Annotated in this window: 109 protein-coding genes (2 of these 109 cut by a window edge); 44 read left to right on the top strand and 65 right to left on the bottom strand. The window is 67.7% G+C overall.

Annotated elements, in window-relative coordinates:
* The 13 genes from RZE77_RS07430 to RZE77_RS07370 form a co-directional block, all read right to left on the bottom strand.
* A protein-coding gene (locus RZE77_RS07430) for an aromatic ring-hydroxylating dioxygenase subunit alpha (protein WP_319441304.1) crosses the window boundary here: on the bottom strand, positions 1-720 show its 5' portion. Its footprint begins 606 nt before the window's first position; only the first 720 of its 1,326 coding nucleotides appear in the window; the start codon lies at positions 718-720; the stop codon falls past the left edge of the window.
* Between the two features lie 40 nt (positions 721-760).
* Positions 761-1,906, bottom strand: coding sequence for an ABC transporter substrate-binding protein (locus RZE77_RS07425; RefSeq protein ID WP_319441303.1), 1,146 nt, complete (start codon positions 1,904-1,906; stop codon positions 761-763).
* Positions 1,907-2,230: 324 nt separating this feature from the next.
* Positions 2,231-3,397, bottom strand: coding sequence for an ABC transporter substrate-binding protein (locus tag RZE77_RS07420; protein WP_319430742.1), 1,167 nt, complete (start codon positions 3,395-3,397; stop codon positions 2,231-2,233).
* A gap of 54 nt (positions 3,398-3,451) precedes the next feature.
* On the bottom strand, positions 3,452-4,186 hold the full coding sequence (locus RZE77_RS07415) for an SDR family NAD(P)-dependent oxidoreductase (protein ID WP_319441302.1): 735 nt from the start codon (positions 4,184-4,186) through the stop codon (positions 3,452-3,454).
* Between the two features lie 145 nt (positions 4,187-4,331).
* A complete protein-coding gene (locus RZE77_RS07410; protein ID WP_319441301.1) occupies positions 4,332-5,144 on the bottom strand; it encodes a cyclase family protein in 813 nt (270 codons plus the stop codon).
* 16 nt (positions 5,145-5,160) lie between these two features.
* Complete coding sequence (locus tag RZE77_RS07405; RefSeq protein ID WP_319441300.1) at positions 5,161-6,414, bottom strand: SDR family NAD(P)-dependent oxidoreductase; 1,254 nt, start codon at positions 6,412-6,414, stop codon at positions 5,161-5,163.
* Entirely contained in the window at positions 6,411-7,583 is a 1,173-nt protein-coding gene (locus tag RZE77_RS07400; RefSeq protein ID WP_319441299.1) for a thiolase family protein, read from the bottom strand. The genes RZE77_RS07405 and RZE77_RS07400 overlap by 4 nt, the downstream gene beginning before the upstream one ends.
* Entirely contained in the window at positions 7,580-9,205 is a 1,626-nt protein-coding gene (locus tag RZE77_RS07395) for an AMP-binding protein (protein ID WP_319441298.1), read from the bottom strand. Before RZE77_RS07395 ends, RZE77_RS07400 begins: the two co-directional genes overlap by 4 nt.
* A gap of 7 nt (positions 9,206-9,212) precedes the next feature.
* A complete protein-coding gene (locus RZE77_RS07390) occupies positions 9,213-9,701 on the bottom strand; it encodes an aromatic-ring-hydroxylating dioxygenase subunit beta (protein WP_319441297.1) in 489 nt (162 codons plus the stop codon).
* The gene (locus tag RZE77_RS07385) at positions 9,701-11,014 is read right to left on the bottom strand and encodes an aromatic ring-hydroxylating oxygenase subunit alpha (RefSeq protein ID WP_319441296.1); all 1,314 of its coding nucleotides are present in this window, start codon (positions 11,012-11,014) and stop codon (positions 9,701-9,703) included. Before RZE77_RS07385 ends, RZE77_RS07390 begins: the two co-directional genes overlap by 1 nt.
* A gap of 19 nt (positions 11,015-11,033) precedes the next feature.
* Positions 11,034-12,026, bottom strand: coding sequence for a PDR/VanB family oxidoreductase (locus tag RZE77_RS07380; RefSeq protein ID WP_319441295.1), 993 nt, complete (start codon positions 12,024-12,026; stop codon positions 11,034-11,036).
* Between the two features lie 20 nt (positions 12,027-12,046).
* The gene (locus RZE77_RS07375; RefSeq protein ID WP_319442317.1) at positions 12,047-13,555 is read right to left on the bottom strand and encodes an indolepyruvate oxidoreductase subunit beta family protein; all 1,509 of its coding nucleotides are present in this window, start codon (positions 13,553-13,555) and stop codon (positions 12,047-12,049) included.
* A gap of 4 nt (positions 13,556-13,559) precedes the next feature.
* On the bottom strand, positions 13,560-15,752 hold the full coding sequence (locus RZE77_RS07370) for an indolepyruvate ferredoxin oxidoreductase subunit alpha (protein WP_319441294.1): 2,193 nt from the start codon (positions 15,750-15,752) through the stop codon (positions 13,560-13,562).
* A 159-nt stretch (positions 15,753-15,911) separates the two neighbouring features.
* Here RZE77_RS07370 and RZE77_RS07365 point away from each other — a divergent pair, with 159 nt between their 5' ends.
* Complete coding sequence (locus RZE77_RS07365) at positions 15,912-16,388, top strand: MarR family winged helix-turn-helix transcriptional regulator (protein ID WP_319441293.1); 477 nt, start codon at positions 15,912-15,914, stop codon at positions 16,386-16,388.
* Here RZE77_RS07365 and RZE77_RS07360 read toward each other — a convergent pair.
* From RZE77_RS07360 to orn, 6 genes are all read right to left on the bottom strand, one after another.
* A complete protein-coding gene (locus RZE77_RS07360) occupies positions 16,385-17,263 on the bottom strand; it encodes a quinone oxidoreductase family protein (protein WP_319441292.1) in 879 nt (292 codons plus the stop codon). The genes RZE77_RS07365 and RZE77_RS07360 overlap by 4 nt on opposite strands.
* Positions 17,260-18,063, bottom strand: a complete 804-nt coding sequence (locus RZE77_RS07355; RefSeq protein ID WP_319441291.1) for an alpha/beta fold hydrolase — start codon at positions 18,061-18,063, stop codon at positions 17,260-17,262. Before RZE77_RS07355 ends, RZE77_RS07360 begins: the two co-directional genes overlap by 4 nt.
* Positions 18,060-19,067: a 3-hydroxybutyryl-CoA dehydrogenase gene (locus tag RZE77_RS07350; protein ID WP_319441290.1), complete on the bottom strand. Its 1,008-nt coding sequence runs from the start codon at positions 19,065-19,067 to the stop codon at positions 18,060-18,062. Before RZE77_RS07350 ends, RZE77_RS07355 begins: the two co-directional genes overlap by 4 nt.
* The gene (locus RZE77_RS07345; protein ID WP_319441289.1) at positions 19,057-20,130 is read right to left on the bottom strand and encodes an NAD/NADP octopine/nopaline dehydrogenase family protein; all 1,074 of its coding nucleotides are present in this window, start codon (positions 20,128-20,130) and stop codon (positions 19,057-19,059) included. Before RZE77_RS07345 ends, RZE77_RS07350 begins: the two co-directional genes overlap by 11 nt.
* Positions 20,131-20,343: 213 nt before the next feature.
* On the bottom strand, positions 20,344-22,278 hold the full coding sequence (locus tag RZE77_RS07340) for a DEAD/DEAH box helicase (protein ID WP_319441288.1): 1,935 nt from the start codon (positions 22,276-22,278) through the stop codon (positions 20,344-20,346).
* A gap of 233 nt (positions 22,279-22,511) precedes the next feature.
* On the bottom strand, positions 22,512-23,108 hold the full coding sequence (orn, locus tag RZE77_RS07335) for an oligoribonuclease (protein ID WP_124957108.1): 597 nt from the start codon (positions 23,106-23,108) through the stop codon (positions 22,512-22,514).
* A 58-nt stretch (positions 23,109-23,166) separates the two neighbouring features.
* Here orn and RZE77_RS07330 point away from each other — a divergent pair, with 58 nt between their 5' ends.
* From RZE77_RS07330 to rsgA, 3 genes are read left to right on the top strand one after another with little or no spacing between them, the layout of a single operon-like run.
* Positions 23,167-24,432, top strand: coding sequence for a M48 family metallopeptidase (locus RZE77_RS07330; protein WP_319441287.1), 1,266 nt, complete (start codon positions 23,167-23,169; stop codon positions 24,430-24,432).
* 28 nt (positions 24,433-24,460) lie between these two features.
* The gene (locus tag RZE77_RS07325; RefSeq protein WP_319441286.1) at positions 24,461-24,808 is read left to right on the top strand and encodes a 4a-hydroxytetrahydrobiopterin dehydratase; all 348 of its coding nucleotides are present in this window, start codon (positions 24,461-24,463) and stop codon (positions 24,806-24,808) included.
* A gap of 15 nt (positions 24,809-24,823) precedes the next feature.
* Positions 24,824-25,780, top strand: coding sequence for a ribosome small subunit-dependent GTPase A (gene rsgA / locus RZE77_RS07320; RefSeq protein ID WP_319441285.1), 957 nt, complete (start codon positions 24,824-24,826; stop codon positions 25,778-25,780).
* Here the strand turns inward: rsgA and hisC are convergent.
* The 7 genes from hisC to rpsP form a co-directional block, all read right to left on the bottom strand.
* Positions 25,774-26,862 carry a histidinol-phosphate transaminase gene (gene hisC, locus RZE77_RS07315; protein WP_319441284.1) on the bottom strand — a complete coding sequence of 363 codons (1,089 nt, stop codon included), beginning with the start codon at positions 26,860-26,862 and terminating at the stop codon, positions 25,774-25,776. The two genes, rsgA and hisC, sit on opposite strands and share 7 nt — an antisense overlap.
* 22 nt (positions 26,863-26,884) lie before the next feature.
* Complete coding sequence (locus RZE77_RS07310; RefSeq protein WP_319441283.1) at positions 26,885-27,886, bottom strand: CobD/CbiB family protein; 1,002 nt, start codon at positions 27,884-27,886, stop codon at positions 26,885-26,887.
* 48 nt (positions 27,887-27,934) lie between these two features.
* A complete protein-coding gene (locus RZE77_RS07305) occupies positions 27,935-28,654 on the bottom strand; it encodes a CoA pyrophosphatase (RefSeq protein WP_319441282.1) in 720 nt (239 codons plus the stop codon).
* A 146-nt stretch (positions 28,655-28,800) separates the two neighbouring features.
* Positions 28,801-29,184, bottom strand: coding sequence for a 50S ribosomal protein L19 (gene rplS / locus RZE77_RS07300; protein WP_018903298.1), 384 nt, complete (start codon positions 29,182-29,184; stop codon positions 28,801-28,803).
* 93 nt (positions 29,185-29,277) lie between these two features.
* Entirely contained in the window at positions 29,278-30,024 is a 747-nt protein-coding gene (gene trmD, locus RZE77_RS07295) for a tRNA (guanosine(37)-N1)-methyltransferase TrmD (RefSeq protein WP_319441281.1), read from the bottom strand.
* A gap of 16 nt (positions 30,025-30,040) precedes the next feature.
* Positions 30,041-30,595, bottom strand: coding sequence for a ribosome maturation factor RimM (gene rimM / locus RZE77_RS07290; RefSeq protein ID WP_025569496.1), 555 nt, complete (start codon positions 30,593-30,595; stop codon positions 30,041-30,043).
* Between the two features lie 16 nt (positions 30,596-30,611).
* A complete protein-coding gene (gene rpsP, locus RZE77_RS07285) occupies positions 30,612-30,875 on the bottom strand; it encodes a 30S ribosomal protein S16 (protein ID WP_007831311.1) in 264 nt (87 codons plus the stop codon).
* A gap of 183 nt (positions 30,876-31,058) precedes the next feature.
* Between rpsP and RZE77_RS07280 the strand changes: the two genes are divergently transcribed.
* A complete protein-coding gene (locus tag RZE77_RS07280; protein WP_319441280.1) occupies positions 31,059-31,583 on the top strand; it encodes a GNAT family N-acetyltransferase in 525 nt (174 codons plus the stop codon).
* The gene (locus RZE77_RS07275) at positions 31,580-32,026 is read left to right on the top strand and encodes a TM2 domain-containing protein (protein ID WP_319441279.1); all 447 of its coding nucleotides are present in this window, start codon (positions 31,580-31,582) and stop codon (positions 32,024-32,026) included. Before RZE77_RS07280 ends, RZE77_RS07275 begins: the two co-directional genes overlap by 4 nt.
* A 28-nt stretch (positions 32,027-32,054) precedes the next feature.
* Here RZE77_RS07275 and RZE77_RS07270 read toward each other — a convergent pair whose 3' ends face one another.
* The 5 genes from RZE77_RS07270 to hda all read right to left on the bottom strand — a co-directional run bounded on the left by RZE77_RS07270 (position 32,055) and on the right by hda (position 36,835).
* Positions 32,055-33,065 (bottom strand): inorganic phosphate transporter, encoded by a 1,011-nt coding sequence (locus tag RZE77_RS07270; protein ID WP_319441278.1) that lies wholly within the window; start codon positions 33,063-33,065, stop codon positions 32,055-32,057.
* Positions 33,066-33,078: 13 nt separating this feature from the next.
* The gene (locus tag RZE77_RS07265) at positions 33,079-33,723 is read right to left on the bottom strand and encodes a DUF47 domain-containing protein (protein ID WP_012746613.1); all 645 of its coding nucleotides are present in this window, start codon (positions 33,721-33,723) and stop codon (positions 33,079-33,081) included.
* A gap of 115 nt (positions 33,724-33,838) precedes the next feature.
* On the bottom strand, positions 33,839-34,486 hold the full coding sequence (folK, locus tag RZE77_RS07260) for a 2-amino-4-hydroxy-6-hydroxymethyldihydropteridine diphosphokinase (protein WP_319441277.1): 648 nt from the start codon (positions 34,484-34,486) through the stop codon (positions 33,839-33,841).
* Complete coding sequence (gene pcnB, locus RZE77_RS07255; protein WP_319441276.1) at positions 34,483-36,129, bottom strand: polynucleotide adenylyltransferase PcnB; 1,647 nt, start codon at positions 36,127-36,129, stop codon at positions 34,483-34,485. The genes folK and pcnB overlap by 4 nt, the downstream gene beginning before the upstream one ends.
* 19 nt (positions 36,130-36,148) lie before the next feature.
* A complete protein-coding gene (gene hda / locus RZE77_RS07250; protein ID WP_026283844.1) occupies positions 36,149-36,835 on the bottom strand; it encodes a DnaA regulatory inactivator Hda in 687 nt (228 codons plus the stop codon).
* A 119-nt stretch (positions 36,836-36,954) separates the two neighbouring features.
* Here hda and purM point away from each other — a divergent pair, with 119 nt between their 5' ends.
* From purM to RZE77_RS07230, 4 genes are all read left to right on the top strand, one after another.
* Complete coding sequence (purM, locus tag RZE77_RS07245) at positions 36,955-37,995, top strand: phosphoribosylformylglycinamidine cyclo-ligase (RefSeq protein ID WP_319430712.1); 1,041 nt, start codon at positions 36,955-36,957, stop codon at positions 37,993-37,995.
* A gap of 42 nt (positions 37,996-38,037) precedes the next feature.
* Positions 38,038-39,102, top strand: a complete 1,065-nt coding sequence (locus RZE77_RS07240) for an AI-2E family transporter (RefSeq protein ID WP_319441275.1) — start codon at positions 38,038-38,040, stop codon at positions 39,100-39,102.
* A 108-nt stretch (positions 39,103-39,210) separates the two neighbouring features.
* Complete coding sequence (locus RZE77_RS07235; RefSeq protein ID WP_319441274.1) at positions 39,211-39,822, top strand: cysteine hydrolase family protein; 612 nt, start codon at positions 39,211-39,213, stop codon at positions 39,820-39,822.
* A complete protein-coding gene (locus tag RZE77_RS07230; protein ID WP_319441273.1) occupies positions 39,786-40,781 on the top strand; it encodes a GlxA family transcriptional regulator in 996 nt (331 codons plus the stop codon). Before RZE77_RS07235 ends, RZE77_RS07230 begins: the two co-directional genes overlap by 37 nt.
* A 25-nt stretch (positions 40,782-40,806) precedes the next feature.
* Here the strand turns inward: RZE77_RS07230 and RZE77_RS07225 are convergent, their stop codons facing one another.
* The 6 genes from RZE77_RS07225 to murJ all read right to left on the bottom strand — a co-directional run bounded on the left by RZE77_RS07225 (position 40,807) and on the right by murJ (position 46,062).
* Entirely contained in the window at positions 40,807-42,120 is a 1,314-nt protein-coding gene (locus RZE77_RS07225) for an RNA polymerase sigma factor (RefSeq protein ID WP_319441272.1), read from the bottom strand.
* A 3-nt stretch (positions 42,121-42,123) separates the two neighbouring features.
* Positions 42,124-42,543, bottom strand: a complete 420-nt coding sequence (locus RZE77_RS07220) for a YciI family protein (protein WP_319441271.1) — start codon at positions 42,541-42,543, stop codon at positions 42,124-42,126.
* A gap of 29 nt (positions 42,544-42,572) precedes the next feature.
* Positions 42,573-43,001: a YciI family protein gene (locus RZE77_RS07215; RefSeq protein ID WP_319441270.1), complete on the bottom strand. Its 429-nt coding sequence runs from the start codon at positions 42,999-43,001 to the stop codon at positions 42,573-42,575.
* A 129-nt stretch (positions 43,002-43,130) separates the two neighbouring features.
* Entirely contained in the window at positions 43,131-43,559 is a 429-nt protein-coding gene (locus RZE77_RS07210; protein WP_018903285.1) for a bleomycin resistance protein, read from the bottom strand.
* Positions 43,559-44,410, bottom strand: a complete 852-nt coding sequence (locus tag RZE77_RS07205; protein WP_319441269.1) for a SirB1 family protein — start codon at positions 44,408-44,410, stop codon at positions 43,559-43,561. Before RZE77_RS07205 ends, RZE77_RS07210 begins: the two co-directional genes overlap by 1 nt.
* Before the next feature lie 98 nt (positions 44,411-44,508).
* The gene (murJ, locus tag RZE77_RS07200) at positions 44,509-46,062 is read right to left on the bottom strand and encodes a murein biosynthesis integral membrane protein MurJ (protein WP_319441268.1); all 1,554 of its coding nucleotides are present in this window, start codon (positions 46,060-46,062) and stop codon (positions 44,509-44,511) included.
* Positions 46,063-46,167: 105 nt separating this feature from the next.
* On the opposite strand from murJ, the gene rpsT reads away from it, so the two are divergent.
* Entirely contained in the window at positions 46,168-46,482 is a 315-nt protein-coding gene (rpsT, locus tag RZE77_RS07195; RefSeq protein WP_007831346.1) for a 30S ribosomal protein S20, read from the top strand.
* Between the two features lie 138 nt (positions 46,483-46,620).
* On the opposite strand, the gene RZE77_RS07190 is transcribed toward rpsT, so the two are convergent.
* Positions 46,621-46,941: a DUF3579 domain-containing protein gene (locus RZE77_RS07190; RefSeq protein ID WP_319441267.1), complete on the bottom strand. Its 321-nt coding sequence runs from the start codon at positions 46,939-46,941 to the stop codon at positions 46,621-46,623.
* 159 nt (positions 46,942-47,100) lie between these two features.
* Between RZE77_RS07190 and RZE77_RS07185 the strand changes: the two genes are divergently transcribed.
* Both RZE77_RS07185 and argF read left to right on the top strand, forming a co-directional pair.
* Positions 47,101-48,309, top strand: coding sequence for an aspartate aminotransferase family protein (locus RZE77_RS07185; protein WP_319441266.1), 1,209 nt, complete (start codon positions 47,101-47,103; stop codon positions 48,307-48,309).
* Positions 48,306-49,241, top strand: a complete 936-nt coding sequence (argF, locus tag RZE77_RS07180) for an ornithine carbamoyltransferase (RefSeq protein WP_055799605.1) — start codon at positions 48,306-48,308, stop codon at positions 49,239-49,241. Before RZE77_RS07185 ends, argF begins: the two co-directional genes overlap by 4 nt.
* Before the next feature lie 21 nt (positions 49,242-49,262).
* Here argF and RZE77_RS07175 read toward each other — a convergent pair whose 3' ends face one another.
* Positions 49,263-51,257 carry a S9 family peptidase gene (locus tag RZE77_RS07175; RefSeq protein ID WP_319441265.1) on the bottom strand — a complete coding sequence of 665 codons (1,995 nt, stop codon included), beginning with the start codon at positions 51,255-51,257 and terminating at the stop codon, positions 49,263-49,265.
* Between the two features lie 116 nt (positions 51,258-51,373).
* Here RZE77_RS07175 and RZE77_RS07170 point away from each other — a divergent pair, with 116 nt between their 5' ends.
* The 7 genes from RZE77_RS07170 to RZE77_RS07140 all read left to right on the top strand — a co-directional run bounded on the left by RZE77_RS07170 (position 51,374) and on the right by RZE77_RS07140 (position 57,976).
* Positions 51,374-52,030, top strand: coding sequence for a response regulator transcription factor (locus RZE77_RS07170; RefSeq protein ID WP_319441264.1), 657 nt, complete (start codon positions 51,374-51,376; stop codon positions 52,028-52,030).
* A complete protein-coding gene (locus RZE77_RS07165; RefSeq protein ID WP_319441263.1) occupies positions 52,027-53,442 on the top strand; it encodes a sensor histidine kinase in 1,416 nt (471 codons plus the stop codon). Before RZE77_RS07170 ends, RZE77_RS07165 begins: the two co-directional genes overlap by 4 nt.
* Positions 53,443-53,474: 32 nt before the next feature.
* A complete protein-coding gene (locus RZE77_RS07160) occupies positions 53,475-53,786 on the top strand; it encodes a YkgJ family cysteine cluster protein (RefSeq protein WP_405547589.1) in 312 nt (103 codons plus the stop codon).
* Between the two features lie 78 nt (positions 53,787-53,864).
* Complete coding sequence (gene kynB / locus RZE77_RS07155; RefSeq protein ID WP_319441262.1) at positions 53,865-54,518, top strand: arylformamidase; 654 nt, start codon at positions 53,865-53,867, stop codon at positions 54,516-54,518.
* Positions 54,519-54,529: 11 nt separating this feature from the next.
* Positions 54,530-55,807: a kynureninase gene (gene kynU, locus RZE77_RS07150; protein WP_319441261.1), complete on the top strand. Its 1,278-nt coding sequence runs from the start codon at positions 54,530-54,532 to the stop codon at positions 55,805-55,807.
* Complete coding sequence (kynA, locus tag RZE77_RS07145; RefSeq protein ID WP_319430696.1) at positions 55,804-56,652, top strand: tryptophan 2,3-dioxygenase; 849 nt, start codon at positions 55,804-55,806, stop codon at positions 56,650-56,652. Before kynU ends, kynA begins: the two co-directional genes overlap by 4 nt.
* A 73-nt stretch (positions 56,653-56,725) precedes the next feature.
* Positions 56,726-57,976: an SMI1/KNR4 family protein gene (locus tag RZE77_RS07140; RefSeq protein WP_319441260.1), complete on the top strand. Its 1,251-nt coding sequence runs from the start codon at positions 56,726-56,728 to the stop codon at positions 57,974-57,976.
* A 21-nt stretch (positions 57,977-57,997) separates the two neighbouring features.
* Here the strand turns inward: RZE77_RS07140 and RZE77_RS07135 are convergent, their stop codons facing one another.
* The 7 genes from RZE77_RS07135 to RZE77_RS07105 all read right to left on the bottom strand — a co-directional run bounded on the left by RZE77_RS07135 (position 57,998) and on the right by RZE77_RS07105 (position 65,767).
* Positions 57,998-59,182, bottom strand: a complete 1,185-nt coding sequence (locus tag RZE77_RS07135) for an FAD-dependent monooxygenase (protein WP_319441259.1) — start codon at positions 59,180-59,182, stop codon at positions 57,998-58,000.
* A gap of 5 nt (positions 59,183-59,187) precedes the next feature.
* Complete coding sequence (locus RZE77_RS07130) at positions 59,188-59,478, bottom strand: DUF6587 family protein (protein WP_319441258.1); 291 nt, start codon at positions 59,476-59,478, stop codon at positions 59,188-59,190.
* 63 nt (positions 59,479-59,541) lie between these two features.
* Positions 59,542-61,437 (bottom strand): ferrous iron transporter B, encoded by a 1,896-nt coding sequence (feoB, locus tag RZE77_RS07125; RefSeq protein WP_319441257.1) that lies wholly within the window; start codon positions 61,435-61,437, stop codon positions 59,542-59,544.
* Positions 61,430-61,738 carry a FeoA family protein gene (locus tag RZE77_RS07120; RefSeq protein ID WP_319430691.1) on the bottom strand — a complete coding sequence of 103 codons (309 nt, stop codon included), beginning with the start codon at positions 61,736-61,738 and terminating at the stop codon, positions 61,430-61,432. Before RZE77_RS07120 ends, feoB begins: the two co-directional genes overlap by 8 nt.
* Positions 61,739-61,883: 145 nt before the next feature.
* Positions 61,884-62,336: a metallophosphoesterase family protein gene (locus RZE77_RS07115; RefSeq protein ID WP_319441256.1), complete on the bottom strand. Its 453-nt coding sequence runs from the start codon at positions 62,334-62,336 to the stop codon at positions 61,884-61,886.
* On the bottom strand, positions 62,333-65,200 hold the full coding sequence (gene acnA, locus RZE77_RS07110) for an aconitate hydratase (protein ID WP_319441255.1): 2,868 nt from the start codon (positions 65,198-65,200) through the stop codon (positions 62,333-62,335). The genes RZE77_RS07115 and acnA overlap by 4 nt, the downstream gene beginning before the upstream one ends.
* Before the next feature lie 153 nt (positions 65,201-65,353).
* Positions 65,354-65,767 carry a hypothetical protein gene (locus RZE77_RS07105; RefSeq protein WP_319441254.1) on the bottom strand — a complete coding sequence of 138 codons (414 nt, stop codon included), beginning with the start codon at positions 65,765-65,767 and terminating at the stop codon, positions 65,354-65,356.
* 132 nt (positions 65,768-65,899) lie between these two features.
* Here RZE77_RS07105 and RZE77_RS07100 point away from each other — a divergent pair, with 132 nt between their 5' ends.
* Positions 65,900-66,742: a helix-turn-helix domain-containing protein gene (locus RZE77_RS07100; protein WP_319441253.1), complete on the top strand. Its 843-nt coding sequence runs from the start codon at positions 65,900-65,902 to the stop codon at positions 66,740-66,742.
* On the opposite strand, the gene RZE77_RS07095 is transcribed toward RZE77_RS07100, so the two are convergent.
* The 6 genes from RZE77_RS07095 to RZE77_RS07070 form a co-directional block, all read right to left on the bottom strand.
* A complete protein-coding gene (locus tag RZE77_RS07095; protein WP_319441252.1) occupies positions 66,651-68,906 on the bottom strand; it encodes an acyl-CoA dehydrogenase in 2,256 nt (751 codons plus the stop codon). The two genes, RZE77_RS07100 and RZE77_RS07095, sit on opposite strands and share 92 nt — an antisense overlap.
* Positions 68,907-69,098: 192 nt before the next feature.
* A complete protein-coding gene (locus RZE77_RS07090; protein WP_319441251.1) occupies positions 69,099-71,687 on the bottom strand; it encodes a bifunctional aconitate hydratase 2/2-methylisocitrate dehydratase in 2,589 nt (862 codons plus the stop codon).
* Positions 71,688-71,769: 82 nt separating this feature from the next.
* A complete protein-coding gene (locus RZE77_RS07085; protein WP_319441250.1) occupies positions 71,770-72,321 on the bottom strand; it encodes a hypothetical protein in 552 nt (183 codons plus the stop codon).
* Between the two features lie 31 nt (positions 72,322-72,352).
* Complete coding sequence (locus RZE77_RS07080) at positions 72,353-73,351, bottom strand: HpcH/HpaI aldolase/citrate lyase family protein (protein WP_319441249.1); 999 nt, start codon at positions 73,349-73,351, stop codon at positions 72,353-72,355.
* A complete protein-coding gene (tam, locus tag RZE77_RS07075) occupies positions 73,348-74,127 on the bottom strand; it encodes a trans-aconitate 2-methyltransferase (RefSeq protein WP_319441248.1) in 780 nt (259 codons plus the stop codon). The genes RZE77_RS07080 and tam overlap by 4 nt, the downstream gene beginning before the upstream one ends.
* A 19-nt stretch (positions 74,128-74,146) precedes the next feature.
* A complete protein-coding gene (locus RZE77_RS07070) occupies positions 74,147-75,133 on the bottom strand; it encodes a malate dehydrogenase (RefSeq protein ID WP_018903264.1) in 987 nt (328 codons plus the stop codon).
* 184 nt (positions 75,134-75,317) lie between these two features.
* Between RZE77_RS07070 and RZE77_RS07065 the strand changes: the two genes are divergently transcribed.
* From RZE77_RS07065 to accD, 19 genes are all read left to right on the top strand, one after another.
* A complete protein-coding gene (locus RZE77_RS07065; RefSeq protein ID WP_319441247.1) occupies positions 75,318-76,076 on the top strand; it encodes a GntR family transcriptional regulator in 759 nt (252 codons plus the stop codon).
* 225 nt (positions 76,077-76,301) lie between these two features.
* Positions 76,302-76,748, top strand: a complete 447-nt coding sequence (gene sdhC, locus RZE77_RS07060) for a succinate dehydrogenase, cytochrome b556 subunit (RefSeq protein WP_012746575.1) — start codon at positions 76,302-76,304, stop codon at positions 76,746-76,748.
* Positions 76,749-76,761: 13 nt separating this feature from the next.
* Positions 76,762-77,127, top strand: coding sequence for a succinate dehydrogenase, hydrophobic membrane anchor protein (gene sdhD / locus RZE77_RS07055; protein ID WP_028254163.1), 366 nt, complete (start codon positions 76,762-76,764; stop codon positions 77,125-77,127).
* 16 nt (positions 77,128-77,143) lie between these two features.
* Positions 77,144-78,952 (top strand): succinate dehydrogenase flavoprotein subunit, encoded by a 1,809-nt coding sequence (gene sdhA, locus RZE77_RS07050; RefSeq protein ID WP_319441246.1) that lies wholly within the window; start codon positions 77,144-77,146, stop codon positions 78,950-78,952.
* Between the two features lie 27 nt (positions 78,953-78,979).
* Positions 78,980-79,681 (top strand): succinate dehydrogenase iron-sulfur subunit, encoded by a 702-nt coding sequence (locus tag RZE77_RS07045; RefSeq protein WP_012746572.1) that lies wholly within the window; start codon positions 78,980-78,982, stop codon positions 79,679-79,681.
* Positions 79,682-79,700: 19 nt separating this feature from the next.
* The gene (locus RZE77_RS07040; protein WP_145741486.1) at positions 79,701-80,024 is read left to right on the top strand and encodes an FAD assembly factor SdhE; all 324 of its coding nucleotides are present in this window, start codon (positions 79,701-79,703) and stop codon (positions 80,022-80,024) included.
* Between the two features lie 24 nt (positions 80,025-80,048).
* Positions 80,049-81,359, top strand: a complete 1,311-nt coding sequence (gene gltA / locus RZE77_RS07035; RefSeq protein ID WP_012746570.1) for a citrate synthase — start codon at positions 80,049-80,051, stop codon at positions 81,357-81,359.
* Positions 81,360-81,482: 123 nt separating this feature from the next.
* The gene (locus RZE77_RS07030) at positions 81,483-81,623 is read left to right on the top strand and encodes an entericidin A/B family lipoprotein (protein ID WP_319430678.1); all 141 of its coding nucleotides are present in this window, start codon (positions 81,483-81,485) and stop codon (positions 81,621-81,623) included.
* A 116-nt stretch (positions 81,624-81,739) separates the two neighbouring features.
* Positions 81,740-82,705, top strand: coding sequence for a LysR family transcriptional regulator (locus tag RZE77_RS07025; protein WP_319441245.1), 966 nt, complete (start codon positions 81,740-81,742; stop codon positions 82,703-82,705).
* A 48-nt stretch (positions 82,706-82,753) separates the two neighbouring features.
* Positions 82,754-84,175 carry a 3-isopropylmalate dehydratase large subunit gene (leuC, locus tag RZE77_RS07020; protein WP_319441244.1) on the top strand — a complete coding sequence of 474 codons (1,422 nt, stop codon included), beginning with the start codon at positions 82,754-82,756 and terminating at the stop codon, positions 84,173-84,175.
* Between the two features lie 16 nt (positions 84,176-84,191).
* The gene (leuD, locus tag RZE77_RS07015) at positions 84,192-84,842 is read left to right on the top strand and encodes a 3-isopropylmalate dehydratase small subunit (protein ID WP_319441243.1); all 651 of its coding nucleotides are present in this window, start codon (positions 84,192-84,194) and stop codon (positions 84,840-84,842) included.
* 40 nt (positions 84,843-84,882) lie between these two features.
* Complete coding sequence (gene leuB, locus RZE77_RS07010) at positions 84,883-85,971, top strand: 3-isopropylmalate dehydrogenase (protein ID WP_319441242.1); 1,089 nt, start codon at positions 84,883-84,885, stop codon at positions 85,969-85,971.
* A 90-nt stretch (positions 85,972-86,061) separates the two neighbouring features.
* Positions 86,062-87,204: an aspartate-semialdehyde dehydrogenase gene (gene asd, locus RZE77_RS07005; protein WP_319441241.1), complete on the top strand. Its 1,143-nt coding sequence runs from the start codon at positions 86,062-86,064 to the stop codon at positions 87,202-87,204.
* A gap of 224 nt (positions 87,205-87,428) precedes the next feature.
* On the top strand, positions 87,429-90,182 hold the full coding sequence (locus RZE77_RS07000) for a FimV/HubP family polar landmark protein (protein WP_405547146.1): 2,754 nt from the start codon (positions 87,429-87,431) through the stop codon (positions 90,180-90,182).
* A 30-nt stretch (positions 90,183-90,212) separates the two neighbouring features.
* A complete protein-coding gene (gene truA, locus RZE77_RS06995) occupies positions 90,213-91,025 on the top strand; it encodes a tRNA pseudouridine(38-40) synthase TruA (RefSeq protein ID WP_319430671.1) in 813 nt (270 codons plus the stop codon).
* Positions 91,022-91,717, top strand: coding sequence for a phosphoribosylanthranilate isomerase (locus tag RZE77_RS06990; protein WP_319441239.1), 696 nt, complete (start codon positions 91,022-91,024; stop codon positions 91,715-91,717). Before truA ends, RZE77_RS06990 begins: the two co-directional genes overlap by 4 nt.
* Before the next feature lie 61 nt (positions 91,718-91,778).
* Positions 91,779-93,053, top strand: a complete 1,275-nt coding sequence (gene trpB / locus RZE77_RS06985) for a tryptophan synthase subunit beta (RefSeq protein ID WP_319442316.1) — start codon at positions 91,779-91,781, stop codon at positions 93,051-93,053.
* Complete coding sequence (gene trpA, locus RZE77_RS06980) at positions 93,053-93,898, top strand: tryptophan synthase subunit alpha (protein ID WP_319441238.1); 846 nt, start codon at positions 93,053-93,055, stop codon at positions 93,896-93,898. Before trpB ends, trpA begins: the two co-directional genes overlap by 1 nt.
* 63 nt (positions 93,899-93,961) lie before the next feature.
* A complete protein-coding gene (gene accD, locus RZE77_RS06975; RefSeq protein ID WP_012746558.1) occupies positions 93,962-94,834 on the top strand; it encodes an acetyl-CoA carboxylase, carboxyltransferase subunit beta in 873 nt (290 codons plus the stop codon).
* A gap of 12 nt (positions 94,835-94,846) precedes the next feature.
* On the opposite strand, the gene RZE77_RS06970 is transcribed toward accD, so the two are convergent.
* Positions 94,847-95,407, bottom strand: coding sequence for a YggT family protein (locus RZE77_RS06970; protein WP_124957183.1), 561 nt, complete (start codon positions 95,405-95,407; stop codon positions 94,847-94,849).
* A 49-nt stretch (positions 95,408-95,456) separates the two neighbouring features.
* Between RZE77_RS06970 and RZE77_RS06965 the strand changes: the two genes are divergently transcribed.
* From RZE77_RS06965 to RZE77_RS06950, 4 genes are all read left to right on the top strand, one after another.
* Positions 95,457-96,104 (top strand): LON peptidase substrate-binding domain-containing protein, encoded by a 648-nt coding sequence (locus RZE77_RS06965; protein WP_319430668.1) that lies wholly within the window; start codon positions 95,457-95,459, stop codon positions 96,102-96,104.
* A gap of 123 nt (positions 96,105-96,227) precedes the next feature.
* Positions 96,228-97,790: a lysine--tRNA ligase gene (gene lysS, locus RZE77_RS06960; protein WP_319441237.1), complete on the top strand. Its 1,563-nt coding sequence runs from the start codon at positions 96,228-96,230 to the stop codon at positions 97,788-97,790.
* Between the two features lie 2 nt (positions 97,791-97,792).
* On the top strand, positions 97,793-99,055 hold the full coding sequence (locus tag RZE77_RS06955) for an Hsp70 family protein (RefSeq protein WP_319441236.1): 1,263 nt from the start codon (positions 97,793-97,795) through the stop codon (positions 99,053-99,055).
* 1 nt (position 99,056) lies between these two features.
* A complete protein-coding gene (locus tag RZE77_RS06950; RefSeq protein WP_319441235.1) occupies positions 99,057-99,596 on the top strand; it encodes a M48 metallopeptidase family protein in 540 nt (179 codons plus the stop codon).
* 7 nt (positions 99,597-99,603) lie between these two features.
* On the opposite strand, the gene nagZ is transcribed toward RZE77_RS06950, so the two are convergent.
* The 12 genes from nagZ to RZE77_RS06890 all read right to left on the bottom strand — a co-directional run.
* Entirely contained in the window at positions 99,604-100,707 is a 1,104-nt protein-coding gene (nagZ, locus tag RZE77_RS06945; RefSeq protein WP_319441234.1) for a beta-N-acetylhexosaminidase, read from the bottom strand.
* Positions 100,704-101,096: a holo-ACP synthase gene (gene acpS, locus RZE77_RS06940; RefSeq protein ID WP_012746551.1), complete on the bottom strand. Its 393-nt coding sequence runs from the start codon at positions 101,094-101,096 to the stop codon at positions 100,704-100,706. Before acpS ends, nagZ begins: the two co-directional genes overlap by 4 nt.
* A gap of 13 nt (positions 101,097-101,109) precedes the next feature.
* Positions 101,110-101,874 (bottom strand): pyridoxine 5'-phosphate synthase, encoded by a 765-nt coding sequence (locus tag RZE77_RS06935; protein WP_319441233.1) that lies wholly within the window; start codon positions 101,872-101,874, stop codon positions 101,110-101,112.
* A complete protein-coding gene (gene recO, locus RZE77_RS06930; RefSeq protein ID WP_319441232.1) occupies positions 101,871-102,644 on the bottom strand; it encodes a DNA repair protein RecO in 774 nt (257 codons plus the stop codon). The genes RZE77_RS06935 and recO overlap by 4 nt, the downstream gene beginning before the upstream one ends.
* A gap of 1 nt (position 102,645) precedes the next feature.
* A complete protein-coding gene (gene era / locus RZE77_RS06925; protein WP_319430662.1) occupies positions 102,646-103,611 on the bottom strand; it encodes a GTPase Era in 966 nt (321 codons plus the stop codon).
* 7 nt (positions 103,612-103,618) lie between these two features.
* A complete protein-coding gene (gene rnc, locus RZE77_RS06920; protein ID WP_145741449.1) occupies positions 103,619-104,305 on the bottom strand; it encodes a ribonuclease III in 687 nt (228 codons plus the stop codon).
* Positions 104,306-104,322: 17 nt separating this feature from the next.
* Complete coding sequence (locus RZE77_RS06915) at positions 104,323-104,691, bottom strand: DUF4845 domain-containing protein (protein ID WP_124957192.1); 369 nt, start codon at positions 104,689-104,691, stop codon at positions 104,323-104,325.
* A 31-nt stretch (positions 104,692-104,722) separates the two neighbouring features.
* A complete protein-coding gene (lepB, locus tag RZE77_RS06910) occupies positions 104,723-105,688 on the bottom strand; it encodes a signal peptidase I (RefSeq protein WP_124957193.1) in 966 nt (321 codons plus the stop codon).
* 9 nt (positions 105,689-105,697) lie between these two features.
* On the bottom strand, positions 105,698-107,509 hold the full coding sequence (gene lepA, locus RZE77_RS06905) for a translation elongation factor 4 (protein WP_012746544.1): 1,812 nt from the start codon (positions 107,507-107,509) through the stop codon (positions 105,698-105,700).
* Between the two features lie 523 nt (positions 107,510-108,032).
* The gene (locus RZE77_RS06900; protein WP_319441231.1) at positions 108,033-109,526 is read right to left on the bottom strand and encodes a DegQ family serine endoprotease; all 1,494 of its coding nucleotides are present in this window, start codon (positions 109,524-109,526) and stop codon (positions 108,033-108,035) included.
* A 99-nt stretch (positions 109,527-109,625) separates the two neighbouring features.
* The gene (locus RZE77_RS06895; protein ID WP_405547139.1) at positions 109,626-110,696 is read right to left on the bottom strand and encodes a MucB/RseB C-terminal domain-containing protein; all 1,071 of its coding nucleotides are present in this window, start codon (positions 110,694-110,696) and stop codon (positions 109,626-109,628) included.
* Between the two features lie 20 nt (positions 110,697-110,716).
* Positions 110,717-111,325, bottom strand: the 3' portion of a protein-coding gene (locus RZE77_RS06890) for a sigma-E factor negative regulatory protein (RefSeq protein ID WP_405547137.1). The gene runs 45 nt beyond the window's last position; 609 of the gene's 654 nt are visible here — the last part of the coding sequence; its start codon lies off the right edge, out of view — the gene reads right to left on this strand; the stop codon is at positions 110,717-110,719.

The following is a 111,325-nucleotide window of genomic DNA, read 5'->3' as shown; positions in this document are numbered from 1 at the left end:
GGGATCGGTGGGCGCATGGCCCTCCCACAGCGCCTCGGCCGCCTTGGTGGCCGATTCGTGCGTCGACATCGGATGCACCGTGTCGTTGATGTTCTCGAGGTACATCTTCCAGTTGCAGTGGACGATGTTGCGCAGCACGCCGCCACCCACGCTGAGCCTCCCCTCGGGCGAGCGGTCGACCATGTTGTCGATGGCGCCGAGCACCTCGCCGAAGTAGTCCTCGAACGAGGGGCCGCTGTCCGCGAGCCGCACGAAGACGAAGTCGCGGTAGACCTTCACGTGCTTCACCACCGAGAGCCCCCGGCCCGACTCGCAGGCCTTGAGCTGGGTGCCTTCGTAGCCGTTCTTCAGCGGCAGGCCGAGCGGTGCACCGTCGAGCTTGTAGGTCCAGGCGTGGTAGGGGCAGCGGAAGAAGCGGCCGGTGTTGCCGCATTCGTCGGTCACGAGCTGCGTGCCCTTGTGGGCGCAGCGGTTGTACATGACATGCACCCCGCCGTCGGGCTGGCGCACCATCAGGAGCGGCCGGCCCGCAATCTCCTGCGCCACGAAATCGCCCGGCTCCGGCACCTGGCTCGCATGCCCGAGATAGACCCAGGTGTTCGCGAACAGGTGCTCCTGTTCGAGCGCGAAGATCTCCTCGCTCAGGTACAGGTCGCGGTGCACGCGGTCGTCCTGCACGAGCGCGGCGATGCGGTCCGGATGATGGCGGTAGCTGGTCATCGGCGTGGGCTCGGTCGGTCTGTGTCGGTTCAGCGCGCGCTCAGGGCACGAGCTTCCATTGGCCCTTGCTCATCTGCACGATCACCACGCCGCGCTGGTCGGAGCCGTAGCGCTCGTCGGGCTTGAAGGTGTAGATGCCGTGCGTACCCACCAATTCGCGGGTAGCCACGATGGCATCGCGCAGCGCGCTGCGGTACTGCGGCGTGCCCGGCTCGCCCTTGGTGCGCGAGGCTGCATCGGCCAGCAGCAGGTAGGCGTCGTAGGTGTAGGACGAGAAGGCATCGGTCGGCACCGCGCCGTTCACCTTCTGGTAGGCGCTGCGAAAGCCCATCGACACTTTCTTGATCGGGTTGCTGTCGGGCAGCTGGTCGGCCACCAGCACGGGGCCGCTGGGCACCTGCAAGCCCTCGATGGAGGCGCCGCCCACGCGCACGAAGTCGGCGTTGATGAGGCCGTGCGTGCCGTAGATCTTTCCCTTGTAGCCGCGCTCGGCGAGCGCGAGGTACGGCAGCGCGCCGGGCGTGCCCGAGTTGCCGGCAAACACCGCATCGGGCCGCTGCGCGACGATCTTGAGCACCTGCCCAGCCACCGACGAGTCGCTGCGCGCATAGCGCTCGTTCGCCACCACCTTGATGCCGGCCTTGTCGGCGCTCTTCACGAGCGAGTCGTAGGCCAGGTCGCCCAGCGCATCGGAAAAACCGATGAAGGCCACGGTCTTCACGCCGGACTTCTGCATGCGCTCGACCACGCCCGCGACCATGAGCTGGAAGGGCTGCGACACGGTGACGGTCCACGCGCCTTCGGGGCCGGGGATGGTGACGGGCGTGGGCGAGATCAGCGGCGTGTTGAGTTCGCGCGCCACGGAGGCAATGGCCATCGCGCCCGGCACGCCCGAAGTGCCGATCAGCACGTCGACCTTGTCTTCCACCACGAGCTTGCGCGCATTGCGCCCGGCGGTGGTGGGATCGGAGGCGTCGTCGAGCACGATCAGCTGGACCTTGCGGCCGCCGATTTCGGGATGCTCGGCAATGGCGGCGCGAATGCCCTTCTCGTACGGCACGCCCAAGGCCGCGACCGGACCCGAGAGCGAGCTGATGAAACCGATCTTGAGGTCGGCCGCCATGGCTTGTGCGGTCGCGAACGCTGCTGCAGTGAGTGCCAGGATTCGGGTCAGGTTCTGTTTCATTGTTGGTGCTCCAAGGTTGTTTTGCGCTGCTGTTCAGGGCGTGTGCACAGGCCACCGGGCACTCCCCTCCGCGAATGTCCCCCGGGGGCTGCGCCCCCTCCTCCTTGATTTCGCTGCGGGGAGCACCCGATGCCCTGTGCACGAGGGCACGCTCGTTGTGCATCGCTGATCAACGACCGCTCCGCATAACGCTCCCGTCGATGGGGTGCCTTGCGCAGCGAAATCAAGGGGGAGGCCGAAGGCCGGAGGACATTCGCGGAGCAAGGTACCCCGTCGGCGGGAGCGCGCCCCGAACAGCAGCGCACGTCAAACAAGCTGTTCATCTCAGGGAACCAGCTTCCACTGCCCCTTCTCGAGCTTCACGACAACACGCGACCGCTCATCAGATCCATAGCGGTCCGTCGGCTTGAAGTTGTAGACCGAGTGCGTGCCCACCAGCTCCTTGGTGCTCACGATGGCGTCGCGCAGCGCGAGGCGGAACTGCGGCGTGCCGGGTTCGGCCTTGGTCGCGAGTGCGCGCTGGGCCGCGTCGAGGTACAGCAGCCAGGCATCGAAGGTGTAGGCCGAGAAGGCATCGGTCGGCGGTGCGCCGTTGGCCTTCTGGTAGGCCGCGCGGAAATCCATCGACACCTTGCGGATCGGGTTTTCGCTTGGCAGCTGCTCGGCCACGATCACCGGTCCGGTGGGTGCCAGCAGGCCCTCGACCGAGGCGCCGCCCACGCGCACGAAGTCCGGGTTGATCAACGCATGCATGCCGTAGATCTGGCCCTTGTAGCCGCGCTCCGCGAGTGCCAGGTAGGGCAGCGCGCCAGGCGTTCCCGAGGTACCGGTGATCACCGCGTCAGGACGCAGCGCCACGATCTTGAGCACCTGGCCGGTCACCGACGAATCGGCGCGCGCATAGCGCTCGTTCGAGACGATCTTGATGCCCGCCGGCTCCGCGCTCTTTTGCAGCGCGCCGTACACCAGGTCGCCCCAGGCGTCGGAAAAGCCGATGTAGCCGACCGTCTTCACGCCCGACTTCTTCATGCGCTCGACCACCGCGCTCACCATCAGCGGCGCAGGCTGCGGCAGCGTGACCATCCAGGCGCCCTCCTCGCCCGGCAGGTTGGCGTTGGCGATCGAGATCAGCGGCGTCTTCGTCTCGCGCGCCACGCCGGCAATGGCCAGCGCGCCGGGCGAGCCGGCCGTGCCGATGATCACGTCGACCTTGTCCTCGTCGATCATCTTGCGGGCGTTGCGTGCGGCCGTGGACGGGTCGGACGCATCGTCGAGCTGCACCAGCTGGATCTTGCGGCCGCCGATGTCGGCCTGATAGGCGAGCGCGGCCTTCATGCCCTTTTCATAGGGAATGCCGAGCGACGACACCGGACCCGACAGCGACGTGATGAAGCCGACCTTGAGGTCGGCCGCCCACGCGCCCGCTGCGCCCAGGGCGCCGAAGGCCGCGGCAATGCCCGCGATGGCACGGAATCGGTTCAGGACTTTCATGGCGATGCTCCAGAGGTGATGTTTTTGAACGGAACGGGTGAACGCGGAGAAAAACTAGAGGGCGAGGCTGCCGACGCTGGTGCCGCCGCAGACGTAGAGCACTTGGCCCGTGATGAAGCTGCTGTCCGGGTCGGCAAAGAAACGCACGGCGCGTGCCACATCGGCCGATTCGCCAAGGCGCTTGACGGGCACGGAGGCAGCGAGTGCACGTTCCTTCTCGCTGCCGGCCTCGACCACGTCGTAGAACATGTCGGTGCGGATCGGGCCCGGCGCCACCACGTTCACGGTGATGCCGTCCGCGGCGAGTTCGAGCGCCCAGGTGCGCGCCATGCCCAGCATGCCGGCCTTGGTGGCGGAGTAGCTGGTGCGGGTGGCCAGGCCGAGCGCGGCGCGCGACGACAGCAGCACCACGCGGCCGAAGCGCTGCGCGCGCATCGCAGGCAGTGCGCCCTGCACCAGCTGGATGGCAGAGGCCAGGTGCAGGTCGACCAGCGCGTCGAGGTCGTCGAGCTTCACTTCGGGCAACAGCGCGGCGCGGATGACGCCGGCGTTGTGGACGATGGTGGTCGGCGCAAAGCGTTCGACGAGTTCGCGCACGGCCTCGCCGGTGGCGGCGCGGTCGGCCAGGTCGACCTCGAGGCTGTGCATCTTCAGGTGATCGATCTCGGCCTTGCGGCGCGCAAGCGAAACCACCTCGTAGCCCTGCGCGAGCAGGTCTTCGCAGATCGCCTTGCCGATGCCGGCGCTGCCGCCGGTGACGGCTGCGACCCTGGGTGCTGTGCTGTTCATGCCCGCCCTCCCCGTCTTGCTCCCTCTCCCGCTCGCGGGAGAGGGTTGGGGTGAGGGTGGCCCCTACGGCCTTCGCAAACACCCTCATCCCCCGCCTTCTCCCGCACGCGGGAGAAGGAGCCAAAGCCAATGCGGGAACGGCGAGTCATAGCGGTGCCCCTACCAGCGCCAACACGCGCAGCGGGCTGCCGCTGCCCTTCTCGATCTTGAGCGGCGGACAGATCAGCACCGCGCCCGAGGGCGGCAGCAGGTCGAGGTTGCTCAGGCACTGCAGCCCGTAGCGGCCTGCACCATGCATGTAGTAGTGGCACGGATACGGCGGCCGCAAGTGGTAGCCCTGCCCGGCATCGGTGCCGATGGCTTCGGAGCCGAAGCCCAGCACGTCGCGCTGCTCGACCAGGAAGCGCACGGCCTCGGTGCTCGGGCCGGGCGTGTGCTGGCCGGTCTCGTCGAAGTTCTGGTAGGCCTCGGGGTCGCTGCGCTTGGACCAGTCGGTGCGCATCAGCACCCATGCGCCCTTCGGAATGCGGCCGTGCGCCGCTTCGTAGCGCTCGATGTCGGCCACGCTCAGCAGGTAGTCGTCGTTGGCCTGCACATCGGCCGAGCAGTCGATCACGCAGGCCGGTGCCACGAAGTTCTGCACCGGAATCGTGTCGACCGAGTTGTTCGGCAGGTCGCGGCCCGAGATCCAATGGATCGGCGCATCGAAGTGCGTGCCCGTGTGCTCGCCGCAGGAAAAATTGTTCCAGTACCAGCCCGGGCCGCGCTCGTCGTACTTCGACACTTCCTCGATGCGGAAGGGCCAGCACTGGCCCATCTCGGGCGGCAAGGCGATCTGCGGGAACTCGGGCGTGAGCGTCTGCGTGAGGTCGATCACGCGGATGCGGCCGCTGGCCATCGCGGTCACGAGGCGGCCGAGGATTTCGGCGGCGGACATCAGTTCGGTTGTCGTGGTCATTCGTGTGACTCCTGTCTTAGCCGCCCGCTGCGAGTTCGCGTTCGAGCACCTTCGGGTTGTCGCGCCAGCGCTCCAGCCACTCCTGCGCCACGTCGCCCGGATACACGTCCTCGACGCCGTCGCGCAGCGCCTTGACGATCGCGTTGGCCAGCGCCGTGGGTGCCAGCTTCGGCGGCGGCGTGTGCTGGTTCCATTCATCGTCGATGGGGCCGGGGAACACGTTGATCACGCGGATGCCGGCCGGCCGCATTTCGGCGCGCAGGCATTGCGTGAGCGAATGCGCCGCGGCCTTCGAGGCGCTGAAGGTGCCGTGCGGTGGGAAGTTGCTGAGCGCGTAGATCGACAGCAGGTTGACCCAGGCCGTGGCACCCGTCGCGCCGTCGGCCGAGCGGCCCTTGAGCGCGGGACTGAACTCTTGTGCCAGGCGCAGCAGGCCGAAGTAGTTGATGTCCATCTCGGCCTTGGCGACGTCGGTGCCGCGGCGCGCGCCGATGCCGAACGTGCGGTGCACCTCCGCGTTGTTGATCACGATGTCGACCTTGCCGCCGATGGAGCCCGCGAGCTCGGTCACCTGCCGGCCGTTGGTGAGGTCCAGCGGCACCAGCGTGACCTGCGGCAGCGCCGAGATGTCGTTCAGGCCCTCGCCCATCTTCTTCCACGGCTCGGCATGGCCGACCCAGACGATGTCGGCACCGGCCTTCACCAGCGCGCGCACGATGGCCTGGCCTGCCTCGGTCTTGCCATCGGTCACCAGCACCTTGCGGAACTTGGGGTCGCTGGTCATTTCGCGCAGCATCTTGTCGTCGGCCATGTGGGGACTCCCTTCAAACGGAAAACCAATGAGAACGGCCTGGCCCGCGCGGTCGAGCCGGGCGCCCACGCGCACTCGTTGCGGCGCATCGCCGACCTCGCCATGCAGGTGGACCATGAGCGTGGGGCCGGCATCCAGGTGCACCAGGCCCAGCCGCCAGGGCAGCCTCTCGCGGAAGAACAGGTCGTTGCTGTGGTGCAGCGTGGTGCTGCCGAGCAGTTCGCCCTCGCCGCTCTGTGCGCGCCAGCGCAGAGAAGCCGAGAGGCACTTGTGGCAGACCTCGCGCGGCGGGTACTGCACCGTGCCGCATTGCTCGCAGGTCTGCAGCTCGAAGCGGCCTTCGGCAGCGGCCGCCGTGAGGCCGAGCGCGACACGGCCGCGCGCGCCGGGCGGCAGGTTCATCTGCCGGGTGCGAAGCACCGGGTTCTTGCGCGGGGGACGCATCAGGGGCATCGTCATGCGGGTCTCCCGAGAATGACGGCGCCCGTACAGAGGCAGCGGTCGTAAGTCACCATGCCGAAGCCGGCGACCAAGCCCAATTGCGCATTCGGCACTGCGCGCTTGCCAGCCTGATCTGTCAACTGGCGGATCGCCTCGACCATGCCGAGGAAGCCGCCCGCCGCCCCCGCCTGTCCGGCCGAGAGCTGCCCGCCGCTCGTGTTGTTCGGAAAGCTGCCGTCGAAGGTCATCGTGTTGGCCTGCACGAAGGCCGCGCCCTCGCCCTTTTCGCAGAAGCCCAGGTCCTCAAACTGCATCATCACGATCACCGGGTAGTCGTCATAGGTCTGCACGAAGTCGAGCGCGGCGGGCTGCACGCCGGCCTGCGCGTAGAGGTCGTCACGGTCCATGCGCCAGCCGCCCTGCACCATCACCGGGTCTTCGGCGTAGGCGTTGTGGCGCTCGATGGCGCCGCGGATCACCACGTGCGCAAGACCGAGGTCGCGTGCGCGCTCCTCGCTCATCACGAGGAAGGCGTCGGCGCCCGCGCAGGGCATCACGCAGTCGAACAGGTGGATCGGGTCGGAGATGGGCCGCGCGGCCATGTACTCGTCGAGCGTCAGCGCCTTCTTGAACATCGCGTTCGGATTGCCGAGCGCATTGGTGCGCTGGTCCACGCAAATGCGGCCGAAGTCTTCGCGCCTTGCGCCGTAGGTGCGCATGTAGTTGGCCGTGATGAACGCGAAGATCGAGTTGGGCCCGCCGGAACCGTAGGGGTAGCTCGCATCGCGTGCGAAGTTGCTGAAGCTGCCCAGCGTCTGGCGGAAGGAGTCGACGTGGTTGGTGTCTGCCCCCACGCAGGCCACGATGTCGGCATCGCCCGCCTGCACGGCGCGCGCCGCGCGGCGCAGGCACATCACGCCCGAGGCGCCGCCCGTGGGCACATGGTCGAGCCAGCGCGGCGCGAGGCCCAGGTGCTGCGTGACGCCCACGGCCGTGTCGGGCGCGAGCGAGAAGCTGCTGAGGCACAGGCCGTCGATCTGTTCCTTGGCCACGCCGCTGGCTTCGACCAGTGCCTCGATGGCCTGCCCGATGAACCAGTGCGCGGTGCGCGTGGAGTAGCGCACATAGGGCACGGTGACGGGCACCGCGACCGCGACGCCTTCGTAGGAGAGCCGTCGCTTCGTCATGCCTGCCTCTTTTTCATGGAGCGCGTGTCGATGCAATGGCTCTGGCCCGGCAGCGAATGCGCCATCTCGCGCAGTTGCCCGCGCTGGATCTTCTGCGACGGCGTGAGCGGCAGTGCATCGACGAAGGCCACGTAGCCCGGCGCCTTGTAGTAGGCCAGCTGCGCGAGCGCATGCGCGACGATGCTGGCGGCGAGCTGCTCGCGCTGCGATGCATCGGCGCCTTCGCGCACCACGATGCAGGCCAACACCTCGTCGCCGCGCACCGCATCGGGCGTGGCGGCCACGGCCGAGGCCTTCACCGCCGGGTGCTGGTTGAGCACGCTCTCCACCTCGACGGCCGAGATGTTCTCGCCGCTGCGGCGGATCACGTTCTTCTTGCGGTCGACGAAGAAGAAGTTGCCTTCGGCATCGCGGCGCACGAGGTCGCCGGTGTGGAACCAGCCATCGGCCCAGGCTTCGCGCGTGGCTTCGTCGTCCTTCAGGTAGCCGGAGAAGAAGCAGCGCTTCGGGTCGTCGCCGGCCGAGCGCACCAGCAGTTCGCCCGGGGCATCGGTGCCGACGTCGCTGCCGTCCTCGCCCACGAGGCGGATCTGCACGAAGTCTTCCTGCCGCCCGAAGCAGCTCGTGCCCACCAGGCGCGGCTCGCGGTTGGCCATGATGCAGGCGGCTGCGCCGGTCTCGGTCATGGCCCAGGCCTCGACCAATGGGAAGCCGAAGCGCTCTTCGAAAGGCGCGTGGTTCTTGCGGTCCACGCCGGCGCCGAAGCCCCAGCGGATCGCATGGTCTCGGTCGGCCGCCGACGCGGGTGCGGAAAGCAGCATCGCAGGCATCACGCCCAGGTAATGCGCGATGGTTGCGCCGCTTTCGCGTGCGCTCGCGAGCCAGCTCTTCGGATGGAAGCGGTCGAGCTGCACCAGGCAGCCGCCCGCGACCAGCACCACCATGGTAGAGAAGGCCATCGCGTTCATGTGGTTGAGCGGCAGCGGCGTGATGACGCGCTCGGTGTCGCGGCGGATGCTGCAGACGCCGTCGAGCGACGCATACCACTCGCCGGCGCGCAGGAAGTAGGCGTTGCCCAGGATGCAGCCCTTGGGGCGGCCGGTGGTGCCGGAGGTGTAGAGCAGGCCGCATTCGGTATCGATGCCGACGGGCTCATGTGCGCGCGGCGCGGCCGTCTTCGCGCTCGGCACTGCGTCGTCAGGACCCATGGTCTCGAAGGCCACGCCGGCTTGTGCGGCCGCCGCTCGCAGGTCTCCGGCGCGCTCCGGCAGCGTCACTGCCAAGCCGATTTCGCTGTGGCCGATCAGGTAGGCCAGTTCGGCCGAACGCATCTCCGCGTTGATCGGCACCACGCTCGCACCCAGCGCGTTGAGCGCAAACCAGTGAAAGAGGAAGGCCGGCCGGTTCTCCAGCAACAGGCCGACGCGGTGGCCGTGCCCATAGCCGGCTTGCGCGTAGGCCGCGCGAAGGCGCTCGACCTCGGCCGCGGCTTCGCCCCAGCGAATCGCGCCGGCCGCAATGCCGTAGGTGGCCGCGGTCACCGATTCGGTGAACAGGAATTCGTCGTCAGGCGTGCGCGCAGCAGTGGCCGCGAAGACCTGGTGGACGGTGGCGTCTTGCATGGCGTCCCTAGATGAAGAGCTGCACGGCCGGCAGCGCCGCGTCGCAGTTGAGCAGGTTCACGCGCTTGAGCGTCATGCGCAACGCGCCGTCCTGCATCGTCAAGTGATGAAAGAACGTGCCGACATAGAACTGCAGCTCGTCGCCCTGCGATTCGGTGTAGTGGAATTCGGTGCGCACCACGAAGCGGTTGCCCTCGGCGTCGAACTGCTCGACCACGGGCACCTGCAGCAGGTGATGGCAGCGGCTCGGCGGCTGCTGCGAAAAGGCACGCGGGCTCTTGAGGCGCTCGATGCGCAGTTCGCGCAGCAGCTTGTCCTCGTAGAGGTGCGAGGTGTGGTTGAGGCCGTCTTCCTGGTCGGGCACCAGCGGAATCCAGTAGAAGGCATCGTCGGTAAAGAGCGCGTTCCACTCCTCGTAACGGCGCGTGTCGAGCAGGTGCGCCTCGTTCACGACGAAGTCGATCAGGTCCTGGCGGGTGACTTCGGTGCCGGCCATCACATGGTCTCCGTCATGCGCTGGACCCACGCGCGGTACTGGTTGCGCATCGGCAGTTCGTTGGTGCCGCCGGTGGTGATCTCTCCGCCCTTCAGCTCCGAGGGGTCGTAGTTGCGATGCAGGCTCACCCACTCGTTGCCGCTCGCGTGCAGCCCGGCCTGCATGCCGCGGTAGGCCTGCAGGTCGTCGTGCCCCACCACCGAGAACGGCGAGTTGATGAGCCGGTTGTACATGGTGGTGCGCTGCAGCAGTTCGGGCGGCGCGCCCTTGAGGCGGAAGGTCCAGCTCTCGATCAGTGTCCTGTCGGCCGAGATCGGCTTGACCACGCGGATCGCCTGGATCGCGCCCTTGATCGTGAGGTTCGGGTAGTACACCGTGTTGTGGCGTGCCATGCCGAGGATCTGCGCGGTCTTTTCCTCGCCGTAGCGCGCCTTCATGGCATCGTCGTAGGCCGGGATCGCCTTGTACTTGCTGTGGATGCTGAAGTGCACGCCCGTGAAGCTGTGGCCGTTGTCGTAGGTGCGGATGCCCATGTCCTCGAAGAACTTGTAGTCGGACATGAAGGGCGCGAACTGCTCCACCGCCATGGGCTTGGGTTCGTCCTCCGGCTTGTCGGCCCACATGCGCTTGGCGGTGCCGGCCGACGACTCGTGCGCCACCATCGGATGCATGGTGTCGTTGAGGTTCTCGACAAACATCTTCCAGTTGCACTGGTGCATGAAGCGCAGGCAGCCGCCCGCGATCTCGAGTTCGCCCTCGGGCGAGCGGTCGGCCATGTTGTCGATGGAGCTCAGCGAGTCGCCGAAGTAGTCGTCGAAGTCCGGTCCCGCGTCGTTGATCTTCACGAAGATGAAGCCGCGGTAGCTGCGCACGTGCCTGAGTGTGGTGAGCCCTTTGGCCGACTCGCACGCGTGCAGCGCGGTGTTCTCGTAGCCGGTCTTGAGCGGAATGGCCAGCAGCGAGCCGTCGGTCTTGAAAGTCCACGCGTGGTAGGGGCAACGGAAGAACTTGCCGGTGTTGCCGCAAGGCCCGTTCACCAGCCGCGAGCCCTTGTGGGCGCAGCGGTTCATCATCGCGCGCACGCTGCCGTCCGCGTGGCGCACGACGATCAGCGGGCGCCCGGCGATCTCGTTGCTGATCCAGTCGCCGGGCTTGGGCAGCTGGCTCTCGTGGCCGACGTAGTTCCAGGTGTTGGCGAAGAAGTGCTCCTGCTCCAGCTCGAACAGTTCCTGGCTGGTGTACAGGTCGCGGTGCACGCGGTCGTTCTGCACCAGCGCGCGGATGGCATCGGGGTTGTCTCGGTACGAGGTCATGGTTCTCGTGGCTCCTGCTTCAGATATCGAGCACCAGGCGCGCACCCTTGGCGCGCGAGATGCAGATCTGCATGACATTGCCTTCCGCCTTCTCGCGGGCGGTCAGCACGTAGTCGCGGTGGTCGATCTCGCCTTCGAGCACGGGCACGGCGCACACGCCGCATTCGCCGCGCTTGCAGTCGAACATCGGGTCGCAGCCGTGCTCGATCAGGCAGTCGAGGATGCTCTGGCCGGCCGGCACGGTGAAGCGCTGGCCCGATCGGGCGAGCTCCACCTCGAAGGGCTGGTCGCCTTCTTCCGCGACGGGTTCGCTGAACAGCTCGAAATGCACGCGGTCGTGTTCCCAGCCGCGCGCCTGGGTACGGGCGAGCACGGCGTCGAGCATGACCTTGGGGCCGCAGACGTAGAGGCGGTCGCCGGCGGGCACGGCGTCGAGCAGCGCGTCGATGTCGAGCGGTGCGCCGGCTTCGGCATCGGCATGCACGCGCAGGTCGTCGCCGAGCAGCGCCTGCAGCTCGGGCAGGAAGGCCATCAGATCGCGGCTGCGGCCGGCATAGTGCATGCGCACCGGGGCAGCTTCGGCGCGGCGGCGTGCGGCCATGCTCGCGAGCGGCGTCACGCCGATGCCGCCCGCCACCAGCACCGAGCCGCCGGGGCCGGTGTGCAGCGGAAAGTCGTTCTTCGGTGTCTCGACGGCGAGCGTGTCGCCCTCGTTCAGCCCTTCGTGCATGAAGCGCGAGCCGCCGCGGCCTTCGGCCTCCTTGCGCACGGCGATCACGTATTCCGTTGGCGCGTTGGTGGCATTGCGCTCGGTCGCAAAGTTGATCAGCGAATAGTGGCGCCAGTCGGTCTTGCCGTCCGGCAGCGAGACCTGCACGCGGATGTGCGCACCGGCCGCAAAACCGGGCAGCGCGCGGCCATCTTCGGCGCGCAGCCGCAGCATGAGAATCAGCGGATTGAGCTGGCGCGCTTCGGCAACGCGAAGCTGGAGCGTGGCGGTGGGAGCGGTCATCGTGCGTCCGTTTTGTCTCTTCAGGCCAGGGCGTGCTGCGCCAGCGCAGCCTGCAGCTTGTGGCCGTGTTCGTCGGCAAGCGCCGCATCGCGCAGCTCGCGCAGCGTGGCCGGGGCCAGCGCCGCACCGGCGCGCTCGACCGCGCGCATCACGGTGTCGTAGTTGCGGATGCCGCGTTCGTGCGTGTCGCTGTAGCCCTTGACCAGTCGCTGGCACTGCGCGAGCTCGACGGCCAGTTCGGGGTTGCGCTGCGCGGTGGCGGCGATGCGCTGCAGCCATTCCTCGATGCGGCGGTTTTCCTCCGCATAGCGCATCGTCGAACGGCGCCAGCGCTTCATGGCGGCCACCGTGCGCAGCATCAGGTAGCCGCGCAGCGAGCTGGTCTGGATCACGCGGCCGTGTTGCGTGAAGCGCTCGACGATCCTCTTCGGCAACGTGGAGTTCATGAGCCAGCGGCCAATACCACCCGGCAGCGTCTCGCAGATTTCCTGCAGGCGCGGATGCATGTACTCGTTGATGGCAAGCACCTGGCCCGGCTGCACGCGGGCCTCGCCGCGCACACGCTCGAAGCGGGTGGCGCGGGTCTTGAGCGCGGCCACGCGGGCCGTGTCTTCGTACGACATCCAGAGCGCCAGATGGCGCGCGGTCTCGCGCAGCAGCCGATGGTCGCCATCGCCCGGCAGCGCTGCGACGGCGGCCGTGCGGTCGAGATACAGGCTGGCATAGGCCGTGTCCTGGTAGTCGATCAGGCGGCGCACGCCTTCGAGCAGCAAGTCGTGGGCCGCAGCAGGAAATTCGCGCTGCACACGCTCGACCAAGGCACGCACGGCCGGATGGCGCGGCTGCGGCGTTGGCATGGCAACTGCCGCTTCGGGCGGCGCCTCGCCGTCGTCGCCACCCTGCGCACGCGCGAATGCCGCACCAAAGGCCTTGAGGCTGGGCTTCACGCCCACGCCGCCGCGCTCGATGGTGGCCTCGAACTGCGCGCGGCTGAACGGCAGCACGCCCGAGCCCGCCAGCGCGCCGAACAGCACGGCACTGATCACGCTGCCCGAAGCTTCGGCCGCCTGCGCCATGTCGAAGCGGATGAAGCGCTTGGCGGCCCGCGCGGTGTGCGCGAGCAGCTGCGCGCTGTCGACGCGGCCGTCGCCGAGCGCGCTCTTCTCGGCAATGGAGAACACGCGGTGCGTCGACGCGATGAGCGTGGTGCGGTCATTCGTGACGAGCCCGCGCTGCACCGCGCGCCCCGCCTCCATGAGCTCCGAGGCCAGCACCACGTCGACATCGCCCGGCAGCGGCATCAGCGCGAGCACGGGACGGCCGCCATCCGCCTCGGCCTGCGCATTGGGATACAGCTCGACGTAATAGATGGTGGCGCCGGTGCGCTGCGCCACGCCGGGCACCGAGGTGGTCTGCGCGACGTAGCCGTTGGCCTCGCCCATGTCGACGATCCAGTCGGCCAGCACGCCGCCGCCCTCCCCGCCCATGGCAAGGATCGCGATTTTTATTGGTTGCGCCTTGTTCGCCATCGCTTCAGAAGGCATAGGTTTCGCGGCGGCGCGCTTCGCCGCGCTGCAGCCAGCCGATGACGGCGGCGCGCAGGCGCTCGCGCAGCAGGTCCCAGCGGCTCGGGTTGCTCACGATCTGCGCCTTGTAGAAGGAGGGGCACAGCACCGCCGCATGCGAGACCTCGCCGCACACACCGCAGCCCACGCAGCTGTCGAGCACCGTGGCCACCGGATCGGTGCGCAGCGGATCGGGATTGGGCTTGATCGACAGCGAGGGACAGCCCGACAGGCGGATGCACGAGTGGTCGCCCGTGCAGGTATCGGAATCGACGCCGAACTTCTCGCGCACCATGCGCTTGCCGTCCGCGATGGCCTTGCGCACCAGCGGCTTCTCGCGGCGCTGCTTGTTGAGCATGCATTCCGACTGCGCGATCAGGACCTTGGGGCCCTTCTTCGTGGTGGTGAGCGCTTCTTTCAGCGCGTCGCGCATGCCGGCGACATCGTAGGTGCGGCGCAGTGTCCTGACCCATTCCACGCCCACGCCGCGCACCGCGCGCTCGATCTCGTGGCCGGTGCTGCGCGTCCTGTTGACGGCATTCGACGAGAGGATGTCCTGCCCGCCCGTGGCCGAGGTGTAGTTGTTGTCGACGACGATGGTGAGGTTGTCGCTCTTGTTGAACACCGCGTTGGCCACGCCGCTGGTCAGGCCGTTGTGCCAGAAGCCGCCGTCGCCCATCATCGAGATCGCGCGCTTGCCTGCCGGCGCATTGAGCGCCGAGGCGCCGGCGCCGCCAAGGCCGTAACCCATGGTGGTGTTGCCGATGTTGAAGGGCGGCAGGATCGAGAACAGGTGGCAGCCGATGTCGGCGCTCACGTGGTGCGCACCGAGCTCGCGCTCGACCAGCTTCATCGCGCTGAAGATCGGCCGCTCGGGGCAACCGGTGCAAAAGCCCGGCGGGCGCGCATGCACGACCTCGGCGAGCGAGGTGGACGGCTGCGCGGGCTCGGGCGCGGCATCGACGCCGATGGCCGCCACTTCCTTGAGCGGAATCACCTTGCGCACCGGCGGAGGCACCGGCAGCGGCGCCAGGCGTTCATAGCGCTCGCAGAAGCTGCGCGCGCCCTTCAGCAGTTCGGATGCCGTGTACTCGCCCGCGACGGGCAGCATGTCCTTGCCATGCAGCGCGGTGGTCGAGCCGGCCTGGCGCAGGATGGTCGCGAGGTTCTGCTCGACGAAGTTGGGCTGGCCCTCCTCCACGATCAGCACCGCGCGCTTGCCTTCGCAGAAGCGGATCACTTCGCTCTCGATGACGGGGTAGGCCACGTTCATCACATAGAGCGGCACCTGCGTGTTGCCGTACACGTCGGCCAGGCCGAGCCGCTCGAGCGCGCGCAGCAGCGTGTTGTAGCTGCCGCCCTGCACGATGATGCCGATGTCGTCGGCGTCCTCCGAGAAGAACTCGTTGAGCTGACGCTCCTCGATGAAGCGCACGGCCGCGGGCCAGCGGTCCTTCACCTTCTCCTGCTCGTGCACGAAGCTCGCGGGCGGCAGCACGATGCGGCCGACGTCGCGCTGCGGATTCTCGAGCGCATCCTTCAGCGTGAACTTCGCGCGCTTGTTGTCGCCGGCAATGAAGTGGCCATGCACGTGGCAGGCGCGAATGCGCAGCTGCAGCATCACGGGCGTGTTGCTGGCTTCGGAGAGATCGAAGCCCTGCTTCACCGCATCGACGATGCTCGGCAGGTTGGGCCGCGGATCGAGCAGCCAGATCTGCGACTTCATCGCGAAGGCATGGCTGCGCTCCTGCATGATCGAGGAGCCCTCGCCGTAGTCCTCGCCCACGATGATCAGCGCGCCGCCGGTCACGCCGCCCGAAGCCAGGTTGGCCAGCGCATCGGACGCCACGTTGGTGCCCACGGTGGCCTTGAAGGTGACGGCGCCGCGCAATGGATAGTTGACGGAAGCGGCCAGCGTGGCGGCCGCGGTGGCCTCGCTCGCGCTGTTCTCGAAGCGGATGCCCTGCTCGGCGAGGATGTCCTGCGCATCGGCCAGCACATCCATCAGGTGCGAGATGGGTGCCCCCTGGTACCCCGCCACATAGGAAACTCCCGATTCGAGCAGGGCCTTGGTGACCGCCAGAATGCCTTCACCGCGAAACACATCTCCGCCAGCAAGCCGCAGCTTCTTGACTTCTTCGACGAACGAACGCTCAGCCATGTCGGTCCTTGTTCTCTCTCGTGGGACGGTGCGTGCAAGCTGCCGCACCGTGCTTTCTATAATGTTGACAAATGAATGTATCCACAATCATGAATTACCCTAGACATGCAAACAGCGTGCCCGCGGCTGGTTCGAGGCTCTTGGCTGTGAGGTGCCTTCATGGCTGAACCCTCTGCCGAAACGCATCGCTTCGTCGATGACTACCTGCCCGCGCTGCTGGCGCAGGCCAGCCAGCTGATCTCCTCGGAGTTCCACGAGGTGGCGCGGCAGCAGGGCTTCTCGGTGTCCGAGTGGCGCGTGATGGCCTCGCTCGCGGGTAGCGAGCCGATCAGCATCGGCCAGCTCGCGCAGGTGACGGTGACCAAGCAGCCGACCGTCACGCGGCTGCTCGACCGCATGGAGGCACGCGGACAGGTCGAGCGGCTGCCCCATGAGAGTGATCGCCGCATCACGCTGGTGCGCATCACGCGCAAGGGCCTGAAGGCGGTGGAGCACCTGATGGAGCTCGCGCGCGACCACGAGCGGCGCGTGCTCGAACCCTTCGGCCTGCGGCGCGCCGAGGAACTGAAGCAGACCCTGCGGCAGATGATCGACCTGCACGTGCATGTGCCGGTCGAGGAGCCGGAGGAGGACTAAGGCACGAGCACCGCGCGGCCGCGATGGCCGCGCTGCGCGATCCATTCGAGCGCGACGGCGGCATCGGCCAGCGCAAAACTGCGCACCTCCAGATGCAGACGGCCATCGGCCAATCGCGCGAGCAACTCGGGCGCCGCGGCGCGGCCGGCAGCCTCGCGCCTGAACATGTTGAGCGGCAGGAGCGCCACGTCGCGCTGCAGGAAGTGCGCAATGTCCAGCTGCAGCGTGGGGCCCGCGGTGTAGCCGATGAGCACGGCGCGCCCGCCGGGCCGCACGGCCGGCAAGGCCGCCGAAAGAACGCCGCCGCCGACCGTGTCGATCAACAGGTCCGCACTCGCGGGCGGCGGGGCCTCGGCGTCCGGATCGACCGCGCCCACGATGCAGCCAAGCTCGCGCGCCAGCTGCACGACGAGCGAGCCCACGGCGCCGCTAGCACCCGTGACGAGCACCTGCTCGCCGGCCTGCAGCTTCGCAACGTCATGCAGCGCCACCCACGCCGACGTGGTGGGCGAGAAGAACGCGGCACCCACCGCCATCGGCAGCGCGTCGGGCAGCAGGCCCAGCGCTTCGTCGGGCGCATCGATCTGCTCGCACCAGGTGCCGTCGAACAGCGTGCCCAGGCCGCTGCCGCGCAGCCACACGCGCGCTCCGGCGGCAAAGCGCCCGCTTGAGACGACGATGCCCGCGGCCTCCACGCCCGGCGTGTAGGGCAGCGGCGGATGGCGCAGGAAGCTGCCGCGCCATACGGTACGGTCGATGTGGCCGACGGTGGCGGCCTGCATGCGCACGATGGTGCGGCCGGGCCGTGGCACCGGGTCGGGCAGGTCTTCGAGCACCGGCACCGCGTCGAAGCCGTGGATGCGGATGGCTTTCATGGGGGCAGCGCCGAAAGAAAGCCGAGCACCGCCTGCGCGAAGGCTTCGGGCATCTGGTCGGGCAAGGGGACCATGCCGCCTTCGATGTCGACGATGCGAGCCTGCGGCAGGTGGTGCAGCAGCTCTTGCGCATGCGGCGCGGCAAACGGATCGGCGGTGGCGCGGATGATGAGCGCGGGCTGCGTCACGCGGCCGATGCGCTCTTCCATGCGGTAGGAGGCGACGGCCCGATGGCCCTCCTCCACGCGATGGCCGACCTTCAATGCATCGCGCACGAAGGCCTCGAGCAGATCGGGTCGGCCTTCAGGATAGAAGCCCTGGCGCCTCTGCCAGAGTGCCGCCAGGTGGCTGCCGTCTTCGCTGGGCGCCACTTCGTCGATGGGCGGCCGCTCGGCCCTTGCGATGCGAAAGGCTTCGCCGGTGTACGGCGTGGACGACAGCAAGAGGCTGCGCACACGGCCCGGAAACGCGGCCGCCAGTTCGACCGCGATGACGCCGCCCGTGTGGTGCCCCACCACGTCGGCCCGTGCAATGCCCAGCGCATCGAACAGTTCGCAGGCCACGCGCGCCCACTGCGCAATGCTCGCGGGCACGCCGCCATCCGCCGAATCGCCGAAGCCTGCGGTGTCCATGGCAATGGCGCGATGCCGCGCGCCGAGCAGCGGCAGCACTTCGCGGTATTCGGCCCAGCTGCGCGGCGACTGGTGCAGCAGCAGCACGGCCGGCGCGTTCGCATCGCCGCATGCCGCGTAGTGCACCTGCCCCACCGACAGGTCGGCAAAGGCGCGGCGGATCGTCATGGCAGTGTCTCGCCGGCGGGCGCGCGCCAGAGGCCCGCATGCTTCAACTCGCCGAGCGTGCGCGACAGCACGTCACGCCGGTAGGCGGCGATGTCGCGGCCCTGGTAGTCGTAGAAGCCGCTGCCGCTCTTGAGGCCGAGCCGCCCCTCCTCGACCATGCGATCGACGATCGCCGGTGCGGTGTAGCGCCCCTTGTCGATCGAGGCCGACATCTCGCGGCTCGCGTGGTGCAGGATGTCGCAGCCGCCGAAGTCGATGAACTCGACCACGCCGAGCGCGGCAAAGCGCAGCCCGAGGCCGTAGCGCGTGGCCTTGTCGATCTCCTCGGCGGTGGCGGCGCCCTCCTCGATCATGCGGGCCGCCTCGTTCATCACCAGCGCCTGCAGGCGCGGCACGATGTACCCCGGCGATGCACCGCAGACCACGGGCAGCTTGCCGATGGCCTCCATCAGCGCCTTGGTGCGCGCGAGCACGGCGGTATCGGTGCCGGGATGGCAGCTGAGCTCCACCACGGGAATCACATAGGCCGGATTGAGCCAGTGCATGTTCAGGAAGCGCCCGGGCAGCCGCACCAGCGCCGCGAGCTGCGTCACGAGGATGCTGCTGGTGGTGGATGTGAGGATGGCGTCGTCGCGGCAATGGCGGTTGAGCTGCTCGAAGGCCTCGCGCTTGGCCTCCATGGTTTCGGGCACGCCCTCGAACACCAGCTCGGCGGCGGCCAGCGCTTGCGGTGCTTCGGCGGCGCTCACGAAGTCCACGCGGGCGGCGATCGACTGGACCTGCGCAGCGTCGATCACGCCGAGCTGTGCCAGGCCGGCGAGGCTGGCTTCGATCTCGGCCTTCGCTTCGCCCTGCAGCCGCTGCCAGGCCTCGTCGCTGCGCTGGCGCAAGTCGACCAGCGAGATGCGGTGGCCCGCGTAGGCGAAGGCGATCGCGATGCCGCGCCCCATGCGGCCCGCGCCGACGGCCGCGAAGCGGGGCAGCGATGCGCGCTCATTCGCCATCGTGCAGCCTCTGCGCGAGCTGCGCCGCGCTCAGATCGGCCAGGCCCAGGCTCTCGAAAGTGCGCGGGCCGTGCCGCAGGTCGCGGCCGAGAAAGCCGCCGACGATCGCCAGCAGGCCGTGCGCGATGGGTGCGTCCACCCCCGCATGCCGCGCGGCCGAGGCCAGGAAGGCGAGGCCGAGCTCGGTGTCCTCGGTGATGTAGCGGTGCGTGTGCAGGTCGATGTTCTCGCGCCAGTCGCCCGACTTGACGAGCTGCTTGTGCGCGTCGCCGTACATCCACTGGTCGTTGTTGTAGTGGTCGGCCAGCGGATAGTGCGGCGCGCACTGGCCGAAGGCTTCGCGCACGGCCATGCGCTCCTGGTCGAGCCGGTCGGTCACGTCGCGCACGGCGCGCTGCGTGCCTTCGTTGTGGATGTCCCAGCGCTCGAAGTGCTGCAGCGGCGCGGCGTTCATCACCATCAGCGGCGGGTGGATGACGGGGCCGGCGTTCATGAGCGCGCCCGAGAGCGCATTGCCGCAGCCATGCACCGCCGGGTAGGCACGGCGGATCACCTCGATGGCCTCGGCCTCCTTGCGCGCCGGATAGACGCCGGTCGGCAGGCGGATGGCGCGGATCGTGACGTTCACCTCGCGCTCGCCATGCTTGCGCGCGAGGTACGGCAGGGTGCCGGTTTCGGCCCAGGCCACGTCGGCGCGGCTGCCGGCCTGCTTCACCGTCCTTGCCATCACATAGCTGCCGAAGGTGCCCGGCGGCAGGAAGACGACCTGGCCGTCGGCCAGGTGCGGCGCCATGGCCAGCGCGATGTCGTGCTGGGCGATGGCGGGCGTGGGAATGACGATGAGCTCGGCACCCTGGAGCGCCGCGGCGATGTCGGCGGTGGCCAGTGCCAGCGGCACCTCGCGCGCGCCGCCGGCGTCCTTCAGCGTGATGGCGCCGGCTTGCACCACCGGCCGGAGGGCGGCCGCATCGCGGCGCCACAGGCGCACCTCATGGCCGGCTTCGGACAAATCCGCGGCGGCCGCATAGGCGCCGTGGCCACCACCAAGAATTGCAATTTTCATGTTCGAACTTTGAAAGGCAGACGTCGATGAACCGGCAGCCGCGGTACGGACCGGGGAGGTAATGCCTTATTACATTACTTTTCATCGATTCATATGTCAATCAAGTTTCGTGCCTGTGCCCCCCGCGGAAACCCGCAATGAAAAAGCCCGCGCTTCTTGCGAAGCGCGGGCTTTCTTTTGGGGCGAGCGGCCGGCTGGCCGCTCTGCAATGGATCAGCGCGTGGGCTTGAACGCACGCTTTTGTGCGTCGCGCGGCACGAACACCTTGCCCGGGCCGCCATGGCCTGCGCCATTGCCGCGCGGTGCAAAACCTTCGCGCGGAGCGAAGCCTTCACGGGGCGCGAAGCCGCCGTCGCCGCGGCCACCGCCGTGGTGGCCTTGGCCGTGGCCGCCGCGCGGGGCGCTGTTGTCGCCCCAGCCCGGCTTGCGGCCATAACCGGCGCCGCCGCCATTGCCACCGTCGTCACGGCCGCCGCCGAAGCCGGCGTTGTTGCCGCCCTGGAAGCCGCGCGGGCCTTGGCCCTGCGCCGGGCCGCGTGCGTTGCGGTCGTTGAAGCCGCTGGCGCCGGCATAGCCGCCGCCGTTGTTGCCGCGGTAGCCACCGCCGCCGCCTGCGCCGCCATTGCCGAACTTGCGGTCACGCGACTGGTTGTCGCCACGGCCGCCGCGGTACTCGCCCATCGGCGGACGCGATTGCGGCATGCGCTGCTGCGGCTCGAGGCCGGCCACCACTTCGGCCTTGAACTGCTGGCGGCTGTATTGCTCGATGTCCATGATCTTGCGGCGATCGCGGAACTCGGCAAAAGTGATGGCCAGGCCGTCGCGGCCTGCACGGCCGGTGCGGCCGATGCGGTGGGTGTAGTCCTCGGCCTTCATCGGCAGGCCGAAGTTGAAGACGTGGGTGATGGTGGGCACGTCGATGCCGCGGGCCGCCACGTCGGTTGCCACCAGGATCTGCACCTGGCCCTGGCGCAGCGCCATCAGCCGGCGGTTGCGCAGGCCCTGGCTCAGGGCGCCGTGCAGCGCCACGGCGCTGAAGCCTTCTTGCTGCAGGTCGTTGGCGAGGCCGTCGCACTCGACTTGCGTGCTTGCGAACACGATCGCCTGGTTGATGCTGGTGTCGCGCAGCCAGTGGTCGAGCAGCTTGCGCTTGTGCTGGCTGTTGTCGGCCCAGTACAGCGACTGCTTGATGTTGGCGTGCTTCTCTTGCGGGCTGTCGATGGTGATGCGCTGCGGCTCGCGCATGACGCGCTGGGCCAGCTGCTGGATGCGCGGCGCGAAGGTGGCGCTGAACATCATCGTTTGCTGGCGCTCGATGGTGAGCTGGTTGACTTCGGCCAGGTCGTCGGAGAAGCCGAGGTCGAGCATGCGGTCGGCCTCGTCGACCACCAGGAACTTGACCTGGTCGAGCTTGAGCTGCTGCGAACGCTGCAGGTCGAGCAGGCGGCCGGGCGTGGCCACCACGAGGTCGGCGTTCTGCAGCTTGGCGATCTGCAGCTGGTAGGGCATGCCGCCCACCACGTTGGCCACGCGCAGGCCGCGGCAGTGGCGAACCAGCTCGATGGCGTCATGTGCAACCTGCTGCGCGAGTTCGCGCGTCGGGCACAGGATCAGGGCGCCGGGCGTGGCGGCCTTGAAATGGCGGGCGTTGGTCGGGTCCTTGCGCTTGGGCTTCTTCGGCACGGCTTCGCCGCGCGCGGCGGCTTCGGCGGCCAGGCGCTGGAATTCGGCCTTGGCTTCGGCTTCGGCTTCGGCCTGGCGCTTGAGCAGCGTGTGCAGCACGGGCAGCAGGAAGGCGGCGGTCTTGCCCGAGCCGGTCTGGCTCGAGACCATCAGGTCGACGAAGCGGGCCTTGCCGTCCTGGCCGGCTTCACCGCCCATGGCGAGCGGGATCACCTTGTCTTGCACGGTCGTAGGCTGGGTGAAGCCCAGGTCGGCCACGGCGGCGATCAGCTCGGGCGCGAGGCCGAGCTTGATGAAGCCGTTGGGCACGCGGGCTTCTTCGGCCACGGCCGCTTCGGGCGCTGCGGCGTCGAGCGCCTCGAGGATCGGCGCTTCGGACACGGTGTCCGGGGCGACGATGAATTCATTGTTGTTGGTGGATTGCACAGGCGCGAACTCGCCCTGCGCTTCAAAAGCGTCGGTCATGTGAATATCAATCTCAAACGCGAGCGCTGCCGTAGGCGGCGCCCCGTTGGTGGTTAAAAACATCAACCATCCAACGACATTCAACTTCTGGCTTTCGCCGGAGGCTGCGGCCCTTTTTGATCAGCGGATGCGATCGGGCGCGGTGTGCAAGATAGGGAGATGCAAGAGACGCTGACCGGAAAATCCCCCAGATCAGCGAAGCCGTCGATTATGGCATGACTCGGGGTTTTTACCTAATCCGTCAATTTCAGAAAGGTTTCCCTGTAATGCGCGAGCTCCTCGATGGACTCGTGCACGTCGGCCAGCGCAGTGTGCGCCTGCTGCTTCTTGAAGGCGCTGTAGGCGGCGGGCTTCCAGCGCTTGGCCAGCTCCTTCAGGGTGCTGACATCGAGGTTGCGGTAGTGGAAATACGCCTCCAGCTTGGGCATGAACTTGACCAGGAAGCGCCGGTCCTGCCCGATGGTGTTGCCGCACATGGGCGAACCGCTCCTGGGAACATAGCGGGCCACGAATTCCAGCAGTTGCTGCTCGGCCGCGGCTTCGTCCAGCGTGGAGGCCTTCACCTTGTCGATCAGGCCGCTGCGCCCGTGCGTACCCTTGTTCCAGGCGTCCATGGCGTCGAGCACCGCGTCGCTCTGGTGGATGACCAGCACGGGGCCATCGATGCGGGGCGTGAGGTCGGGGCCGGTGACGACCACGGCAATCTCGAGCAGGCGCTCCTTCTCGGGGTCGAGGCCGCTCATTTCGCAGTCGAGCCAGACGAGGTTCTGGTCGCTTTTCTTGAGGACAGGGAGGGTTGCGACGGTCGTGGGGTCAAGGGATTCGGGCATGGCAGGATTGTCGTCGAAGGCCTGCGCCGGCCGGACCCGAGGGCTAAACTCGACGGTCATGTCCTATTCGCTCATCTTCACCACTGCCTTCGCCGTTGCACTGGTCGCGGGCCTGCTCGTGAAGTTCTGGCTCGCCTCGCGGCAGGTGCGCCACGTGGCGCAGCACCGCGGCGCGGTGCCGGCAGCTTTCGAACACACCATCAGCCTTGCCGCCCACCAGAAGGCGGCCGACTACACAATTGCCAAGGCGCGCTTCGGCCTCGTCGAGATGGCCTGGAGCACCGCACTGCTGCTGGGCTGGACGCTGCTGGGCGGGCTCGACGTGCTCAACAAGCTGCTGCTGGGCTGGCTCGGCGGCGGCATGCTGCAGCAGTTGGCGCTGCTGGCGGCCTTTGCGGTCATCGGCGGCCTGCTCGAACTGCCCTTCACGCTCTGGCAGACCTTCAGGCTCGAGGAGCGCTTCGGCTTCAACAAGATGACATTGCGCCTCTGGCTGGCCGACACGCTCAAGTCCACGGCGCTCGGCGCCGCGATCGGCCTGCCGATTGCGGCGCTGATCCTGTGGCTCATGGGCGCGGCCGGCACCACCTGGTGGCTCTGGGCCTGGGCCGTGTGGATGGGGTTCAACCTGCTGGGGATGCTGGTGTACCCCACCTTCATTGCGCCGCTGTTCAACAAGTTCAAGCCGCTCGACGACCCCACGCTCAAGGAGCGCGTCACGGCACTGATGAAGCGCTGCGGCTTTGCCGCCAAGGGCCTGTTCGTGATGGACGGCAGCACCCGCAGCGCCCATGCCAATGCCTACTTCACCGGCTTTGGCGCGAGCAAGCGCGTGGTGTTCTACGACACGCTGCTGCGCCAGCTCGACGCAGCCGAAGTCGAGGCCGTGCTCGCGCACGAGCTCGGCCACTTCAAGCACCGCCACATCGTGAAGCGGCTCGTTGCGATGTTCGCGCTGAGCCTGGCGGGCTTCGCACTGCTGGGCTGGGTGTCGACCCAGGCCTGGTTCTACACGGGGCTCGGCGTGCAGCCCAACATGGCGGCAACGGCGCCCAACGATGCACTCGCGCTGCTGCTCTTCATGCTCGCGGTGCCGGTGTTCGGCTTCTTCGTCGCGCCGCTGCCTGCACGCCTGTCGCGCAAGCACGAGTTCGAGGCCGATGCCTATGCGGTGGCGCAAACCAGCGGCGCCGACCTGTCGGCCGCCCTGCTCAAGCTCTACCAGGACAACGCGTCGACGCTCACGCCCGACCCGGTGTTCGTCAAGTTCTACTATTCCCACCCTCCGGCCTCCGAGCGCCTCGCGCGCATGACGGCGGCCTGAAGAAGACATTTGCCGGAAAGCCGAGACCATGAGCAGCATGTTCAAGCCCAAAGACTGGAAAAACATCCCCCGCCACGCACTGAGCGCCACCGAAATCGTCTCCGGCCTCGCCAAGCTCGACGGCTGGAAGCTCGACGGCGACGGTGCCAATGTGGCCATCGAGAAAACCTTCAGCTTCGCCAACTACTTCGAGACCATCGCATTCGTGAATGCGCTGGCTTTCATCGCCCATACGCAAGACCATCATCCGGACCTGTCGGTGCACTACAACCGCTGCGTGGTGCGCTTCAACACGCACGACGTGGGCGGGCTCTCGGGCACCGACTTCGAATGCGCCCGCCAGGCGAACGCGCTGGTGGCCAGCCCGGCACCGTGATGAGGAAACCCGCCGTTGGCTAAGCCGGGCCGCACTCCCGCCAAGGGGGCCGGCACCTCCGCGCGCATTCTTCACGACGGCCTGGTCGTCGCGAGCCATGGCCGCCACTGCCTGGTCGAGACGCCCGCGGGCGAGCGCCTGATCTGCCATCCGCGCGGAAAGAAGAGCCAGGCCGTGGTCGGCGACCGCGTGCGCTGGCAGGCCAGCGAAGACGAAGGCACCATCGAAGAAGTCGTGCCGCGGCGCAATCTCTTCTATCGCCAGGACGAAATCCGCACCAAGTCGTTCGCGGCCAATCTCGACCATGTGCTGATCCTGATCGCGGCCGAGCCGGAATTCTCCGAGCATCAACTCGCGCGCGCGCTCATTGCCGCCGAAGCCGAACGCATCACGCCGATCATCGCGCTCAACAAGAGCGATCTGGCCGAGCCCTTCGAGCGCGCATGGAACAAGCTGGCGCCCTACCGCCGCATGCACCATGGCGTGCTGCCGCTCTCGCTCAAGGCGTCGGGCGAAGCAGACTATGCCTCGCTGATGAAACTGCTTGCCGGCAAGTCGACGCTCGTGCTCGGACCCTCCGGCTCGGGCAAGAGCACCCTGACCAACCTGCTGGTGCCGGGCGCGACCGTACTGACGCAAGAGATTTCACAGGCGCTGAACTCAGGCAAGCACACGACCACGAGCACCACTTGGTACTGGATCGACGAAGCGCGCACCACCAGCCTGATCGACTCGCCGGGCTTCCAGGAATTCGGCCTGAACCACATCGCGCCTATGCAGCTCGCGGGCCTGATGCCCGACATTGCCGCGCATGCGAACGACTGCAAGTTCTACAACTGCACCCATCTGCACGAGCCGGGCTGCGGCGTGATCGCGAATGTGGACGCGCCCGGCAAGCCGGGGCCGATCAGCGCCACGCGCTACAGGATCTATGGCGAACTCTTCGCCGAGCTCAGCCAGTCGCGCTACTGAACGTCCAGGATCGATTCGAGCGCCTGCACCAGCGCCCCGCACTGCTCGCGCGTGCCGATGCTGATGCGCAGGTACTGCGCAATGCGCGGCTGCCTGAAATGCCGCACCAGCACCGCACGCTCGCGCAGCAGCGCCGCCAGCTCGGCGGCATCGCGCTGCGGATGGCGCGCGAACACGAAGTTGGCCTGCGAGGGCAGCACTTCGAAGCCCAGATCCTCGAGCTGCAGGCTGAGCCCTTCGCGGGTGTCGACGACCTTGTCGCGCGTGGTCTGGAACCAGGCCTCGTCTTCGAGCGCCGCCACCGCGCCGGCCATGGCAAGCCGGTCGAGCGGATAGGAATTGAAGCTGTCCTTGACGCGCACCAGCGCGTCGATCAGATGCGCCTGCCCGCAGGCAAAGCCCACCCGCAGGCCGGCCAGCGAACGCGACTTGGACAAGGTCTGCACCACCAGCAGGTTCGGATACTTGCCGATGAGCGGCAGCGCGCTCTCGCCGCCGAAATCGACATACGCCTCGTCGACCAGCACCACGCGCTCGGGACAGGCCGCGAGCAGCTGCTCGATGCGTGCGAGCGGCAGCCCGATGCCCGTGGGCGCATTCGGGTTGGCGATCACCAGGCCCGCGCAGCCACCGCGGGTGCGGGCCGCCATGGCATCGACGTCGATGCGCAGGCCCTGGTCGACCGGCAGCAGTTCGCAGCCGATGCCGTAGAGCTGCGCATAGACCCGGTAGAAGCTGTAGCTCACATCGGGCATCAGCAGCGGCTCGGCCTGCTGGAAGAAGGCGAAGAAGGCGTGCGCCAGCACTTCGTCCGAGCCGTTGCCCGCAAAGACCTGTCCGGCCTGCAGGCCGTGCCGCCGCGCCACCGCTTCGCGCAGTGCGAGCGAGGCGGGGTCCGGATAGCGCTCCAGGCCGTTCGCCGCCGCCTGCTGGATGGCGTCGATGGCCAGCGGTGACGGCGGATACGGGTTCTCGTTGGTGTTGAGCTTGACGAGGTTGGCAATGCGCGGCTGTTCGCCGGGCACATAGGGTTCGAGCGCGCCGATGCGCGGGCTCCAGAAGGCCGGTGCGGGGGTGGTCATGATCTTTTTGGAGAGCTGCTGCTCAGCCGAGCAGGCGGGCCAGCGTGAGCAGCGCCAGCAGCACCATCCACATCACCACCGAACGCCACACCAGGCCCACCACGCTGCGCAGATGGCCGGGTTCGGGCTCGCGGCCCGGCGTGCTGCCGCTGTCGAGCCGGCGACCATCGGCCATCGAATCGCCGGCCTGCGCGCGCGGGAGCGGATCGGTGACGGGAATCGGGCTCAGCGCGCCGCCGCCCAGGCGCACATTGACCGCGCCCGAGGTCGCCGCGAGGATCACGCCGTCGTTCTCGCTCGGAAAGCGCCGCGCGTCATTGCGCCAGCAGTCGATCGCCTCCTCGAAGCTGCCGACAACCGCGAAGCCCAGCGCGGTGATGCGCGCAGGCAGCCAGTCGATCGCGTGCCAGGCGCTCTCCGCGGCCCGCTGCACCGAGACGCTCGAGGGCTGCACCGCCGCGCCGTTCTTGTGGTGCCAGTAGCGCGAGACGAACTCGCTCATCCGGTAGAACACCGCGCCGGCCGGCCCCAGGCCCAGGGCCGCCAGCACCGAGAACCAGGCCAGCACGCCGAACACATGGCGGTGCGCCGCAATCACCGAATGCTCGATCACGTGGCGAACGATTTCGCTGCGCGGCAGTTCGGCCGCATCCACGCCCTGCCAGTGCGCCAGCAGCGAGCGCGCGAGCGGCTCGTCGCCTTCGTCGAGCGCATCGCGGATGTCCGTGAAGTGGTGGCTGAACTGCCGGAAACCGAGCGTGACGTAGAGCACCGCAACGCTCCAGAGCACCGCGAACGGCAGCCCCAGCGTGAACACCAGCAGCAGGTGGATGCCCAGCGTCATCAGCGTGGGCATGAGCACCGCAAGGGCCCATGCGACCCATCCATGGTGCGGCTTGCCTGCGTCGAAATTGCGGCTGGTCCAGCGCGTCCAGGCCAGCACGCCGGCGTACACCGGGTTGTGGGAGGCGAGCGGCCTCACCTGCTCGATCAGCAACGCACACAGGATGGCAAAGAAGCTCATCCTTCGATGATAGCGAGGGCGCCTGCACAGGCGCGGCGCGGGCCGAGGTCAGGCGCTGAGGAAGCGATAGAGATTGCGCAGCATGCCCGCGGTGGCGCCCCAGACGAAGCGCTCTTCGGTGCCGTCCTGGTAGGGCATCGAATACCACTCGCGGCGGGTGCCGTCGGGCGCGGGCACCGTGTGGCGGCGGTGATTGGCCGGATCCATGAGCCAGGCCAGCGGCACCTCGAAGGCCAGCGCCACTTCGTAGGGATTGATGGTGAGCTCGAACCCGGGCTTCACCAGCGCGACCACCGGCGTCACGATGAACGAGGTGATGGTGGTGTAGGTCGGAAGGCTGCCAAGCACTTCGATGTACTGGGCCGAGAGTCCCACTTCTTCCCAGGCCTCGCGCAGTGCGGCCGCCGCGATGTTGGCGTCCTCGGGGTCGACGCGCCCGCCCGGAAACGCCACCTGCCCCGAATGGTTGGACAAATGCGCCGTGCGCTCGGTCAGCAGCACGGTCGCGCCTTGCGGGCGCTGCACGATGGGCACCAGCACGGCCGCCTGCGCGGGGGCGCGGTCGGTCAGGCGCGGCTCGCGCCGCAATTCGGGCGTCCACTCGGGCGGCGCGGCAAAGCGCCTGCGCAGGGCCTCGGTCGTCAACTGCGCGGGCGCCACCGCGGGAAGGCCGTCGGGGCCGCCGACCACAGGCGCCTCGCGCGGGTCGAACGGCAGCAGCGTGGGCGGCACCACGGCATTGACGGGTTCGACGGGAGCGAATTGCATGGGGGCGGTGGAGTGGGTCAAGTGAGAGAGTTTCAGTGAAGGAGTAGAGCGTAAAAGGGCCGCGCTGTCTTTTTGCAAGAAGCGTGCACGGCGCACAACGCAAAAAGCCGCCAGAGCGGCGGCTTTTTGCACGGCAGGAAGGCAGCTTACTTGGCGGCCGATGCTGCTTGCGACTTGCCCGGCAGCTTTTCCTTGATGCGTGCCGAACGGCCGCTGCGCTCGCGCAGGTAGTACAGCTTGGCGCGGCGGACATCGCCACGGCGCTTGACTTCGATGCCGGCGATCAGCGGGCTGTAGGTCTGGAACGTACGCTCCACGCCTTCGCCGCTGGAGATCTTGCGCACCGTGAAGCCGCTGTTGAGGCCGCGATTGCGCTTGGCGATCACGACGCCTTCGTAGGCCTGCACGCGCTTGCGGGTGCCTTCGACGACGCTCACGCTGACGATGACCGTGTCACCGGGCATGAAATCGGGGATCTTCTTGCCGAGGCGGGCGATTTCTTCCTGCTCGAGGGTTTCGATGAGGTTCATGATTTCCTGATATTCGATCGTGCTCGCGCTACACAAAAGGCGCCTTCGGTTTCAAGCCAGGCGCGGCCGGGCAGAGGATCGGGGAACCGAGGATTATAGCTTTTTTTTCAGCGCTGCCTCATCGACCTTGCTCAGGCGGCCGGCGGCGCGTGCGGCGGCAATCAGGTCGGGCCGCCGGGCGGCGGTGATGGTCAGCCGCTGGTCGCGGCGCCAGCGCTCGATCTGCACATGGTGCCCCGACAGCAGCGGCGCCGGCACGCCCTGCCCGTTCCATTGCTCCGGCCGGGTGTAGTGCGGGCAGTCGAGCAGGCCGTCGAGCGAAGGATTGAAGCTGTCCTGCACATGGCTGGCCTCGTCGCCCAGCACGCCGGGCTGCAGCCGCGCCACGGCATCGAGCAGTGCCATGGCCGCGATCTCGCCGCCCGAAAGAACGAAGTCGCCGAGGCTGATCTGGTGCGTCACGCGCGTGTCGATGAAGCGCTGGTCGATGCCTTCGTAGCGGCCGCAGACCAGCACCGCGCCCTCGCTGGCCGACCAGCGCTCGACCGCTTCGTGGCGCAATGCCTCGCCGATGGGGGAAAACAGCACGACCGGCGCCTGGGAGCCGCGCGCGGCCAGCGCCGCGTCGAGGCAGGCCGACAGCGGCTCGGCCATCATCACCATGCCGGGGCCGCCGCCAAAGGGCCGGTCGTCGACGCGCTTGTAGTTGCCCTGCGCGAAGTCGCGCGGGTTCCAGAGCACGACCTCGACCTGTTTCGACTCGTAGGCGCGGCGCGTCACGCCGCTGGCCATGAAGGGCGCGAACAGTTCGGGAAAGAGCGTGAGGACGTCGAAGCGCATGCGCGCGAGGCCCCAATCAGAAATCGGGTTGCCAGTCGACCGTGATGAGGCGGCCGGCCAGGTCGACCTTGTCGACGAAGACCGAGACGAAGGGCACCATGCGTTCGATGGCCTTGCCGTCTTCCTCGGCCGCGAGCACCAGCGTGGTCTGCGGGCCGGTGGCGAGCAGTTCGCGCACCGTGCCGAGCGCCACGCCTTCGCGGTTGACCACCGAAAGGCCGATCAGGTCGACCCAGTAGTACTCGTCGTCGCCGGCCGTGGGAAAGCTCGAGCGCGGCACGAACACGCGCGCGCCGCGAAGCGCCTCGGCCGCATTGCGGTCAGGCACGTCCTCGGAGGAGGCGACGATGCAGTCGGAATGTTCTTTGGCTTCGCGGATCGCGAGCCGGAAAGCTGCGGTTGCCGAGGCTCCGGGAGCCTGCAGGAACCAGCGCTTGGAAGAAAAAAGCGCCTCGGGCTGGGCGCTGTGGGGCAGGACCTTGAACCAGCCCTTGATGCCCCATGCATCGGCGATGCGTCCTACCTCGATCGCATCCGCCGGCAATTCGGCGGCTTCGAGTGCGGGCAGCATCGGCGTGCCGGGCAGCTTAGGCTGCCGCCTTGGGAGCTGCGGCTGCAGCTTGCTTGATCAGGCGCAGGACCGTGGGCGAAGCTTGTGCGCCAACGCTCTTCCAGTAGGCCAGGCGGTCCTGGGCAATACGGATGCTTTCTTCGTTTTCCTTGGCGGTCGGGTTGTAGAAACCCAGGCGCTCGATGAAACGGCCATCGCGGCGAACGCGCTTGTCCGACACGACGATGTTGAAGAACGGACGGCCTTTGGAGCCGCCGCGGGAAAGTCGAATGACGACCATGATTTATCCTTGGGTGGTGCAGCAAGCCCGTTTTTTGACAAGAGGCCCGCTCACAGTGTTCTTTCAACGTCGAGACACGCGACATGGCCACCCGGCCAGCGACACGCTGAAAAGCCTGCGATTATAGCCCGACCTGCGTTTTCTCCGAATTTCCGCGCTTGCCGCGTCCCGTTTGCCACCTGCATGACCCTCACCATCCGCCCCAGCCGCGACGAAGACATCGCGGCCATCACGGCCATCTACGCCCACCACGTGCTGAACGGCACCGGCACCTTCGAGACCGAAGCGCCCTCTGCCGCCGACATGGCCGCGCGCCGCGCCGACGTGCTCGCCAGGAACCTGCCCTACCTCGTGGCCGAAAAAAATGGCGAAGTGTTGGGTTTTGCCTACTGCAACTGGTTCAAGCCGCGCCCGGCCTATCGCTTTTCGGCCGAAGACTCGATCTACATGTCCGAAGCCGCACGCGGCAAGGGCCTGGGCACCCAACTGCTGGCCGCCCTCTCGCAGGCCGCCGAGGCGGTGGGCGTGCGCAAGCTGATCGCGGTCATCGGCGATTCGGCCAACGCCGGCTCGGTTGGGGTGCACCGCAGCCAGGGCTTCACGCATGTGGGCGTGCTCAAGGACTGCGGCTGGAAGTTCGGCCAATGGCGCGACGTGGTCCTGATGGAAAAGGTGCTCGGCGAAGGCAGCACCACCCAACCCGAATGAAAAACAAGACCATTGCCGCCTGGCTCTCCTTCCTGGGCGGCCCGCTGGGCCTGCACCGCTTCTACCTGCGCGGCATCGGCGACTGGCTCGGCTGGCTGCTGCCCATTCCCACCGCGCTGGGGCTGTACGGCATCGAGCGCGCGCGCATGTACGGCCTGGACGACGGCTGGAGCTGGGTGCTGATTCCGCTCCTGGGCTTCACCATCGCGGGATGCGCGCTGACGGCGATCGTCTACGGCCTCATGACGCCCGAGAAGTGGAATGCCCGCTTCAACAGCAGCGCGCCTTCGGATGCCGCGCCGGGCCGCACCAACTGGGCCACGATCGGCGCCGTGGTGCTGGCGCTTTTGTTCGGCACCACGGTGCTGATGGCCAGCATCGTGTTCAGCTTCCAGCGCTACTTCGAGCACCAGGTCGAGGAAGGCCGGAAGATCTCGCAGTAGCCGTTGCGCGCCCGAAGGCGGCGCGGCCTCAGAAGATCTGCCAGCTGAACCAGTAGGCAATCGCCGCAACGAAAGCCGACGCCGGGATCGTGAAGATCCAGGCCCAGACGATGTTGCCCGCCACGCCCCAGCGCACGGCGCTCGCGCGCTGCGCGGAGCCCACGCCGACGATGGCGCCGGTGATGGTGTGGGTGGTCGACACCGGGATGCCCAGCGCGGTGGCCAGGAACAGCGTGATCGCGCCGCCCGTCTCCGCGCAGAAGCCGCCCACGGGCTTGAGCTTGGTGATCTTCTGGCCCATGGTCTTCACGATGCGCCAGCCGCCGAACATGGTGCCCAGCGCGATGGCGGCATAGCAGCTCACGATGACCCAGTTCGGCGGCGCCGCGTCGGCGGCCGAGGCGTAGCCGGTGGCGATCAGCAGCATCCAGATGATGCCGATGGTCTTCTGCGCGTCGTTGCCGCCGTGGCCCAGGCTGTAGGCCCCGGCCGAAACCAGCTGCAGCCGCCGGAACCAGCGGTCCACGCGCGAGGGCGTGGCGCGCCGGAAGCCCCAGGCCACCAGCACCATCATCATCGAGCCCAGCAGGAAGCCGAGAAACGGCGAAACGAAGATGAAGGCCACGGTCTTCCAGATGCCCGAAGCCACCAGGCCGCCGGTCCCGGTCTTGGCGATCACGGCACCCACGATGCCACCGATCAGCGCGTGCGACGAGCTGCTCGGGATGCCGTAGTACCAGGTCACGAGGTTCCAGCTGATGGCACCCACGAGCGCACCGAAGACCACGTGCACATCGACCACGCCGGGCTGGGCAATGCCCTTGCCGACGGTGGCGGCCACGCTCAGGTGGAAGATGAAGATCGCGATCAGGTTGAAGAAGGCCGCGAACAGCACGGCGTGGCCCGGCTTGAGCACGCCGGTCGACACCACGGTGGCGATCGAGTTCGCCGCGTCGTGGAAGCCGTTCATGAAGTCGAACAAGATCGCCAGCGCGACCAGAATCATCACCACCCAGAGGGCGACCTGAACCGTTGCCATCGATGGTTACCGCTCAGGAATTCTCGAGGACGATGCCCTCGATGACGTTGGCCACGTCCTCGCACTTGTCGGTGATCGTCTCGAGCAATTCGTAGATTGCCTTGAGCTTGATCACCTCGCGCACATCGGGTTCCTCGCGGAACAGCTTGCTCATGGCGCTGCGCATCACGCGGTCGGCATCCGATTCGAGGCGGTCGATTTCCTCGCAGGTCTTGAGCGTGGCCTCGGCCACCGCCGGGTCGGCGATCTTGCCGAGGAACTTAACGGCGTCCTTGAGGCGGTCGCAGCACTTCACGCTCAGGGCGGTGAGGCGCACGATCTCGTCGGTCATGTGGCGCACGTCGTACAGCGCCATGGTCTCGGCCGAGTCCTGGATCAGGTCGGCCACGTCGTCCATCGTATTGATGAGCTTGTGGATCTGCTCGCGGTCGATCGGCGTGATGAAGGTCTTGTGGATCAGCCGGTTGACGTCGTGCGTGACGCGGTCGGCCGCACGCTCGGCATTGTCGACGTCGCGGTTGTACTGCTCGCGCAGGTGCACGTCGCTGTAATTGGCCACGAGTTGCTCGAACGCCCGCGCCGCTTCGACGATGCGCTCGGCGTGCTGGTTGAACATCTCGAAAAAATTCCCCTCGCGGGGCAGCAGCTTGCCGAACATGGCGCTCTCCTGGGTTCGCGGCTGCCACAAATGTGTGACAACGTCATGAAAAACCGCGCAAGTGTAATGGGCCGAGCAAAGCCGCCCGGCCAACGGGGTTCAGCGCCCCGCCTGCTCAGTCGCGAATCCGCTCGATGACCTGCGAGGAAACGCGGGCAAGCGCCGCGCGCGGCACCTTGTCGGGCGCGATCTCGGCGAGCGGCTTCAGCACGAAGGCGCGGTCGCGCATGCGCGGATGCGGCAAGGCCAGCGCGGGCGTGTCCTTGATCGCGTTGCCGTGCATCAGCAGGTCGAGGTCGAGCGTGCGCGGCGCATTGGGAAAAGGCCGTTCGCGGCCGGCCTGCTCCTCGAGCAGATGCAGTTCGGCCAGGAACGCCTCGGCCGTGAGCCCGGTCCGCACGGCCACCACGGCATTGATGAAATCGGGCCCGGTCGCATCGACCGGCGCGCTGCGGTAGAGCGACGAGCGCGCCGTCACCACGGTGCGCTCGATGGTGCCGATGGCGTCCATGGCCGCCGTCACGGCGGCCCGGGCGTCGCCCAGGTTGGCGCCGATGGCGACGAAGGCCTGCACGGTCGGATAGTCCTCGCGCGTGCGGCGGGCGGGTGCGCCCGCAGACCCCTTGCCCGCGGGCCGGGCGGGCGAGCGCCGCGCGGGCGCCGGTCCGCTGCTCTTCGGCTTCGGCGAAGGGCCGCCGCGCGATGGCGGCCGGCCCTGGCCGCCGCCGCTCTTGCCGTCCTTCGGCCGGTTCGGTGCGCTCATTCGGCTGCGGCGCTCCCGCCGCCCTCGCCGCCACCATCACCACCACCGCCGGTGCGCGGCTTGCGGCGACGGCGGCGCTTGCGTGGTGCGGCTGCTTCGCCATCGGGCGGCACGGCGCCGGCACCGGCCTCGACTTCGACTTCCTCGGCCTCGTCGTCCTGCCGCGCGTCGGCATCGGGCTGGCGCTGGCGCGCCGCCGGTTCGCCGCGGGAGGGCTTGGGCGCCACCGGGTCGCGCGTTCGCACGCGCTGGCGGGTCTTCTGCTCGTCGCGCACCTGTTCCAGCAGGTCTTGCTGGCGCACGTCGTCGGCGGTGCTGAACTCCTGCCACCACTCGGCAATGGCCTCGCTGACCTCGCCCACGTCGGCGCGCAGCCGCATGAAGTCGAAGGCGGCGCGGAACCGCGCCTGGTCCACCAGGCTGTAGGGGGTGGAGCCGGTGCGCTTGTCGAAGCGCGGCTGCATCATCCAGATCTCGCGCATGTCGGCAGCGAGCTTGCCGCGGCCCGACACATCGCCGATGCGGGCGTTGAACACGTCGTCGATCGCGTCCTGCAGCGCCGGGAACGGCGGCTGCGGGCGCTGGCCGTGCCGGCCCTCGACGCGCTGGGCCCAGCCGTCGCGCACGTCGGCCCACAGCACGCAGGCCAGGAGGAAGCTCGGCGCCACGGGCTTGCCTTCGCCGACGCGGCGGTCGGTGTCCTGCAGCGCCGCCTTCACGAACGGCGAGTCGGCCCGCTCCACCACCACGTCGAGCAGCGGATAGATGCCCTTGGCGAGGCCCAGCTTGCGCAGCTGCTCGACCGTGGCAATGGCATGGCCGGTCTGCAGCAGCTTGAGCATTTCGTCGAACAGGCGGCTCTGCGGCACGTCAGCCAGCAGCCTGCTCGACTCGACCAGCGGCGCGGCCGTCTTGGCTTCCATCTTGAAGCCGAGCGCCGCGAGCTTGGCCGAGAAGCGGATCGCGCGGATGATGCGCACCGGGTCTTCGCGGTAGCGCGTGGCCGGATCGCCGATCATGCGCAGCGTGAGCTTCTGGGCGTCGCGGATGCCGTTGTGGTAGTCGACCACGACCTGGTTGGCCGGGTCGTAGTACATGGCGTTCACGGTGAAGTCGCGGCGCGCCGCGTCTTCCTCCTGCGGGCCCCAGACGTTGTCGCGCAGCACGCGGCCACTGGCGTCCACCGCATGCTTCATGCTCGCGAGCTCGCCCTTGCTGGTGCGCTCGTTGCCGGCCACCTGCTCGGCGGCGGCGTTGTCCATGTAGGCGCGGAAGGTCGAGACCTCGATCACCTCGTGCTCGCGGCCGCGGCCGTACACCACGTGCACGATGCGAAAGCGCCGCCCGATGATGAAGGCGCGCCGGAAGAGCGACTTGACCTGCTCGGGCGTGGCGTTGGTGGCGACGTCGAAGTCCTTGGGGCGCAGCCCCAGCAGCAGGTCGCGCACCGCGCCGCCCACCACGTAGGCCTCGTAGCCGGCCTGCTGGAGGGTGGTGACGACGTTCCTGGCACGTTCGTCGACCAGGGCTGGATCGATCTTGTGAACCTCTGCCGGCACCTCCTGGCGCTTGCCGAAGCGGCTCTTGCCCTGTGCGCCGCCGGCCGATTTGCCGAGCAGCTTGTCGATGAATTTCTTGATCATTGTTGGTTGAAGCTCTTCTCTATTCGTTTTCGAGCATGGATCGGATCAGCGGGATCGTGATCGCGCGCTGTGTCTGAAGGGCATAACCGTCGAGCTGCGTGAGCAGCTCCATCAGGCTGCCCAGGTCGCGGCTGAAGCGGTGCAGCATGTAGTCGAGCACCTCGTCCGACAGCATGACGCCGCGCGTGTCGGCGGCCTGGCGCAGCACCGCCCGGCGTTCGCTTTCGCTCAGCACCTGCAGGTGGAACACATGGCCCCAGCCCAGCCGGGTGCGAAGGTCCTCGCGCAGCGGCAGGTCGGCCGGCGGCAGCGCGCCCGCGGCCACCACGCCGCGCTGCAGCGTCTGCGCGTTGACGAACCAGTTGAAGGCCGCGTGCTGCTGCACCGCGGTGTAGAGGTGCACGTCGTCGAGCAGCACGGCACCCCAGCGCTCGTCGAATTCTGGCGGCTCCAGCACGCCGGCATGCAGCCAGCCCACGCTCGCGCCCTGCTCGCGCAGTGCGACACGCACCGATTCGAGCAGATGGGTCTTGCCGCTGCCGCCTTCGCCCCACAGGTAGGTGGGCACGGGAGAGTGAGGCACGGCGCTGCCGGCGCCGCCCACCCACAGTTGCAGGTGCCGCAGCGCCGCCTCGTTCGGGCCGGCAAAAAAAGCGTCGAAGCTGGGGCCCGTCGCAATGCCGATATCGAGCGCGAGCTGTTTCATCCCGGGAAGGTTCATGGAGGGGGCCCGGAGGGCCCTTAAAATCGTGAGGAATTCTATCGGCCCGGCCGCTTCGGTCGCCGGCGCCTCCACCTTCCCGCCCTTCTCGACACCGTCCGACCATGACTTCCCCTACGCCCACCCCGCTCAGCTACAAGGATGCAGGTGTCGATATCGATGCCGGCGACGCACTGATCGACCGCATCAAGCCGCTCGCCAAGAAGACCCTGCGCGAAGGCGTGCTGGCCGGCATCGGCGGCTTCGGCGCGCTGTTCGAGGTGCCCAAGCGCTACAAGGAGCCGGTGCTGGTGAGCGGCACCGATGGCGTGGGCACCAAGCTCAAGCTGGCCTTCGAATGGAACATGCACGACACGGTCGGCATCGACCTGGTGGCCATGAGCGTCAACGACGTGCTGGTGCAGGGCGCCGAACCGCTCTTCTTCCTCGACTATTTCGCCTGCGGCAAGCTCGACGTGGACACGGCCGCGGCCGTGATCGGCGGCATCGCCCGCGGCTGCGAGATTTCCGGCTGCGCGCTGATCGGCGGCGAAACCGCCGAAATGCCCGGCATGTACCCGGCCGGCGAGTACGACCTGGCGGGCTTCGCGGTCGGTGCGGTCGAAAAGGCGAAGATCCTCACGGGCCAGAACGTGAAGCCGGGCGACGTGGTGCTGGGCCTGGCCTCGGCCGGCGTGCATTCCAACGGCTTCAGCCTGGTGCGCAAGGTGATCGAACGCGCGGGGGCCGACCTGCCCGCCACGCTCGACGGCAAGCCCTTCCGCGAAGCCGTGATGGAACCCACCCACCTCTACGTGAAGCCGGTGCTCGAGGCGCTGGCCAAGCACCCGATCAAGGCGCTGGCCCACATCACGGGCGGCGGCCTGCTCGAGAACATCCCGCGCGTGCTGCCCGAAGGCACGGCCGCCCACCTCAAGAAGGGCAGCTGGCCGCAGACCGAGCTCTTCGCCTGGCTGCAGAAGGTGGCCGGCATCGACGACATCGAGATGAACCGCACCTTCAACAACGGCATCGGCATGGTGGTGGTGATCGACGCGGCCGAAGCCGCAGCCTGCGCCGCCACGCTGCGCACGGCCGGCGAGTCGGTGTTCGAGATCGGCACCATCGCCGAGCGCGGCGCGGGCGCCGCTGTCGTGGTCGGCTGATCTCCTCGCTCCGAGGCTCGCAAGCGCAGCACCCGGACCCTGATGGCCAAACCCTCCCTCGCCACCTTCGAAACCAAGCCCCAGGCCGCCTCGCGCAACGTGGTGCTGGCCAGCTACCTGCTGATGCCGGCCGCGCTGCTGCTGGTGATGTGGCAGCACCTGCTGCCCGGCCTCCTGTGCGTGTGCATCGGTTTCCTGGCCACGCGCCGGTTCGCGCGCCTGATCGGCTCCGGCCTGGCACGGCTCCCGCTGCCGCCAATGCAAGCCGACGTCCTGGCCCGGGTGCTGGCGGTCACGCTGGTGCTGCTGGCACCCATTGCGCTGATCTCCCTGGGCCTGTCGCAAGCGCGCGAGTACATCCTCGACGCACCCGACCAGTACCGCGAACTGCTCGACTACACGGCGCGCACGGTGCTCGAACTGCGGCTCAAGCTGCCGAGCGAAATCGCGGTCTACCTGCCCGAAGGCGCGGCCGAAGTGCAGCGCGTGGTGGCCAACTACCTGCGCGCGCAGGCCGGTTCTCTGGCCCTGGCCGGACGGGCATGGCTCGGCGGCCTGCTGTTTGCCTACGTGGGGCTCATCGTGGGCGGACTGGCCGCCATCGCACCCTCGCCGCTGCAGCGCCGGCCGCTCGCCGCGCAGCTGCACCGGCGCATCGCCATCTTCGGCGAGGCCTTCGGCCAGATCGTGGCTGCGCAGTTCTGGATCGCCGCTTTCAACACGCTGCTGACCGCCATCTTCCTGCTGTTCCTGATGCCGCTCTGGGGCCCTCACCTGCCCTACACGCCGGCCCTGATCACGCTGACCTTCGTGGCGGGCCTGGTGCCCATCGTCGGCAACCTGGTCTGCAACTCGGTGATCACGCTGGTGGCGCTGTCGGTGTCGCCCGTGACGGCGCTGGCCTGCCTGGCGTTCCTGATCATCATCCACAAGGCGGAATACGTGATCAACGCCAAGGTGGTCGGCAGCCGCACGCAGATGCGGGTGTGGGAGCTGCTGGCGGTGATGTTCGTGGCCGAGGCGGTGTTCGGCCCGGCCGGACTGGTGGCGGCGCCGCTTTTCTACGCCTACCTCAAGAAAGAGCTGCAGGCGGCCGGCCTTGTTTAGCTTCGATGTCCTGATTTGATCGGTTCTGGTCCGCTTCGGCGCGGACCGTGCCCTGGCGGCGCAGAAGAATAGGCGGCATCATCCACTCCGCCCTTTCGAGTCAATGCCATGAAATCCTGTCTGATTGTGATCGATGCGCAGGAATCGTTTCGCCAGCGCGCCTACTGGTCCGAACACGTCGCGCAGCCCTATTTCGCCGCCCAGAACGCGCTGATCGAGGGCTGCCTGGCCGCCGGCCTTCCGATCGTGCGCGTCTTCCACGTCGACGCTCCCGCCACCGCAAGCCATCCCTTCGCGGTCGAGTCGGGCTTCGTGCGGCCGATCGAAGGCCTGGCGGCTTTCGAGGCCGCGGCCACCTTCACCAAGCACCGCCACAGCGCGCTGGTCAACAGCGGGCTCGACGTCTGGCTCACGCAGCAGGGCATCGGCCGGCTGATCGTGAGCGGCATCCGCACCGAGCAATGCTGCGAAACCACCACGCGCCACGCCTCGGACCTGGGCTGGGAGGTCGACTACGTGACCGACGCCACGCTGACCTTCGACATGCTGCAGCCCGACGGCCAACCGCTTGCCGCGGCCGACATCAAGGCGCGCACCGCGGCCGTGCTGGACGGCCGTTTCGCCACCGTCTGCAGCGTGGCGCAGGCGCTGCGGCGCGCCGGCACGCGCCAGATGGAATCCACATGGACCTCCAGCAGCAGCAACACCCCATCCGCGTAGTGTTCGTGCTGCTGCCGGGCAGCCTGGTGCTCGACTGGGCCGGCCCCGCCGAGGCGCTGCGCATTGCGAACCAGCGGCTGCGTGCGGCGGGCCAGCCCGAGCGCTTCGAGATCGAATTCGCCAGCCCGCGGTCCACGTCGATCGGATCGGTCGGCGTTGCGCTCGCCAACCTCTCGCCCTTGCCGACGCAATGGCACGGCCCGGCCTGGGTCGTGCTGGTCGGGCTGCCCGGGGACACCATCCCGATCGACAACGCCGAGACGCAGGAGCTGCTGCACTGGCTGCGCGGCCAGCGCTTCGAACGCGGCCGGCTCGAACTGGTCACGGTCTGCGCCGGTGCGCTGCTGGCCGCGCATGCCGGCGCGCTCTCCGGCCGGCGCGCCACCACGCACCACCATCACCTCGACGAATTGCGCGCGGTGGAGCCGCGCTGCGAGGTGGTCGCCAACCGCGTGTTCGTGATCGATCCGCCGGTGTACAGCAGCGCGGGCGTCACCACCGGCATCGACCTGGTGCTGCATCGCATCGCCGACGTGTGCGGCGAAGCGCTGGCGGCCCAGGTGGCGCAGACGATGGTGGTGGCGCAGCGGCGCGGTCCGCATGATCCGGAACTGTCGCCCTTCCTGGCCTACCGCAACCACCTGCACGCCGCGCTGCACCGCGTGCAGGACGCCGTCAGCGAGCAGCCGCAGGCCGAGTGGAACGTGCCGCGGATGGCCGAAGTGGCCCACACCTCGGCGCGGCACCTGACACGGCTGTTCGTCGAGCACGCGGGCGTGGCGCCGCTGGCCTACCTGCGGCGGCTGCGGTTGGCGGCCGCGCAGCTTGCGCTGGCCTCGGGCGTGAGCGTGACGCGGGCGGCGGAAATCTCGGGCTTCGGCTCGGACACGCAGTTGCGGCGCGCCTGGCACCAGTTCGGATTGCCTGGCTCGCCTTCGGCATCGGCGTCGAAGGCGTAGCGGCCGCTGATTCCCGTGAGGGGTTTCAGCCCTGCGCAGCCGCGCAGGCCCGCGCGCGCCCCAGCAGCAGGGTCCGCTCGCGCGTGTTGCGCGTGAGCGAGGCGGCGCGGTCGAACTCCCTTTGCGCCTCGTCGCGGCGGCCGAGCTTCAAGAGCAGGTCGCCGCGCACCGCCGGCAGCAGGTGGTAGGCCTGCAAGGCCGGTTCGCCCACGAGCGTGTCCACCACTTCGAGCCCCGCGGCCGGCCCGAACGCCATCGAGAGCGCCACCGCGCGGTTCAATTCGACGATGGGCGACGGCGACAGCTCGGCCAGTGCGTCGTAGAGCGCGGCGATGCGCGGCCAGTCGGTCTCTTCGGCCGTGCGCGCACGGCCGTGGCAAGCGGCAATGGCCGCCTGCAGCGCATACGGGCCGAAGGCACCGCCGAGCGCCTCGGCACGCGCCAGTGCCGCCAGGCCACGGCGGATCAGCATGTGGTCCCAGCGTGCGCGGTTCTGCTCGAGCAGCAGCACCGGCTCGCCCGAGGCGCCCACGCGCGCGGCCGTGCGCGAGGCCTGGATTTCCATCAGCGCCACCAGGCCATGCACTTCCGATGCATCGGGCATGAGCTCGGCCACGATGCGGCCCAGGCGCATGGCTTCCTCGCACAGCGCGGGACGCATCCAGTCGTCGCCGGCCGTGGCCGAGTAGCCTTCGTTGAAGATCAGGTAGAGCACCTCGAGCACCGAGGCGAGCCGCGCCTCGAGTTCATGCCGGCGCGGCACTTCGAAGGGCACGCGCGCTTCGAGCAGCGTGCGCTTGGCGCGTACGATCCGCTGCGCCACGGTGGCTTCGGGCACGAGGAAAGCGCGCGCGATCTCGTCGGTGCCAAGGCCGCCCATCAGTCGCAGCGTGAGCGCCACGCGCGCCTCGGTCGAGAGCACGGGATGGCAGGCGGTGAAGACCAGACGCAGCAGGTCGTCGCCGATGTCGTCGTCGATGGCCGCATCGACCGCTTCGGCGAAATCGGCCTGGGCCATCTCGTGCTGCGCATCGAGTTCGCGGCCGATCTCGGGCGCCTTGTGCTCGGCCAGCTGCCGATGGCGCAGCCGGTCGAGCGCGCGGCGCTTGGCCACAGCGGTGAGCCAGGCGGCGGGGTTGTCGGGCACGCCTTTGGCGGGCCATTGCTCGAGGGCCGACACCAGCGCGTCCTGCGCCAGTTCCTCGGCCAGGCCCACGTCGCGCACCATGCGCGCGACGGTGGCAATGATCCTGGCGGATTCAATGCGCCACACCGCCTCGATGCTGCGGTGGACGGCGGCCTCGCCACCTCCGTCGCCGCGGCCCTCGGAAGCACCCATGGCTCAGGTCTTCTTGACCGCCTGCATCGACGCGAATTCGGTGGTCAGCGCCTGCACCTCGGGCGGGTAGTCGGCAATTTCCTGGATCTGGCGGACCTCGATGACCTCGTTCTCGCTACCGGGGCAGCGCGTGGCCCATTCGATGGCGTCGGCGCGCGAGGGCACGTCGATGATCCAGTAGCCGCCGAGCACTTCCTTGGCTTCGGCGAAGGGGCCGTCGACCACCTTGGGCTTGCGGCCCGGAAAGCTCACGCGCGCGCCCATCGAGGGCGGATGCAGGCCGTCGCAGCTGATCAGCACGCCGGCCTTCTGCATCGACTCGTTGTAGGCCATCATGGCCGCCACCGCATCGACGTCGTCGGGAATGGTGCCGGGTGCGGCGGTCTCGTAGCCGTGGGGAATCATCAGCAGCATGAATCGCATGGCGGTCTCCTTCGGTGCGGTGTTGTCGTTCAGCGGGCGGCCTTGGCCCGGGCCTCGGATTCGGCGCGCAGGCGTTCTTCTTGCGCCAGCAGCTCGGGCGTCATCGAGTCGCCGAAATCGGAGGCTTCGAACACTTGGCGGATCTCGATCTCGCCCTCCTGGAACGGACTGCGCTTGATCCACTCGATGGCTTCCTCCTTCGACTTGACCTGCAGCAGCCAGAAGCCCGCGAGCAGTTCCTTCGTTTCGGCAAAGGGTCCGTCGATCACGGTGCGCTTCTGCCCTTCGCAGCGCACGCGCGCGCCCCTGGAAGACGGATGCAGCCCCTCGCCCGCCAGCAGCACGCCGGCCTTGACCAGTTCCTCGTTGAACTTGCCCATGGCGGTGAGCACTTCGGTGCTCGGCATCACGCCGGCTTCGGAATCCTTGTTGGCCTTGACCAGAACCATGAATCGCATGTCGTTTCTCCAGAAAGTTGATGAAATCGGGAGCCACTGAAACCGCGCGCTCCTGTTCACACGTCGCGCGAGCGCAAGCCCGATCGACACGCCCGCCTCGATCTATTTGTAATTTTATGTATCAGATCTTCAGGGCAGGTAGCCGCAGAAGCGCAGCACATGCCCGTCGGGTTCGCGGATGGCGAATTCGCGCAGGCCCCAGGGCTGCGAGACGGGCGGCTCGATCACCGTGACGCCGCGCTTCGCATAGGCGGCGTGCAGGCCGTCGATGTCCTTGCCCACGTGGATCACGATCTCGCCGCGCCAGGGCGGCGCCCCGCGGGTGTTGCACTGCCACAGCCGCAGGTAGACCGGGTCGCCGTAGCTGCGGTCGCCCTTCTTGACCCGCGCATAGCTCGGCGGCTCGCCCGCGATGAAGTCGATCTCGAAGCCCAGCACGTCGCGGAACCACCGCGCGGCGCGCGCGGCGTCGGACACCGGCAGCACGGGCTGCACGCCGTGGAATTCATGCAGGGTGCCGAGATCGGGGGCGTCGGCCACGCCGGTGCTGGCGGCCATCAGTCGGATTCGCGCCGCAGCGCCGCGACGCGCTCTGCAATGACATCGACGTCGAGCGCGTCTTCCGCATGCTCGAGGTAGGTTTCCAGGTCGCGCACGGCGGCTGCCGTGTTGCCCTGCTCGGCATGCGCGATGCCGCGGTCGCGGTATTCGCCCCAGGCGTTGGGCAGCAGCGCGACGAGGCGGTCCTGCACGGCGATGGCACGCTGCCAGTCTTCCTGCGCGCGGTGCACTTCCTTCAGGTTGCGCAGCATGCGCCCGATGATCTCGCGCGAACTGGCGGGCTGCAGGTAGAGGCCCAGCGGCACGTCGAAGTCGCCGACCAGCCCGTTGCTGCGCTTGTAGGGCTCGAGCCGCTCGCCGAGCTCTTCGCGCGAGAGCGACTTGCCGGTGAAGGGGTCGATCACCACCTGCCCCTTCGGCAGCGTGACCTTGAGCATGAAGTGGCCCGGAAAGCCGATGCCGCGCGCTTGCAGGCCCAGGCCCTGCGCGAGTTCCATCCACAGCACCGCCAGCGAAATGGGAATGCCGCGGCGCGTACGCAGCACGGCGTTCAGGTAGCTGTTGTCGGGGTCGTAGTAGTCGTTGACGTTGCCGCCGAAGTTCAGGTCGCTGAAGAAGAACTGGTTGAGCGCCCGCAGCCGGGCGAGCGGCGCGGCATCGGCCGGCAGCCGGCGCTTCAGGCGCGCGAGCAACTGGTCGACGTCGCCCAGCACCTGCTGCACGTCGAGGTCGGGGTATTCGTCCTGCGCAAGGCTGGCGGCAGCCTCGAGCAGCGGAAAATGTTCGTCGCTCTGCACCAGCGATTCGAAATACGCCAGGGCCGTGGGAACCTGAAAGCTGAACGTCATGTGTCTTTGTAGAGGAGCATTCGGGGAGCGTCAAGGCGGTGTTTTCAGCTTGTGCAGTTCGAACGGCTGCGTTGCGGAAAGCCGCGACGCAAGGCCTCTCAGCGGCGCATGAAACTGCGAAGCCGCACACCCACCGCGGTGAGCACCGCGAAATACAGCAGCGCCGCGCCGGCGATCAGCGCGGCCAGCAGGCCGATGCGCAGGAAGCGCTGCTCGCGCAGCCCGATCCAGTCGAAGTAACGCGAACCCCATGCCAGCAGGGCCGCCAGCACCAGCATTCCCGCCAGCACCTGCAGCGCGAACTTGCCCCAGCCGGGTTCGGGCTTGTAGCTGCCGCGGCGGATCAGGCCGACCAGCAGCCAGATCGCATTGACCAGCGCGCCGATGGCGATGGTCAGCGTGAGCGCCGCATGCTGCAGCACCGGCACCAGGAAGAAATTGAGGACCTGGGTCAGCACCAGCACGCCCACGGCGATCAGCATGGGCGTGCGCGTGTCCTGCCTGGCGTAGTAGCCGGGCGCGAGCACCTTGATGGCCACCAGGCCGATCAGCCCGACGCCGTAGCCCATCAGCGCCACGGTGGTGCGCCGCACGTCCTCGCCCTGGTAGGCGCCGTTGTGGAACAGCACGGCCACCAGCGGCTGGGCAAAGAGCAGCAGCGCGACGGCGCACGGCGCCGACAGCAGCACCACCAGCCGCAGGCCCCAGTCGAGCAGCGACGAATAGCGCGCATCGTCCTTGGCCGCGCGGGCGCCGGCCAGCTGCGGCATCAGCACCACGCCCAGCGCCACGCCGAGCATCGCGGTCGGGAATTCCATCAGGCGGTCGGCATTGCTGATCCAGGTCACGCTGCCGACCGCAAGGTGCGAGGCGATCTGCGTGTTGATGAGCAGCGAGATCTGCGCCACGCTCACGCCCAGCAGGGCGGGCAGCATCAGCTTCAGCACCTGGCGGGTGGTGGGGTCGCGCCAGGCGTTGCCCAGCGCCTTGAAACTCGCGCCGATGCGCGGCATGAGGCCCAGCGCGCGCAGCGCCGGAATCTGGATGGCCAGCTGCAGCACGCCGCCGACCAGCACGCCCACGCACTGGGCATAGATCGGCTCGATGCCGTAGCGGCGGAACAGCGGCGCCCCGACGACGATCGCCAGGATCAGCGCGATGTTGAGCAGCACCGGCGAGGCGGCCGGCACCGCGAACTTGCGCCAGGTGTTCAGGATGCCGCCCGCCAGCGCCACGAGCGACATGAAGCCGATGTACGGAAACATCCAGCGCGTCATGACCACGGCCGCGTCGAAGCCCGCCAGCCCGCTGGCCATGGCCCACACCAGCAGCGGCGCGCCAACCACGCCGGCCACGCAAACCACCACCAGCGCCCAGGTCAGCAGCGTGGCGACGTGATCGACCAGCGCCTTGGCGCCTTCCTGGCCGGCTTCGGTCTTGCGCGCCGCGAGCACCGGCACGAAGGCCTGGCTGAAGGCGCCTTCGCCGAAAACCCGCCGGAACAGGTTGGGAATGCGAAAGGCGACGTTGAATGCGTCGGTCAGCGCACTGACGCCGAACACCGAGGCAAAAAGCACGTCGCGCACGAGGCCCGTGATCCGCGAAGCGAGCGTCAGCAGGGATACGGTGGAAGCGGATTTGAACAGGGACACGGGGCGAGTGTAGGGCCCGCCAAGTCCCGATTCGGCGAAAAAGGCAACCCGGCCTATAATGGAGGGCTTTGCTGCATCATCCTCAGACACCTAAGGAACTAAATCATGGCATCCGCCAAGCCCAAGAAAAAGAACCCGCGCCTCGCCTCCGGCCGTAAGCGCGTCCGCCAGGACACCAAGCTCAACGCTGCGAACACCTCGCTGCGCTCCAAATACCGCACCGCCGTGAAGAATGTCGAAAAGGCCGTCCTGGCCGGCGACAAGACCAAGGCAAGCGAACTCTTCGCGAAGGCCCAGAGCATCGTCGACACCGTCGCCGACAAGGGCATCTTCCACAAGAACAAGGCTGCTCGCGACAAGAGCCGCCTGTCGGCGAAGGTCAAGGCCCTCGCCCTCGCGCCTGAAAAGGCCGCCGCCTGACACCTGTCAGGCAAGCCCGGACCGGAATCCTCCGGTCCGCCGTTTGATCGGGGTGCGCTGCAGCAAAGTGTAAAAAACCGCCTTCGGGCGGTTTTTTCATGTCCGATCGCTTCCTTCCTGCCGGAGGAAGCCGCCCGCTCAGGCCTTGGATGGCACGTCGGGCACCAGGCAGGCCTCGGCCACCTGCAGGTCGTTGTCGCGCGCGAAGTTCACGCAGAAGTCCCAGGCCATGGGCTCGGCATCGCGCAGTGCGCGGTTCACCACCACGCACTTGACCCCGTTGATGGTGGTCGGAATGCACCAGGGCGAATAGCTCAGGTGGCTGCCCGGATAGGCGCCGCCGGGGCGGAAGGAGCACATCACGCCGGCCAGCCGCTCGGCCCAGTCGCTGGGGCGGAAAGTCCGGCCATCGTGGGTGATGCCCTGGATGAAGATTTCTTTGGCAGTGGGGGAAATCATCGTTGAATGAGGCGCCCGCAGCAGGTGCTGCAGTGCAACAAGCGATTCTATCCGGGCGCTTTTGCCCTTCGGCCAGGGGGCATTGCTGTAATGCGGAATCCTCAACGAAGCCGTCAAACCGCACGCCTAGAATCCGCGGTTCCCTATCTGGAGAACCGAATGAGCGCTACCGCCCAGCCCACCTCGCCCCACGTCATGAACACCTACGGTCGCCTGCCGATCGCGCTGTCGCACGGCCAGGGCTGCCGAGTCTGGGACACCGCGGGCAAGGCCTACCTCGACGGCCTCGGCGGCATTGCCGTGAACACGCTGGGCCACAACCACCCCGAGCTGGTGCCCGCGCTGCAGGACCAGATCAGCAAGCTGATCCACAGCTCCAACTACTACCACGTGCCCGGCCAGGAACAACTGGCCGCCAAGCTGACCGAGCTCTCGGGCCTGACCAACGCCTTCTTCTGCTGCACCGGCCTGGAAGCCAACGAGGCCGCCCTGAAACTCGCGCGCAAGTTCGGCCACGACAAGGGCATCGAGCGACCCGAGATCGTGGTGTACGAGGCCGCTTTCCACGGCCGCAGCATCGCCACCCTGTCGGCCACCGGCAACCCGAAGGTGCAGGCCGGCTTCGGCCCGCTGGTCGAGGGCTTCATCCGCGTGCCGCTGAACGACATCGAGGCACTGAAGAAAGCCACCGAAGGCAACCCCAACGTGGTCGCCGTGTTCTTCGAGACCATCCAGGGCGAAGGCGGCATCAACCCGATGCGCTGGGAGTACCTCAAGCAGGTGCGCGCGCTGTGCGACCAGCGCGACTGGCTCATGATGATCGACGAAGTGCAATGCGGCATGGGCCGCACCGGCAAGTGGTTCGCGCACCAGTGGGCCGGTATCAAGCCCGACGTGATGCCGCTGGCCAAGGGCCTGGGCTCGGGCGTGCCGATCGGCGCCGTGGTGGCCGGCCCCAAGGCCGCCCACATCTTCGGCCCCGGCAACCATGGCACCACCTTCGGCGGCAATCCGCTCGCGATGCGCGCCGGCATCGAGACCATCCGCATCATGGAAGAGCACAAGCTGCTCGAGAACGCCGCCGCCGTGGGCGAGCACCTGAAGGCCGCGCTCGAACGCGAGATCGGTGGCCTGGCCGGCGTGAAGGAAATCCGCGGCCAGGGCCTGATGCTGGGCATCGAGCTCGACCGGCCCTGCGGCGTCATCCTGAACCGCGCCTGCGACGCCGGCCTGCTGCTGAGCGTGACCGCCGACAAGGTGATCCGCCTGGTGCCGCCGCTCATCCTGAGCATTGCCGAGGCCGACGAGATCGTCGCGATCCTCGCGCCCATCGTCAAAACATTCCTGTCGGAGCCTGCTGCGCAATGACGACCGCCACCACGCCCAACGCCATCCGCCACTACCTGCAGTTCTCGGACTTCACGGCCGACGAATACGCCTATCTTTTCGATCGCATGGCGATCATCAAGAAGAAGTTCAAGACCTACGAGAAGCACCAGCCCCTGACCGACCGCACGCTGGCCATGATCTTCGAGAAGGCCAGCACGCGCACCCGCGTGAGCTTCGAGGCGGGCATGTACCAGCTCGGCGGCAGCGTGGTGCACCTGACCACCGGCGACAGCCAGCTCGGCCGCGCCGAGCCCATCGAGGACAGCGCCAAGGTCATCAGCCGCATGGTCGACCTGGTGATGATCCGCACCTACGAGCAGACCAAGATCGACACCTTCGCCGCGCATTCGCGCGTGCCCGTCATCAACGGCCTGACCAACGAATTCCACCCCTGCCAGATCCTCGCGGACATCTTCACCTACATCGAGCACCGCGGCTCCATCCAGGGCAAGACGGTGGCCTGGGTCGGCGACGGCAACAACATGGCCAACACCTGGCTGCAGGCCAGCGAGATCCTCGGCTTCAAGGTGCACGTGAGCACGCCCAGCGGCTACGAGGTCGACCAGTCGGTGGCGGGCCTGCGCTCGGCCGACAGCTACCAGGTCTTCAAGGACCCGATGGAAGCCTGCCGCGGCGCCGACCTGGTCACCACCGACGTCTGGACCAGCATGGGCTACGAGTCCGAGAACGAGGCCCGCCGCAAGGCCTTTGCCGACTGGTGCGTCGACGAGGACATGATGCGCATCGCCCAGCCCGACGCCCTCTTCATGCACTGCCTGCCCGCGCACCGCGGCGAGGAAGTGCAGGCCGAGGTCATCGACGGCCCGCAGTCGGTGGTGTGGGACGAGGCCGAGAACCGGCTCCATGCGCAGAAGGCTCTGATGGAGTTTTTGCTGTTGGGTCGGCTGTAGGCGGCAACGCCCTGGGCCCGGTCAGAAGGCCCAGGCGCCCAGTTGGTAGTAGTCGAAGCCGGCGCTGCGGCCGCCGAGGCAGCCGGCCAGGAAGTCCTCGGTCTCGCGGTACATCTTCAGGTTGTTGTTCCACTTGTAGTTGCCGTGCCCGTCACCGCCAAAGGTGACGAAGCGCACGGTCTTTCCATGCTCGCGCAGCGCCTGCACCATGCGCTGCGACTGCTCCAGCTTGACTCTCACGTCGTTGACGCCGTGCATGACCAGGATGGGCGCACGCGCGTTGGCGGCCATGTACACGGGTGACCTGGCATCCATGGCCTTGCGCTGCACCGGATCGGCCGGATCGCCCACGTAGCGCTTCCACCAGGGAAGGCCGAGCGCCCAGTAAGGCGGCGCGGTTTCAAGCAGGCGCGCCAGGTCCGACACGCCCACCACGTCGACCGCGCAGGCGAACACCTCCGGCGTCAACGTGGCCCCCAGCAGCGCCGCGTAGCCGCCGTAGCTGGCGCCCCAGACCGCCACCCGCGCCGGATCGGCCACGCCCTGCTGCACCGCCCAGCGCACGCCGTCGACGAGGTCGTCGTGCATGCGGCCGGCGAACTCGCCCACGGCTTTCGCCATGAAGGCACGCCCGTAGCCGGTGGAACCGCGGTAGTTGAGCTGCAGCACCGCATAGCCGCGGTTGGCCAGGAACTGCTGCAGCCCGCGGCTGTTGCCGCCGACCGCCCAGCCGTCGCGCGCCCATGGACCGCCATGCACCAGCAGGACCATGGGCAGGCCCCGCGCCGGCACCCCGGGCGGCAGCGTCAGGTAGCCGTGGATCGTCAAGCCGTCGCGCGCCTGGAAGCGCACGGGGCGCTTTTCGCCCAACGCGTCGGCCAGAAGGTTCAGGCTGGTCTGCCCCAGCAGTTCGGGCGCCGCATCCGGGCCGTTGACCAGGTAGAAGCGGGTGCCGCGATCGGTGCCGACGCTCACCGTCATGGTCTGTTCGGCATCGTCCAGGCTGTTGACGTGGATGGCGGCGGGGCGGCCTTCGCCCAAAGGTTCCAGGCGTGCCTGCAAGGCGGCATCCAGGTACTTCTGGACGGGATAGCCGGGCTCGGCATGAACCATCAGGGGCCGTCCGCTGCTGCGGCTCATGAGGACCCGCGAGATGTCGACCTCGGGGTTGGATTCCACCACGGTCTCCTGGCCCGTCGCGAGATCCAGCCGGACCAGCGCCGACTTGTCGCGTCCGCGCGCCGACAGCGCCCAGGCCATGCTGCCCTTCGGATCGATCTCGACCACGTACAGCGACTCTTCGCGGCCCCAGCGCACGGTGGTGTGCCAGCCCTCGTCCTGGCCCGGCGTGGCCGGCAGTTGCAGCCACGCCCCGGCGTCGTCGCCCTGCACGCGGCCGCGGAGGGTGCCGGTGCGGTCCACCAGCCAGTTGGTCACAGTGCCCGGATTGGCGGCCATGCGCGTGCGGCGACCGGAATCGAGATCGACCAGGAAGGGCTCGAAGACTTTCTTGTCGTGCAGGTTGGCCTGCAGCACCACCCGCGCGGTGCCGCGGATCGTGCGCTGCAGCGAGGCGCGCGTGTCCGCCTCGGGGAACAGCGAAACCGGAGGGCCGAAGCCCTCCGCCTGATCGACCGTCACCGCGAGCCAGCGGGTGTTCTCGCTGCCATCCGGATCCATGCTCAGCAGCAGGCGGCGGCCATCGCCCGACCAGGCCAGGCCCCCTGCCCGCACACGCAATGCGCGTGCATCGTCGCGCCCCAGCGTCTTGACCCAGACCGCCGGCCAGAGCCCGCTCGTGCCGAGCCAGGCCAGGCGCCGGCCGTCGGGCGAGATGCGGTAGTTGCCGCTGCCCTCGGTGTTGGCGACGAAGTCGCGCACGGGAATCAGCGGCGGCAGTTGCGCCTTCTGCTGCGCTTCCTGCAGCGCGGGATGGCGCGGCGGCGTGCCGCAGCCGGCCAGCCAGAGGGTGCCTGCTGCCAGCAACGGCAGCCAGGCGCGGGGGGTGATGTGCATCGGGTCTCCTCCTTGTGCGTTGTCATTCTGCGAAAACCCAGCTTAAGAACAGCCAAAGAGCAGACCTCGCGCTGCGCTTTGGCTGCCCTTTGGCTGCGTCCCCGCAGAATCCTGCCATGCACCTCCTGCTCATCGAAGACGACCTGGACCTGGGCCCCGCGCTGCAGGCCGCGCTCAAGGTCGAAGGGCTCAGCAGCGAATGGCGGCGGCGCGCGGCGGATGCACCGCCGCGCCTGGACGACGCCCAGTTCGACTGCGTGCTGCTCGACCTGTCGCTGCCCGACGGGAGCGGCTTCGACCTGTTGCGGCGCTGGCGCCATGCCGGCGGCCAGACGCCGGTGATCGTCATCACCGCACGTTCGGCATTGGACGACCGGTTGGCCGGCCTGGACGGTGGCGCGGACGACTTCGTGGTCAAGCCTTTTGCCACCGCCGAGCTGATCTCGCGCATCCGCGCGGTGCTGCGGCGCAGCGCGCGCCAGGCCAGCGACAGCTGGACCCTGGGCGAGCTCGTGATCGAGCCGCGCCGCCACCGGGTGCAGCTGGCAGGGCAAGCCGTGGCCCTGTCGCAGCGCGAGTTCCAGATCCTGCTGGAACTGGCACGCGAGCCCGGCGCCGTGGTCGCCAAGAGCAGCCTGGCGCAGCGGCTCGCCCCGCTGGGCGATCCGATGGACTTCGCTGCCATCGAGGTGCACATGTCCAACCTGCGCCGCAAGATCGGCGCCGAGCGCATCCGCACCGTGCGCGGCGTGGGTTATCTGCTGGAATCATGAGCACCACTGCCAGCGATACGGCACGCCGCCCCATGAACCGTTGGCGCGCTGCGCTGCAGCCCTCCCTGGTGCGCCGCAGCGCCGTGGCGGTGCTGCTGGCCTTCGTGCTTGTCTGGGCCGCATTGCTGGCCTACCTTTATCTGGAGCGCGTTCGCGTACGCGTGCAGGACCCCGGCCTGCAACGCTTCGCCGGCGCCTTGCAGGCGTCGATGGTGCATCTGCGCACGCGCGACCAGGCGGTTGCCTTCGTCGACGCCAGCGCCACCTGGCTGAACATCCGCCGGCGCGAGTTCGGCCGCCTGCCCGGCGCCTTCGAGTTCGAACTGCTCGACCGCGACGGCGTCCGCATCCATGCCACGGGCGGCTTGGCGAGCGACCGCCTCCCCGCCATCACCCGTCCACTGCAGCAGATCGAACTGCGAGGCACCCGCTATGTGCTGGCACAGGCCCGCACGCCGCAGTGGACGCTCAACATCGCCGAGCCGGTGCGAAGCGACAGCGCCTTTCTTGCCTACAACGGAGCGGCCCTACTGCCCTACCTGGGCATCGCATTGCCGCTGGTGCTGCTGGCGATCTGGCTGCCCATTCGCAGCGGGCTACGCCCGCTGCAGGAACTGGCCGATCGCATCGCCGCGCGCGACGCGGCCGACCTGCGCCCCGTCGGCGTCGCGGCGCGGCACCGCGAACTCGTGCCGCTGGTGGACGCACTGGACGCCCTGCTGGCGCGCCTGCGCGGGCAACTCGAGCGCGAACGCGCCTTCGTGCAGGACGCAGCCCACGAGATCCGCACCCCGCTGGCCGTGATCAACGCACAGGCCCATGTGCTGGCGCAGGCCACCGATGCGGGGCAGCGCGCCCAGGCCGAGGCGGAGCTGAACCTCGCCATCGCACGCACTTCGCACCTCGCGCAGCAACTGCTCGACCTGGCCGCGCTGGACCGCGCCGGCACCGCGCAAACCTCCCGCATCGACCTGGCGCACTGGATGCGCACCCTGCTCGGCCACGCGGCCCAGGCGGCGCTGCGCGAAGGCCGCGAACTGTCGCTGGACGCGCCCGACACCCTGCACGGCCGCATCGACCTGCCGGCGATTGAATCGATCGTGCGCAACCTGGTGGACAACGCACTGCAGCACGGCATGCCGGGCAGCAGCATCGCCGTGAGCTTGCACACCGAAGACGCGCACCTGCTCGTGGAAGTCCGCGACGATGGCCCCGGCATTCCCGCGGCGCAGCGTGCGCACGCGTTCGAGCGCTTCCATCGCGGCGGCGAGGCGCGCGCCAGCGGTGCCGGGCTGGGCCTGTCGATCGTGCGCCAGGCGGCGCTGCGCCTGGGCGGCGGCGTCGACATCGTGGAAGGACTGCAAGGCCGAGGCGTGGGCTTTCGGGTCCGCCTGCCGTGGGCCGCGGCCTGACACACCGGGCGTTAGCATTCCTTCCAATGAGCATGTCCACCTCCTGCCAGCAATGCGGCGCCTGCTGCGCCAGCTACCGCGTCGACTTCAGCATCCACGAACTCGTCGACAACGGCGGCAGGGTGCCCTCGGGCCTCGCGGTCGAAGTGAACGGCGCCCTCTGCCGCATGCGCGGCACCGACCACACGCCGCCGCGCTGCGCCGCGCTCACCGGCAAGATCGGCCAGGCCGTGGCCTGCGGCATCTACGAATGGCGCCCCAACCCCTGCCACGAGCTGCAGGCCGGCAGCGGCGCCTGCGAGCGGGCCCGTGCGCGGCACGGGCTGCCGGGGCTGCCTTCCTGAGCCGGTCGATCATCTCGTCACGCCGTGTGTTGGAAATAACCGACACCACGACCCCCCGCCCGGCGCTAACTTTGCGCCATGCGTTCCCTGCACCCCCAACTCCGCCTCTGGGACATCTCGCCGCCCGTGCATGAAGGCACGCCGGTGTTCCCCGGCGACACGCCCTACCAGCAGCGCTGGGCCGCGACCATATCGCCGGACTGCCCGGTCAACGTCAGCGAGATCAAGCTCTCGCCGCACGTCGGCGCGCATGCCGACGCGCCCCTGCACTACGACGCCGAAGGCCGGGCCATCGGCCTCGTCGACCTTGCGCCCTTCCTCGGCCCGTGCCGCGTGATCCACGCCATCGCCAAGGGGCCGCTGATCGAGTGGGAGCACATCGCGCATGCCGTCACGAGCCAGATGCCGCAGCGCGTGCTCGTGCGCACCTATGACGCCATGCCCGTCGGGCATTGGGACCCGCAGCTCGCGGCCTACGCGCCCGCCACCGTCGAGCGGCTCGCCGCCATGGGCGTGAAGCTCATCGGCATCGACACCGCGAGCATCGACCCAGCCGACAGCAAGACGCTGGAAAGCCACCAGCGCATCCGCCGCCTCGACCTGCGCGTGCTCGAGAACCTCGTGCTCGACGACGTGCCCGAAGGCGACTACGAACTCATCGCGCTGCCGCTCAAGCTGGTCAGCGCCGATGCCTCCCCGGTTCGCGCCGTGCTGCGCGAGCTTCCCCGCTGAAAACCTCCATCATGACGACCCTCGAAGACTGCCGCGCGCTCGACGCGCAAGACCCGCTGCGCGCCTTGCGCGACCAATTCACCATTCCCGAGGGCGTGCTCTACCTCGATGGCAACTCGCTCGGCGTGCTGCCAAAGGCCGCGCCCGCGCGCATTGCCGAAGTGGTGGCCAAGGAATGGGGCGAAGGCCTGATCCGCTCGTGGAACACCGCGAGCTGGTTCGACCTGCCGCAGCGCCTGGGCGACAAGGTGGCGCGGCTGATCGGCGCGGCGCCCGGCGAAGTGGTGTGCACCGACAGCACCTCGGTCAATCTGTACAAGGTGCTGTTCGCAGCGCTCTCGCAGCAGAAGGACAGCGGGCGCACGCTGGTGGTCAGCGAGCGCAGCAACTTTCCGACCGACCTCTACATTGCCGAGTCGCTGTGCCGCGAGCGCGGCTTCACGCTCAAGCTGATCGATGCGGGCGAACTGCCCGCGGTGCTGACCGACGAAGTGGCCGTGCTGATGCTCACGCATGTGAACTACCGCACCGGCGCCATGCACGACATGAAGGCCATCACCGCCGCCGCGCATGCCGCCGGCGCGCTCACGGTGTGGGACCTCGCGCACAGCGCGGGCGCGGTGCCCGTGGCGCTCAACAACAGCAATGCCGACTACGCGATCGGCTGCGGCTACAAGTACCTGAACGGCGGCCCCGGCGCGCCGGCCTTCGCCTGGGTGCATACGCGGCACGCGGGCAAGTTCGAGCAGCCGCTGTCGGGCTGGTGGGGCCACGCTGCGCCCTTCGAGTTCACGCCGCACTATCGCCCTGCGCCGGGCGTGGGCCGCTATCTCTGCGGCACCCAGCCGGTCATCGCGCTGGCAGGCTTGGAATGCGGCCTGGACACCGTGCTCGCGGCCGAATCCTTCAACGGCTCGAATGGCGCCATGGCTGCGCTGCGCACCAAGTCGCTCGCGCTCACCGATCTCTTCATCCAACTGGTCGAAGAACGCTGCGCGGGACAAGGCCTCTCGCTCGTCACGCCGCGTGAGCACGCACAGCGCGGCTCGCAGGTGTGCCTGAGCCGCGACGAGGGCGCCTACGCCATCGTGCAGGCGCTGATCGCGCGCGGCGTGATCGGCGACTACCGCGCCGGCGATTCGCAGATGCCCGACATCCTGCGCTTCGGCTTCACGCCGCTGTACCTCGGCTTCGAGGACGTGTGGAACTCGGTCGAGCACCTGGCGCAGGTGCTCGAGACGGGCGAGTGGCGGCGCGCCGAATTCAACCGCAAGAACGCAGTGACATGAGCACCGAAAAAAGCCCCGAGAAGATCGTCCACGAGGAAAAGGCGCAGCTGGATTTCAGCGCGTCGATGAGCTATGGCGACTATCTGCATCTGGACGAGATCCTCAACGCGCAGCATCCGCTTTCGCCCGCGCATGACGAGATGCTGTTCATCGTGCAGCATCAGACCAGCGAACTCTGGATGAAGCTGATGCTGCACGAACTGCGCGCCGCCACCAGCTGTATCGCCGGGGAAAAGCTGGCCGACGCCTTCAAGATGCTCGCGCGGGTGAGCCGCATCATGGAACAGCTGGTGAGCGCATGGACCGTGCTCTCGACCATGACGCCGCCCGAGTACACCGCGATGCGCCCCTACCTCGCCAACTCCAGCGGCTTCCAGAGCGCGCAGTACCGCTGCATCGAGTTCGCGCTCGGCAACAAGAACGCCGCCATGCTCAAGCCGCATGCGCACCGGCCCGATCTGCTCGCGCAGGTGGATGCGGCCTACCGCTCGCCGTCGCTCTACGACGAGTCGCTGAAGCTGCTCGCACGCCACGGCCTGCCGGTGCCCGCCGATCACCTGGAGCGCGACTGGACCCAGCCGTATGCAGCCAGCGACGGCGTGGAAGCGGCCTGGCTCACGGTGTACCGCAACCCGCACGACCATTGGGACCTGTACCAGCTCGGCGAGAAACTCACCGACCTGGAAGACGCCTTCCGTCTCTGGCGCTTTCGCCACGTGACCACGGTGGAGCGCGTGATCGGTTTCAAGCGCGGCACGGGCGGAACCGGCGGCGTGAGCTACCTGCGCAAGATGCTCGACGTGGTGCTGTTCCCCGAGATCTGGAAGCTGCGCACCGATCTGTGAGCTATCGCTTGCCCCGCTTGCCCCATCCGCCCGAAGCGCTACATTCGTTGGCAACAACGATGGAGGCACTGCCATGAACGATGTCCAGTTCTCGCCCGACGAGCTCGCGACCCTGCGCGAGCACGGCGTGGTCCTGTTCGCGGACCGCGTGATCTTCGAGGCCCAGCCGCCCATGCCGGCGCAGCGGATCGCCGCCATCGAGGCGCTGTGCGCCGGGCCGCTGCCCGAGGCGCTGGCCGCGCTGTGGCGCCAGACCGCGGGCGGGCGACTCGACTACGACCTGTCGCTGCCGATGAGCGGCAACGTGGAATCCATCAGCTGGTCGGAACTGTTCTGGGACGGCAGCGACGGCTACCGCGACCTGCAGGGCTGGATCGAGCACGAACAGGAGCTGGCCGAAGAAGCCGCCAAGGAAGAAGGCCGCCCCTGGAGCGGCAAGCTCACGCACCTGCCCTTCGGCGGCTTCGAATACCTCGACCGCGTCTATGCGGTGGTCGAGCCCGGTCCCGAGCATGGCCGCATCGTCGCGTGGAAGCACGGGCTGCCGCCCGCCTGGACGCATGCGCTGCACGAAGACAGCGTGAGCACCATCGCGCCCGACCTGCGCGGCGCCTTCGCGGCCCTGCACCTGGACGAGGATCCGCTGGCGCCCACGGGCGACTATTTCTCGGGCCAGGCGCTGCTGCAGTACCTCGACGACCGGCACCAGGACCACGGGCTGGACCTCGACCTGATGGACAAGCTGGTGGCCTTCTATTGCCGCGCCGTGGTCGACTGGCGCACGCCGCTGGCGGACGGCACGCTGCGCCGGCTGCCGGCCATCGCGCACGCCGCGCTGCACCACGCCATCGGCACCGACGACGCGGATCTGGTGGCCCAACTCGCGGCCGCCGGCGTGAGCTTCGACGGCCCGCAGCAGGGCAGCGCGCTGGCCACCGACGTGGCCATCGGCCAGGGCGCCTTCGCCGCGGCCATGGCGCTGGTGCGCGCGGGCGCGCCGGTGGCGCGCGATGCGCTGGCCAATGTCGATGGCCAGATCTCGCCGGAGCTCACGGGCGCGCTGCTCGCCAACGGGGCGGAGCCCAGCGTGGCGGCCATCGTCAAGTGCGCGGCCTGCGGTGCGCCAGCCAGCGCGCACCTGATCGCAGATGCATGCGCAGAAGCCGGCATCGACGTGCCGCCCGCCTTCGTGATCGAACGCGATGCGACGCTGGCCGAACTCGAAGCCACGCTGCTCGAGGTCCGCGAAGGCACGCACGGCCATTACCTCGGTGCCGAAGGCCTGGCCGAACGCATCGAGCACCTGCAGACCTTCAGGCTCTGAGGGTGCGAGACGCGGCTGCAGTCAGCCGCCGTACAGCCAGGGCTGGTCCAGCAGCCGTGCGCCCAGCGTGCGCATCACCAGGTCGCGGCCGATGCGCACCGCACCGCCCGCATGAAAGATCTGGCCGTTGCGCCGGGCCTTGGCCTGCACGAGCGCATTGCGCTGCCAGCGCGCCTCGGCATAGCGGGCGAAGGCGGCCGGCACGTTGATGGCATTGCCTTGGCCCAATGCATCGGCCAGCGCCACCGAATCCTCGATCGCCATGCCCGCGCCCTGTGCCAGGTAGGGGACCATCGGATGCGCGGCATCGCCCACCAATGCCACGCGCTCGTGGGCCATCTCGGCCGCAGAGGCCAGCGGCGGCCGGTCGCTGAGCGTCCAGGCGCGCCAGCCGGGCATGGCTTCGAGCAGTGCCTGCAAGGCGCGCCCGCTGCGGCCCGTGGCCTTTTGCAGTGCGGCGAGGCTGCTGGCCTGGTCCCAGTCGCGCGCATCGCCGGCCGGTGCCGATTCCGCGATCACCACCACGTTGAGCCAGGCGCCGCCGCGCACCGGGTATGCCACCGCATGCAGCTGCGGGCCGAGCCACACGTCGATCCGCCCGCGGCGCAGGGCCTGCGGCAGCGCGGCCTGCTCGGCCATCGCGCGCCAGGCCGTGTGGCCGGTGGCGCGCGGCGGCTCGGCTGCGGACGGCACATCGAGGCGTTGCCGAGCCAGGCTCCAGAGGCCGTCGGCGCCGACCAGTGCCTCGCCCTCCCAGGCGCGCGCACCGCTGCTCGAGATGCACACGAGATCGTCGCTGGTCTCGACCTGCGCAATGCGCGCATCGGTCACCAGGGTGCCCCTGCCGCGGGCGCGCACCGCTTCGAGCAGCAGCGCATGCAGGTCGGCGCGGTGCACGCAGAGGTAGGGTGCGCCATAGCGCTCGCGCATGGCATCGCCAAGTGGCAGGCGGGCCAGTTCGGCGCCGCTGCCCGCGCTCTGCACCACCAGCGCATCAGGCCGCGCGGCGATGGCCTCCAGGCCTTCGGCCAAGCCCAGTTGCGCGAGGCGCCGCGTGACGTTGGGCCCCATCTGGATGCCGGCGCCGATCTCGGCGAACGCGGGTGCCTGCTCGAAGACATCGACGCGGTGGCCGCCGCGGGACAGTGCCAGCGCAGCAGAAAGCCCCCCGATGCCGCCCCCGACGACGAGGATGTGCGTGGGCATCGGCCTCAGCGGCTGTGCGTGGACAGCGGGCCCTGGCCGGCTTTGTCGGATTCGGGTGGGTTGGCGGATGTCTTGGGTCCGCAGCTGCCGCAGCTGTCGCAGGAGCCGCAGCCCGAGGTCTTGGCGAGCGAGGCCGCCAGCTGATCGGCGCGCTCCTGGTCGACCAGCCCGGCACGGTGCGTGCCGGCAGCGAGCCTGTGCGCGGCGCGGCGCCGCCAGCCCGCGGGCATCCAGCGCCAGACCGCGTAGAACGCGGCTGCCGCGACGATCAATCCGACGATCAATTGCTGTGTCATGTCCGTTTACTCCAACGCGCGTTCGAGACTAACCCAGAAACATCGCGCAAACCTTGCGGCAGGTCATCCGGCACCCAGCGCCACTGCCACGCGGTAGGTGATGAAGCATGCCAGGTAGGCCAGCGCGAACAGGTAGCCGGCCATGATCCAGACGTACTTCCATGAGCCGGTTTCGCGCTTGACCGCCGCGAGCGTGGAAATGCACTGCGGCGCAAACACATACCAGACCAGCAGCGACAGCGCCGTTGCGAGCGACCAGCTGCCCGCGATCAGCGGCTCGAGCTGGCCGGCCACGTCGTCGCCGCTGGCCGAGAGCGCATACACCGTGCCGAGCGCGCCCACTGCCACTTCGCGCGCCGCCATGCCCGGCACCAGCGCGATGGAGATCTGCCAGTTGAAGCCGATGGGCGCAAAGATGTGCTCCAGGCCGCGGCCGATCATGCCCGCCAGGCTGTACTGGATGGCGGGCCCCGTGGCGCCTTCGGGCGGCGAGGGAAAGGTCGACAGGAACCACAGCAGGATCGTGAGCGTGAGGATGATCGTGCCCACGCGCTGGATGAAGATCCAGGCCCGCTCGTAGAGTCCGAGCGCCAGGTTGCGCAGGTTGGGCCAGCGGTACGCCGGCAGCTCCATCATCAGCGGCGAATGCTGCTTGCTGTCGCGGAAGCGCTTCATCACCCACGCCACCGCCATGGCCGACACGATGCCGAAGATATAGAGCGCGAACAGCACCACGCCCTGCAGGTTGAACACGCCGCCCACGGTGCGCGCGGGAATGAAGGCCGCGATCAGCAGCGCATAGACCGGCAGGCGCGCCGAGCAGGTCATGAGCGGCGCAATCATGATGGTGGTGATGCGGTCGCGCCAGTTGCTGATGGTGCGCGTGGCCATCACGCCGGGGATGGCGCAGGCAAAGCTCGACAGCAGCGGAATGAAGGAGCGGCCCGACAACCCCACCGTGCCCATCACGCGGTCCAGCAGGAAGGCCGCGCGCGGCAGGTAGCCCGAGTCTTCCAGCGCCAGGATGAACAGGAACAGGATCAGGATCTGCGGCAGGAACACGATGACGCCGCCCACGCCGGCAATCACGCCGTCGACCAGCAGGCTCTGCAGCATGCCTTCGGGCATGTGGGCCTTCAGCAGGTCGCCCAGGCCTTCGGTGGCGGCCTTGATGGCGTCCATGGGCACGTTGGCCCAGCTGAACACGGCCTGGAACATCAGGAACATCGTGACCGCGAGCACCAGGAGGCCCCACACCGGGTGCATCACCACGCGGTCGATGCGGTCGCTGGTGGCCAGGCTGCCGACCGGCTCGTGCACGGCCAGGCCGAGGATGCGGCGCACTTCGCGCTGCGTGGCCAGCACGTCGTCCAGCCCCGGCGCCTGCCAGGGCAGCGGCGCCGCGGCGGCCACGGGCGCATCGAGGGCTTCGAGCAGGCCCTGCGCGCCGCCCGACTGCACGCCCACGGTCTCGATGACCGGCACGCCCAGTTCGCGCGACAGCACGGCCGTGTCGACCGCGATGCCCTGCTTCCTGGCCATGTCGGTCATGTTGAGTGCCACCACCATCGGCAGGCCGAGGCGCTTGGCCTCGAGCACGAGCCGCAGGTTGAGCCGCAGGTTGGTGGCATCGGTCACGCACACCAGCAGGTCGGGCAGGGGCTCGCTGCTCTTGCCGGTGACCACGTCGCGCGTCACGGCCTCGTCCACGCTGAGCGCGTTGAGGCTGTAGGCGCCCGGCAGGTCGAGCACGAACACCCGGCGACCCGACGCGGTGCGCAGCGACCCTTCCTTGCGCTCGACCGTCACGCCGGCGTAGTTGGCCACCTTCTGGCGACTGCCGGTGAGCAGGTTGAACAGCGCCGTCTTGCCGCAGTTCGGATTGCCCAACAGCGCGATGCGCGCCGGCTGCGCCGTGGCCGCAAGGCGGCCCGGTCCCTGGATGACGGCCTCAACCATGGCTTGCGCCCTCCGGCACGCCGGGTGCCACGTGGATCAATGCGGCCTCATGGCGCCGCAGCGCGAAGGTGGTGTGGCCCAGCCGCACCGCCAGCGGCTCGCGCCCCGGCAGGCCGCGGGCGACGATGCGCACGGCCTCGCCCGGTACGAAGCCGATCTCGGTCAGGCGCAGCACGAGTTCGCGGTCGTCCGCGCCTTCGGGGCGGGCCACGTCGAGCACGGTGGCCCACTGGTTGTCGGGAAGCTGGTCGAGCCGCAGGCCGGAAGATGCCGGCGCGGCCCCGAAATTGTTGGTTTGCACGGTAAGAAAGTGCGTCGGGTTCCGAACGCGCCAATTGAGCAAAAGCTAGATGCTATCAATTCTCAATCGCAGAAACCTGACCAAGCCCCTTTGACCTCGGGGGGCGGGCTTTTTTTTGCGGGGATTCCGGCCGCTCGGGGCCCGCTCAACCCAGTTCGATGACGCGTGCCGACACGGCATCGCCGTCGACGATGAGCTCCGCCACCGCGATTGGCAATTTGAATCGGCGCGGGCCGGCGCTGCCCGGATTGACGTAGAGCACGCCACCGCGCTCCTCGATCCTCGGCTTGTGGGAGTGGCCGGAGACCACCACGCGGACCCCGGTGGGGACGGCGGCGAGCTGCGACAGGTCGTGTATCGCATGCACGAGCACGCCGCCAGCTTTCAGCAAGGCCGTTTCCGGAATGCGGTCGGCCCACGGCTCGCGGTCGTTGTTGCCCCGCACCACCGTCAGCGGCGCGATGGCGGCGAGCGCTTCGAGGATGCCGGCATCGCCGATGTCCCCGCCATGCACGATGAAGTCGCTGCCCTGCAGCGCCGCCACGGCCTCTGGTCGCAGCAGGCCGTGGGTGTCGGAGATGAGGCCGACGCGGATCAAGCCGCGAGCAGCTGCCTGAGCACGAACGGCAGGATGCCGCCGTGCTTGTAGTAGTCGACCTCGATCGGCGTGTCGATGCGCAGGCGCACCGTCACCTCCTGGTGGCTGCCGTCGGCGCGGTGCACCACGAGCTTCACGTCCATCTGCGGCTTGAGTTCGCCGCCGATCACCACGTCGATCTTCTCGTCGCCCGTGAGGCCCAGCGTCTGCCATGAATCGGCGCCGCGGAACTGCAGCGGCAGCACGCCCATGCCGACGAGATTGGCGCGGTGGATGCGCTCGAAGCTGCGCGCCACCACGGCCTTGATGCCCAGGAGCTGCGTGCCCTTGGCGGCCCAGTCGCGCGACGAGCCGGTGCCGTATTCCTCGCCGCCGAACACCACCGTCGGCACGCCCTGCTCCATGTACTTCATGGCGGCGTCGTAGATGAACATCTTCTGGTTGCCGGGCTGGAACAGCGTGACGCCGCCCTCTTCCTGCGTGCCGTTGACGTCGGGCGGAATCATCAGGTTCTTGATGCGCACATTGGCGAAGGTGCCGCGCATCATCACGTCGTGGTTGCCGCGCCGCGAGCCGTAGCTGTTGAAGTCGGCCTTGGCCACGCCGTGCGCCTTGAGCCAGATGCCCGCGGGCGAGCTCTCCTTGATGGAGCCGGCCGGCGAGATGTGGTCGGTGGTGATCGAGTCGCCGAAGAGCGCCATGATGCGCGCGCCCTTGAAGCCCGCGTCCGAGGCGTGGGGCTCCATCTTGAAGCCCTCGAAGAACGGCGGCTCGGCAATGTAGGTGGAAGAAGGCCAGTCGTAGACCTGCCCCGTCGTGCCCTTGATGCTGCTCCAGAACTTGCCGGGGTCGGTCTTGACCTTGTCGTAGTTCGCGCGGAACGACTTGGCGTTCATCGCATGGCGCAGGTTCTGGTCGATTTCCTTCGGGCTCGGCCAGATGTCGCCCAGGTACACGTCCTTGCCGTTCTTGCCCTTGCCCACGGGCTCGGTCATCAGGTCGACCATCACGTTGCCCGCGATCGCAAAGGCCACCACCAGCGGCGGGGAGGCCAGGAAGTTGGCCTTCAGGTTCGGATGGATGCGCGCCTCGAAGTTGCGGTTGCCCGAGAGCACGGCCGCGCCGACCAGGTCGTTCTTGACGATGGCGTCGTTGATCTCGGGCGTGAGGTCGCCCGCATTGCCGATGCAGGTGGTGCAGCCGTAGCCCGCCAGGTAGAAGCCCAGCTTCTCGAGGTACGGCAGGAGGCCCGCCTTCTCGAGGTATTCGGTCACGATGCGCGAACCCGGCGCAAGCGAGGTCTTGACGTGCGGCTTGACCGTGAGGCCCGCCTCCACCGCCTTCTTGGCCAGCAGGCCGGCCGCGAGCATCACGCTCGGGTTGGAGGTGTTGGTGCACGAGGTGATGGCCGCGATCAGCACGTCGCCGTTGCCGATGGTCACGCCGTTCTTGGGCGCCGGGGGCGCCGTGGCGCTCACATGGGCCGCTGCCTTGGTCGAGCGGTTGGCCACCATCTCGACCACGTCGCGCGGCGCGCCCGGCGGCGGCGGTGCGGTTTCCTCGTCGTCGCCCTGCCCGTTCGCGGCGAGCGGATAGCGCAGCTTCAGGCGCTCGGCCGGCTGGTTGAAGCCGTTGGCGTCGTTGGGCTTGCTGAAGAGTTCGGAGAACTTGGTCGACAGCTGGCCCAGGTCGATGCGGTCCTGCGGCCGCTTCGGGCCCGCCAGGCTCGGCGACACGGTGCCCAGGTCGAGCTTGACGATCTTGGTGTAGTCGATGTCGCCGGGCGCCGGCATGCCGAACAGGCCCTGCGCCTTGTAGTAGGCCTCGAAGCGCTCGACCTCCTCCCTGGTGCGGCCCGTGCCCTCGAAGTAGGCCACGGTCATTTCGTCGACCGGGAAGAAGCCCATGGTGGCGCCGTACTCGGGCGCCATGTTGCCGATGGTGGCGCGGTCGGGCACCGCGATGGAGGCGGCACCGGGACCGAAGAATTCGACGAACTTGCCCACCACCTTCTCGGCCCGCAGGATGGCGGTGACGTACAGCACCAGGTCGGTGGCCGTGACGCCTTCGCGCAGCTTGCCGGTGAGCTCGAAGCCCACCACGTCGGGCGTCAGCATGTAGACCGGCTGGCCCAGCATGGCGGCCTCGGCCTCGATGCCGCCCACGCCCCAGCCGACCACGCCCACGCCGTTGATCATGGTCGTGTGGCTGTCGGTGCCCACCAGCGAGTCGGGGTAGTACACCGGCACCTCGGCGTCGTCGCTCGAGCTCTTGTAGACGCCGCGCGCAAAGTACTCGAGGTTGACCTGGTGCACGATGCCGAAGCCCGGCGGCACCACGCCGAAGGTGTCGAAGGCCTGCATGCCCCACTTCATGAACTGGTAGCGCTCGTTGTTGCGCTGGAACTCGAGCTTCATGTTGAGATCGAGCGCCTTCGGCGTGCCGTAGTAGTCGACCATCACCGAGTGATCGACCACCAGGTCGACCGGCACCAGCGGCTCGATGGTCTTGGGCGACTTGCCGAGCTTGGCGGCCACGCTGCGCATGGCGGCCAGGTCGGCCAGCAGCGGCACGCCGGTGAAGTCCTGCAGCACCACGCGGGTGACGACGAACGGGATCTCGTCGATGCGGTCCGCGTTGGGCGCCCAGCGGGCCAGCTCTTCGACATGCTTGGCCGAGACCTTCTTGCCGTCGCAGTTGCGCAGCACCGACTCGAGCACGATGCGGATCGACACCGGCAGCCGTTCGACGCTGGGATATTGCCTGGCCAGCTCCTTCAGCGACCAGTACTTGCCGGACTTGCCCGATGCGGTCTTGAAGGTCTTGAGGGTGGACGCAAAGGCGTGCGCCGGTGCTTTGGCCATTGAGGAACTCCTGATTGTTCGTGGAAGCTCTTCAAGGATAGCGGGGAACGATGTCAGCTGCTGTAGTCTGTCTTCCAACCCGGTCCTTCGGCACGCGGCGTTCCTCATCGCGAAAAATGCCGGATGAATGGGCGTTGCCGGCATCCCGCGCACTCAGGCCAGCGCCATGTCCGCGCCGCTGCGCGTGCGGCGCAGGCCGGTCCATTGCAGCTCGGCCAGCACCACCACGCACAGCGCCTGCGCCAACACCCAGGCCATGCCCAGCGCGGTGACTGCGAACATGCCGCTCACCAGCAGCGCGACACAGGCCACTGCCCAGCCGAAGTTGCCGGCCACCACGAGGCCGATCAGCGTGCGCGGCGGCGTGCGGCGGCTGGCCATCCAGGCCGCGGCAGCCGCGTAGGCCAGCAGGAAGACACCGGTTCCCATGAGCAGCGGCGCCGGCAGGCCGGTCAGCCCGGCGAGCGCGCCGGTGAACGCGACCTGCAGCGCACCGGTCGCGGCGCACGAGGCGGCGTCGGCCCACATCACGTTGGGCAGGAAGCGGGGGGATGCAAAGACGGACATGAGAATCTCCTTCGGGTGGTACGCCGCAAGCCAGTCCTGCCGCGTTGGAGCCAATGATTCCGTTTGGCCTGCGTCGCGTCGATGACCTCGGAGGTCATGGCGCGGCATCGGCGCCGCGCCAGAATGCGGGCCATGAACACCACCCACACCCACTCCACCGCTGCCGGCCAGCCCGGCGCGCGCGATCCGTTCGGCGCCCACCTGCGGCACTGGCGCACCCGCCGCCGGCTGAGCCAGCTCGACCTGGCCCAGGAAGCCGAGGTTTCGACCCGCCACCTGAGCTATGTGGAGACGGGCCGCGCCGCGCCCAGCCGCGAGATGGTGCTGCGCCTGGCCGAGCGGCTCGACGTGCCGCTGCGCGAGCGCAATGCGCTGCTGGTGGCCGCGGGCTTCGCGCCGATGTACCGGCAGCGCTCGCTCGACGACCCGGCCATGGCCTCGGCCCGGCGCGCGGTGGACCTGGTGCTCAAGGGCCATGAGCCATTTCCCGCGCTGGCCGTCGACCGACACTGGAACCTGGTGGCGCACAACGCGCTGGTGCCGATGCTGATGGCCGGCGCCGCACCCGAGCTGGTGAAGGCGCCCATCAACGTGCTTCGCCTGAGCCTGCATCCGGACGGCCTGGCTTCGCGCATCGCCAATCTCGCGCAGTGGCGCGCCCATCTGCTCGAACGGCTGCAGCAGCAGATTGCGGCCACCGGCGACACGGTGCTGCAGGCCCTGCACGACGAGCTCGAGGCCTATCCCGCACCCCAGGTGAGCCACGACACACCCGCCACGGACACGGAGCTTTCGGGCGTGGTGGTGCCCTTTCAGCTGGCCACGCCGAACGGCGTGCTGAGCTTCATCAGCACCACCACCATCTTCGGCACGCCGGTGGACGTCACTTTGCAGGAACTGGCGGTGGAGTCCTTCTTTCCGGCCGATGCGCAGACGGCCGCGGCGCTGGCTGCGCTGGCGCAGCCGGCCGGCTGAGCGCCGCGCGCGCCTGCTGCTGCGCGGGGCCTTCGAAGTCGTCGACCTGGATCACCTTGTCGGCGGCCTTGAGGTAGGCCAGCGCCAGTCCCGGATCGGGTGCCGAGCCTGCGGCCTCCTCGAACGAGCGGGTACGCCGCAGTGCCTTGTCGAGCATGGCCGCGGTGTCGCCCCCGAGCTGCTCGCCCAGTTCCATCGCATGCATCAGGTCGCGCAGGCCGCCGGCCGCAGGCTCGCTGAGGTCCGGCGCCAGCCGCTGGACGATGCGCGGATGGGTGCGCAGCAGTTCGGCCAGCGCCATCAGCTGCACGTCGCGCAGCGGCGCCAGGTGCGCGGTGCGGCGCAGCACCAGCGTGCCGATCACGCGCCGGCCGGCGGTCGGCAGGTTGGCGTACAGGTCGCGCAGGATCTTCCCCGCCTCGTCCAGCTGCAGCCGGATCGCGGCCTGCGCAAAGGGCAGCAATTCGGGCGACGCATCAACGCGATAGCGCCACACGCTGGCACTGGCCAGGTACAGGTGCGCGAGCACGTCGCCCAGCCGCGCTGACAGCAGTTCCATGCGCTTGAGCCGGCCACCGAGCAGGCCCATGGCCAGGTCGGCGGTGAGCGCGTACTTGGCGCTCATGCGCGCGATCAGCCGTGCCTCGCGGGCCAGCGCTTCGGGCGGCTCGCCCAGCACCGGCGCGCCGAACAGGCTGTGCCACAGATTGGCAGCCACGTGCTTGCCATGCGCGATGAGCGCCCGCCCCAGCGCCTTCTCGTCCCGCGCCTGCACGGCCGCCATTTCGTCCAGCACATGCGGATGGCAGCGGATCGCGCCCTGGCCGAACACGATGAGCGCGCGCGTCAGGATGTTGGCGCCCTCCACCGTGATGGCGATCGGTGCCTGCCGGTAGGACACGCCGAGCAGGTTCGACGGCCCGGCGATGATGCCCTTGCCGCCCAGGATGTCCATGCCGTGGTTCACTGCGCGCCGCCCGGCCTCGGTAAGCTGCACCTTGAGGATCGCGCTGGCCACGCTCGGCCGCTCGCCCTTGTCCAGCGCGGCCGCGGTGAAGCGCCGCGCCGCATCGCTCGCATAGAGCTCGGCCGACATCTGCGCGACCAGGCCCGCAACCGCATGGAATTTGCCGATCGGCAGCCCGAACTGCTCGCGGATCTGCCCATAGCCGTTGCTCACGTAGAGCGCCGTCTGCTGCATGGCCGAGCCGAGCGCGGGCAGCGAGATGGCGCGGCCCGCGGCCAGGCACTCCATCAGCATGCGCCAGCCCTGGCCCACCTGCTTTTCACCGCCGATCACCCAATCCACCGGCACGAACACCTGGCGGCCATGGATCGGGCCGTTCATGAAGGCGCTGTCCATCGGGCGGTGGCGCCGGCCGATCTCCATGCCTTCGTGCGGCACCGGAATCAGCGCGCAGGTGATGCCGAGCTCGCGCTCGCCCTCGGGCCTGCTGTCGTCCACCGCATGGAAGGCCAGCCCCACGACGGTGGCGACGGGCGCGAGCGTGATGTAGCGCTTGTCGAAGTCGACCAGGAAGCCGCGCGTGCGCCGGCCGCCGAATTCGCGCTCGACCATGACGCCGCGGTCCGGAATGGCCGCCGCGTCGGAGCCCGCGTAGGGCGAGGTCAGCCCGAAGCACGGAAGCTCGCGGCCATCGGCCAGGCGCGGCAGGTAGCGCACCTTCTGCACGTCGGTGCCATAGCGAAGCAGCAACTCCGCGGGCCCGAGCGAGTTGGGCACCATCACGGTCACGGCGGCGGCGATGTTGACGGTGGCGATGCGCGCCACCACCGTGGCGTGTGCAAAGTGGCCAAAGCCGAGGCCGCCGAACTCCTCGGGAATGATCATTCCGAAGAAGCGCTTGCTGCGCAGGTACCGCCACACCTCGGGCGGCAGGTCGCGCGCCTGGTCGATGGCGTGGTCGTCGAGCATGCGGCACAGCTCGCGCACCTCGCGGTCGATGAAGGATTGCTCGCGCTCGCTGAGCCGGTTGGGCCCCATGGCCGAGAGCAGGTCGAAGTCGGGACGCCCCGCAAAAAGCCGGCCTTCGAAGCCGACGGTCCCCGCCTCGAGCGCGGCGCGTTCGGTGTCGCCGAGCGGCGGCAGCGCCTTGGAAAACGGCTCCATGGCCCATCGGCCGATCAGAGAGGCCAGAGGCATGGCGTGTCTCCTTGTTCTCCGCGACAAGCGGCGGATGAAGGCCATTCTTGTCGGCCAGGCCTGCTCTCCCGGCCGGTCAAGGGCGCCCTTGCGTGTCGGAGATTGCCGGGGAGCCCGGCCAAAGCGCCACCCCAGACGCAGGAAAGCCCCGCCGAAGCGGGGCTCCCATCCAATGCGCGAACTGCCCGAGGATCAGGCCGCGACTGCGGCGCCGGCCTCGGTCTTGTAGTCGTCGATCTTGTCGAAGTTCAGGTACTGGTAGATCTGCGCGCTCGATGCGTCGAGCACGCCCGTGGCGGCCATGTACTCCTCGCGCGTCGGGATGCGGCCCAGGCGCGAGCAGATCGCGGCCAGCTCGGCCGAACCCAGGTACACGTTGGTGTTCTTGCCCAGGCGGTTCGGGAAGTTGCGGGTGCTGGTCGACATCACCGTGGCGCCTTCGCGCACCTGCGCCTGGTTGCCCATGCACAGCGAGCAGCCCGGCATCTCGGTGCGTGCACCGGCATTGCCGAACACGCCGTAGTGGCCTTCCTCGGTGAGCTGCTGCGCATCCATCTTGGTGGGCGGCGCGATCCACAGCTTGACCGGGATGTCGCGCTTGCCTTCGAGCAGCTTCGACGCGGCGCGGAAGTGGCCGATGTTGGTCATGCACGAGCCGATGAACACTTCGTCGATCACGGCGCCGGCCACGTCGCTGAGCGTCTTCACGTCGTCGGGGTCGTTCGGGCAGGCCACGATGGGTTCGTGGATCTCGGCCAGGTCGATCTCGATCACGGCGGCGTAGTCGGCGTCGGCATCGCCCTTGAGCAATTGCGGGTCAGCAAGCCAGGCTTCCTGCGCGGCGATGCGGCGTTGCAGCGTGCGGGCGTCGGCATAGCCTTCGGCAATCATCCACTTCATCAGCGTGATGTTGCTGTTGATGTACTCCTGGATCGGTTCCTTGTTCAGGTGCACCGTGCAGCCGGCGGCCGAGCGTTCTGCGGAAGCGTCGCTCAGTTCGAAAGCTTGCTCCACCTTCAAATCGGGCAGGCCCTCGATCTCGAGGATGCGGCCCGAGAAGATGTTCTTCTTGCCTTGCTTGGCCACGGTCAGCAGGCCCGACTTGATGGCATACAGCGGAATCGCGTTGACCAGGTCGCGCAGCGTGACGCCGGGCTGCATCTTGCCCTTGAAGCGCACGAGCACCGATTCGGGCATGTCCAGCGGCATCACGCCGGTGGCGGCCGCGAAGGCCACGAGGCCGGAGCCCGCGGGAAAGCTGATGCCGATCGGGAAGCGGGTGTGGCTGTCGCCGCCGGTGCCGACGGTGTCGGGCGTGAGCAGGCGGTTGAGCCAGGAGTGGATCACGCCGTCGCCGGGGCGCAGCGAGACGCCGCCACGGTTGGCCATGAACTCGGGCAGTTCATGGTGCATCTTGACGTCGACCTTCTTGGGGTACGCCGCCGTGTGGCAGAACGACTGCATCACGAGGTCGGCCGAGAAGCCCAGGCAGGCCAGGTCTTTCAGCTCGTCGCGCGTCATCGGGCCGGTGGTGTCCTGCGAGCCGACCGAGGTCATCTTGGGTTCGCAGTACGTGCCCGGGCGAACGCCGGTGCCTTCAGGCAGGCCGCAGGCGCGGCCGACCATCTTCTGTGCGAGCGAGAAGCCCTTCTTGGTGTCGACCGGGCTTTGCGGCAGGCGGAACAGCGTCGAGACCGGCAGGCCCAGCGCTTCGCGCGCCTTGGTCGTGAGGCCGCGGCCGATGATCAGCGGAATGCGGCCGCCGGCGCGCACTTCGTCGAACAGCACGTCGCTCTTGACCTTGAACTCAGCGATGACCTTGCCGTCCTTGAGCGCCTTGCCTTCGTAGGGACGCAGCTCGACCACGTCGCCCATGTTCATCTGGCTCACGTCGAGTTCGATGGGCAGCGCGCCCGAGTCTTCCATGGTGTTGTAGAAGATCGGCGCGATCTTGCCGCCGAGGCAGACGCCGCCGAAGCGCTTGTTGGGCACGAAGGGAATGTCTTCGCCGGTGAACCAGAGCACCGAGTTGGTGGCGCTCTTGCGCGAGGAGCCGGTGCCGACCACGTCGCCTGCGTAGGCCACGAGGTGGCCGCGCGCGCGCAGGTCCTCGATGAACTTCACCGGGCCGCGCTTGCCGTCTTCTTCAGGAACGATGCCGGGACGGGCGTTCTTGTGCATTGCCAGCGCATGCATCGGAATGTCGGGACGCGTGGTGGCGTCGGGTGCGGGCGAGAGGTCGTCGGTGTTGATTTCACCGGCCACCTTGAAGATGCTGACCGTGATGCTTTGCGGCACTTCGGGGCGGCTGGTGAACCATTCGGCATCGGCCCAGCTCTGCAGCACGCCCTTGGCGTGGGCGTTGCCCTTGTCGGCCTTTTCCTTGACGTCGTGGAACTGGTCGAACATCAGCAGGGTCTTCTTCAGGCCCTCGGCCGCCACGGCGCCGACTTCGGCGTCGTCGAGCAGGTCGATCATCGGGCTGATGTTGTAGCCGCCGAGCATGGTGCCGAGCAGTTCGGTGGCACGCGCGCGCGAGATGAACGCGTTCTTCTCGGTGCCGTGGGCCACGGCCGCCAGGTAGCTCGCCTTGACCTTGGCCGCGTCGTCGACGCCGGCGGGCACGCGATGGGTGAGCAGATCGAGCAGGAAGGCACCGTCCTTGGCATTCGCGCTCTTGAGGAGCTCGATGGCTTCGGCGGTTTGCTTCGCGCTCAATGGCAGCGGCGGAATACCGAGCGCGGCGCGTTCGGCAACATGGTCAACGTAGGCTTGCAACATCTTCTTTTCTCCGGAAACTGGCTGGCTGACGGGCGTGCGGTACGGCAAGCAAGAGCCGCGCCGCACCCCGCGTGGGACTCTCTTACTTCTTGGCCGCGTCGGCGCCTTCGAACAGGCTCTTGGGCGGGTTCTTCTTCATTTCTTCGGCAAATGCGACCTGCTCGGCGGTCTGGCATTCGTCGGCAATGCGCAGGCCCGCCTTCTGGTTCATCAGCATCGACTTGTTGCCCAGCTGCAGCCACATGGCGCCGGCGCGGGGGTCTTCGAGGCGGATGGCACCGGTGCGGCTTTCGACCGGGTGCATGCGGTACTTCACGCCCTTGGTCGACACGTTGAAGAAGCCGGGCTTCTTCTCGTCGGCGTCCACGGTCACGTCGGCGCCGAGTTCGCATTGGGCCTTGCCGAGCGAAACGCGCTTGGCCACGGCCAGGTCGGCGTCGGTCAGCACGATATTGGTTTCATCGGCAATGGGCGTCACTTCCTCGACGGCCTTGGCGGCCTTGCGGGTGACCTGCTTCTTGGGGGGCGCCTTCTTGGCTTCGGACTTGGCGGCCGGCTTGGCAGGGGTGGTCTGCGCCATGGCGGCGAACGGAAGCGCCAGGGCCAGGGTGGCGATCAGGGCAATTTTCTTCATGGGTGTTTCCTTGAGGCTGGATTCGGAAGTTTCAGGAGGCCGCGAGTGCAAACCAGGCTTGGGCCTCTGGCGGCAGCGCGCGCCCTGTTGCGTGGGCACGCGCCAGCACTTGCCAGAAATGGCGATAGCTCGCGCGGTCGTGCAATGTGCCATCAATTTGTGTCGGCGCCCAATTTGCGAGGGCCGCATTTGTAATGATTTTTGTGGCAACTTGAATCTGCGCCTCGTCGGGCGCAAAAGCCTCCAGGATGGGCCGGATCTGGTTCGGATGGATGCTCCACATGCGCGTGTAGCCGAATTCGGCGGCCGCCTTGCGGGCCGCCAGGCGCATGGCGCCGGTGTCGTTGAATTCGGTGACCACGCAGTGCGAAGGCACCTTGCCGTAGGCATGTGCGGCGGATGCGATGGCCAGCTTGGCACGCACCACCAGCGGATGCGTGAACTGCCCGACCGCGCCCATGCCCTCGGCGGGAATCGCGCCCGCATGGGCGGAAACGAAGTCCATCAGGCCGAAGCTCAGCGACTGCACGCGCGGATGCGCCGCGATCTCGAACGCGTTGTGCACGGCCAGCGGCGATTCGATCAGCACATGCAGCGGCAGCGCGTCGGCATCGGCCGCCTCGAGCGCTGCCACCGCCTGCGCCACGTCGGCCACGGACTCCACCTTGGGCACCATCAGGTGGCTGAGCCGGTGGCCGGCGCGGCCGGCGATGGTGATCACGTCGCCGGCAAAGGCGGGATGGTCCACCGGGTGAACACGCACGCCCACGCGCATGCCGGACTTGGCCGCCAATGCCAGTTCGGTCACAAGCGCGGCATGCTCCGCCTCGCCGCCCACTGGGGCGCCGTCCTCGCAATCGAGCGTGACGTCGAACACGCAGGCGCCGAATTCGTCGGCCATTTCGGCCTGCAGCGCCAGGCTCTTCTTCATGCGCGCCTCGACGCCGCTGTAGTGGTCGCACACGGGCAGGCTCACGGCACCGGCCTGCGCGCCGAGCAGCACTTCAGCGGGATGAACGGCTTTCGTCATGCTTTTTTCTGCGCCACGATGAACATGCGCGGGAACGCCAGCAATCGCTTGCCGTCGGTACGGGCGGGATAGGCCAGGTCCACGCGGCGCTCGTATTCGGCCAGGTAGCTGGCCTGCAGGTCGGCCGGCAGGCGGTCGACGAAGGGCTTGAGCCCCGTGCCGCGCACCCACTCGACGATGGCCGCGGCATCGGCCATCGGGTGCTGGTAGATGGTGTGCCACACATCGACCCTGGCCGCGACGGGCGCGAGCAGGTCGTAGTAGCCGCCGAGCGGCAGCAGCAAGGTGCGCAGCCGGTCGGCATCGCCGATGGGCTCGGCCCAGGGCGCCTCGGCCGCCACGGCGCGCATCAGGCGGTGCGTCGGCTCTTCGCGGTTGTCGGGCATCTGGATGGCGAGCACGCCACCCGGGGCCAGCGCAGCGAACAGGCGCGGAATCAGCTGCTCGTGATCCGGCACCCACTGCAAGGCTGCGTTGGCGTAAATGAGGTCGGGCGCCTGGTCTTGCGGCGCCCAGGTCGCGATGTCGCTCAACTCGAAGCGCGCCTGCGGCAGGCGCTCGCGCGCACTCGCCAGCATGGCTTCGGAGTTGTCGGTTCCGACGACTTTCGCCGTCGGGAACCGGTTGGCCAGCAGCTCGGTGGAATTGCCCGGGCCGCAGCCGAGGTCGACCACGTGGGTCGCCTCGGACAACGGCACCCGCGCCAGGAGTTCCTGTGCGGGGCGGGTGCGCTCGTCCTCGTAGCGACGGTAGAGCGCGGGGTTCCAGTCGAGCATGCCGGCGGTCTTGCTTGGCTTAGATCAGGTGCGCAACGCCGGCCTGTTCGCCTTGCAGTTCTTCGAGCGTCTTGTTGATGCGCTCCTGGCTGAAGGCGTCGATTTCGAGCCCTTCGACCAGCTTGTACTCGCCGTTCTCGCAGGTGACCGGGAAGCCGAACATCGTGTCCTTCGGAATGCCGTACTGGCCGTCCGACGGAATGCCCATGGTGACCCACTTGCCGTTGGTGCCCAGGGCCCAGTCGCGCATGTGGTCGATGGCGGCGTTGGCGGCCGAGGCAGCCGACGACAGGCCGCGGGCCTCGATGATGGCCGCGCCGCGCTTGCCGACGGTCGGCAGGAAGGTGTTGGCGTTCCATTCCTGGTCGTTGATCATCTTGGCGACGCTGTCGCCCTTGATGGTGGCAAAGCGGTAGTCGGCGTACATCGTGGGCGAGTGGTTGCCCCAGACGACGAGCTTTTCGATGTCGGCCACGGCCTTGCCGGTCTTGGCAGCGATCTGGCTGGCGGCGCGGTTGTGGTCCAGGCGCAGCATGGCGGTGAAGTTCTTGCGCGGCAGGTCCGGAGCGCTCTTCATCGCGATGTAGGCGTTGGTGTTGGCGGGGTTGCCGACCACCAGCACCTTGACGTTGCGGCTGGCCACGGCGTTGAGCGCCTTGCCCTGCGCCGTGAAGATGGCGCCGTTGACGGCCAGCAACTCGGCACGCTCCATGCCCGGGCCGCGCGGACGCGAACCCACCAGGAGGGCGTAGTCGGCATCCTTGAAGGCGGTCATCGGGTCGCCATGGGCTTCCATGCCGGCCAGCAGCGGGAAGGCGCAGTCGTCGAGCTCCATCATCACGCCCTTGAGCGCCTTCTGGGCCTTCTCGTCGGGGATCTCGAGCAGTTGCAGGATGACCGGCTGGTCCTTGCCGAGCATTTCGCCGGACGCGATACGGAACAACAGGGCGTAACCGATTTGGCCGGCGGCACCGGTGACGGCAACGCGGACGGGTTTTTTGCTCATGGGAAGACTCCAGAAGGTGGTGAAACGGTATCGGCGGGCGCGCGTGGCGCCGATGGTCCTGCAGGGCGGGAATCCTTCCCGCGGCGCAGGCCGGCCCGCATTTTAAGCCGATTCAGCGAGCCTCGTCTTATGTCTTATATAAGATATGCTCCGAGGTTCCGCCACGGCGCACCCCACCGCTGCCATGAATGCCCCCACCGTCCTCGAAGATTCTGCGACGCCCTCCTTCAGTCCGCTCTACCAGCAGATCAAGACGCTGATCCTGCAGAGCCTGCAGGCCGGCGAGTGGAAGCCGGGCGAGCCGATTCCAAGCGAGATGGACCTTGCGGTGCGCTTTCGCGTGAGCCAGGGCACGGTGCGCAAGGCCATCGACGAACTCTCGGCCGAAAACCTCGTGGTGCGGCGCCAGGGCAAGGGCACCTTCGTCGCCACGCATGCCGAGCAGCATGTGCAATACCGCTTCCTCAAGCTGGTGCCCGATGTCGGCACGCCAAGCACCGAGGGCCCGGCCGAGCGCACCATCGTCGACTGCCGCCGCCAGCGCGCCTCGGCCGACGTGGCACGCGCATTGGGCCTGCGCACGGGGGACGCGGTGCTGCAGGTGCGGCGCGTGCTCGCCTATGTGGGCGTGCCCACCATCCTCGAGGACCTCTGGCTTCCCGGCGCGCCCTTCAAGGGCCTCACCGCCGAGCGGCTGCGCGCCTGGCCGGGCCCGATGTACGCGATGTTCGAAACCGAATTCGGCGTGCGCATGGTGCGCGCCGAAGAGAAGATCCGCGCCGTGCTGCCCGATGCGGAGCAGGCCGCACTGCTCGACGTGCCGCTGCAGATGCCGTTGCTCAGCGTGGAGCGCCTGGCCCACACCTACCACGACACGCCCATGGAACTGCGCCGCGGCCTCTACCGCACCGACACGCACCACTACCGCAACCAGCTCGGCTGAGCGCGCATCCCGATGACATCAAGACCCCATCGCATGGCAGCGCGAAAGATTCGCACGCAACATGCCGCGAACTCCCTAGCATCCGACTGCAGCGCTGCGCCGACGCGGGCCCCTCCGCCACGCAATGGTGCATTGCAATAGAATTTTGCGTTGTTTGCATTCCGCAGAAGAAACAAAAGCGTTCGCTCTCAGAACAAGCCACCAAGCCACGAAAGCCTCCCCCCAATGACAGAGCTTGCAACTCCTCCCCGGCCGCCGCGCCGCGAATTCCGAAACATCAACGCCTTCACCGATCTCACGACCTACCGGCTGCCGCCGGCCGGCATCGTGTCGATCCTGCATCGCGTGAGCGGCGTGCTCATGTTCCTGCTGCTGCCGTTCATCATCTGGATGTTCGACACCTCGCTTTCGTCCGACTATTCCTTCGCCAGGTTCAAGGCCGCGTTCAACAGCGGCCTTGGTTTCGTTCCGGGCTGGTTCATCAAGCTGGTGGCTCTCGCGCTGATCTGGGCCTACCTGCACCACTTCATCGCCGGCCTGCGCCATCTCTGGATGGACGTGAGCCACGCCGCCGTCACCAAGGAGTTCGGACACAGCTCCGCCCTGGTCACGCTGGTTCTGAGCGTCCTGCTCACCGTGGTGCTCGGCGCCAAGTTGTTCGGCCTGTACTGAGAAGGAGCCAACCATGTCTGTGAATTACGGCTCCAAGCGCATCGTCGTCGGCGCGCACTACGGTTTGCGCGACTGGCTCAGCCAGCGCATCACGGGCGGCCTGATGGCGCTCTTCACGATCATCCTGCTCGCGCAGCTGATCTTCACGCGCGGCCCCATCGGCTACGACCTGTGGGCCGGCATCTTCGCCGCGCAGTGGATGAAGGTGCTGACCTTCTCGGTGATCGCCGCCCTGCTGTACCACGTGTGGGTCGGCATGCGCGACGTATGGATGGACTATGTCCAGCCCGTCGGCATTCGCCTCGCCCTGCAAATTTTCACCATCGTCTGGCTTGTCGGTTGTGCGGGTTGGGCCATTCAAGTGCTTTGGAAGATCTGAGGACCCCATCCCCACCATGACCTACACAAAAGAACAAATCACCAAGCGCAAGTTCGACGTCGTGATCGTCGGCGCCGGCGGCTCCGGCATGCGCGCCTCGCTGCAACTCGCCCGTGCCGGCCTCAACGTGGCGGTGCTCTCCAAGGTGTTCCCCACGCGTTCGCACACCGTCGCTGCCCAGGGCGGCGTGGGCGCATCGCTCGGCAACATGAGCGAGGACAACTGGCACTACCACTTCTACGACACGATCAAGGGCTCCGACTGGCTCGGCGACCAGGACGCGATCGAGTTCATGTGCCGCGAAGCCCCGAAGGTCGTGTACGAGCTCGAGCACTTCGGCATGCCTTTCGACCGCAACCCCGACGGCACGATCTACCAGCGCCCCTTCGGCGGCCACACGGCCAACTACGGCGAGAAGCCCGTGCAGCGCGCCTGCGCCGCGGCCGACCGCACCGGCCATGCGATGCTGCACACGCTCTACCAGAAGAACGTCGAGGCCCGCACCCAGTTCTTCGTCGAGTGGATGGCGCTCGACCTGATCCGCGACGCCGAAGGCGACGTGGTCGGCGTGACGGCCCTCGAAATGGAAACCGGCGACCTGCACATCCTGCAGGCCAAGACCGTGCTGCTGGCCACCGGCGGCGCGGGCCGCATCTTCCAGGCCTCGACCAACGCCTTCATCAATACCGGCGACGGCCTGGGCATGGCCGCGCGTTCGGGCATTCCGCTGCAGGACATGGAGTTCTGGCAGTTCCACCCGACCGGCGTGGCCGGCGCCGGTGTGCTGCTGACCGAAGGCTGCCGCGGCGAAGGCGCCATCCTGCTCAACAGCAACGGCGAACGCTTCATGGAGCGCTATGCGCCCACGCTGAAGGACCTGGCGCCGCGCGACTTCGTCTCGCGCTCGATGGACCAGGAAATCAAGGAAGGCCGCGGCTGCGGTCCCAACAAGGACTACGTGCTGCTGAAGCTCGACCACCTCGGTGCCGAGACCATCCACAAGCGCCTGCCCTCGGTGTATGAGATCGGCGTGAACTTCGCCAACGTCGACATCACAAAGGAACCGATTCCGGTCGTGCCGACCATCCACTACCAGATGGGCGGCATTCCGACCAACATCAACGGCCAGGTCGTGATTCAGCAAGGCGAGCAGAACAGCGCCGTGGTGAACGGCCTCTACGCGGTGGGCGAATGCTCCTGCGTGAGCGTGCACGGTGCCAACCGCCTGGGCACCAATTCGCTGCTCGACCTGCTGGTGTTCGGCCGCGCGGCCGGCAACCACATCGTCGAGTTCAACGACAAGCTCAAGGAACACAAGCCGCTGCCGGCCGATGCCGCCGACCGCACGCTGGAGCGCCTGAACCGCCTCGAAGCCGCCACCGGCGGCGAGTACGCGCAGGACGTCGCGGGCGAGATCCGCGCCGTCATGCAGCAGCACGCCGCCGTGTTCCGCAAGCAAGCCTCGATGGACGAAGGCGTGGTCAAGATCGCCGCCGTGCGCGAGCGCGTCAACGCCATCGGCCTCCAGGACAAGTCGAAGGTGTTCAACACCGCGCGCATCGAGGCGCTCGAAGTCGACAACCTGATCGAAGTGGCGCAGGCCACCATGGTCTCGGCGGCCGCCCGCAAGGAATGCCGCGGCGCGCACACGGTCGAGGACTACGAACGCCCGGCCGACGACCCGGTCGCGCCGCTCGGCCGCGACGACGCCAACTGGATGAAGCACACGCTCTGGTACAGCCAGGACAACCGCCTCTCCTACAAGCCGGTCAACCTCAAGCCGCTGACGGTCGACTCCGTTCCTCCCAAGGTCCGTACGTTCTAAGCAAGAACAACATCACAAGGTTTCACGATGAAGCGCACATTCCAGATCTACCGCTACGACCCGGACAAGGACGCCAAGCCCTACATGCAGACCGTCGAGATCGAACTCGACGGCCATGAGCGCATGCTGCTCGACGCCCTGATGAAGCTCAAGGCGCAGGATCCCACGCTGTCGTTCCGCCGCTCGTGCCGCGAAGGCGTCTGCGGTTCCGACGCGATGAACATCAACGGCAAGAACGGCCTGGCCTGCCTGACCAACATGCTCACGCTCAAGGGCACGATCGTGCTCAAGCCGCTGCCGGGCCTGCCCGTCATCCGCGACCTGATCGTGGACATGACGCAGTTCTTCAAGCAGTACAACTCGATCAAGCCGTACCTGCAGAACGACAACGTGCCGCCCGAGAAGGAGCGCCTGCAGTCGCCCGAGGAGCGCGACGAGCTCAACGGCCTGTACGAGTGCATCCTGTGCGCGAGCTGCTCCACCAGTTGCCCGAGCTTCTGGTGGAACCCCGACAAGTTCGTGGGCCCGGCCGGCCTGCTGCAGGCCTACCGCTTCATCGCCGACAGCCGCGACGAAGCCACCGCCGAACGCCTGGACAACCTCGAAGACCCGTACCGCCTGTTCCGCTGCCACACGATCATGAACTGCGTCGACGTGTGCCCGAAGAACCTGAATCCCACCAAGGCGATCGGCAAGATCAAGGAACTGATGGTGCGCCGCGCCATCTGATCCTTTTCTGAGAGAAACCATGCAAACCGCCGCCGACCCGTCCGAGCTGATCAGCGAACGCGCGCTGAGCAAGCTGAAATGGCGCTGCCGGCGCGGCCTGCTCGAGAACGACCTGTTCATCGCCCGCTTCTTCGAGCGGCACGAATCCCGCATGACCAACGGCCAGGCGGGAGCGATGGAGACCTTGATGGACCTGTCGGACAACGATCTCCTCGATCTTCTCCTGCGAAGAAAGGAGCCCGAGCCCGCATGGGCCGGGGCCGAGGTGGTCGAGTTGCTGCAGCTGATGCGCACCGACGGCGCGCAGCGCCCCGCAACCTCCGTTTCCTCTTCGCCCTCCTGAATACTCCTCTGAAAGAAACCCGAAATGAAAGCTTCCGATACCAAGGCCACGCTGTCGTTCAGCAACGGCGGAGACAGCGTCGAACTGCCGATCTACAAGGGCACCGTCGGCCCCGACGTGATCGACATCCGCAAGCTGTATGCGCAGACCGGCATGTTCACCTATGACCCGGGTTTCATGTCGACCGCCGCCTGCCAGTCGGCCATCACGTACATCGACGGCGACAAGGGCGAGCTGCTGTACCGCGGCTACCCCATCGAGCAGCTCGCCACCAACTGCGACTTCCTCGAGACCTGCCACCTGCTGCTCTACGGCGAACTGCCGGACCAGGCCAAGAAGACCAACTTCACCAAGCTCGTGACCAACCACACGATGGTCAACGAGCAGATGCAGTTCTTCCTGCGCGGCTTCCGCCGCGACGCGCATCCGATGGCCATCATGACCGGCCTCGTGGGCGCACTGTCGGCCTTCTATCACGACAGCACGGACATCAACAATCCCGAGCACCGCGAGATCGCCGCGATCCGCCTGATCGCGAAGATGCCCACGCTCGTGGCCATGGCCTACAAGTACACCGTGGGCCAGCCCTACATGTACCCGAAGAACGAACTCAGCTATGCAGGCAACTTCCTGCACATGATGTTCGCCACGCCGTGCGAGGAGTACAAGGTGAACCCGGTGCTCGAGCGCGCGCTCGACCGCATCTTCATCCTGCACGCGGACCACGAGCAGAACGCCTCGACCTCGACCGTGCGCCTGTGCGGCTCGTCGGGCACCAACCCCTTCGCGGCCATTGCGGCCGGCGTGGCCTGCCTCTGGGGCCCGGCCCACGGCGGCGCCAACGAAGCGGCGCTCAACATGCTCTACGACATCCAGAAGGAAGGCGGCGTGGAGAAGATCGGCGAGTTCATCAAGAAGGTCAAGGACAAGAACTCGAACGTCAAGCTCATGGGCTTCGGCCACCGCGTGTACAAGAACTACGACCCGCGCGCCAAGCTGATGCAGGAAACCTGCAACGAAGTGCTGACCGAGCTGGGCCTGGAGCAGGACCCGCTGTTCAAGCTCGCCAAGGAACTCGAGAAGATCGCGCTGGAAGACGAGTACTTCGTGTCGCGCAAGCTCTACCCGAACGTCGACTTCTACTCGGGCATCGTGCAGCGCGCCATCGGCATCCCGGTGCCGCTGTTCACCGCGATCTTCGCGCTGGCCCGCACGGTCGGCTGGATTGCCCAGCTGAACGAAATGATCGGCGACCCCGAGTACAAGATCGGCCGCCCGCGCCAGCTGTTCGAAGGCTCGCCCAAGCGCGACGTGCAGCCCATCGGCAAGCGCTGAACGCGCGCTGCTTGCGCTCAAGCCGGAAAGCTGCCCTCGGGCAGCTTTTTTGCGTCTTGGCTGACATCCGGCGCCGGGAAGTCGGCGATAGCCTGCAAAGCACTTAGTCGAAGGAGTTTCACCATGAAATCGCTTGTCGCATTGTTCGCCGTCGCATTTGCTCTTGCCGTGCCACTGTCGGGTTGCAACACTTGGAGGGGAGCCGGCCAGGACGTGCAGAAGGCTGGTGAAAAGATGGAGGACTCCTCCAAGAAGCGCCAATGACGTCTCTTTCGCTCATCGCGCGCCGACAGTGATGTCATCGCGCATGGCGATGACCCAGACCTGAAAACAAGGGGAAAATACGGACCTCCATCTCCATACGAGATGCCGAGGCCCGCATGACCCCTTCCACGCCTTCCGAACGCAATTTCGCCCGCCGCATCGACCTCACGTCGCTGCAGCTGTTCGTGGCCGTTTGCGAACTCGGCAGCATCGGGCGCGCGGCGGAGCGCGAGTTCATTGCCGCATCGGCCATCAGCAAACGGCTGTCGGACCTGGAAGCCACCCTGGGCACCACCCTGCTCTACCGCCATGCGCGCGGTGTCGATCTTTCCCCCGCGGGCGAAAGCCTGCTGCACCATGCGCGCTCGGTGCTCTACAGCCTCGAGAAGATGCAGGGCGAGCTCAGCGAATACGCCGAAGGCGTGCGCGGCCATGTGCGCGTGCATGCCAACATCTCGGCCATCGTGCAGTTTCTTCCCGAGGACCTCGGCGCCTTCACGCGCGAGCACGACGCGATCAAGATCGACCTCGAGGAGCACCTGAGCAACGAAGTGGTGCGCGCGGTCCAGGAGGGCGCCGCCGACCTCGGCATCTGCCACATACCCGAGGGCACCCACGAGCTGCAGACCCTGCCCTACCGCCACGACCGGCTCGTGCTGATCGCGCCCGCGGGGCATCCGCTCACGACAACGCAAGGGCCGATCGACTTCGCTGCCTCGCTCGATTTCGACCACGTCGGCCTGCATACCAACAGCTCGATCTACGTGGCCATGCACCAGGCCGCGCTCGAGGCCGGCCGCAGCGTCAAGCTGCGCATCCACGTGACCGGGCTCGACGCCATGTGCCGCATGATCGACAACGGGCTGGGCATCGGCGTGATGCCGCAGCGTGCCTTCGAACTGCTGCAGGCGGGCATCGGCAGTCGCCTCTGCAGCGTGGCGCTGAACGACGCCTGGTCCAGGCGCGAGATCCGCCTGGTGGCGCGCGACTTCTCCACCCTGCCGGTGGCTGCGCGCACACTGGTCAACCATCTGCACACGACGGCGGCCGCGCGCGGTGCCGCCGAGCCGCTCGCCGCATAGAACACAAGACAATTCACCTCCCCACGAAAGACAAGAGAAGAGAACGACATGGCACGCACGCTCTACGACAAGATCTGGGACGAACACGTCGTCCACACCGAGGAAGACGGCACCGCGATCCTCTACATCGACCGCCACCTGGTGCACGAGGTCACCAGCCCGCAGGCCTTCGAGGGCCTGCGCGTCGCCGGCCGCAAGCTGTGGCGCATCAGCTCGGTGGTGGCCACGGCCGACCACAACACGCCGACCACGGGCTGGGAGCGCGGCTACGAAGGCATCGCCGACCCGACCAGCAAGGAGCAGGTCACCACGCTCGACAAGAACATCGCGGAATTCGGTGCCGCCGCGTTCTTTCCGTTCCTGAGCAAGCGCCAGGGCATCGTGCACGTGATCGGACCCGAATCGGGCGCCACGCTGCCGGGCATGACGGTCGTCTGCGGCGACTCGCACACCTCCACGCACGGCGCCTTCGGCGCGCTCGCGCACGGCATCGGCACCAGCGAGGTCGAGCACGTCATGGCCACGCAGACACTGCTCGGCAAGAAGGCGAAGAACATGCTCGTGAAGGTCGAGGGCAAGCTGCCTTTCGGCTGCACCGCCAAGGACATCGTGCTGGCCATCATCGGCAAGATCGGTACGGCCGGCGGCACGGGCTACACGATCGAATTCGCAGGCTCGGCCATCCGCGACCTGAGCATGGAAGGCCGCATGACGGTCTGCAACATGGCCATCGAGGCCGGTGCGCGCGCCGGCCTCGTGGCGGTCGACGAAAAGACCATCAGCTACGTCAAGGGCCGGCCGCTCGCACCCACGGGCGTGGAGTGGGACCTGGCCGTGGCCTACTGGCGCACGCTGCAGTCCGACCCCGACGCCAAGTTCGACGCCGTGGTCGAGCTCGACGCCACGCAGATCCAGCCGCAGGTCACCTGGGGCACCTCGCCCGAGATGGTGGTCGACATCAACGGCCGCGTGCCCGATCCCGAGAAGGAAAAGGACGCCAGCAAGCGCGGTGCCATCGAGCGCGCGCTGGTCTACATGGGCCTGGAGCCGAACAAGGCGATGAACGACATCTTCGTCGACAAGGTGTTCATCGGCTCGTGCACCAACAGTCGCATCGAGGACATGCGCGAAGCCGCCGCCGTGGTGAAGAAGCTCGGCCAGAAGGTGGCCAAGAACGTGAAGCTCGCGATGGTGGTGCCCGGCTCGGGCGTGGTGAAGGAACAGGCCGAGCGCGAAGGGCTCGACCTGATCTTCAAGGCCGCGGGCTTCGAATGGCGCGAGCCCGGCTGCTCGATGTGCCTGGCGATGAACGCCGACCGCCTGGAGCCCGGCGAGCGCTGCGCCTCCACCAGCAACCGCAACTTCGAAGGCCGCCAGGGCGCCGGTGGCCGCACCCACCTCGTGAGCCCGGCCATGGCCGCCGCTGCAGCGGTGCACGGCCACTTCGTCGACGTCCGTACGTTCGCCTGAACACAGAGAGATCCACATGCAGAAATTCACCGTGCACAAGGGCCTCGTGGCCCCGATGGACCGCGAGAACGTCGACACCGACGCGATCATTCCGAAGCAGTTCCTCAAGTCGATCCGCAAGACCGGCTTCGGCCAGAACCTGTTCGACGAATGGCGCTACCTGGACGCCGGCTTTCCGGGCCAGGACCCGCAAAGCCGCAAGCCGAACCCCGACTTCGTACTGAACCAGCCGCGCTACGCCGGCGCCTCGATCCTGTTGGCGCGCAAGAACTTCGGCTGCGGCTCGTCGCGCGAGCATGCGCCGTGGGCGCTCGACCAGTACGGCTTCCGCGCGATCATCGCGCCGAGCTATGCCGACATCTTCTTCAACAACAGCTTCAAGAACGGCCTGCTGCCGATCGTGCTGCCCGAGGCGCAGGTGGCGCAGCTGTTCGACGAGACCTTCGCCTTTCCCGGCTACACGCTCACCATCGACCTGGAGCGCCAGGTGGTCGTGAAGCCCGATGGCGGCGAGTTCGCGTTCGACGTGCAGGCCTTCCGCAAGTACTGCCTGATCAACGGCCTGGACGACATCGGCCTGACGCTGCGCCACAAGGACAAGATCAAGGCCTTCGAGACCGAGCGGCTGGCGCAGAAGCCCTGGCTCGCGCACACGATGATCTCGTGATCGACCGCATTTCCGTTTTCAAAAAACCTCAGATCCAATCATGAAAATCGCAGTTCTCCCGGGTGACGGCATCGGCACCGAAATCGTGGCCGAAGCCATCCGCGTGCTCGACGCGCTCGACCTCTCTTTCGAGATGGAAACGGCGCTGGTCGGCGGCGCGGCCTACGAGGCCCACGGCCATCCGCTGCCAGAAGCCACGCTCAAGCTCGCCAAGGAAGCCGACGCGGTGCTGTTCGGCGCGGTCGGCGACTGGAAGTACGACAAGCTCGACCGGCCGCTGCGCCCGGAGCAGGCCATCCTGGGCCTGCGCAAGAACCTCGGGCTGTTCGCGAACTTCCGCCCGGCCATCTGCTACGAGCAGCTGGTGGACGCCTCGAGCCTCAAGCCAGAGCTGATTGCGGGCCTGGACATCCTCATCATCCGCGAGCTGACCGGCGACATCTACTTCGGCCAGCCGCGCGGCCGCCGCACGGCCGTCGACGGGCATTTTCCGGGCGCCGATGAAGCCTTCGACACCATGCGCTACTCGCGCCCCGAGGTCGAGCGCATCGCCCGCGTCGCCTTCGAGGCCGCACGCAAGCGCAGCAAGCGCGTGACCAGCGTGGACAAGGCCAACGTGCTCGAGACCTTCCAGTTCTGGAAGGACATCGTGACCGAGGTGCACAAGGACTATCCGGACATCGAGCTCGACCACATGTACGTGGATAACGCGGCCATGCAGCTCGTGAAGGCGCCCAAGAAGTTCGACGTGATCGTCACCGGCAACATGTTCGGCGACATCCTCTCGGACGAGGCCGCCATGCTCACCGGCTCGATCGGCATGCTGCCCTCGGCGTCGCTCAATTCGAGCAACCAGGGCCTGTACGAGCCCAGCCACGGCAGCGCGCCCGACATTGCCGGCAAAGGGGTTGCCAATCCATTGGCTACAATACTGTCCGCTGCCATGATGCTCCGTTTTTCACTCAACCAAGCCGAAGCTGCCGACCGGATCGAGTCGGCGGTCAAGCACGTGCTCGCCTCCGGGCTGCGCACCGGTGACATCTGGTCAGAAGGCACGAAGCGCGTCGGCACCCGCGAAATGGGCGACGCGGTTGTTGCAGCAATCACCAAAAAGACGATTACCGGCTAACCGCAGCCCGCTTCGTCACGCCCCTCCCCGGCTCGACGAGTCGGGGGCAAGAAAAGACAACTTCTTTCTTTTTCAAAAGGGCAAACTGAAATGGCGAACGCATCTCAACCTCTGGTCGGCCTCGTAGGCTGGCGCGGCATGGTCGGCTCGGTCCTGATGGACCGCATGCAGGCCGAAGGCGACTTCGGGCTCATCGAGCCGGTCTTCTTCTCGACCTCCAACGCCGGCGGCAAGGCTCCGGCCATGGCCAGGAACGAGACCGCGCTCAAGGATGCGAACGACATCGAGGCGCTCAAGAAGTGCGACATCGTCATCACCTGCCAGGGTGGCGACTACACCAGCGAGGTGTTCCCCAAGCTGCGCGCCGCGGGCTGGAGCGGCCACTGGATCGACGCCGCCTCCACCCTGCGCATGCAGGATGACGCCGTCATCGTGCTCGACCCCGTCAACCTGCCGGTGATCCAGAACGCGCTCGCCAAGGGCGGCAAGAACTGGATCGGCGGCAACTGCACCGTCAGCTGCATGCTGATGGGCGTGGGCGCCCTCTACAAGGCGGGCCTGGTCGAGTGGATGACCAGCATGACCTACCAGGCGGCTTCGGGCGGCGGCGCGCAGCACATGCGCGAACTGCTGACGCAGTTCGGCACGCTCAACGCCGAGGTGCGCGCGCTGCTGGACGACCCCAAGTCGGCCATCCTCGAGATCGACCGCAAGGTGCTGCACAGGCAGCAGAACCTCAGCGCTTCCGAAACCGCCAACTTCGGCGCACCGCTGGGCGGCTCGCTGATCCCCTGGATCGACAAGGACCTGGGCGACGGCATGTCCAAGGAAGAATGGAAGGCCGGCGCGGAAACCAACAAGATCCTCGGCCAGGGCGCGGGCTTCGGCACTGCCGCCGTGCCGGTGGACGGCTTCTGCGTGCGCATCGGCGCCATGCGCTGCCACAGCCAGGCACTGACCTTCAAGCTCAAGAAGGACGTGCCCGTGGCCGACATCGAAGCGCTGATCGCCGCGGACAACCCGTGGGCCAGCGTGGTGCCGAACACCCGTGAAGCGACCCTGAAGGACCTGACGCCGGTGGCGGTGACGGGCACCATGAACATCCCGGTCGGCCGCATCCGCAAGCTGGCGATGGGCCCCGAGTACGTCGGCGCCTTCACCATCGGCGACCAGCTGCTGTGGGGTGCGGCCGAACCGTTGCGCCGCATGCTGCGCATCCTGCTCGAGGCTTGATGGGGGCGCGCAGGCTCTCCATGGACCCGAAGTGTTGCCACCCGGCAACACTAAATGTGTGCGTAAGTATGCGCGCACTGGGTAGAACGGGCGCACCGCCTTGTCAGTACCCGGTGATGATGCTAACGTCCTCTTACAAATTCTGGGCCTGAGCCGCCCCTATCAGCATGACAAGACATCTGTTGCCCGCGGCCCGCCCATCGGCCGCTCGCCCCTCCCTGCCCTTGAACGGTCTTCGCCTCTCCGTCCTGGGCACGGCGGTTGCCGTGGTTCTGGGTATAGCAAGCACTGACGCCAGCGCTTTCGCGCTCGGGCAGCTGAAGGTGCAGTCGGCACTGGGCGAACCGCTTCGCGCCGAAATCGACGTGACCGAAATGGCTGCCGCCGAGGCGGAGAGCCTGAAGATCAACGTTGCCAGCGCCGACGCCTTCAAGAATGCGGGCGTTCCGTACAACGCCGCTCTCAGCGACGTCAAGGCCACGCTGCAGCGCCGTGCCGGCGGCCAGTACGTCGTCCGGCTGACCGGCAGCCGTCCGCTCAACGATCCCTTCGTCGACCTGCTGCTCGAAGCCAACGGTTCGTCGGGCCGCATGGTGCGCGACTACACCGTGCTGCTCGATCCGCCGGCAACCCGCCAGGCGGCGCCGAGCGCGTCCATCGCGCCCGCCACGCCCCAGGTGAGCACGCCGCCTGCGGAGCGTCCGGGTGCCGCTGCGGCCCGCGCACGCCGCGAGCGCGCGCCGGTCGCGCCGGTTACCGCTCCCGCTGCGCCGGTGCCCGCCACGGCCGCACCGCAGGCGCCCAGCGCCGCTGCACCGGCTCGTCCGGCTGGCGGCGGCGAACAGGTCACGGTCCAGCGCGGCGACACCGCCAGCAAGATCGCCGGCGCCCACAAGCCAGCCGACATCTCGCTCGACCAGATGCTGGTGGCGCTCCTGCTTGCCAATCCCGATGCGTTCATTGGCGGCAACGTCAACCGCATGAAGGCCGGCGCCGTGCTCGATCTGCCGAGCGCCGCCGAAGCCGGCGCCATTCTGCCGTCGGAAGCGCGGCGCACCATTACCGCGCAGAGCCGCGACTTCGGCGCCTACCGCCAGCGCCTTGCCGAGAACGCACCCACGTCGAACGTGGCCGCCGCCGACCGCAAGGCTTCGGGCAAGCTGCAGGCCAACGTCGAGGACCGCAATGCCGCGGCAAGCGCACCCGACAAGCTGACGATCTCGCAGGGCAGCGCAGCGGCCCGCGCCGCCGAAGAAAAGGTTGCGCAAACCCGCCAGGCGCAGGACAGCAACAACCGCGTTGCCGAGCTCTCGAAGAACATCAACGAACTGGCCAAGCTCAAGGCAGCCACCGGTTCGGCGGCGCCGGGCGCGGCGCCGGCACCTGCTCCGGCAGCCCCCGGCATCCCGGTTCCCAACCCGGGTGTCGCCGCCACCACGGCCCCGGCCGCTGCAGCGCCTGCTGCCGCTGCGCCCGCCCCGGCTGCTGCCCCCGCCGCAGCGCCCGTCGCCCCCGCCACGCCCCCCGCTGCCGCTTCGGCGCCAGCGGCACCGGCAGCGACTCCCGCGCCTGCTGCAGCGGTACCGGCAGCTGCTGCTCCCGCTGCTCCGGCCGCCGAGCCGGCACCGGCTGCGACCTCCGAACTCGCGCCGGCCGCTCCTGCAGCGGCGGCAAGTGCCGCAGCCGCTGCACCGGCACCGGCGCCCAAGCCGGTCGTCAAGGCAGCGCCTCCGCCGCCCCCGGTGGAGCGCGGCTTCTTCGAAGAGTTGATGGACAACCCGCTGATGCTCGGCGGCGCCGCACTGATCGCCTTGCTGGTCGGCTTCCTGCTCTACCGCGTCCTGGGCCGCCGCCGCGAAGAAATGAGCGAAAGCGTGTTCCTCGAAAGCCGCATTCCCAAGGACTCGTTCTTCGGCGCCAGCGGCGGCGAATCGGTCGACACCAAGCAGCGCGGCGATTCCACCGTGTCGTCGCTGTCGTACTCGCCGAGCCAGCTCGATGCGGGCGACGTCGATCCCGTGGCTGAAGCCGACGTGTACCTCGCCTACGGCCGCGACCTGCAGGCCGAGGAAATCCTCCGCGAAGCCCTGCGCGTGAATCCGGACCGCACGGCCATCCACCTCAAGCTGCTCGAGATCCATGCCAAGCGCCGCGACGTCCGGGCCTACGAAGGCCTTGCGACCGAAGTGCACAAGCTGACCAACGGCACCGGCTCCGACTGGAACCGCGTGGTCGAAATGGGCAAGGACCTCGATCCGGGCAATCCGCTGTACGAATCGGGCGCGCCCCGCGGCGTGACCCCCGCCGAAAGCGCTGCCTTTGCCGGCGCCCTTGCCACGGCAGCCGCCAAGCCCGCGCCCGCCCCGGTGGCAGCGCCTGCGCCTGTCATGGCGGCTGCGCCAGCCTTCGTGCCCTCGGTTGCGCCGCTGGACTTCGATCTGGACCTGAGCCAGCCACCGGCACCGGCGCCCGCGCCGGCCCCGGTGAGTGCCAGCCTGCCGAAGACGGCCTATGCGCCGCCGGCCGCCAGCAGCGCCCCGCTGTCCAACGGCCATGCCCATGCCCATGCGCCCACGGCACTGGTCGACCTGGAAAACGACTTCGACACCACCCCGGGAGCGCTGTCCCCGATCACCCGCCCCGGCGCGCTGGGCGAGGCCGAAGCCAATACCCGCCCGGCCGGGCTGCGCGGCAACCTGCCTGCGGACTCGGGCTTCATCGAATTCGACATGAGTGCGCTGGCTGGCCTTCCGGCCCGCCAGGTGGCCGGTACCGCCGATGCAGCAGCCAGGCCCGCCGAAGCCGCGCAGGACGACGATGGCGACGAGAGCCCCCATGCGGTCAAGCTGTCGCTGGCGCGCGAACTGCAGGCCATCGGCGACGTCGAAGGCGCCCGCTCGCTGGTCGAGGAAGTCGAAGCCGAAAGCGCCGGCGACCTCAAGTCGCAGGCGAGGCAATTGCTCGCAGAGCTGCGCTGAGGCGCGGCTTTTTCCGCTGTTCCTGAATTCGTGAGGCTGGCGCTAGGCATCCGCTACAACGGCCAGGCGTACGAGGGCTGGCAAAGCCAGCGCTCGGGCCGCACGGTGCAGGACAAGCTCGAAGCGGCCCTCACCAAGTTCGCGGCGCAGCCCATCGGCACGCTGTGCGCCGGCCGCACCGACGCCGGCGTGCATGCGCTGATGCAGGTGGTGCACTTCGACACCACCGTCGAACGCGAGCCCTTCTCCTGGATGCGCGGCACCAACCGCTTCCTGCCCGACGACATCGCGGTGCAGTGGGCCCAGCCGGTGCCCGATGAATTCCATTGCCGCGCCAGCGCACTCGCGCGGCGCTACCTTTACGTGCTGTCGCAGTCGCCCGTGCGGCCCAGCCTCGATTCGGGCCGGGTCGGCTGGTCGATGCATGCGCTCGACGGTGATGCGATGCGCGCCGCCGCCGCCCTGCTGGTGGGCCGGCACGACTTCAGTTCGTTCCGCGCCTCGGCCTGCCAGGCGCGCTCGCCGGTCAAGGACCTGCGGCGCATCGAGATCACGCGCCATGGCAGCGGCGACCGCTGCCGCTGGCACTTCGAGTTCGAGGCCGACGCCTTCCTGCACCACATGATCCGCAACCTGATGGGCTGCCTCGTGCGCATCGGCCGCGGCGACGAGCGGCCCGAATGGATCACCGAGGTGCTCGAGGCGCGCAGCCGCAAGGTGGCGGCGCCCACTTTCTCGGCCAACGGGCTGTATTTTCTCGGGCCGTTGTACGACGCCAAGTGGGGTCTGCCGGCCGAGGCCACGCTGCAGGCGGGCGGCGCTCCTTATGATGGCCCGCCATGACTGCCGCTCCCCGCACCCGCATCAAGATCTGCGGCCTCACGCGCGAGGCCGACGTGGACGCCGCCATCGAGGCCGGGGCCGATGCCGTCGGCTTCGTGCTCTACGAAAAAAGCCCCCGCGCCGTCGCGGCTGAGCGCGCCGCCGCACTCGCCTCGCGCCTGCCGCCCTTCATCACGCCGGTGCTGCTGTTCGTGAACGAGGATGCTCCCAAAGTCATAGCAGCCCTGTCCCGCGTGAGGGGCGCGATCGCGCAGTTCCACGGCGAAGAAACGCCCGAACAGTGCGAGCAGGCCACCGGCCCGGGGCGCTTTCGCTACATGCGCGCGGCCCGTATTCCGCTGGGCGCCGCCGGAGCCGGCTTCGACCTCGTAAAATACGCGTCCGATTACTCCCACGCCCAGGCCATCCTGCTCGACGCGCATGTCGAAGGTTATGGCGGTGGCGGCAAGGCATTCGATTGGTCACTTCTTCCACCCGCCGTCGACGCTCACCTCGTCTTGAGTGGTGGGCTCACACCTGCAAACGTGAGCGATGGCATTCGCATCCTGCGGACGCGCTGCAAGACGCTGTCCGTTGATGTGAGCTCGGGCGTCGAAATCGACGGTCCCGGGAACAAGGGCCTGAAGGACGCCGGAAAGATCCGGCAATTCGTCGCCGCCGTAAGGGCCGCCGACGCCTCCTTCTCCAGTTAGCCGCCGCACCCGATCGTGATTTCGGGCTGCGGCCCAACGATCGAGAACCATGCAAAGCCATATCCAGGACTACCAGCAACCCGACGCCACCGGCCACTTCGGCAACTACGGCGGCACCTTCGCGAGCGAAACGCTCACCCACGCGATCAACGAGCTGCGCGACGCCTACGCCAGGTTCAAGGACGATCCGGCCTTCCTCGCCGAATTCCACTACGAGCTGAAGCACTTCGTCGGCCGCCCCTCGCCGGTCTACCACGCCGCACGCACCAGCCGCGAGATGGGCGGCGCGCAGATCTACCTGAAGCGCGAAGACCTGAACCACACCGGCGCGCACAAGATCAACAACGTGATCGGCCAGGCGATGCTCGCGCGCCGCATGGGCAAGCCCCGCGTGATCGCCGAGACCGGCGCCGGCCAGCATGGCGTGGCCACCGCCACCATCTGCGCGCGCTACGGCCTCGAGTGCGTGGTCTACATGGGCAGCCAGGACGTGAAGCGCCAGAGCCCCAACGTCTACCGCATGAACCTGCTGGGCGCCACCGTGGTGCCGGTGGAATCGGGCAGCAAGACGCTGAAGGACGCGCTCAACGAGGCGATGCGCGACTGGGTCACGAACGTGGAGAACACCTTCTACATCATCGGCACCGTGGCCGGCCCGCACCCCTACCCGACCATGGTGCGCGACTTCCAGAGCGTGATCGGCACGGAGTGCATCGACCAGATGCCCGCCATGCTCGCGGCCCAGGGCATCACCGGCGAGGCCGAGGGCCGGCAGCCCGACGTGGTGGTGGCCTGCGTGGGCGGCGGCAGCAACGCGATGGGCATCTTCCATCCCTACATCCCGTTCGAAGGCACGCGCCTGATCGGCGTGGAGGCCGCGGGCGAAGGGCTCGACAGCGGCAAGCACTCGGCGTCCATCCTGCGCGGCAGCCCGGGCGTGCTGCACGGCAACCGCACCTACCTGCTGCAGAGCGAAGACGGCCAGATCACCGAAACGCACAGCATCAGCGCCGGCCTCGACTACCCCGGCGTGGGCCCCGAGCATGCCTACCTGGCCGACATCGGCCGCGCCGAATACGTCGGCATCACCGACACCGAGGCGCTGGCAGCCTTTCACTACCTGTGCCGCACCGAAGGCATCATTCCGGCCCTCGAATCGAGCCACGCCGTGGCCTACGCCATGAAGCTCGCCAAGACCATGCGGCCGGACCAGTCGATCCTGGTGAACCTCTCGGGCCGCGGCGACAAGGACATCGGCACCGTGGCCGACCTGTCGGGTGTCGACTTCTACGACCGGCCCTCGATGCGCGGCCTGAGCGTGAAGGGAGGCAAGTGATGAGCCGTATTGCCGCCACCTTCGATGCGCTGAAAAAAGACGGCCGCCGCGCCCTCATTCCCTACGTCACCGCCGGCTTCCCTTTTGCCGACATCACGCCCGAGCTGATGCACGGCATGGTCGAGGCCGGCGCCGACGTGATCGAGCTCGGCGTGCCGTTCTCCGACCCGATGGCCGATGGCCCGGTGATCCAGAAAGCCGGCGAGGCCGCTCTGGCGCTGGGCGTCGGCATGAAGCAGGTGCTCGCCATGGTGGCCACCTTCCGCCAAAAGGACGCGACAACGCCCGTGGTGCTGATGGGCTATGCGAACCCGGTCGAGCGCTACGACCTCGTGCATGGAAAGAAAGCCTTCATCCGCGACGCATCGGCCGCGGGCGTCGACGGCCTGCTGGTGGTCGACTACCCGCCCGAGGAATGCGAGGCTTTCGCCGCCGACCTGAAGGCCGCCGGCATCGACCTGATCTTCCTCTTGGCCCCCACCAGCACCAGCGAGCGCATGGCGCAGGTCGCGCGCATCGCGAGCGGCTATGTCTACTACGTGTCGCTCAAGGGTGTCACTGGCGCCGGCCACCTCGACACCGAAGCGGTCGGCCAGATGATCCCGCGCATCCGCGAGCACGTGAGCATCCCGGTGGGCGTGGGCTTCGGCATCCGCGACGCGCGCACGGCGCAGGCCGTGGGTTCGGCCGCCGATGCGGTCGTGATCGGCACCAGGATCATCCAGCTGATCGACGGGCAGCCGCGCGAAAAGGTGGTGCCGGCGGTGCGCGAATTCCTGGCCGGCATCCGCGAGGCGCTCGATGCCCTGCCGTCGGCTACCCCCAAGAACGCGGCTGGCCGATAATCGCTGCTGCCCTCACCCAGCCCCTCTCCCGCACGCGGGCGGGGGGAGCTAAATCGGAGTCCTATGAGCTGGCTTGAAAAACTGCTACCCGCCAAGATCGCACAAACCGACCCGTCGGAGCGCCGCCAGGTGCCCGAGGGCCTGTGGATCAAGTGCCCCGCCTGCGAGACCGTTCTCTACAAGACCGACCTCGAACACAACCAGAACGTCTGCCCGAGCTGCAGCCACCACCACCGCATCGGCGCCCGCGCGCGGCTCGACGCCTTCCTCGACGCCGAGGGCCGCTACGAAGTGGGCCAGGAAGTGCTCCCCGTGGACGCGCTCAAGTTCAAGGACAGCCGCAAGTACCCCGAGCGGCTCAAGGAAGCGCTCGAGAACACCGGTGAGACCGATGCGCTGGTCGTCATGGGCGGCTCGGTCCACAGCATCAGCGTGGTCGTGGCCTGCTTCGAATTCGAGTTCATGGGCGGCAGCATGGGCAGCGTGGTCGGCGAACGCTTCGTGCGCGGCGTCGAGACGGCCATCGAGCAGAAGGTGCCGTTCATCTGCTTCACCGCCACCGGCGGCGCCCGCATGCAGGAAGGCCTGCTCTCGCTGATGCAGATGGCCAAGACCAACGCGGCGCTCACGCGCCTCGCCAAGAAAGGCCTGCCCTACATCAGCGTGCTGACCGACCCGACCATGGGCGGCGTCTCGGCCGGCTTCGCCTTCGTGGGCGACGTGGTCATTGCCGAACCCAAGGCGCTGATCGGCTTTGCCGGCCCGCGCGTGATCGAATCGACCGTGCGCGTGACGCTGCCCGAGGGCTTCCAGCGCGCGGAGTTCCTGCAGACCAAGGGCGCGATCGACTTCATCAGCGACCGCCGCGAGCTGCGCAAGACCATTGCGAGCACGCTCGCCATGCTGCTGCGCCAGCCGGCCGACGCGGTCAGCTGAACGAAAGACCGATCAGGCACCCAGCTGGTAAGCCAGCACCAGCAGGTTGCCCAGCACGATCGCAATCACCTGCAGCACCACGATCGCGGCCAGGGGCGACAGGTCCACGCCGCCGATCAGCGGGATGAACCGGCGGAACGGCCGGACCAGCGGCTCGGCCAGCCGCGAGATCAGGTCGAGCAGCATCGGCGACGCGCCCGGTATCCACGACAGCACGGCATAGACCACCAGCAGCGCCGTCAGTCCCGACACCGCGAGCTGCAGCAGCCCCACCAGCGAAACCAGCGGCAGGGTGGCAATCCGGCCCAGGTTGCCGATCAGCAGCCACAGCAGCAGGAACTTGGCCAGCACGAGCAGCCAGGCCGCGATGGCGCTCGCCAAGTCCCAGCGCTTGACCGAAGGCACGATGCGGCGCAGCGGCAGCACGATCCAGTCGGTGATCGCAAAGACGAAACGACCGAGCGGATTGCCGAAAGGCACGCGGTGGTACTGCATGTAGAGGCGCAGCAGGCAGGCGCCGCCGAGCAGGCCGACGATCACGTCGAGAAGGAACGAGGGGATCTGGTAGAGCATGGGGCGTGGTCGTGAGGGGAATGCGATGATAGCCATGCAAGGTTCCTCGATGACCACACAGCCCCTTTTGCATTCACTGCCATTGTTCCCGCTCGGCACGGTCCTGTTTCCGGACGGCGTGCTTCCGCTGCGTATTTTCGAAGTACGTTACCTCGACATGATCGGCAAATGCCGCAAGGCCGATGCGCCCTTCGGCGTGGTCAGCCTCACGAGCGGCAGCGAGGTGCGCAAGGCCGGCGCCGAGGCGGAGAGCTTCGCGGCCGTCGGCACGCTGGCGGTAATCCGCGAATTCGATTCGCCGCAAAGCGGCCTGCTGCAGATCGAATGCGTGGGCACGCAGCGGTTCCGGGTCCGCGCCGCCGAACTGCAGAAATACGGCCTGTGGGTTGCCGAAGTCGAAGCCGTGGCCGAAGACACCGCGCTCGAAATTCCAGGCGACCTCCAGCACACCGCCACGGCGCTGCGGCGCCTCGTCGATACCCTCGAAGAACGCCGCCGCGCGCAGGGTGCAGAAGCCCTGCGCCTGCCCGTCGGCGAGCCCTACCGCTTCGACGATTGCGGCTGGGTGGCCAACCGCTGGTGCGAACTGGTGCCCATGCAGCTCGAACTGCGGCAGCGGCTCATGGAACTCGACAGTCCGCTGATGCGGCTCGAACTGGTCAGCGATCTGCTGGCACGCGCGGGCATCACTGAATAGGTTGCTACTTCTTTCATAGCGTTTCGCGCAGGATTGGCGGGCACTGGAGGCCGGTTCCGTTTGCACCTGATCGGCTAAAATGTTTGGTTGCGCTCGCTTTTGTTGCGCCCCCACCCGCTCTCCATGTCCGACCACCTGATCCCCTCCATTCCCACGCCCGCCGCAGCTCCGGCCGCCGCGCCCGCCGTCGACGACAACCAGCTCATCGCGGAACGCCGCGAAAAGCTCAAGCTGATGCGCGCCGCGCAGGCCGAGGGCAAGGGGGTCGCGTTTCCGAACGACTTCAAGCCGGGCCACCGCGCCGCCGCGCTGATCGAGGCGCATGGCGCCGCCGATGCCGAAGCGCTCGAAGCGCAGGCCGTTGCCGTGAGCGTGGCCGGCCGCATGATGCTCAAGCGCGTGATGGGCAAGGCCAGCTTCGCCACGGTGCAGGACGCCACCAGCCGCATCCAGCTCTACGTTACGCGCGATGCCATCGGCGAAGAGGCCTACGCCGAGTTCAAGCGCTGGGACCTAGGCGACATCGTGGGCGCCGAAGGCACGCTGATGAAGACCAAGACCGGCGAGCTGTCGGTCAAGGTCACCAAGCTGCGCCTGCTCACCAAGAGCCTGCGCCCGCTGCCCGACAAGTTCCACGGCATGGCCGACCAGGAGCAGAAGTACCGCCAGCGCTACGTCGACCTGATCACCGACGAAACCGCCCGCGTGCGCTTCACCGCGCGCAGCAAGGCCGTGAGCGCGCTGCGCGAGTTCATGGTGTCCCACGGCTTCCTCGAAGTCGAAACGCCGATGCTGCACCCCATTCCCGGCGGCGCCAATGCCAAGCCCTTCAAGACGCACCACAATGCGCTCGACCAGGAGATGTTCCTGCGCATCGCGCCCGAGCTGTACCTCAAGCGCCTGATCGTCGGCGGCTTCGAGCGCGTGTTCGAAATCAACCGGAGCTACCGCAACGAGGGCATCTCGGTGCGGCACAACCCCGAGTTCACGATGATGGAGTTCTATTCGGCCTACTGGAACTACCGCGACCTGATGGACTTCACCGAGACGCTGATCCGCACCATCGCCGACAAGGCCGTCGGCACGCAGCAGCTCACCTACGGCGGCAAGGCCGTCGATCTGACGCAGCCCTTCGAGCGCCTGACGATCCGCGAAGCCATCCTCAAGTACACGGAAGCCGGCACCGGCGTCGACGACAGCGCCTGGCTCATCAACGCTCTGCGCAAGATCGGCCTCAGCGAAGAAAAGGACAAGCTCTCGCAGCGCAGCCTTGCCAGCCTGCAGGTGATGTACTTCGAAGAGACGGTGGAAGAGAAGCTCTGGCAGCCGACCTTCATCATGGAGCACCCGACCGAGATCTCGCCGCTGGCGCGCGCCAACGACGAGCGCCCCGAAGTCACCGAGCGCTTCGAGCTCTACATCACGGGCCGCGAGTTCGGCAACGGCTTCAGCGAGCTCAACGACGCCGAGGACCAGGCCGCGCGCTTCAATGCGCAGGTGGCCGCCAAGGACAGCGGCGACGACGAGGCCATGTTCTACGACCACGACTTCGTGCGTGCGCTCGAATACGGCATGCCGCCCACCGGCGGCTGCGGCATCGGCATCGACCGGCTGATGATGCTGCTGACCGATTCGCCGAGCATCCGCGACGTGATCCTGTTCCCGGCGCTGCGCAGGGAATCTTGAGCGTGAAGTTACCGTCGTCGCTGCCGACGATCGGCATCGACTTCGGCACCTCCAATTCCGCCGTGGCCTGCCGGGTCGACGGCGCGGCCCGGCTGCTGCCGATCGAGGGCGCGGCCACCACGCTGCCGACCGCGATCTTCTTCAACTCCGAAGACCGCACGACGCATTTCGGCCGCGAGGCCGTCGCGCTCTACCTTGCTGGCGTCGAAGGCCGCCTGATGCGCTCGCTCAAGAGCCTGCTCGGCAGTGCGCTGATGCAGGAGAAAACGGCCATCTACGACGGCCTCGTGAGCTTCGAGGACATCATCGCGCGCTTCCTGCGCGAACTCGCGGTGCGCGCGGGCCGCGAGTTGGGCCGGGTGCCGGAGCGCGTGGTCATCGGCCGGCCGGTGCACTTCGTCGACGACGATTCCAAGCGTGACGAGCGCGCGGAAGAAAGCCTGCGCCACGCGGCTCGCGCGGCCGGGTTCCGCGACATCGCCTTTCAGCTCGAGCCGATTGCCGCGGCCTTCGACTACGAACAGCGCATCGCGAAGGAATCGCTGGTGCTGATCGTCGACGTCGGCGGCGGCACCTCCGACTTCACCGTCGTGCGCGTCGGCCCGGACCGCGCCGCGCGCGAAGACCGCAGCAGCGACGTGCTGGCCACCAGCGGCGTGCACATCGGCGGCACCGACTTCGACCAGCGTCTCAACCTCGACCGTGTCATGCCGGAGTTCGGCTTTCGCCACACGGGCGCGCAGGGGCGCGAAGTGCCGAGCAAGGTGTTCTTCGAGCTCTCGTCCTGGCACCTGATCAACTGGCTCTATGCCGCCAAGGCGGTGCGGCAGGCGAAGGACCTGCGCACCAGCTACAGCGACACGCGGCTGCACGACCGGCTGATGACGGTGCTCGAAGAGCGCCACGGCCACCGCATTGCGAGCGAGGTCGAGCAGGCGAAGATCGATGCCTCGGTGAACGATGCGGCCACCGCCATCGACCTCTCGTGCGCCGAGCCAGGCCTGGCCGCCTCGCTCTCGCCGGCCGACATGGCGCAGCAGCTTTCGCCGCTGCTCGAGAACGTGATTGCCTGCGCGCATGCCTGCGTCAAGCGCGCCGGGCTGCGCAGCAGCGACCTCGACGCCATCTACCTGACGGGCGGCTCGTCGGCGCTGCGGCCGTTCCAGCAGGCCTTGCGCAGGAGCTTCGCGGGCGTGACCCTGGTCGAGGGCGACCTGTTCGGCGGCGTGGCAACCGGGCTCGCCTGCGCGGGACCGGTGGCATGAAATGAAATATCTCGCGGGCTACCCACCCGCGCTGCTGGTGCAGGTCCAGCAGCTGGTCGCCACCGAAGGGCTCGCGCCGCTGCTGCGCAAGCGCTATCCCGGACCTCTTCACGAGGTGCAGACGGACCGTGCGCTTTACGACTACGTGAGCGGACTCAAGAGCGATTTCATGCGCAAGGCCCCGCCGCTATCCAAAGTGGCGTTCGACAGCAAGCTGCATGTGATCCGCAATGCGCTCGGCACCCACACCACCGTTTCGCGTGTGCAGGGCAGCAAGCTCAAGACCAAGCGCGAGATCCGGGTGGCGAGCCTGTTCAGGGAGGTGCCGCTGGAATGGCTGCGCATGATCGTGGTCCACGAGCTCGCGCACATGAAGGAGCGGGACCATGACAAGAGCTTCTATGCGCTCTGCGAGCACATGGAGCCGGACTACCACCGGCTCGAATTCGATGTCCGGCTGTACCTGACGCACCTGGATTCGGGCGGCGAGCGCCTGTGGGCGAGCGCGCTGCCGAGCGCGGCCGCGGGCACCGCGCCGTAACCGCCCCTCAGGCGCCGTGCGGCGCTGCGAGCCCGGCCTGCGCGAGCACCTGCCGCGCGTGCCGATACCCCGCCGAATCGGCGAGCGTGTTCCAGTCGAGCGGCGGCGTTTTCGGCAGCAGCGCCCGCCGGCGCGCTTCGCTCTTCGCATCGGGCTGCCAGCGCCCTGCCCCAGTCGCCGCGGCAAAGCCGTCGAGCAGTTCGTCGAGCGGGCGGCCGTCGCCGAGGCTCTGGTTGCACAGCATCGCCAGGTCGCAGCCCGCATCGAGTGCCGCCAGCGCGGCATCGGCATAGCTCAGCAGCTCGCCGTCGATGTAGCGCCCCGCTTCCATGCTCAGGTCATCGCTGAAGATGGCGCCATCGAAGCCAAGCCGGCTGCGCAGGATGTCCTTCAGCCACCTGGACGAAAAGCCCGCCGGCCGCTTGTCGACCTTTGGATAGATCACGTGCGCCGGCATCACCGCCGTGAGCGCGCCCGCGAGCCAGTCGTAAGGCCGCGCATCGTCGGCCAGGATGGCCTTGAGGCTGCGCCGGTCGACCGGAATTTCCACGTGCGAATCGGCGGTGACGAAGCCGTGCCCCGGAAAGTGCTTGCCGCAGTTGCGCATGCCCATCTGCAGCATGCCGTGCATCAGGCTCTTGGCCAGCAGCGCCGCCACGCGCGGATCGCGATGGAAGCTGCGGTCGCCGATCACGCTGCTGCCGCCGTAGTCGAGGTCGAGCACCGGCGCAAAGCTGAAGTCGACGCCGCAGGCGCGCAACTCGGCAGCAAGCACTTGGCCGGCAGTCGTTGCGGCCTGCGTGGCGCGCATCGCATCGCGCATCCACAGCTCGCCGAGCGCGCGCATCGAGGGCAGGTGCGTGAAGCCGTCGGTGCGAAAGCGCTGCACCCGGCCGCCTTCGTGGTCGACGCAGATCAGCAGGTCGGGACGGATCGCCTTGATCTCGGCATTGAGCGTGCTCATCTGTGCACGGTCCTGCCAGTTGCGGGCGAAGTGGATCACGCCGCCGACCAGCGGATTGGCGATGCGCCGGCGGTCGGCGTCGTTCAGTTCGGTCGCCGCCACGTCGATGATCAGCGGCGCGTGGGTACGGGCGGGCCCGGCGGTCATAGTTTCTCCACAACCACGAAGCTCGCGGCGTATTCGGTTTCGTCGGTCACGGTGACGTGGGCCGTGAGGCCCCGGGCTTCGAACCACTCCTTGAGCTCGCCATGCAGCACGATGACGGGCTTGCCGCTGCGCAGGTTGGCGATCTCGCACAGGCGCCAGCTCATCGGCATGCGCATGCCCAGGCCGATGGCCTTGCTGAAGGCCTCCTTGGCGGAAAAACGCGTGGCGAGATAGCTCAGGCCGCGCTTGGGCCAGCGTTCGCTGCGGGCCTTCCAGACCGCGAATTCGGCGTCGCTCAGCACCCGGTGGGCAAAACGCTCGCCTTGGCGCTCGAAGGTTGCGGCGATGCGCCGCAGATCGCAGATGTCGGTACCAATGCCGTAGATCATGCCGCTCCAGCGTTCACTGCGCTTCTTCGATGCAGCGCAGGTATTCCTTGGTGGTGGCGGCGTAGCCCAGTTCGAGCGCATCGGCGATGAAGGCATGCCCGATGGAAACCTCCTGGACGCCGCGCACCGCGTGCAGGAACGCCGTGAGGTTGTCGCGGCTCAGGTCGTGGCCCGCGTTGAGGCCGAGGCCCGCCGCCTGTGCCGCACGTGCGGCTTCGACATAGCGCGCCAGCACGGCCTGCTCGTTCGGCGTGCCGCGCGACGAGGCATAGCCTTCGGTGTAGAGCTCGACGCGGTCGGCGCCCACCGCCTTGGCCGCGGCCATCATCCCCGGAATGGGGTCCATGAAGAGGCTCACGCGCACGCCCAGGGCCCGGGCCTCGGCAATCAGCGGGCGCAGCCGCTCGGCGTCTTCGGGGAAGCTCCAGCCATGGTCGCTGGTCGACTGGGTTTCGCTGTCGGGCACGAAGGTGGCCTGGTGCGGCTTCAGCGCGCGCACGAAGTCCATCAGGTTGTGGAAGGGATTGCCTTCGATGTTGAACTCGATCGCGGGCCAGTCCCTGGCCAGCAGCGCGGCCAGGTCGCTCACGTCGTGCGGCCGGATGTGGCGCTCGTCCGGCCGCGGGTGCACGGTGATGCCCTGCGCACCGGCGGCAAGGCAGGCCTTGGCGGCAGTGAGCACGCTCGGAATGCCGAGATGGCGCGTATTGCGCACCAGGGCCACCTTGTTGAGGTTGACCGACAGCGAGGTGGTAGCGGAATGGCCGGGAGTGCTCATAGGGCTTGCAAATCTCTCATCATCTGCCGCGTGCGCAGCGTGGACACACCGCAATGGTAGTTGAGCAGCGCGCGCAGCTGGTTCCTGAGGGCGCTGTTGCTGCCGGCATTCATGGTGGCAATCTCGCGCAGCGTGGCCGTGAAGGGCGCGCGATCGTCGAGCACGCCCTGCAGCGACTGCCAGTCGGCACCGGCCAGCGCCGCCTCGCCTTCGGCCGCCAGCCGCAGGCCGGCTTCGGGCACCAGGGTGTAGCGCGCGTCGGCCACCAGCGGCTCGAGCGTGAGGGTCTGCGCGTCGAGCGAGGGCAACAGGCCCACTTCGCGCAGCAGCAGCAGCTCGAAGGCGCGCAGCGCCGCGGCCTGGGTGGCGGCCTGCGCGCCGGCGTGGTCGCCGGCCAGCACCTGGACCACGCCCGCATAGGCATCGAACAGCGCCTCGTGGGCGTCGTCCCTCGCCAGCAGGCGCAGCAGCAGTTCGTTGACGTAGTAGCCCGAGAGCAGCGCCTCGCCCGTCGGCATGACGTGGCCGCCCATCCACTCGGCGCCCTTGAGCGTGCGGATCTCGGCGTCGCCGCCGTAATTGAGCTGCAGCGGCTGCAGCGGCAGCAGCACCGGCCTGAAATTGGAGCTCGGCCGCTTCGCCCCCTTGGCCACCAGCGCGATGCGCCCGTGGTGCCGGGTGAAGACCTCGAGGATCAGGCTCGACTCGCTCCAGTCGTAGCGATGGAGCACATAAGCCGGTTCGTGCGAAACGCGGTGGGCAGTTGCCACTTCATTCGTAGCCGAACGAGCGCACGCGGGCTTCGTCGTCGGCCCAGCCGGACCGCACCTTGACCCACAGTTCGAGGAACACCTTGGCGTCGGCCAGTTTTTCGAGCTCGACGCGGGTTTCCATGCCGATGCGCTTGATGCGTTCGCCCTTGTCGCCGATCACCATGGCCTTGTGGCCGTCGCGCTCCACCACGATGGTGGCGGCGATGCGCAGCAGGCGCTTCTGGCCTTTTTTCTGCGGCGGCTCTTCCTCGAACTTGTCGATGATCACGGTCGAGGTGTAGGGCAGTTCGTCGCCGGTCAGGCGGAACAGCTTTTCGCGCACCAGCTCGCCCGCGAGGAACTTCTCGCTGCGGTCGGTGAGCTCGTCCTCGTCGTAGAACCAGGGCTGCTCGGGCAGGTATTTCTCGCAGATGCCGAACAGGCGCTCGACGTCCTTGGCATTCTTGGCCGACATCGGCACGAACTCGGCGAAGGAGTGCTTCGCCTGCATGGTCTGCAGCCAGGGCGCGATGTCGCCACGGCGGTGCACGTTGTCGAGCTTGTTGGCCAGCAGCACGGTCGGAATGCCCTTGCCGAGCAGCTTGAGCACCCGCTCGTCGGCCGGCGTGAAGCTGCCGGCCTCGACCACGAAAAGAATCAGGTCCACATCGCCGACCGCGCCCTGCACGGTCTTGTTGAGCGACTTGTTCAGCGCGTTGGCATGCAGGGTCTGGAAGCCCGGCGTGTCGACGAACACGAACTGCGTGGCGCCCAGCGTGCGCATGCCCGTGATGCGGTGCCGCGTGGTCTGCGCCTTGCGCGAGGTGATGCTGATCTTCTGGCCCACCAGCGCATTGAGCAGCGTCGACTTGCCCACGTTGGGCTTGCCGACGATGGCGATCAGGCCGCAGTGCTGAGGGCCGCTTGCGCCCGTATCGCCTGCCGGGCCCTGGGAGTCTGCTGCTGATTTGATAGCGTCGTTCATTCTGATTTCACGCGGCCCCGCGTGCCTTGAGCCGGATCAACATGGCCGCCGCGGCAGCCTGCTCGCCGGCGCGCCGCGAACCACCGATGCCGCGTTCGCGCAGGCCCAGCTCCGGCACCTCGCACTCGACATCGAAGGTCTGCTTGTGCGCTGCGCCGAGCGTGGCCGCCACGCGGTACACCGGCAGCTTCATTTTGTGACCCTGCAGCCATTCCTGCAATTCAGTCTTCGGATCCTTGGCCACCGCGTCCATGCGCGGATTGATCTCGACCGACTCGTAGAGCCGCCGCACCAGCGCCTCGGCGGCCGAAAAGCCGGCATCGAGGTAGACCGCACCGATCAGCGCCTCGAGCGCATCGGCCAGGATCGAAGGCCGGTTGGGCCCGCCGGAGCGCGCCTCGCCTTCGCCGAGCCGCAGCAAGGGCGACAGCTGCAGTTCCAGCGCCAGGCGGTGCAGCGTGTCCTGCTTGACCAGGTTGGCCCGCACGCGCGACAGGTCGCCCTCTGGCAGGGCCGAGAGGCGGGTGTAGAGCAGGTGCGAGACCGCGAGGTTGAGCACCGAGTCGCCGAGGAACTCGAGGCGCTCGTTGTGGTCGGCCGAGAAACTGCGGTGCGTGAGCGCGAGCTGGAGCAGCCGCGCGTCGGAGAACGAATGCTTGAGGCGCTCCTGCAGCGCCGTGAGGCCGCCGTCCACCTTGCGTGTCGCCGCGTTCAGCGGGTTTCGCCCTTGTACTTGAGCACCAGGTAGGCCGGCCCGAACAAGGGAATCTCGCGCTCGTAGGCATACGAGACGACCACCTTGTCGCCGACCTTCCTGATGTCGAGGTCCTTGCCCGAGACCGACTGGAAGTCGTCGATGGCCTGGGCCCGATCGAAGATGGCGCGCACTTCGGGCACGGTGGTGCCTTCCTTGGCCTTGTTGGCGGCCTTGTCGATGGCCTGCCATTCGATCAGCGTCGGGATGACCTGCGCGACGACGACGCCGACACAACCCAGCACCACGGCGACAAACACCAGACCGATGAACGAGATGCCGCGCTGGTGCGCGGCCCTGCTGCGGATGGACCGATTTGTTCTCATGCCCTCTTACCCCTCGAACAATGCTGACTGCTTATTGGAATGGACCGATGCGACCCAGGTCGCCGAAGTTCATCCAGACGAAGAACGCCCTGCCCACGATGTTCTTGTCTGGTACGAAGCCCCAGAAACGGGAGTCCGCCGAATTATCGCGGTTGTCGCCCATCATGAAGTAGTTGCCGGCCGGCACCTTGCAGACCACGCCTTCGACGGAGTAGCGGCAGTTCTCGCGGTACGGAAAGTCGGTCGCGCCCTGGACGAAGGCCGGACCGGCATCGTCGTTGAGCAGCCTGTGCTGCTTGCCGCCGAGGTCTTCGTTGAACTGCCTGAGCAGGCGCATCGACTCGCTGTCGAGGTAGTCGGGCATCGGGTTCTTGGAAACCGGCTGGCCGTTGATGGTGAGCTTCTTGTTCAGGTAGGCCACTTCGTCGCCCGGGATGCCGACCACGCGCTTGATGTAGTCCATGCTCGGCTTGGGCGGATAGCGGAACACCACCACGTCGCCGCGCGCCAGCGGCGTGCCGTCGGTGATCTTGGTGTTGATGACCGGCAGGCGCAGGCCGTAGGTGAACTTGTTCACCAGGATCAGGTCGCCCGTGAGCAGCGTGGGCATCATCGAACCCGACGGAATCTTGAAAGGCTCGTACAGGAACGAGCGCAGCAGGAACACCACCAGGATCACCGGGAAGAGCCCCGCCGTCCAGTCGAGCCACCACGGCTGCATCAGCAGGCGCTCGCCGGCCTTGGCGTCGACGGTGTCGACCTGCGTGATGCCCTGGCCGGCCAGGCGCGCGTTGCGCTCGCTCAGGGAGGCCTCGAGCGCCGCGGCGGCGCGCTCGCGCCGGGGCAGGAAGTAGAAGCGCTCGGCCAGCCAGTACAGGCCGGTGACCACCGTGGCCAGGAACAGCAGGAGCGCGAAGTTGCCCTCGATGGCACCAAAGTACCAGGCACCGACATAGCCGGCAAAGGCCGCGAGGACCAGGGAAGTGATGAATGCCATTTTTTGAGATCAGTCTTCGACTTGCAGAATCGCGAGGAAGGCCTCTTGCGGGACCTCGACGGAGCCGATCTGCTTCATTCTTTTCTTGCCCGCTTTCTGCTTCTCGAGCAGTTTCTTCTTGCGGGTGATGTCGCCGCCGTAGCACTTGGCAAGAACGTTCTTGCGCAGCGCCTTGATTGTCTCACGCGCAATGATGTTGACCCCGATGGCGGCCTGGATCGCAACGTCGAACATCTGGCGCGAAATGATCTCGCGCATCTTCGAGACCACCGCCCGGCCGCGGTACTGCGACTGGCTGCGGTGCACGATGATCGACAGCGCGTCGACCTTCTCGCCGTTCAGCAGGATGTCGACCTTGACCACGTCGGACGCGCGATATTCCTTGAACTCGTAGTCCATCGAGGCGTAGCCGCGGCTCACCGACTTCAGCTTGTCGAAGAAGTCGAGCACGATTTCGCCGAGCGGCATCTCGTAGGTCAGCATGACCTGGCGGCCGTGGTAGGCCATGTTCATCTGCACGCCGCGCTTCTGGTTGGCCAGCGTCATCACCGCACCGACGTATTCCTGCGGCATGTAGAGGTGCACGGTGACGATCGGCTCGCGGATCTCGCTCATCTTGCCGACGTCGGGCATCTTGGACGGGTTCTCGACCATGATGACTTCGCCGTCGTTGCGCACCACCTGGTAGACCACGCTCGGCGCGGTCGTGATCAGGTCCTGGTCGAATTCGCGCTCCAGGCGCTCCTGCACGATCTCCATGTGCAGCAGGCCGAGGAAGCCGCAACGGAAGCCGAAGCCCAGCGCCTGGCTCACCTCGGGCTCGTAGCGCAGCGACGAATCGTTGAGCTTGAGCTTTTCGAGTGCGTCGCGCAGCGAGTCGTACTCGCTGGCCTCGGTCGGATAGAGGCCGGCAAACACCTGAGGCTGGATTTCCTTGAAGCCCGGCAGCGCCTCGGTGGCGGTGGCGGCCGCGCCGCCCGTGCCCGGCTTGATCAGCGTCACGGTGTCGCCGACCTTGGCGGCCTGCAGTTCCTTGATGCCCGCGATGATGTAGCCCACCTCGCCGGCCTCGAGCGATGCGCGTGGTTCGTTGGCCGGCGTGAAGACGCCGATGTTGTCGGCGTTGTACATGGCGCCGGACGCCATCATCTTGATGCGCTCGCCCTTCACCAGGCGGCCATCCACCACGCGCACCAGCATGACGACGCCCACGTAGGGATCGAACCAGCTGTCGACGATCATCGCGCGCAGCGGGCCGTCGGGATTGCCGCGCGGCGCGGGCATCTTGTGCACGATGGCCTCGAGGATCTCGTCGATGCCGAGACCGGTCTTGGCGGAACACGGAATCGCATCGGTCGCGTCGATGCCGATCACGTCTTCGATCTCGCTGCGTGCGTTGTCGGGGTCCGCGTTGGGCAGATCCATCTTGTTGAGCACCGGCACCACTTCGACGCCGAGGTCGAGCGCGGTGTAGCAGTTGGCCACGGTCTGCGCTTCGACGCCTTGCGATGCATCGACGACGAGCAGCGCGCCTTCGCACGCCGACAGCGAGCGGCTCACTTCATACGAGAAGTCGACGTGGCCCGGCGTGTCGATCAGATTGAGGTTGTAGACCTGCCCATCGAGTGCCTTGTAGTGCAGCGCGGCGGTCTGCGCCTTGATGGTTATCCCACGCTCTTTTTCGATGTCCATCGAGTCGAGCACCTGCGCTTCCATCTCGCGTTCCGCGAGGCCGCCGCAACGCTGGATCAAACGGTCCGCGAGCGTCGACTTGCCGTGGTCGATGTGCGCAATGATCGAAAAATTTCTGATGTGATTCATCAACGGGAACGCTTAAGTACTTGAATTGGCTCGTGCGCAGAGTGCGACAGGCAAGAAAAAAGGGCGCGTCTTCTGGAGACGCGCCCTGAACCAACAAGCAATGGCAACTGCAGTAGTTGGAACTTCATTGTAGGCAAAAAGGGAGGCACGTACATCCGGGGACAGGGTCAAAACGGGTCGTTGCAGGTCCACAACATCAAAGATATAAACAACTTATCCACAAGATCGGTGGAGCACTCCATGAACAACTTGTGGGCGATCTGTGGAGCGCCGGTGGACTGCTGTCTGACATCTCGCATGGTGGAGGAAAGCTCTCCCCTTATGCGCGGACCCGCCGCCCAATGGCTTCTATTCTACCGAAAATCGTCCTAAGCCTCTTTGTAAGTTAGTGAGCACAAACAAAACTAGTCCGCTTTCGGCCCGGAATTTTTTTTGAAACCGGGCGCTCCAGCGTCGCAAACACCTCAAAAAATAGGCCCCAAACCCGAGTGACGGGTGGGGCCACTTGACGGAAAGGGCCGGATCAGCGTGCGGGGCGAATCAGGGCGTACTGGGCCCATTCGCCGCGGCGGAACAGCACACTCAGCGGCTTGCCCTTGTCGGCCTTGGCGACCGCGGACTCGAATTCCTTGACGCTCGAGACCTCGATGTTGCCCACGGCAAGGATCACGTCTCCTTCGCGCAGGCCGGCTCTCGCAGCGCCATCGCTTGCCGCCTCGATGCGCACGCCGCCACGCATCTTGAGTTCCTTCTTCTGGGCCTCGGTCAGGTCGCTCACCACCAGGCCGAGCGCCTTGCCGGCCGCCGACGGCTTGGCCTGCGGCTCCTCGCGCTCGGGCTGGCGCTTGCTGCCCGACGGCTTGGCTTCAGGATCGCCCTCGGCCACGGTGACCGAGAGCTCGCGCGTGCTGCCGTTGCGGAACACCGTCAGCGTGTTCTTGGCGCCGGGCTTGGTGCTGGCCACCGAGCGCGACAGGTCGCTGGGCGTCTCGATGGCCTTGTCGCCGTACTTGGTGATGATGTCGCCTTCGCGCACGCCGGCCTTGTCGGCCGCCGAGCCCGGCACCACGCTGCTCACGAGCGCACCGCGCGCCTTGCCGAGCCCGATGGATTCGGCCACGTCCTTGGAGACCGAGCCGATGGTCACGCCGATCAGCCCGCGCGAAACGCGGCCGGTGGCACGCAGCTGGTCGCTGACGCGGATCGCCTCGTCGATCGGGATCGAGAACGAGATGCCCATGTAGCCGCCCGAGCGCGAATATATCTGGCTGTTGATGCCCACCACTTCGCCGCGCAGGTTGATCAGCGGGCCGCCCGAGTTGCCGGGGTTGATGGCCACGTCGGTCTGGATCAGGGGCACCAGGTCGCCGGTGTCGCGCTGCTTCGCGCTCACGATGCCGGCGGTCACGGTGTTCTCCAGGCCGAACGGCGAACCGATGGCCATGACCCATTCGCCAACGCGCAGCTTCGAGATGTCGCCGACCTTCACCACCGGCAGGCTCGTCGCCTCGATCTTGACCACGGCGACGTCGCTGCGCTTGTCGGCACCGATCAGCTTGGCCTTGAACTCGCGCTTGTCGGTCAGCGTGACGAGGATTTCGGACGCATCCTCGATCACGTGGGCGTTGGTCATGACATAGCCGTCGGCCGACAGGATGAAGCCCGAGCCCACGCCGCGCGGACGCTCTTCCTCCTGCGGCTGCTGCGGCCGGTTCGGGCGCGGGCCCGGACGCGGGTTGCCCGGCAGCGGCTGCCCGAAGAAGCGCCGGAAGAACTCCTGCATCTCCTCGTCCATTTCGCCGCTGCCGCCGCCCGAGGTCACTTTCTCGACGGTGCGGATACCGACCACGGCCGGGCCAACCTGCTCCACCAGATCGGCGAAATCGGGCAATCCGCGCGCCTGCGGCGTCTGCGCCATGGCCGGCGCTGCCGGCACGAAACCCACGACAGCCGAACAGGCCATGCCGAATGCGAAGAGATAGGAACGAAGCTTGTGTCCCTCGACTTTGAACATCATCGGTTTTCTTTCAAAAGAACAGAGCGGCCAAAAGAAGAAGAGCTATGAGTCGGTGATACGGACTTGGTTCAGCGCGATCTCCCGCGCAGGCAAAGCGGGTCAGCGCGTGCGCGCGAGGCTTTGGGCGAACGCGTTGAGCGTCTGCTGCGGCACCTCGCCCACAGCGGTCAGCCACCAGTCGCTCGCCGGCTCGGGCAATCGCCGGCGGATGGCGTTGGTTGCTCCGATTGTCAACACGCCATCACGGGGCGCACGCTTTTCATCGTAACGCTCGATGAAAAGCGACACCGAGGCCAGGCCATCGGAGAAGGTCCACTGGACGGTGCGGTCCTGCCCCGCCTTGTTGTCGCTGCCGGCCGGACGCCGGTAGAAGCTGCGCGGCTTGAAGCCGGCCACCGGCGCCTTGAGCACCCAACCTTCGTCCTGCGCGCTGGTGCGTTCGAGCTCCAGCTTCTCGACGCGGTAGCCGCTGGTGTTGGTCATCATCTGCGCGAGCGCCTGCGCCTTGATCGGTGCGTCGAGCTGCAACTCGGAAAACGCCGATTGCTCCACCACGCGGGATTCGGCGTCCACGGTCTGCAGCTTCACCACGAGGCCGGAGCGGCGCTCGCTCCAGATGCGATAGCCGAAGCGCAGTCCGTCGTGCGGCACCAGTTGCACCACGTCGGCGTCGAAGCCCGCCACGCGGTCCTTGCCGATGGCGCGAACGTCGTAGAAATCGCCGATCGACGAATCGGGCTTGTCGGGCAGATTGGGGAACAGGTCGAGGTTCTCGCGCTTCTCGACCTTCACGACCTTCGCCTCGGGCAGGAAGGTCATCACATGGTGGTTGCGCCTGAACGTGGAGCGCGGCGGCCCCGACAGCGCCTCGATGCGTTCGATCTGCAGGTCGCCGTCGCGCACATGCCAGATGCGCGCGCTCGACAGGTCGCCGCCCGCAGCCGAAACCACGAAGGTGCCGACGTAATTGCGCTGCCGGGCCCCCGTGTGCATGCGCTGCAGCCACTCGACGACGCTCATCGAGGGCGGCGCGTCGCCCGCCTGGGCCGCGGCCGTCCCCTTGGTGTTCGCCAGCCCGGGCCGGGTCTGCGCGGCCGCGATCTGCGCAAAACAAAAAGCAGCGAACACCAGCGCGAACGCGCGTGCGGAGATCGGCATCTGAACGGTCATTGGAGAGAGACGGGCGCGGATCAGCGCGCAGGGCCTTCGAAGGTCGCGTTGCGCAGGAAGCCCGAGGGCATTTGCGATGCGCCACCGGCTTGCTGGTGCGCTTCGAGCAGCTGGTCGAGCCGCGGATCGCGCAGCATGACCTGCGGACTGCCGTTGCCGACCATCACGCGGGTGGGCGTGAGCGCGGCGGTGGGCGGAAGCTGGCTGCTGGCGGCTGCGGCGGCCAGCACCGAATTGGCCGCCGGCTGCTGCTGGGCTGCGATCTGGGCTCCCGGCGACGGCACGCCGATGCCGTTTCCGACCAGGGTCCAGCTGATCGCGGCAACTGCCACCAGCGACGCCGCGCCGGCCACCAGCTTCCAGCGGAACACCGGCTCGTTGGCTGCATCGGTCCTGTGCCGCGCCGCCAGCACCGCGGGGGCCGGGGCTGCCGCCAGCGCCGGCGCCGCGATGGCGGGCTCCGCGGCCAGGCGCTGCTGGAACCGGCCCAGGAACGCATTGGTGTCGCTGCAGGGCGAATGGGCGCCCGACCGCAGGATGTCGCCCACCAGGTGATAGGCGCGCCAGGCACCGCGCGCGTCTTCTTCCGCGCAGACGGTGTCGATGGCCCGCGCGAAGTCCTCGCCATG

Origin of the sequence: Variovorax sp. SPNA7 (assembly GCF_033807855.1) — a bacterium.
GTDB classification, from domain to species: Bacteria; Pseudomonadota; Gammaproteobacteria; order Burkholderiales; family Burkholderiaceae_C; genus Variovorax; species Variovorax beijingensis.
The sequence above is the reverse complement of the archived record's forward strand: the minus strand, read 5'-3'. Positions and strand labels throughout refer to the sequence as shown.

Excerpts from the sequence above, each read along its gene's own strand:
- RZE77_RS06990 (WP_319441239.1), top strand. The coding sequence starts at position 91,022 with ATGACTGCCGCTCCCCGCACCCGCATCAAGATCTGCGGCCTCACGCGC.
- RZE77_RS07265 (WP_012746613.1), bottom strand. The coding sequence starts at position 33,723 with ATGTTCGGCAAGCTGCTGCCCCGCGAGGGGAATTTTTTCGAGATGTTC.
- RZE77_RS06895 (WP_405547139.1), bottom strand. The coding sequence starts at position 110,696 with ATGACCGTTCAGATGCCGATCTCCGCACGCGCGTTCGCGCTGGTGTTC.
- sdhD (WP_028254163.1), top strand. The coding sequence starts at position 76,762 with ATGTCTGTGAATTACGGCTCCAAGCGCATCGTCGTCGGCGCGCACTAC.
- leuD (WP_319441243.1), top strand. The coding sequence starts at position 84,192 with ATGCAGAAATTCACCGTGCACAAGGGCCTCGTGGCCCCGATGGACCGC.
- RZE77_RS07365 (WP_319441293.1), top strand. The coding sequence starts at position 15,912 with ATGGCTGAACCCTCTGCCGAAACGCATCGCTTCGTCGATGACTACCTG.
- RZE77_RS07425 (WP_319441303.1), bottom strand. The coding sequence starts at position 1,906 with ATGAAACAGAACCTGACCCGAATCCTGGCACTCACTGCAGCAGCGTTC.
- pcnB (WP_319441276.1), bottom strand. The coding sequence starts at position 36,129 with ATGATCAAGAAATTCATCGACAAGCTGCTCGGCAAATCGGCCGGCGGC.
- RZE77_RS07205 (WP_319441269.1), bottom strand. The coding sequence starts at position 44,410 with ATGACGTTCAGCTTTCAGGTTCCCACGGCCCTGGCGTATTTCGAATCG.
- RZE77_RS07360 (WP_319441292.1), bottom strand. The coding sequence starts at position 17,263 with ATGAAAGCCATCCGCATCCACGGCTTCGACGCGGTGCCGGTGCTCGAA.
- sdhA (WP_319441246.1), top strand. The coding sequence starts at position 77,144 with ATGACCTACACAAAAGAACAAATCACCAAGCGCAAGTTCGACGTCGTG.
- RZE77_RS07240 (WP_319441275.1), top strand. The coding sequence starts at position 38,038 with ATGGCCAAACCCTCCCTCGCCACCTTCGAAACCAAGCCCCAGGCCGCC.
- RZE77_RS07030 (WP_319430678.1), top strand. The coding sequence starts at position 81,483 with ATGAAATCGCTTGTCGCATTGTTCGCCGTCGCATTTGCTCTTGCCGTG.
- RZE77_RS07100 (WP_319441253.1), top strand. The coding sequence starts at position 65,900 with ATGAACACCACCCACACCCACTCCACCGCTGCCGGCCAGCCCGGCGCG.
- RZE77_RS07095 (WP_319441252.1), bottom strand. The coding sequence starts at position 68,906 with ATGCCTCTGGCCTCTCTGATCGGCCGATGGGCCATGGAGCCGTTTTCC.
- RZE77_RS07380 (WP_319441295.1), bottom strand. The coding sequence starts at position 12,026 with ATGACCGCTCCCACCGCCACGCTCCAGCTTCGCGTTGCCGAAGCGCGC.
- kynU (WP_319441261.1), top strand. The coding sequence starts at position 54,530 with ATGACGACCCTCGAAGACTGCCGCGCGCTCGACGCGCAAGACCCGCTG.
- tam (WP_319441248.1), bottom strand. The coding sequence starts at position 74,127 with ATGCTCGACTGGAACCCCGCGCTCTACCGTCGCTACGAGGACGAGCGC.
- RZE77_RS07310 (WP_319441283.1), bottom strand. The coding sequence starts at position 27,886 with ATGAGCTTCTTTGCCATCCTGTGTGCGTTGCTGATCGAGCAGGTGAGG.
- RZE77_RS07270 (WP_319441278.1), bottom strand. The coding sequence starts at position 33,065 with ATGGCAACGGTTCAGGTCGCCCTCTGGGTGGTGATGATTCTGGTCGCG.
- RZE77_RS07405 (WP_319441300.1), bottom strand. The coding sequence starts at position 6,414 with ATGACGATGCCCCTGATGCGTCCCCCGCGCAAGAACCCGGTGCTTCGC.
- RZE77_RS07370 (WP_319441294.1), bottom strand. The coding sequence starts at position 15,752 with ATGGCTGAGCGTTCGTTCGTCGAAGAAGTCAAGAAGCTGCGGCTTGCT.
- acpS (WP_012746551.1), bottom strand. The coding sequence starts at position 101,096 with ATGATCTACGGCATTGGTACCGACATCTGCGATCTGCGGCGCATCGCC.
- rplS (WP_018903298.1), bottom strand. The coding sequence starts at position 29,184 with ATGAACCTCATCGAAACCCTCGAGCAGGAAGAAATCGCCCGCCTCGGC.
- rpsT (WP_007831346.1), top strand. The coding sequence starts at position 46,168 with ATGGCATCCGCCAAGCCCAAGAAAAAGAACCCGCGCCTCGCCTCCGGC.
- trpA (WP_319441238.1), top strand. The coding sequence starts at position 93,053 with ATGAGCCGTATTGCCGCCACCTTCGATGCGCTGAAAAAAGACGGCCGC.
- RZE77_RS06915 (WP_124957192.1), bottom strand. The coding sequence starts at position 104,691 with ATGAGAACAAATCGGTCCATCCGCAGCAGGGCCGCGCACCAGCGCGGC.
- sdhC (WP_012746575.1), top strand. The coding sequence starts at position 76,302 with ATGACAGAGCTTGCAACTCCTCCCCGGCCGCCGCGCCGCGAATTCCGA.
- RZE77_RS07330 (WP_319441287.1), top strand. The coding sequence starts at position 23,167 with ATGTCCTATTCGCTCATCTTCACCACTGCCTTCGCCGTTGCACTGGTC.
- RZE77_RS07135 (WP_319441259.1), bottom strand. The coding sequence starts at position 59,182 with ATGCCCACGCACATCCTCGTCGTCGGGGGCGGCATCGGGGGGCTTTCT.
- RZE77_RS07420 (WP_319430742.1), bottom strand. The coding sequence starts at position 3,397 with ATGAAAGTCCTGAACCGATTCCGTGCCATCGCGGGCATTGCCGCGGCC.
- RZE77_RS07325 (WP_319441286.1), top strand. The coding sequence starts at position 24,461 with ATGAGCAGCATGTTCAAGCCCAAAGACTGGAAAAACATCCCCCGCCAC.
- gltA (WP_012746570.1), top strand. The coding sequence starts at position 80,049 with ATGAAAGCTTCCGATACCAAGGCCACGCTGTCGTTCAGCAACGGCGGA.
- RZE77_RS07140 (WP_319441260.1), top strand. The coding sequence starts at position 56,726 with ATGAACGATGTCCAGTTCTCGCCCGACGAGCTCGCGACCCTGCGCGAG.
- acnA (WP_319441255.1), bottom strand. The coding sequence starts at position 65,200 with ATGGCCAAAGCACCGGCGCACGCCTTTGCGTCCACCCTCAAGACCTTC.
- RZE77_RS07385 (WP_319441296.1), bottom strand. The coding sequence starts at position 11,014 with ATGACCTCGTACCGAGACAACCCCGATGCCATCCGCGCGCTGGTGCAG.
- RZE77_RS07395 (WP_319441298.1), bottom strand. The coding sequence starts at position 9,205 with ATGCAAGACGCCACCGTCCACCAGGTCTTCGCGGCCACTGCTGCGCGC.
- RZE77_RS07215 (WP_319441270.1), bottom strand. The coding sequence starts at position 43,001 with ATGCGATTCATGGTTCTGGTCAAGGCCAACAAGGATTCCGAAGCCGGC.
- RZE77_RS07375 (WP_319442317.1), bottom strand. The coding sequence starts at position 13,555 with ATGGCGAACAAGGCGCAACCAATAAAAATCGCGATCCTTGCCATGGGC.
- RZE77_RS07165 (WP_319441263.1), top strand. The coding sequence starts at position 52,027 with ATGAGCACCACTGCCAGCGATACGGCACGCCGCCCCATGAACCGTTGG.
- RZE77_RS07235 (WP_319441274.1), top strand. The coding sequence starts at position 39,211 with ATGAAATCCTGTCTGATTGTGATCGATGCGCAGGAATCGTTTCGCCAG.
- argF (WP_055799605.1), top strand. The coding sequence starts at position 48,306 with ATGACGACCGCCACCACGCCCAACGCCATCCGCCACTACCTGCAGTTC.
- RZE77_RS07390 (WP_319441297.1), bottom strand. The coding sequence starts at position 9,701 with ATGGCCGGCACCGAAGTCACCCGCCAGGACCTGATCGACTTCGTCGTG.
- RZE77_RS07400 (WP_319441299.1), bottom strand. The coding sequence starts at position 7,583 with ATGACGAAGCGACGGCTCTCCTACGAAGGCGTCGCGGTCGCGGTGCCC.
- RZE77_RS07350 (WP_319441290.1), bottom strand. The coding sequence starts at position 19,067 with ATGGCGAATGAGCGCGCATCGCTGCCCCGCTTCGCGGCCGTCGGCGCG.
- RZE77_RS07345 (WP_319441289.1), bottom strand. The coding sequence starts at position 20,130 with ATGAAAATTGCAATTCTTGGTGGTGGCCACGGCGCCTATGCGGCCGCC.
- RZE77_RS07085 (WP_319441250.1), bottom strand. The coding sequence starts at position 72,321 with ATGAAGAAAATTGCCCTGATCGCCACCCTGGCCCTGGCGCTTCCGTTC.
- accD (WP_012746558.1), top strand. The coding sequence starts at position 93,962 with ATGAGCTGGCTTGAAAAACTGCTACCCGCCAAGATCGCACAAACCGAC.
- RZE77_RS07340 (WP_319441288.1), bottom strand. The coding sequence starts at position 22,278 with ATGACCGACGCTTTTGAAGCGCAGGGCGAGTTCGCGCCTGTGCAATCC.
- hisC (WP_319441284.1), bottom strand. The coding sequence starts at position 26,862 with ATGACCACCCCCGCACCGGCCTTCTGGAGCCCGCGCATCGGCGCGCTC.
- kynA (WP_319430696.1), top strand. The coding sequence starts at position 55,804 with ATGAGCACCGAAAAAAGCCCCGAGAAGATCGTCCACGAGGAAAAGGCG.
- nagZ (WP_319441234.1), bottom strand. The coding sequence starts at position 100,707 with ATGACCGCCGGGCCCGCCCGTACCCACGCGCCGCTGATCATCGACGTG.
- RZE77_RS07175 (WP_319441265.1), bottom strand. The coding sequence starts at position 51,257 with ATGCACATCACCCCCCGCGCCTGGCTGCCGTTGCTGGCAGCAGGCACC.
- rpsP (WP_007831311.1), bottom strand. The coding sequence starts at position 30,875 with ATGGTCGTCATTCGACTTTCCCGCGGCGGCTCCAAAGGCCGTCCGTTC.
- RZE77_RS07160 (WP_405547589.1), top strand. The coding sequence starts at position 53,475 with ATGTCCACCTCCTGCCAGCAATGCGGCGCCTGCTGCGCCAGCTACCGC.
- RZE77_RS07280 (WP_319441280.1), top strand. The coding sequence starts at position 31,059 with ATGACCCTCACCATCCGCCCCAGCCGCGACGAAGACATCGCGGCCATC.
- RZE77_RS07065 (WP_319441247.1), top strand. The coding sequence starts at position 75,318 with ATGAATGCCCCCACCGTCCTCGAAGATTCTGCGACGCCCTCCTTCAGT.
- RZE77_RS07025 (WP_319441245.1), top strand. The coding sequence starts at position 81,740 with ATGACCCCTTCCACGCCTTCCGAACGCAATTTCGCCCGCCGCATCGAC.
- RZE77_RS07410 (WP_319441301.1), bottom strand. The coding sequence starts at position 5,144 with ATGACCACGACAACCGAACTGATGTCCGCCGCCGAAATCCTCGGCCGC.
- RZE77_RS07190 (WP_319441267.1), bottom strand. The coding sequence starts at position 46,941 with ATGATTTCCCCCACTGCCAAAGAAATCTTCATCCAGGGCATCACCCAC.
- RZE77_RS07040 (WP_145741486.1), top strand. The coding sequence starts at position 79,701 with ATGCAAACCGCCGCCGACCCGTCCGAGCTGATCAGCGAACGCGCGCTG.
- purM (WP_319430712.1), top strand. The coding sequence starts at position 36,955 with ATGACTTCCCCTACGCCCACCCCGCTCAGCTACAAGGATGCAGGTGTC.
- lepB (WP_124957193.1), bottom strand. The coding sequence starts at position 105,688 with ATGGCATTCATCACTTCCCTGGTCCTCGCGGCCTTTGCCGGCTATGTC.
- RZE77_RS07220 (WP_319441271.1), bottom strand. The coding sequence starts at position 42,543 with ATGCGATTCATGCTGCTGATGATTCCCCACGGCTACGAGACCGCCGCA.
- orn (WP_124957108.1), bottom strand. The coding sequence starts at position 23,108 with ATGCCCGAATCCCTTGACCCCACGACCGTCGCAACCCTCCCTGTCCTC.
- kynB (WP_319441262.1), top strand. The coding sequence starts at position 53,865 with ATGCGTTCCCTGCACCCCCAACTCCGCCTCTGGGACATCTCGCCGCCC.
- RZE77_RS07275 (WP_319441279.1), top strand. The coding sequence starts at position 31,580 with ATGAAAAACAAGACCATTGCCGCCTGGCTCTCCTTCCTGGGCGGCCCG.
- hda (WP_026283844.1), bottom strand. The coding sequence starts at position 36,835 with ATGAAACAGCTCGCGCTCGATATCGGCATTGCGACGGGCCCCAGCTTC.
- RZE77_RS07080 (WP_319441249.1), bottom strand. The coding sequence starts at position 73,351 with ATGACGAAAGCCGTTCATCCCGCTGAAGTGCTGCTCGGCGCGCAGGCC.
- feoB (WP_319441257.1), bottom strand. The coding sequence starts at position 61,437 with ATGGTTGAGGCCGTCATCCAGGGACCGGGCCGCCTTGCGGCCACGGCG.
- era (WP_319430662.1), bottom strand. The coding sequence starts at position 103,611 with ATGAACGACGCTATCAAATCAGCAGCAGACTCCCAGGGCCCGGCAGGC.
- RZE77_RS07210 (WP_018903285.1), bottom strand. The coding sequence starts at position 43,559 with ATGGCCGCCAGCACCGGCGTGGCCGACGCCCCCGATCTCGGCACCCTG.
- lysS (WP_319441237.1), top strand. The coding sequence starts at position 96,228 with ATGTCCGACCACCTGATCCCCTCCATTCCCACGCCCGCCGCAGCTCCG.
- RZE77_RS06900 (WP_319441231.1), bottom strand. The coding sequence starts at position 109,526 with ATGATGTTCAAAGTCGAGGGACACAAGCTTCGTTCCTATCTCTTCGCA.
- RZE77_RS07185 (WP_319441266.1), top strand. The coding sequence starts at position 47,101 with ATGAGCGCTACCGCCCAGCCCACCTCGCCCCACGTCATGAACACCTAC.
- folK (WP_319441277.1), bottom strand. The coding sequence starts at position 34,486 with ATGAGCGCACCGAACCGGCCGAAGGACGGCAAGAGCGGCGGCGGCCAG.
- RZE77_RS06950 (WP_319441235.1), top strand. The coding sequence starts at position 99,057 with ATGAAATATCTCGCGGGCTACCCACCCGCGCTGCTGGTGCAGGTCCAG.
- RZE77_RS07170 (WP_319441264.1), top strand. The coding sequence starts at position 51,374 with ATGCACCTCCTGCTCATCGAAGACGACCTGGACCTGGGCCCCGCGCTG.
- RZE77_RS06970 (WP_124957183.1), bottom strand. The coding sequence starts at position 95,407 with ATGCTCTACCAGATCCCCTCGTTCCTTCTCGACGTGATCGTCGGCCTG.
- asd (WP_319441241.1), top strand. The coding sequence starts at position 86,062 with ATGGCGAACGCATCTCAACCTCTGGTCGGCCTCGTAGGCTGGCGCGGC.
- RZE77_RS07355 (WP_319441291.1), bottom strand. The coding sequence starts at position 18,063 with ATGACGATCCGCCGCGCCTTTGCCGACCTGTCGGTGGGGCAGGTGCAC.
- RZE77_RS07225 (WP_319441272.1), bottom strand. The coding sequence starts at position 42,120 with ATGGGTGCTTCCGAGGGCCGCGGCGACGGAGGTGGCGAGGCCGCCGTC.
- RZE77_RS07045 (WP_012746572.1), top strand. The coding sequence starts at position 78,980 with ATGAAGCGCACATTCCAGATCTACCGCTACGACCCGGACAAGGACGCC.
- RZE77_RS07090 (WP_319441251.1), bottom strand. The coding sequence starts at position 71,687 with ATGTTGCAAGCCTACGTTGACCATGTTGCCGAACGCGCCGCGCTCGGT.
- trmD (WP_319441281.1), bottom strand. The coding sequence starts at position 30,024 with ATGCGCTTCGACGTCCTCACGCTCTTTCCCGAACTGTTCGCGCCCTTC.
- RZE77_RS07305 (WP_319441282.1), bottom strand. The coding sequence starts at position 28,654 with ATGCAATTCGCTCCCGTCGAACCCGTCAATGCCGTGGTGCCGCCCACG.
- lepA (WP_012746544.1), bottom strand. The coding sequence starts at position 107,509 with ATGAATCACATCAGAAATTTTTCGATCATTGCGCACATCGACCACGGC.
- RZE77_RS06935 (WP_319441233.1), bottom strand. The coding sequence starts at position 101,874 with ATGAGCACTCCCGGCCATTCCGCTACCACCTCGCTGTCGGTCAACCTC.
- RZE77_RS07130 (WP_319441258.1), bottom strand. The coding sequence starts at position 59,478 with ATGACACAGCAATTGATCGTCGGATTGATCGTCGCGGCAGCCGCGTTC.
- RZE77_RS07070 (WP_018903264.1), bottom strand. The coding sequence starts at position 75,133 with ATGAGCAAAAAACCCGTCCGCGTTGCCGTCACCGGTGCCGCCGGCCAA.
- RZE77_RS07230 (WP_319441273.1), top strand. The coding sequence starts at position 39,786 with ATGGACCTCCAGCAGCAGCAACACCCCATCCGCGTAGTGTTCGTGCTG.
- RZE77_RS07415 (WP_319441302.1), bottom strand. The coding sequence starts at position 4,186 with ATGAACAGCACAGCACCCAGGGTCGCAGCCGTCACCGGCGGCAGCGCC.
- leuB (WP_319441242.1), top strand. The coding sequence starts at position 84,883 with ATGAAAATCGCAGTTCTCCCGGGTGACGGCATCGGCACCGAAATCGTG.
- leuC (WP_319441244.1), top strand. The coding sequence starts at position 82,754 with ATGGCACGCACGCTCTACGACAAGATCTGGGACGAACACGTCGTCCAC.
- RZE77_RS07105 (WP_319441254.1), bottom strand. The coding sequence starts at position 65,767 with ATGTCCGTCTTTGCATCCCCCCGCTTCCTGCCCAACGTGATGTGGGCC.
- rimM (WP_025569496.1), bottom strand. The coding sequence starts at position 30,595 with ATGCTGCCCGCACTCGAAGCCGCCGAATTGCCGGCGGATGCGATCGAG.
- RZE77_RS06965 (WP_319430668.1), top strand. The coding sequence starts at position 95,457 with ATGACCACACAGCCCCTTTTGCATTCACTGCCATTGTTCCCGCTCGGC.